This window comes from Lysinibacillus sp. FSL K6-0102 (assembly GCF_038003545.1).
Lineage (GTDB): Bacteria > Bacillota > Bacilli > Bacillales_A > Planococcaceae > Lysinibacillus > Lysinibacillus capsici.
Genome location: NZ_JBBOPH010000001.1, coordinates 2,650,016 through 2,765,358 on the forward strand (window position 1 = coordinate 2,650,016; position 115,343 = coordinate 2,765,358).

The following is a 115,343-nucleotide window of genomic DNA, read 5'->3' on the forward strand; positions in this document are numbered from 1 at the left end:
AATGTCATCATCGTTGGACGACGATTATGAATGGCAATCATATTAAAATTATAAGCTACCTGTAAATCCGTTGTTTTAAACAAGTACTGTAAAATTCCTTTTCCTGGTACATCCTTTTTCAGCTCAATTACGACACGTAAGCCTGTACGGTCTGATTCATCACGAATTTCTGCAATGCCTTCTAGTCGTTTATCTACACGTTGCTCATCAATTTTTTTCACAAGATTCGCTTTATTTACATCATATGGTAACTCAGTGATAACAATTTGCTCTTTACCACCCTTGATTGGTTCAACAACTGCTTGTGCACGGACGATGATTTTACCACGACCTGTTTCATACGCCTTTTTAATGCCATCAACACCTTGAATGATTCCACCCGTTGGGAAATCAGGTCCTTTAATCACCGTCATCAATTCATCTACAGTAACATTAGGCTTGTCTAAGCGCATCAACACAGCATCCAGTACTTCATCTAAGGCATGTGGCGGAATATCTGTCGCATAACCAGCGGAAATTCCTGTAGAGCCATTGACTAAAAGGTTAGGAAAACGTGCTGGTAATACAGTTGGCTCCATATCCTGATCATCAAAGTTTGGCACAAATTCGACCGTTTTCTTGCCAATATCTCGTAGCATTTCAGCGGCAATAGCTGATAGTCTCGCCTCTGTATAACGCATTGCAGCTGGAGGATCGCCATCTACCGAGCCATTGTTCCCGTGCATCTCAATAAGCATATGACGTGCCTTCCAGTCCTGACTCATCCGTACCATCGCTTCATACACAGAGCTATCGCCGTGCGGATGATAGTTACCAATTACGTTACCCACTGTTTTTGCGGATTTACGGAACGGCTTATCATGTGTGTTGCCTTCCGTAAACATCGCATATAAAATACGGCGCTGTACTGGTTTAAGACCGTCACGTGCATCAGGCAACGCGCGGTCTTGAATAATATATTTACTATAGCGACCAAAACGGTCACCCATTACTTCTTCTAACGGTAAATCTTGAAACTTTTCTGTACTACTCATGCTTGGTCCTCCTCTTGTTGGATGAATTCATTCTCTAAAATGTTAGAATCATCCTCCATACCGAAGTCTACATTGGCTTCGATCCATTTACGACGTGGTTCCACCTTATCACCCATTAACGTCGTGACACGTCTCTCCGCTCGTGCACCATCCTCGATTGTGACACGAATCAATGTCCGTGTTTCAGGGTTCATCGTTGTGTCCCATAGTTGGTCTGCATTCATCTCACCAAGACCTTTATAGCGCTGTAATATGTAACCCTTTCCAACCTTCTTGATGGCCTTTTGTAAATCACTTTCTGTCCAAGCATATTCAATGACTTCTTTTTTCCCTGTACCTCTAGAGACTTTATAAAGCGGCGGTAGTGCGATATAGACCTTCCCAGACTCAATGAGCGGACGCATATAACGATAGAAGAATGTTAATAGCAAGACTTGAATATGTGCCCCATCCGTATCCGCATCGGTCATGATGACTACTTTATTGTAGGCAGAATCCTCCACCGCAAAATCCGTACCAACACCTGCCCCAATCGCATGGATAATCGTTGAAATTTCTTCGTTTTTCATAATATCCTGTAGCTTGGCTTTCTCTGTATTGATTACCTTCCCGCGCAATGGCAGAATCGCTTGGAATGTACGGTCACGACCTTGTTTAGCAGAGCCACCCGCAGAATCACCCTCGACTAAATACAGCTCATTTTTTGCCGCATTACGTGACTGAGCTGGTGTTAATTTTCCAGATAAAATCGTACTACCCTTTTTGTTTTTCTTGCCATTTCGTGCATCCTCACGCGCTTTACGAGCTGCTTCACGCACTTGCTGCGCTCGAATCGCTTTACGAACAAGAGAAGCTGATAACTCTGCATTTTCCTCTAGCACATACAAAATTTGCTCAGACACTACACTATCTACTGCAGAACGAGCCTCACTTGTCCCAAGCTTGCCCTTTGTTTGTCCTTCAAATTGCAGTAAATGCTCTGGGATACGAACAGACACGATCGCTGCTAAGCCCTCACGAATATCTGTCCCCTCAAGGTTTTTATCCTTGTCCTTTAACAGGCCAATTTTTCTTGCATATTCATTAAAGACACGTGTCAATGCTGCCTTTGCACCCGTTTCATGTGTACCACCATCACGTGTACGGACATTATTAACGAATGATAAAATCGTTTCTGAATAACCATCGTTATACTGGAAAGCGAACTCTACTTCGATTTCATCCTGTACGCCTTCAACATATTTTACTGGATGAAGGACATCTTTTTCCTCATTCAAATACGCAACGAAAGCCTCGATGCCATTCTCATAAAAGAACACATCGCTCTTGCCTTCCTCGCGCTCATCAATTAATTCAATTTTTAAGCCCTTTAATAAAAAGGCTGATTCACGTAATCGTTCTGCTAACGTATCATAATTGAATTTTGTGACAGAGAAGATCGTTTCATCTGGTAGGAAATGAACAAGCGTTCCTGTCTGCTTGGTCTGCCCAATATTTTCAAGTGTTGTGACAGGCTGTCCACCATGTTCAAAGCGTTGACGATACTTTTTACCATCGCGATAGATTGTCACCTCTAAAAATGTTGAGAGCGCATTCACAACGGAAGAACCAACACCATGTAAACCTCCACTTGTTTTATAGCCACCTTGACCAAATTTACCACCAGCGTGTAGCACTGTAAAAATAATTTCTGGTGTCGGTTTGCCCATTTTATGCATACCGGTTGGCATCCCACGGCCAAAGTCGCGCACACTCATACTTTGATCTTTATGAATTGTGACAATAATATGAGATCCAAAGCCAGCCAGTGCTTCATCCACCGCATTATCTACGATTTCATACACAAGGTGATGAAGTCCACGGCCATCCGTAGAACCGATATACATGCCAGGTCGTTTGCGTACCGCTTCTAATCCTTCTAATACTTGTATAGCGTCATCATTATAGACGCTAGGTGACTGTTTATTCGTCAAAAAAATTCCCCTCCAAAAAACAAACACATGTTCTATTTATGTTCTCATCCTAATAATAATAGCATTTCCTGTCAATAGCTAGCGACAGGTCCAATAAAATTTTAAAATTTGCTCACAGTTTTGATCTTTTTTATTAATAGTAAACATCTTCAACAGTTGCTTAAAATTGGTATTTGAGCAAGACAGACTGCTTCTAGCTTCCATCATCATTTGACGCATTGAAGCCTACTTAGTTGCAAAATAAAGTTGTGATGCTTGCAAATAAAAGCACACTAACTCGTGCCTTGCGATTAAACAGGATAAAGTTAGACTTCTATTCTACCAAAGGAATGAGCGATTGACAAAATTGCCATTTTGCCTATATTTTTATAAAGGTTTTAGTGCTTCCTACAAATTTATGTCTAAAAGCCTAGTCCTCACTAATAGATTCTCTTTTGTATTGATTCAAGACTTCGGATGAAATCTCCTTCATAACATTGTAGATTAGCAAGAAAAAGTGTAAAATACTTGTTACAAACTATTAGTACCAAGTGATGGACTATGAATGAAAGGAGTCCAACTATGATCAATGGACTTATTATTTTATGTGCTTATCTAATCGGCTCTATACCTTCTGGATTATGGATAGGCAAAATTTTTTATAATACCGATATTCGTGAACACGGGAGCGGTAATCTTGGTGCGACCAATACTTTTAGAACATTAGGGAAAAAGGCTGGTATTATTGTTACGGTGATGGATGTCTTAAAAGGAACTGCCGCTGTCTTACTCGTGACACTTCCTGTTTTCTCTGATACTACACTCCACTCTTTATTACTGGGTCTTGTCGCTGTTATCGGTCATATGTTCCCGATCTTTGCCAACTTCCGTGGTGGGAAAGCTGTGGCAACGTCAGCTGGTGTATTATTAGGCTATTCTTGGCCACTCTTTGTCCTACTATTTATTACCTTTATTGTGACATTAAAAATCACAAAAATCGTCAGCTTAACATCAATGATAGCCGCTTTAGTAGCGCTTATCTATGCAATCGTTTATTATTTTATTACAGGTGACTTTGCATTAGGCATCTTGGTAGCCTTTTTATTTACCTTTATTATTTATCGTCACCGTGCCAATATTGCTCGTATTAAAAACGGCACCGAACCAAAGGTAAAATGGCTGTAGGAAGAGAGGAGCATTTGAAATGAATATTGCATTGACAGATGAAGCCCTACAATGGTTCAAACATGAAATGGAAGTTGAACCTGGTGATACAATTCGTTTTTATGCACGTTATGGTGGCTCAAGTCCGTTTCACGAAGGCTTTTCACTAGGCATGACACGTGAGGAACCTATTGCCATAGGTGTGCAAACAGAAATTGATGGTGTTATCTATTACATTGATGAGAAAGATCTTTGGTTCTTTAACGATCACAATTTACATGTTGATGTTGATACAAGTAATGATGAATTACAATACGACTATCGTACATAAAGCAGTCTGTCCTTTCCATACATGAAAGGACAGACTGTTTTTTTATTTATTACAAAACAAGACACACGAAAGTTGCAAGGAATGTGATATTGCCACAAATAGCTAGATTTTTCATATCTCTTTCGTTTATCTCTCAAAAAAATTGTCCATTCTAAAGGTAATGAACGACCATTTGAGGAGGAAAACACATGTCCATGTCTAACAATAACGAGACCTCCCCATCCCATACAACGAACGATTTATTGTATACTTCCCTATCTAAAAATATAAAAATCATTCAACAATCACTAGGGCATAGTAATGATATTATCATACGTGAAATTGCGATTGGAGAAACTGATCCCCATAGCCTCGCCATTATTTCCATTGATGGCTTATCGGATAAAACGACTATTTCTGATTCTGTTATCGATAAACTGATGGCAAATATTGAAGAAGAACAAGATATTGAAATAACAACCATTAATCAATATGTTCGGAATTCCTATTTAACGGTAGGCGATGTGACGAATATTGAGCATTTCACAACACTCTACAATGCCATTCTCAATGGTGAAACGGTTATTTTATTAGATGGCTTTGCCGAAGGGATTGTGACAAGTACTAGAAGTGCCAAGGATCGAGCTGTCACAGAGCCATCGACGGAATCCGTAATTCGCGGACCGAGGGAATCCTTTACGGAAACCTTGCGAACGAATACAGCGCTCATTCGTCGCAAAATAAAAAGTCCGAATCTCTGGATAAAATCACGCGTTATCGGAGATGTGACACAAACAGATGTAGTAGTGATGTATATAAATGGCATCGCCAGTGACAAAATCGTCGCAGAGGTATTGGCTCGATTAGATCGTATTAATATTGATGGCATTCTGGAAAGTGGCTATATTGAGGATTTTATTCAAGACTCAAAAAACTCTATGTTTCCAACCGTCTACAACTCTGAACGACCTGATGTCATCGCAGGTGAATTATTAGATGGCAAAGTGGCGATTCTAGTTGATGGCACACCTTTCGTCTTAGTCGTTCCAGCGCTATTTACATCCTTTTTACAATCAGCAGAAGATTATTATCAGCATTGGATGATTAGCTCACTTGTACGTATCTTGCGTTTCTTTGGTATCAGTCTAGCATTAGTAGCACCATCCTTGTATGTGGCGATTACTACCTTTCATCAGGAAATGCTACCGACACCCATGTTAATTAGCATTGCTTCACAAAGGGAAGGCGTACCCTTTCCTGCAGTAGTAGAAGCGCTTATTATGGAGGTTGCCTTTGAGGTCTTAAGGGAAGCTGGACTTCGTATGCCTCGAACAATCGGTCCTGCGGTATCCATTGTAGGTACTTTAGTTATTGGACAGGCAGCAGTTGATGCAGGCGTCGTATCCGCTGTAATGGTAATTATTGTAGCCTTAACAGCGATTTGTAGCTTTCTATTCCCTGCCTATGGTTTATCGAATACGATTCGTGTACTACGTTTCCCATTAATGATTTTAGCTGCTATGTTTGGTTTATTCGGTGTAATGTTTGGCATTATGCTAATTATTCTTCATCTATGTAGCATTCGTTCATTTGGTGTACCTTATTTAAGTCCATTCGCACCGTTGGTATTACAGGATCAGAAGGATGCGTTTCTGCTGTTCCCGCGTAGAAAGTTACTTACACGACCTCGTTTAGTCAATCAAAAAAATATTGTTAGAGGACATAACTATATCAATGTAAAAAGCAGGAAATAACAACTGGATAAATGAGGAATAGAATATGGCAAAATTAAACTGGATTTGCTTACTATGTATCCTCACTTTACTGTTAAGTGGTTGCTGGAGTAAGCGAGAATTAAATGAATTAGCCATTGTGGTAGCACTAGGCATTGACAAAATAGATGACGAATATGAAATTACGGTTCAAATTGTTGATCCTAGTGAAATTTCAATGCGCCAAGCTTCCACTCAACGCTCTCCTGTCGTTAGCTATCATTCGAGAGGCGAGACCATCTTTGAGGCCATTCGCAAAATGACGACTATTGCAGCACGAAAACCTTATTTTGCACACCTTCAAGTGGTTGTATTAGGGGAAGATCTCGCAAAAGAAGGCATTAGTGATGCACTTGATTTAATTGTAAGGGACCATGAATTTCGTAAGGATTTCGACGTCATTATGTCTCACGAAGCAACAGCGAAGGAAGTATTAAATGTACTAACACCCATCGAAAAAGTTCCTGCTAATAAAATGTTAAATTCCCTTGATGTCTCTGAAAAGGCTTGGGGCTCCACAATAGCTGTTAATATTGATGAATTAGTCAATACATTAAGCAATAAGCATAAAGGGGCGTTAATTTCTGCTATTGAAGTTCATGGCGATAAGAAATTAGGGGTAGATCAAACAAATGTGCAACGTGTTAAAACACCTGTGCTATTACGTTATACAGGTTTAGCGGTCTTTAAAGGAGATAAATATATAGGGCTACTGACTGAAAGTGAAAGCAAAAGTGTTAGTTTTCTTAATGACAAAATTCAAAGTACGATAGAAATCATTGCCTGTCCTAATAAAGGGACCTTGTCTACTGAAATTACCCAATCCACTACAAAGGTGAAAGGGTCATTTAAAAACGGGAAACCGAAAATCGATGTTCATATTAATGTAGAGCAGAATGTTGGAGAGGTCGAATGTGATATCGATCTTACCAAAAATAAATCGATTGATTACGTTAACAAAAAAACAGCCCAGGGAATTGATGAACGCATAGAAAAAACAGTAGAGAAAATTCAACAGCAATATGAAGTAGATGTTTTTGGATTTGGGGATGCCCTACATCGGGCAGATCCTAAGCAGTGGAAAAAAATAAAGGATGATTGGACTTCCATTTTTCCAGATTTAGCAGTGGTAGTTCATGTAAAGGTAACTACCCAAGGTTCAGGTACGATGCAAAATTCATTATTAAACAAGCCAAAGGAGGAATAAATGCAATGGTACTAGCCGTAGCTATCTTGATCATCGCGATAATCATTGCGCTTATTTTTATTCCAAAGCTAAAAAAGCAACAGGATAGAAAAGCCATGATTGTATTCTCCTTTTTGCTTCTTATTGGAACGGCTTTAAATATGGGGATTGCCCTGAAAATCCATATTCCTAGCCCATTAGATTTGATTACCTTTATCTTCACACCAATTAGGGATTACATTGTGTCATTCACAAAATAGAAAGATGGACTGAGAAACGGAGGGTAGCTTGATGGAAAAAGAGATAATTAGTTCAAGACAGTTTACAATCGTTACCTTCCTCTATTCTATCGGTACAGCGATTTTAATTATCCCTTCGAGTATTACTGGTGCCGCTAAGCAAGATGCTTGGATAGCGGCAAGCATTGGTGTTCTCCTTAGTTTACTGGTACTAAAATTATTTTTAACACTGGCCAATCAAACACCATCTCTAAACTTTATCGAGGCCAATGAAAAAATTCTTGGGCGTTTTTTTGGGAAAATCACAGCAATTTGTTTCCTGATTATGACCTTTCTTTCGGCTGGAGAATTACTCTATTTTATCGGTATTTTCATGAAAACGGAAGTAATGCCAGAGACACCGACATTAGCATTTGCCCTACTGTTCAGTATCATTATTATGTATGCCGCTTATTTAGGAATTGAGACCTTTGCCCGTTCGGCAGAAATCCTCTTCCCATTGTTTATCTTTATTTTTATTTTTTTCGTCATTAGTATTACCCCTCAAATTACATTTGAGAATATTCAGCCTCTACTAGAAGCAACCAAAACATCTATGTTTTATAGTATTGCACGCTTTATGAGTATCTTTTCCTTTCCATTACTTGTATTAATGATGCTCTATCCTACTGGTGTCAATGTACAGCCGTCTGCACAGAAAGGGCTATATATTGGGGCAATCCTTGGTGGAATCGTCTTAGTTACATTGATTGTCCTATCGATTCTTGTATTAGGTCCTGAAAACACAGCATCAAGGACTTTTCCTAGCTATGCCTTAGCACAAAGAATATCTATAGGGAATTTTTTACAGCGTATAGAAATCATCATGGCATTTATGTGGATTTCGTCTATTTATATTCGTACATTTATGTATTTCTATACGACCGTTGTTGGCCTCGCACAAATTTTAAAGATCAAGGATCATCGCCCACTCATTATACCGATGGGGATAATTGTTATTGGACTTTCTCAAATTGTTCATCCAGATATTGTGCATTCTACTAATTATAATAATGAAATTTGGCCAATCTTTTCCTTTATTTTCACCATTTTATTACCTATACTTTTGCTGATTGTAGTAGTTATTCGCAATCGTAAATCCAAGACTCAAAATAACGAAACACCTCAGCAGGAAACAGAAAATGACAATCAAAAAGTCTAATTTCTTCTAAAGCTAGAAAAGAAATTAGACTTTTTATTAATTAAATATGATATTCGATTTCATCTACAAAATCCCATTCATATGGTGTTTCTTGGTAAACATAGTAGTTCAACCAGTTAGAGAATAATAGATGCGTATGGGCACGCCAAGTATTCATCGGCACTTGTGTCGGATCGTCATTCGGGAAGTAGTTTACAGGAACGGCGATATCTATGCCCTTCGCCACATCGCGACTGTATTCATCGGCTAGCGTTGTCGCATCATACTCTAGATGCCCCGTAATCATAATATTTTTATTATCTTTTGATTGTACAATAAATACCCCTGCATCCTCTGAATAGGATAATAATCGTAGTTCTGGATGATTGCGAACCTCGTCAATCGAAACAGATGTATAGCGTGAATGGGGCGCAGTAAATAAATCACTAAAGCCACGTACCAAATCTACAGTTAAATCTGTAATCACATGGGAATAGACGCCTGAGCATTTAGCAGAAAGCTCAACCTTCCCAATGCCATAATGATGATACAATGCAGCCTGTGCCCCCCAACATATATGTAGCACGGATGTCACATTCTTTTTAGACCAATCCATAATTTCTGAAATTTCCTGCCAATAGTTGACCTCTTCAAAAGCCATTTTTTCTACTGGCGCACCAGTTATAATCATACCATCATAGCGTCGGTGTCGAATCTGATTGAACGTTGTGTAGAAAAGCTGCAAATGGGATTTACTCACATTTTTAGACTCGTGTGTGGCTGTATTCAAAAAGGTAATATTCACTTGTAATGGTGTATTCCCCAATAAACGTAATAATTGGAGCTCTGTTTTTTCTTTTTCAGGCATTAAATTTAATATTAATATATTTAATGGACGGATTTGCTGTGTTTTCGCACGATCTTCTTCCATGACGAAGATTTTTTCCTCACGTAAATGTTCTCCAGCTGGTAAATTTTTCGGAATATTAATTGGCATCTTGCTTTCCCCTCTCTATAATCACTCTCTTTTAGCAAATCTTGCTTGCGTAGGATGCAACGAAATTAAAAAATCCTCCTCATTCCATACGAGATAGAATGAGAAGGATTTTTTTCACGTCCACTCTTATCTCTCAAAGGAAAAAATCCTTTGCTGGAATTAGCACCTTTCTAACGATTGTTAGAGGTTGCTGAAGCGTCATCGGGCCAAATCCCTCAGCTTCTCTTGATAAGATTATTTAATTATCTTGAATTGTAACATGAACTTGTTAGAATATCAATAATTCATAGAATATTTTGTGATTCACGCGCATGTTTCTTTGTCATTTGATGTACACTAAGCTTGCTATATGTGGTGTTTCTGCATTTAAAATTTATGGTAAACATGCCGTAATTATGAAATATTGTATGATTCTAACTAGTTTTAGTTTGGGAGTAATACATTTGCCTATTCGTTTATTCCACTTCTTATAAAATCTATGTAATCTTCATTATAACTCATACTTCTGAAAAAAAGAAGTGTATAACATTTACAAATAAAAAGAGGGGATAACCCCTCTAATTAATAGGCTCCTATTTTTTTGACTACTGCCATATTACCTTGACCACGTTCATATCCATTTGAAGGTATCTTTGCAATAATTCTCATATTAATATTCCCTTCCAGTAATGCCTGATATGCATTATCAAAGGAATCCCTGTGAAAATATAAGTACCATGAATCAGAATAATCTCCATCAACAGGTGTCAATTGACCACAAAAGAATTTTGCTTCATTAGTATAACCATAATTATAATAATCACATAACTCAACATTTCCATTCAAATAGAATTCTACATTTAAATTATTTGCTAAATTATATTGAACTTCTTTACCTGTTAACCTAACCATATTATCTTCAATAAATTTTTCTTCTTCACTTGGTTCAACGTATTCAGTAGCATACATCTTGCTAGGATCTTTTTCCTCTTGACTTGTTTTATCTACTTCTACAATTTCTTCTTTACCACATGCAGAAAACAATAAGACAGAACATAATATCGTAAATATCCATAATTTATTAAATTTCATAGTTACACCCCATATTATCTATTTTAGTTACATATTACCATAGTTGGATATAACACAGAATATCTTTCTTATGGGCGTGTGAAAATTTATATGGTAGTGTACAAAATAAACAGTTAGGGGTATCCGCTTCTTGTCAACGTTTTTCTAATCTAATTTTTATCAATCCTTTTTTACTGTAATCTACATTAACAATACGATACGTCACATTATATATTGTTACATCTGGATATGTACTTTCATCTAATTTAAAATTTGTTCGTGCTGCTGCATTGTCTCTAACAGTAATTTCATAAATTGGTTTGGCTAGATTAACCGCATCATTAGATGAGATTGAAAAATCTTTGTATTTTAAAATACATGGAATATAACCTTTTAATACTTCTTGTTCTTCGTATACTGGACGTCCTAAATGGTCATATCCAATTAATACTTTCTCTATTACAATCCACGGTACAGAATAATTGCAATACTCTAATGTAGCCTTATACTTTCCTCCACGCATCTCTAAAACGTCTGAAGTAACTAAGTAAATATTGTCACTATCCTCTTTAATCTTAGTATAGTCACCACTTTTGAATAATTCTAAGGAATGGATATGATAGCTACTGTTAGGGCTAAATGTAGAATTGCTAATAAATGCATTAATCGAAAATGGATTTTCCTCATAAAAGTTAAAATTATATGGAATTTGGATTGTCTTTATCGTATCTTGGATTAACTTATCATCAAAAATATTCATAATTTAAAACTCCTTAATTGTAAAATAGAAATGTATTGGAATTGTTATTAATTTTAATTTGTCTTATTTTATTATCCAGTTGATCTATACGCTTCATAATATTGTCGCTAAACTCACTGACCGTCATATCATCCAGTTTTATTGCCTTCATCATTGTAGGGTTATTAGCAAGCCCCTCTAATACTGATAGAGCCGTACTATAGATAGCCTTCAAGCTAGATGCATCTTCAACATCGTAGGTATCAGATGCCTGTAGTCCGTTCTCTGCAAGATATATAGATAACTGTGTATCATCTAACTCAATACCTTGTATGTCCATCTTTAATCGTTGTAAGTTTGTAATATTCATGCTCTCATCCTTTCAATTTTATTCACCTTTTTATACACTAATTTATACTGCATAAATGACGTACTTTTAAGGGAAATCGACAAACACGCTATAAACGTTGATATATCAACAACTGCCCATAACCTATCTTATGTAAACTAGAACTGATTTTTACACCACAAACCGTTGATAATACTGAGTTTATACAACTTCTTCACACATAATGTATTACGATAAAAGTTGAGTGTCAGAATTGTATAACAATGAATAAATATGAATCATATTATTCCCTTCTTAACATAATCTACAATTAAATAAAAAGGTTACGAAAAGTAAGTGATGTTTTTTTATTCAACTATATTTCAAGGTTAATCATTGTTTTTTATATTTAAGCGAGGACTGATGTGTACGTGTGCGTATTTTATATAACAGAGCGTGAGTTTTTTAGCATATTCACTATAAAGCAAATTCCCTTGTCACTACTACATTTTAACTCAACTCGTACACACCTATTTCCCACTTTTCTATACTACACTTCTAGATCAATATGTATTATTCATTTATAACTAAACTGTACCAACTGTATCATTACTATTATGTACATCATACTCAGTACCTTTTAACCTACTCATCTCACGTGATTTATCTGTGACATATGGCGATATTTCAACGATACTTTCTACACTAATAGCACCCATGTCAAATTGAGTTTTAAGGTTATCTAAAATTTCTTTATGATTACTTGGCATATCATACTGGAAGTTAAAATCTAAGGAAATCATCTCATCATCTGATACTGTAATACCTTTATATTTTAATAATCGCTGTACCTTTTCCCAACGTTGTGAGAAACCTTCTCTTAGGTACGTCTCGTTTACTCCTGCTTGTACATTTGCTAATGAAAACATCATACGGATTGATTCAGACGATAAGTTAGATACGTCACTCTTATTAAAAGCAACTGAGGGTGTAGCAGATACATCTAATAAATTCTGCATAAGTGTCTTATAAACTAAATCGAATGACTTACTATCTAATTGACCATTTACAAGCGAAAATGTACTACCATCATCCAATGTAAGTCCTGTACCAACGATTTCAGAGGGTATAGAGGTATTAGTAAGTTGTTGACCTGTTACGACGGCAATCGGATTAATAAATTTGTATATTGAGTCCGTATACTTACTAATTAAATCTTCTAAATTATTTAAGATACCAATATAATCATCTAAATCTGACCTACCAATGCGATCACTGAGTTCATTTACTGTTTTATAATGTACTGGTAAACCACTAAGAGATGGACGCTCCCCCAATTTGGTTAATGTCTTACCCCCTTCATTTGACCATTCCTGAACGCTTTCACCTGTATATAAGTTATAGTAAGTGATACCATCAAACGTATAATGTTCTATAAATGCAATCATCTCGTTATAGTTGTTATAGACAGGTATACCATTATCGGCACTAATCAACTTAGATTTAATTCGACCACTGTTATCTATGTATAAATACTCTGATACTTCACCAAATTTAAGTAATTGTGAAAGAATCTGCACGTTAATATCATCATACTTACCTAATTTATTCACCTTATTAAATTCTTTAACCATACTCTCATCACCAATTAGAGTAACCTTATTCTTTAATAAATACTGCGTCTTGAAATTCAGGATAGTCTTAGCAACTTGATTCACAATTCTACGTGGTTGAACATCCTCACCATTGTACTTAAAAGATTTGCGTTTCAGTATTTCATGCTTTCCATCCAAATAATCTCGAATACCTGATACGTTTAATATACGGCTCTGATTCTCATATGTAGTCGTTTCATCAATAAACCACGTACTCTTACCTTTATATTTTGCATTTATATATTGTTGTAAATTCATTCTCCTACTTCCTTTCTAAAAATAAAAAAACAGAGGAAGCCCCCTGTTAATTAAATATAATCAGTATAATCAGTCTTTTTATTTATATTAATTTTTATAATCTCTATATCTTTTAACACTAATCTATTATCTACTTTATCTATTTCTAATTCACCTGTTATCCAATCTATGGGAAAACTTGTAAAAATAAACGAGTTAGTTTCTTCAACTGATTGAACTTTATGGAAGGAAAAGTTTCTATCTTTTCTTTGTTTATCCTCCCTATAATTCACGGAGTAATCATAATCATCATTATATTGGAAATCCATCAATTTCTTTAACGATTCCAACCATTCTTTATCATTCATTAGCGTTAATCTTTTTTCCATATCCTTATGTTTTTGTAAATCACTACTCACAAATTACACATCCCTTCTATCCCAATAATAATTTAAAAAGGTAATACTTGTATATGACATAAATTTGCTTTTTTCTACACATACCATTTATTCGCTTTCATCCCTTGTATGGCTAATGCAGCAGCAATAACTAAATCATCATGATTCTTTTCTGTGTTACCTCGTTTGTTCCCTAACTTCCCATTATTCTCAACAAACATCTGCATTTGTTGTAATGTAGTCTTACATTCAATATTGATAAAGTTCTTCTCGAATTGTTCTTTAAAATCACTAATCATGATTGCTTTTGTTTTCTCTGTTGTCATGTAACCTAGTTGTAACTTTTTCTTACCACGTTCATCAAAAATCTTCTGCTTGTACATATTTTCATATCCACATTCTTTGCGTAGACGTTCAATAACTGGTAAACCATAACTATTTCTCTCAACAACTAAAAAAGCGTAGTTATACCAACGTCCCAAAACGTCAATCAACTCCGCAAATTCATATACTGGTATTTTATTTGATTCAAAAGTTAATACTTGCTGTCCATCATCATCAAAAACTACAATTGTAGATGAGTCATTATTTCCACCTGATCCAGATGCAGTATCCACTCCAAAGTAATATTTTTTCCCCACTTGTGGATAATCGAACAATGTAATACCCTTAGTAGCCCATTGTCGAATCGTCTCAGGTAAGTTTGAGCGTACTTCATTTTTATTAATTGGCTCTTTTGCATAGGATAATCGGTTTAATACCTTAGTTTGATTGAATACGCTATTACCTGTAGAAATAAATGACTCTAATGGATTGGAAGGATACTCCTGATAAAAGTCACTCTCTGATTCTAAATCTAACATCTTCCAACGTCTCCACGTCAATTGAGTTAATGTAGCACCTAACTTATGTAATGCTTGTTCTTCTTCATCTAAGTCGTTCCTAGTTAATTTCTTACCGTTATTACAAGCCTTATACCATTCAACTGATTCCATATAGTCATGAGCAAATTGTTTAGCATATAACTTGTGATAAAAAGGTACAAAATAAGCGATATACTTAGATTTATTCTTCATGGCTTGCATATACATGCGATAGAAATGATTACCTGTACCATTAGATGTTGTTTCAATTGTTAATTGACTCTCACTACCTTTTGCAAGTGATTGCTCTACAGATAATAGTTGCTTTTCTTGATTGCTATAAAAGGCAAATTCAGAAAGGTGAATATATGTATATGTTGATCCTCGACCTATATCTTTATTTCCTGCTGTGACTGATTTAATCTTAGAACCATTTGTAAATACTAATTCATCTCGATTATCACGTTTAACTTTAGGGAATAAATTAGGATACTTTTCTCTAGGTATAGCATCATTCATTTGTTTAAGTTTCTCGAATAATGCTGTAGCACTATCGCCTTTGTAAGAAACGATTAGGATATTCTCATTTGATTTAGTCAATGCTCTATACAATGCTCGACCTAATGTAAATGTACTAATTCCTGATTGTCGTGCCTTACCAACAATTATAAACCTGTTATGCTGCATTAATTCATCAATTTCTAACTGTGCATCGTTCAATTCAAATTTAACTACATCATTATTATTATCTGTTATGTATATGAAATTCTTCGCAAACAATGGGAAATTATCAAAAACCTTTTTAATTTTCTCATCCATATTACTCTAACTCCAAATCATCATATGTATTTGAAGTGGACTTGTTCACCTTGGTTGATTGTTTGTTATGTATTTGTACTTGCTTCTGTAAATCTAATAGCAATTTAATCGACTTTTCATCACCTGTTAAGGCTTTCTCCTTTACAATAGCGTAAATATCCTCTAAATCTTTACCTGCTTGTGACTCAATCATAATATTGACTAAATTGTGATATTCCTCTGTTTTCTCCCACTTCTTCATGTAAGATAAACTTTTACTTTTGATCTTATTGCATATTTCTTCTTCTGTTAATGGTACTTCTCTCAGGACACTTAAATTATGCTTCCACAAAAAATATTCTTTCTTCTTCCACGACACTGTATTTAATGCTTCATATATATTCATATTTTATTTCCTCCTTCAATTAAAAAAAGGTAATCCGATATTTTCGGACTACCCAATTTCGTTCTGCCACTCAGGCATAGCGGATAAGGTGAGTTTGCACCTGATAGTAATAATGTTACAGTCAGGTCTCTCCTCATACTACGACTAATGTTCGTATAAGGTCGTCACCATTTCAGTTACGACTGAATTAAAATGAACCAACCGCAATTGTCTGGCTCATCGGTTTACTAAATGCTAGTTTAATCATATCAACTGCATTAGCTAATTCTTTATTGTTATGTATAGTTTCTTTAGGTGTATCTTTTTCATATGTAAAATTATCAACCGGAATATATGTATATGGCTCAATAGTATCGTCAATTGTTAAAGGGGTCGGAACAATATTACGAGCCTTCTCCACTGTACTTTTCGGTACGCCCTCATCTTGCGTTTCCTTTTTGGAAATCGCTGTGCCCGACAGCATTAATTCCATTTCATCTAATTCTTGATAAAATCTATCGCTCATCTTAATACCTTTTTGATAACGATCATTGAGGATTAAATAAACTGCAAAATAGTCAGGACGTTTACTCTCGATTAACTGATTAAGCCGTTTATTATCTTCAATCACAATACTAAGCGTAGACAATAAGCTATATGATTTAAAGCTACTATATAAGTTTGCATATGCATTGATTGATTTAGATTCTAGCTTGTTCACCTTTTCAATTAAACGGCTGTAGTAAGCATTATAGAAATCCTCTGTTTCAATCTCATGAAAGATGTTAGTATTCAAAATTTCTACGGAATGTGAAACATAAACTAATTTCATCTTCATCTCATCATACAGCTGCTCTAATTCCTCGAACATTTCAGTATACTTTTCATTGTTGATTAAGTATTTATATACATAAGCTGATACGTCATATTTCTTTAAAATAACCGTTTTATTGAATGTGAATGTATCATATGTATTCTTATCAATCTCAACACTCTGATTGTCTAATTTAACGGCTGAATAGTGATTAGTTACCTTGATTAGATTCTCATGCTCAAGATATTTAAAAGCCTTATCAATCATACTACGATTATTATTCTTAATATAACGCTGAAATCCGTTATAAACATGTTCGCTATCCTCATCCATATATAAGTCATGAAATTGTATACGTATCATTTCTTTACTTATTTGTACAGGATTAAAAGCATTGCAATCAATAGACCATTCATAAGCCGATTTTACAGATGAATCATCCATTTCAACTAGACGATTAAATACGTGCTTACTGATTAAATAATCCCGATCATCGTAGCCATTAAATTTTCGATTATCTACTGTTTTATCTGCCTTCTCTTTTAATCCACGAATTAGGTAAAATGTTGGCTCACCTTTTTTCTTTCGTAGTTTCTCCCAACTTTCACAAATGGCATCAATTTTTTTAGTGAATGATTGATATGAACCATTATTTTTTAAGAATCCTTTTTCAATAAAGTGAGGATTATTCAATTCACTACCATTGAAACCATAGCTCATCGTTAATTTGATTAATTCTAATTCTGTTAGTTTAACTTCTTTCAATACGTTTTCCTCCAATATAAAATTTACCCCCGAATTGACTGTATATATAAATACTTATATACACTTAAATAGGGGGTATTTTTTTAGTTTATATTTTTTCCATTGTTACTTGTAATCAAGATCAAGGGATAGTCGTCCATTAGAGCAAAAACCACTCTAATTCCCTCCTTTCATCTTGTCAGCAAAAGACGCTGCCAATCTGATAATCTTTTTTCTTTTGCATACGAATAATACTGTTTTTATTTGACAACTGTCAGTGTAGCGAAACCTAAATTTTCGAAGTTGAATAAAAATAAAGTGCAATCAGGGGATTGGGAAAGGGGTGTGATTGCAAGCGGAATATTTTTTGTAAAAAAATGTGTAGCCTGTCTTTCACCCCTTTGCGATCTTATCCCTTTAAACTTTTATATTCAAAAATTGCTTGTGATAATTTATCTGTCTGCTCATATAAGCAAAATATTTGACCACTATTATCAAGTGTTCGTGCTTTGACAATATAGTGGAGACCTTTCAATTTTAAAAAGCAATATAACTGCTTGTTGTAGCAGTAAAAGTAAGGTTGTTTATAGTTGTTTTCCATATCTATTATTCTCCTACGTGTAGTTTTATCACTTAGTTATTGATTATGTAATTTCTGTATTGATCTTCTTTATTTGTGTTTAGTTTAAGTATGTTATTTTCATATCTGCTCAAGGCAGCAATACTAACACCGATATGATTTGATATATCTTTAAGTAATATTTTTTTCTTTCGTCTTAATAGATATAATTCATCCTTCGTCATTACATTTAGCACACCTTCCTTGTTAAATATTTGATAAAAAAGTAGAGTTAAAAGGCTCGTAATAATGTTACGAACCCTCTACCCTTGTTATGTATTAATTATTCTGTAACTGTTAATACAGCAACTGCTTTAGGACTACCTACTTTTAGAGTATACTCACCTACAACATGACCTTTTGTACTATCACCTGTTTTTGCTAATGGTGTAAACGTTACAGGACGTAGCGCTGCCATATTTACGTATGAGTCATTAAATAAAACAATTTTATTCGCTGGAATATCACGACTTAATACAACATTGACTACACCATAGTTTGTATTGATTGTTTCTACTAATAAGCCGAAATTAGTCTCTTTATGCTGATAGGAATATTTGTCCTTGTAGATACCGTCAATCGTTTCTTTTACATCTGCATTAACAAAAGCATAATATGTACCACCTGTTAATTTGTTATTCCATAAAGTACGCATACCATCTTTAATAAGCGCTTCTACGTCTGAATTAGATTTAGCATTAGTATTATCTGCCATCTCAATCAAACCGCTCATGTTTCTAATGAAGGGTGTTTTAGAACCATCCTTTTTAAGACCATTAATCAATACTGACTCTAGTTTCATTTTTAATTCTAATAGGCGGTCTGCAATCTCTTCATTAAATTTAGTTGATTGCATTGCTTCAGCACTTCCACTCACGCTTACAGCACGTTTGAAAATTTGTAGAATATTACTTAATTCACGTTTATCAGATTGTTGGAAAGTAACAGTATCAGCACCTTCTACAGCATCTGTTTCTCCGTCTGTAGCAAATGTTTTCTCTTTCCATGTATATACTGTGCTAAGTGCTTTCTCTACACCTTTTGATAATAGTAAAGATGAAAGAGGACAGTCTTGCACCCCCAATAATGCTAATTCCTTGCTTAGCGAAATACTTTCTGTTGCTGTAAATCCGTTTTGACTTGTGATCATAAATAAATTCCTACTTTCTGTTTTTATAGTTTTTTATGTATTTGATTTCCCAATTTTGGGGAGTGTTACTACTTTTAATGACAACAATTTTTGTGGTTAAGTTATGGACATTTTTGTCCGTTACTTACCGAAAAACTTTGATAGTTTAAATTTAATTGCTGAATTAACATCACCATCGTTAATAGCTTGCTCATAAGCTTGTTGTTTAGCTACCTCTTTAGGTTGGTATGCTTTTTCCATTAAAATTACATTAACTGCCTGTTCAATTGCTGTGACTTGTTCACCTACTGTCACATCTTGTTTAGCAAATACATCAAAAATTGACTTAAAAGGAGTTAAACCTTTATCCCTTAGCGCATTGTCAATTTGCAATGATCGTAGCTCTGCTTTCTGTTGTTCAAATTGCTCAAGTAAAGCCTGAGTATTATCTACTTGTGATTGTTCTGATTCTTCTGTAGATTGACTATCATTAGTAGTCTGATCTACTTGCTGCTCCTCTACTGTTACCTCTGTTTGTTCTTCCATTCTTACATTCTCCTTTACTTTAATTTTTTATATTAAAATTACACTAGCATCCATTTTTAGATACATAGCGTATTAATATAGACGTTTAAATATCAATCTAATAGTATTTGTCATCTAACTGTTAAACACCCTTAAATCAATTGCAATCAATTAACCTAGGTTAAATATTTGCTAATATGCTAAAAAAAAGTGAGAACAAGGCTATGTGGACAACCCTGCTCTCAACATAAGGAGAAAAAATTAGCTAATGACAACATAAAATATATCTCACTAATATATCAGTTTAATTACAACCTAAAATTAAACATCTTTTACATCTTGTATAACTTTTCAACAATTAAATTATTATGTGTGACATGTCTTGCAATATTACCTGCTGCTTTATATGTATCTTTTATGTATTGATTAAGTATGCGATTGACTATATTTACTACTCTATCCTTTTGACGGCTTGTAAAGGTAATTTTGTCACTGGTAAAACTAGCAACTACATCCTTAAATAAGTCATGCTCTTGTTTGCGTAAATTATCAAATATTACATCCATTACTGTGTACGATTTATCATTATGTTCGTTATAAAATTTATAATTTTCTTGTAAAAACTTATATGTATATTTAAAAAAGTCAAACTTATCAATATCACCGCAATGGATAATGTTGTTATAATTATGTATGTGATTTTCAATTATTGTTATGGTATTTGGTGACTTATGTGCTATCTGCGTTAATTTATAATCTATGTATTTTTCACGGATTCTTTTGTTTGCTGCCTTTAATAAATTATTTATGTTTTGTTGACTGCATCCTAATTTATCAGCTATTGCTTGTTCAGTAAATCCAGCCCTCTTTAAAGTGAATGGCACTAATTGAGGTTTTGAAAGAATTTCTTCATATCCACCAATCGCTTCAACAAATAAATCATATGAAGATTGGATATGCTCATCATTATATTTCCTTAATGCTACTTGATCGTATAGACTAGCATCTCCATTGTTATTTTCTTTGTATACAATATGTTCGGGAACATTTAACTTTTGCTTTTCCCGTTCTGCTTTAATTTGATTGTTTATTAGCCCGCTTAATGCTTTAAAAAACCAAACCTCAATTTGTCTATCTGTAAGGCTAAAATCAATTTCACGCTCATCAAAAATTTTCCATACAGCTACTAAAACATAAGAATCTAAATCTCTACGATGGATACCGCTATATAGCTTATTGATATAGTTATGTACCTTGTTCATTGACTTAATCTTAAATCTTAATTGAACAATTTTATCTGGCTCTTTGTCATAAGCATTCATCTCCTCTATAATTTTTGTGTCGTAAACGTGATATAGTACATCCTCCTTTTCCTCTTTCGTGCTTGCTTGTCTGTACGCTTGTAATGCTTCCTTTAAATTTTTAACCATTCAATTTCCTCCAATTATTTTCATTTTTTTACTTGACGGATATAAGGGCATATAATCTACATTATTTTACCGAAATCTATTTACACCCGTTTCTATCCATGCTATACTTGCTTCAGCAGCAAATCTTATACATATTAATCTATCTCTCAGCTCCTTTCGTTTTGGTGATATTTATAATTTATCACATCCTTGCCATTGAATGCAAGGTTATTTGTCGTTGTTTTTTTAATTTTCACTAGATGTTAGACTATCTACTATCATCTATTAAAAAAAGACTAATAGCTTAATTTATAGTGCGCCATATTAAAGGCAGGGGTTTTTGTCCACCACTACCACTTTGCTTTCCAATTTTAAAAACCAAAACAAAATCAACGTGTGGCTGAGAGCAACACTAGAAAACGATGGTTCAAATAACACCTAAGTCACTTAATACTTTAAAGCTAATTACCCATGATGGGTGTAATTGGAGGCAGAGTAAAAATTATGATAAATGGGAGGGTGAAATTAAGCCCTCCTTTTTTAATTTACATGTAGGTTCCTGAGTGGAACAACGAAATTGGGTAGTCCGAAAATATCGGATTACCTACAACTCAGAAATTATGTCTGAGTTAGCCCTACCACCTTTACATTGCATAAAGTAATGGATCGTGATACTATACTTACTATAAAGGGAAGGGACATAATGTCCCCTCCGACTTACTTTCGACGACTTTTCTTCTTGCGTTTCGCTGACGACTTAGAAGAAGGAAAAGTCATTCTGAACTATGACAATTTGTTATAGTTCTTTTTATTTACACGATTCTCCTATTAAACCTTTATCAATTGCCTCCTGCATCTCATCATCATTTAAAATTAAATTACCTCTATCGTCTAAAAACTCACGTTCTTCACCTGTCTCTGGATCGCATTGGGCAATCTTTGTGAAATAAGATTCCACAATTTCAATCGGATGTTTGCGTCCTGATCTGCTCTCTAAATTAGTGTGGTCTTTTAGAAAGTTGTTAAAGTAGACCATTAATTCAGCAGGATCAATATCGTTTGCAACAAATGCTAATTTCATTTCACAATAGTTTACTTTGTTTGACATTTAAATTTCTCCCTTTTTGTGCTTTATTTTTTTATGAATTGTACCGTAACGGTTGTAACTAAATACTTCATTATTTTTAAAGGTCACTACGATTGATTGAGTAGCTTTGTTTATAATCAAGTCAACAATACAGGTTAATCTGTATTCATCTCCACGATTATCAGAGATTGTCTGATGATATGCGTTGATTTGGATTAAAAATTTATATTGCAAGTCTGTTAACTGTGATAAGGCTTGAGACATTTAAACCTCCCTTAGATTGTAGTGATAATAATTATGATAGCTAGTATTTCTGTAAACAATAGTAAAAATTGAAGCCAATAGTCTGTTATAATGATCTCCTCATCAGGACAATCTAAATAATTAAAATATCGTATGATTGCGATTGCTATGTTCACGTTATCGCCTCCCTTATTGCTTAATAAGTTAAATAATTCACTAATTATATTGACAATAATTAAAACTAGTTTTAAAATAAAAGCATGACTAATAAGACTTTTAAAAAAGCCTATAAACCAACATTGACCGTTCCCCAACGTCAAGATGTTTATTAATCGGTTGTATTTTTTATTGTCTTTTTTTTAGTTATACAAATAGCTTACCTAAAGTATATTAAAACTAGTTTTAAAAGTCAATCGTAATTTTAAAAATATTTTTAACTAAACATGTAAACTAGAGGAGATAATTATATGACAGCATTTGATATATTAAAAAGACTTTGTGATGAACAAGGTATTTCAGTTAATACACTAGAAGAAAGAATTGAGTTGAGTAAAAACACACTTTATTCTTGGAAGAAGAATACTCCAAAAGGAAGTAATCTAATTAAAGTTGCTGACTATTTTAATGTTAGTACTGATTATTTACTAGGAAGAACTTCTAAAAAATATTTAGATGGATCTAATTATGCTGAGAACGATCTTGACAAAAAATTACATGAGATTTTTAACGGATTAAACAATCAGGAAAAAGAGTTTTTACTTTTAGCATTAAACAATACTCTAGAGTTGGCTAGAAGTTTAGCAAAGAAATAATCATATATGTAAATAGGCTTGATTAGAATATTATAAGCCTTATTTAATTGATTCCAATTGATTTAAGACGTTCTAATTAATCACTATACAATTTATCTAGTTACTATAAAACTCTTCTATATTTAATCCCTATGAATCTAATAACAATAAAAAGAGTCAACTCATAGATTGAATTAATCAATTCTATAAATCAACTCTTAGTTTTATTTACTCTCATCTTCTTTTAATCTTGGTAAAGAAAATGAAGTTACTTGTGCACGAGGAACAATTTCCATATCAGTAGTCACAAAACTATGGATATTAAATGTATCAGCCATTTTCCCTGATGCTCCGTGAATACTATATGCCTTAACCAAAGTTTGCACCTTACGTCCATCCGATAAACTTAAATCAATAATGTATAAATTTCGTTTTAAAAATCCTAACATTTCAATCACCCCCTCATTATTCATTATGCCAAACATATACTAATTCAACAAAATCTAACTGTAATTTATTTATATAATTCACCGTTTTAAATACGACCTCAAATCAATTAGAATTTATTAAATAACGTGCTTGACAATCGAAACCCCATTACACCAGAATGGCTGATGCTCTAGGAAATATTCGCAAAGTTGTTACCTACTATCTAAAAACTCAAATTAGAGTAATAGATAATAAGTAACTACCGATTACACCGTCATGTCGTGTCTGAGGTTTCTAATCGTCTTGTTCCGTAGCAGATTTTCATCTGTCACATTCGCATACAATTACAGTCCTGTATGTGCTATTTGCAATTAGATTAGCGTGAATGTGATTACCCATGCCGTAACATGCCTGTAATCCCCCTAGCCGTTAATAGTCGCTCTCACTATTTCGGACACACTCTGAACAAGAAAAGAGTTTTGCAGTATCCTAGACTTAATTATTGCATTGGCTAAGTCATAACCTGACCAGTTTTGTTTAACGTCCTGTTAGTGGGCAACCAAGACGTACTTCACTAAAAAGGCATTACTTAATAAGAGTTGCATCATCGAATTTTTTTCGATATAATGAACCCTAGTAATACACTATCGCTGCCAAGCATTTTAGTGTAGTAATATTTAGTTGAGGGAAGATGTTAGCGCATCCTCCCTTTTCTAATGCTTAAAAATCAAAATTATTTAACGGATTGTGCTTATCATTCTCCTTTTTCAAGTGACTGCCCCATAAATTTACATAACGTTGTGTCGTTACTATATTTTCATGGCGCATTAATTTCATTATGGTAAAACTGTTTACATTTGATTGGACAAGATTTCTACAAAAAGTGTGCCTAAAAGTATGAGGCGAAACTCTGGTATCCTTAAAATTCATCTTCTCTTTTAATTCACGGAACACATAATCAATCGTATTAATTGTGAATGCTTCATTTTTATTAGTAACAAATACATACTCACTTTCATTTTTTAAAAAATTAGATGAAAACATCTTGAATGCCAGTAGCTCTCTAGTCAATTTATCTGTTAAAAATACTGTTTCGTATTTTCTGCTTTTTCCATGTACTTGAAATGTTTGATTTGTAAAATCCACATCATCCCACTTCAACATAATCAATTCTTTTCTTCTAATCCCAGTACCAAGTAATACTAAAATAATTAGATAGTTGCGGTAACTACTATATGATTGATGTCTCTTTCGTTGAGAACGATAATACGCTAACATTTGATTAATTTGTTGATCCGTAAAAGTATCAATCTTCAAATCTACTTTTTGAGTTTTTATCTTCTTCGCAATATTTTCAGTGATATACCCCTCTTCAACACAATAGTTAAAGAACGCTTTACCACGTAAAATAATAGTGTTGATTGTATTGGGTTTCCTATTTTGTTTCTGTGCCATTATTAAATAATTCTTGAAATGACTTCTTGTTACGTCCTCAACATTAACTGCCCCTTCTTCAATGCAATAGTCAATGAAAGGTTTAATCATGTATTTATAACTTTTGATATTTGATTCAGTTGTATTATTAAATCGTCTATCAGCAATAAAATCATCGAACGCAAACTTTAAAAGCATAAAAAAATACACTCCTTTTCATCTAAATCAATAGACAATAAGAAGTGTATTATTGGTAACAAATATAATGTATTTTACTCCACATCTTAACAAGTGTGCTGAACCCATGTTATTATCGACATTTTAAAAGTTTTTATTGGGCTTCTCTTGATAAGATTATTTAATTATCTTGAATTGTAACATGAACTTGTTAGAATATCAATAATTCATAGAATATTTTGTGATTCACGCGCATGTTTCTTGGTCATTTGATGTACACTAAGCTTGCTATCTGTGGGGTTTCTACATTTAAAATTTATGGTAAACATGCCGTAATTATGTTACCATATACTTTTAGTAAGAGAGAGGAACGTGAATAGTTTGATTAAAATTGAATTTCCAAAACCAGATCTAGTAATCCGTCAACGTGAACAAGATTTAAAACCAGGTGATGTGCCAATCACACCTTACTTCGGTTTTATTGACTTCCATAAAATCACACGTGATAAAGGCGGCATTTTCTTATTCTATAATGACAAGAATGAGCTATTGTTTGTTGGGAAAGCACGTAAAATTCGTCAACGTATTAAAAAACATTTCGAGGATAATGTATCTCCGATGAAAAACCATCGTGATGAAGTGTTCAAAATTGAAGTCTATGAAGTAGAAGATCCAATGGAACGTGAAATTTACGAAACATATGCGATTAATACTTTCCGCTCTAAATATAACGTAGACAAAGTCTTTTATTAGACATCACGTAAAGAAACCGAAATCTCATTTCTAAAGGGATTTCGGTTTCTTTTATCACATAATGGTCATACGATCAATTGGCGTACTCTGACCGTTTATTCGCAAATCAATGGTATCCAGCTCAGGATTCTTGACGGTGACTTTAAAAACATAGGGTTGAGCCTCTTTCCTTTGCTCGCTGCCTTCTTCTAACTGGATAATAAGCCTATTTCCCTCAGCTGTAATACTTGCCAATACATTCCCTTTTGAATAATAAACAAGGTAATATGGAGCATCCTTTTCATGCAATAGTTGTATTCTGTCATTAGAAACGATATTTTTTTGGACATTATCTGGGACAACCGTTAGCTCATGAATCGTTGGTGGATCGGTAGGTGGTGTAGCATTACAGGCTCCTAGCATTAGTAGGCTTATTAAACCTAGCAACACGAATTTTTTCAAGTAACTCCCCTTCCTTATACGACTATTCTAAGAAAAAAGCTTTACGTTCCTTAGCAATCCAGTCTTCTAACTCCTGGTCATCACGTTTTACTAACCGATTGATGAGCACATCATGCCATATATAATCCTCTAACAAATAAATATGAACCGGATCATTGGTGATAAAGGCCGTCTCTTGGGTAGATGGAGAATGACCATAAATCATTTCCTGACCATCTATCGATAAGATAAACCAATGCGGTGTAGACGCTTTTTTTGTATAATGTGTGGCTCTATGCTGGTCAATTGAGGCGAGATGCTCTCCTACATACAACGTAATGCCATGAACAGGAACATGCAGCGCCACCTCTTGCAAATCTTCACGTAAGGCATCATACATATCTTCCCACATCGACAGCATCACTTTTTTCTTCGCCTTCTTTAGAAGTGACTGACAATAGTTGATAATGGATTCCTTTCCCTTCAGCATGACCACTTTAGGCTCAGCTTCCTGTACTTTTTCCTCTAATTTCTCTAATTTCCCGCTTATAGACGTAAAATTCGACTCCCAGCGCTGTTGCATTTGCTGTAAGAACACAGACACAGGCATTGCCGAATAGGTCGTTTGTTCTGCGGTCTCTTCTTTTAACACGATGCCCTTTTCTACAAGGATATTTAAAATATCATACACTCTTGCACGTGGTATGCCAGAATTTTTACTAACCTGATAGGCACTGACATGACTTTGCTGAACAAGTGCCGTATAGGCCTTTGCTTCATATTCTGTAAAACCCATTTCTTTCAGCTGGGTGATTAATTCCTCCATGTAATCCCTCCATTATCTTTATTATAGGCTACCAATGTGAAGATTTGCCAATGAAAAAATGGGGTTTACAGCGCAAATAAATTTAGTTACTATTTCAGTAGTAACTAAATTTAAAGAGGTGTCATATGTTGTTTGAAATCGATGTACATATTCTAATATTATTAATTTCTTTTGGATTTCTGGCGGCTTTTGTTGACTCAGTAGTGGGAGGGGGCGGTTTAATTTCACTACCAGCCTTACTATTTGTTGGGCTCAATCCAGCTGCTGCGGTTGCCACGAACAAACTAGCAGGAGCTATGGGCTCGCTCACTTCCTCTATTTCTTTCTATCGTTCTGGCCAGCTGGACATTCGCTCTGTCCTCAAATATTTTCCACTAGCATTTATCGGATCATTATGTGGTGCTTGGACTGTGCATCTGATTAATCCAGCATTACTAAAGCCATTAATGCTTGTTATGCTGGCGGCTGTTGGGGTATATACGATCTTTAAAAAGGATTGGGGTGCCGTCTCTACCGTAAAAAATCTATCTAAAAAACATTTGTTTTTATTTATGCTGCTATTATTTGCTATTGGTTTTTATGATGGATTTCTTGGTCCTGGCACAGGGTCGTTTTTAATCTTTAGCTTCTTATTGGTAGGCTTCGATTTTTTAAAGGCGGCTGGTAATGCGAAGTTTTTAAATTTGGCGAGTAATGTGGCTGGTGTTTGTATGTTTGCTTACTTAGGTCAAATTCATTATGTTTATGGTCTAGTCATGGGCATTGCGCAAATTGGTGGGGCTATGCTTGGCTCACGGATGGCAATCAAGAAAGGAAGTGGCTTTGTCCGCACACTATTTATTGTCGTTACAATGACATTACTTGCGAAAAATGCCTATGATTTTATGATGCATTAAAATAAACGCCACAGAATTTGAAATCTGTGGCGTTTTGGCGTTAAATCATAAGCTTTTCGTTTTTAAATTTATGACTAGTGGACAAACTGACAATCACAAAAATAAAGAAGGATGCGACAATTGGTATCGTGACTGTATGCATACCAAAGACAGAAGGATAAAACCGATCAATCATAATATACAACAACATGCCTGAAATCATTGACGCAATCGCTCCGTATTTATTCGCTTTTTTCCAATACAATCCTAAAACGACTGTCCAAATAAAGACAGCCTCTAGTCCACCGAAGGCAAATAAGTTCAACCACACTAATAAATCAGGTGGATTGAGTGCAAAGATGACAACGGCTAGGCCAATGACTGTTGTTACAATAAAGCTTGCACGCTTTATCTCTGCATCACTAGCTTTCGGCTTCATATAATTTAAATAGATATCTTTGACAACTGTAGAGCTGACAAGCATTAGTAAAGCATTAACCGTAGACATTGTCGCAGCCATTGGTGCAGCTAAAACGATTCCTGCTAAAAATGGCGGTAATACCTTCAATGTCAGGAGCGGCATGACTTTATCACCAATCTCAATGCCCGGTAAGACAGGTCGGGCTAACACCCCAATTAAATGCATGCCAAACATGATTGTCCCTATGGCAATCGTGCCAATAAGAATCGCTTGATGCATACTTTTGGAATCCTTATAGCTCATCGCACGAACCGCAATTTGCGGAAGTCCTACAACCCCTACACCAATGAGAATCCAAAATGTTGAGACATACAGAGGCGTTAAATCTCCTTGTGCGCCAAATGGTGACACAAAGTCAGGATTTTCAGCGACCAGTGAGGCCATTATATTGTCGATGCCTCCACCTGCCACAATCGTGCCGATTAATAAAATAATTGTACCAATCACCATAATTGAACCTTGGACCGTATCTGTAAGTGCAACCGCACGGAAGCCTCCGATAATCACATATACTAACACGGAAATCGCAAAAATAAACAGTGCTGCTGTGTAGCTTAAGCCAGTTAATGACTCAATTAAGCGTGCACCCCCAACCCATTGAGCCATCATAGCCGAAAATAAGAAAACAATGATGCTAATGGCTGATAAAATAACAATGACATGGTTTTTGTAGCGTTCACGTAAAAAGTCGATTAACGTAATGGCCTGGTAACGACGAGCAATAATGGCGAATTTTTTCCCTAAAATCATGAGTACAAAATAACCTGCTGGTAGCTGAGCCATTGCCAGTAATACCCACCCAAGTCCTTTTGTATAGGCTACACCCGGTCCTCCGATAAAACTACTCGCACTGCCATATGTAGCAATCATTGTCATTGCAAGGATAAAACCACCCATTTCACGACCACCTAGGAAATACTCCTGCAGGAATGAATTAGAGGAGCGGACATGCTTATTGGCCCAAATACCGATTCCAAAAATAATAATTAAAAATAATAGCAATGGAAATACAACTTGCCAATGCATTAGCGATCCACCTCCTCATCATCGAATGGTACCTCTTTGAAAAAGAGTTTCATCACAATCCAGATAAGAAGGATCATAAAGCCTGTCCCAGCGATACAGCTATAGAAAAACCAGGCAGGAAAACCAAATACATACGTATAATTTCTTGGATCTCCTGAACCTAATCCATAGGCAAAGCCAAACCAAATCGCAAAGTTGACAAGGACGAGTCCAATTCCGATAAGCGCCTCTCGATGCGCTATTTTAAAGCGTTGATCTTTCACATGTAATCCCCCTAACCTACTCTATTTTACTGATATGTCGGTCTGATGGGAAGAGATGTGAGTAAATAAGGATAAGTTATATGGAAATGATTTTGTTATACTAAGTAAAAGGTAAGAGAAGAAAGTTGCTTGATCCTGACGTTTTTCACACAAACCTAACTATCCCTCACAATTATGTAGACATCTACAACAAACTGATAATGGAAATAAGTAAAAACCTTCGTCCATCTAGTTAGACGAAGGTTAATAATGGTCGCTTTTCCCAAGGTTGTAGCGTCCCGACAATATGGATAGGTTGATCCTGTTGAATAGCAGCAACGACACCTTGCGATATTTCCTCATGCGTAAGCCATCTCGCATGACCTTCTTCCATCATAAAACCTAGCTGGATTTGCCTGTATTGCGAACGAGCAGGGAGCTTCAATTTCTCTTGGACTTCACTTAAATTCGCCTTACTCCCCAACACATGAAACAGTTTCCATTCCCCGTTATTCTCTATTGAAATTACATTGGAGATGTTCTCTAATGTAGTGTCCGCATAGGAATGAATCCAAGCAACGACCAATTCAATGGGCCCATTATGCTTAAGCGTTTCTTCTAGCTTCTCTTTTAATAAGGCTATATTACAATAATCAACTAAAATCGGCGTTAGAAGGGCGGGTTTGGTTGTTCTATTTCGCAAATCTTCCATTCGATGGGCACTACGTCCAATTACTGAGACATGGTAGCCATCATTCACTAACCAAAGGGATGTGTCAGCCAACATCCCTGTTCCACCAATAACTAATGCGTGGGCCATTTATGTGTCCCTCTCTTATTTCGGATTTAGAAAGACGAGCGTTTCTTCCTTCTCATCATACTTAACAGATCGATGAGTCGACAAGCCTATACAATGCCTTTTTATCGATTTTACCAACGCTTGTTTTCGGTAGTTCGTCTAAGAAAATCATTTGTTTTGGAATCTTATAACGTCCTAATTGTTGATGACATAGCTCATTAAGATCATCTATTAGAGAGGCTACTTGGTGGGGACAAACAATAAAAGCTGTCACGATCTCACCCCAATAGTCATCACCTACACCAATCACGGCCACCTCCCGCACATCTGGATGCCGTAGTAGACATTGTTCTACTTCCTGAGGATAGATATTTTCACCACCTGAAATTATCATTTCTTTTCTACGCCCAACAATATAAAAATCGCCTTCCGCATCCATCATCGCTAAATCCCCTGTTTTCAACCAGCCATCTTGCAGGATATTGGCAGTTTCTTGCTTGTTATTCCAGTAAAAGCGAAACATATGCTTCCCTCTTACCAATAGCTCTCCTACTTCTCCAGGTGCACAACTTTTTCCTGTATGACTGATGATTTTAGCTTCATTGAATTGCATGCTTTTCCCGACAGCCCCCTTTTTTGCATAGGCACGCTCTCGGTCAATATAAAAATTATTGGGTCCTGCTTCTGTTAAACCATATCCCTCTTTAAAAAATAATCCCTTATTATAAAAAGCATCGTAAATAGGATGAGGGCACGGGGCACCGCCAGATAAAAATACCTTCATGGAAGGAAATTGATTTTCCTGAAAATACTTCGTAGCAATCATTGCTTGATACATAGTTGGCACAAAAAGAGAAATTGTCGTTTGATATTGGTTCGTTGCTTGTAGTGCCTCTTCTGCATCAAATTTATCGCCAATAATGACCGTTCCTCCCGCCATCAGTAAGGGGATGCATAAAGCATTTAAGCCACCAGTATGAAACATCGGCATATAATTTAATGTCCGATCTTGAGCATGTAAACCCCAGCTAATAATAGTATTCATGGCATTCCAATTGACCGACTGAAAGGATAACACTACCCCCTTTGGCTGACCCGTCGTGCCTCCTGTATAAATCATTAACCATGGATCATTCACATCCACGTCTTGCCTACTTGGTTGTATCTCCTTCTCATGCTGGCTAACATAAAGTGAAAACATTTTTTCTAAAACTAAGGGACAATGACTATCCTCTTCGTATAATAGGATAGCAGGAGTCGCATCCTCCAAAATTTGTGTTAGCTCCTCCTTGCTTAAGCGCCAATTTAACGGCACATAAATGAGCCCACGTAGCCCACAGGCAAATAAAACAGCAAACAATTGGATATGATTTTTCGCAAAAACAGCGACTCTACTTCCCTTTTGTAGCTGCTGCCGTTCGAAAAATTGACTCCATTTGCCGATTTCCTCAGATAATTGCTGGTAGGTCCATTGTTCCTTTGATGTTAAATTAATCAAGGCGATGTGGTGAGGTGTTAAAGCTGCACGTTTTAAAATCCATTCTTGCTCAACAAACATCTTGACTACCCCCTATCACATCATAATTGCGCCATCCACATGCAGAGTATGCCCATGAACATAGGAGGCCTCATCAGATGCTAAAAATAAATAGGCATTGGCAATATCACGTGGTGTCCCTAGGCGTTGTAGGGGGACGATTGATCGCATTTGAGCCAAAATATTTTCAGGCATTTTTTTGACCATATCTGTTTCTGTAAAGCCAGGTGCCACTGCATTAACATTAATCCCCTTACGCCCTAATTCCTTCGCCCATGTTTTTGTCATACCTACAATCGCTGCTTTTGTCGCTGCATAATTGGTTTGACCAACATTGCCATATACTCCACTAACTGAGGATGTATTTATAATTTTGCCTCCACCTGCTGCCACCATATAGGGAATGACCTCCTGTGTACAATGGAAGACACCTGTCAAATTGACATCTAGCACCTGCTGAAATTGATCCTCCGTCATTTTTGTCAGCATCGCGTCTCTTGTAATCCCCGCATTATTCACTAAAATATCAATCCGTCCTGCCTGTTCGATCACTGCCGTCACCAACTGATTAACGCTCTCTCTACTTGCAACATCTACTTGTATAAATACAGCATTTTCGCCTAGTTGTTGTGCTGCTAGAATGCCTGCTTTATCGTCATAATCGGCGATAAATACCCATGCCCCCTCCTCGATAAAACGCTCAGCAGCCGCATAGCCAATACCATTTGCAGCGCCTGTAATGATAGCCACTTTATTGTTCAAACGCATACTGTCTTCCTCCAATTTCTAAAAAAGCTTCAATTTCAGCTGTCAATTGTGCTAAATCATCGACCAAAGGCGAATGCCCACAATTTTTTAGGCTTACAAACTGTGCTGTTTTGCCTAAATCATGTAATATCTCTGCATTCATCTCCTCTGTAATCACCAAATCACGATCCCCTCGGAGCACTAAAATTGGGATATGAAGCAGCATGGCCTCCCGAGAGCCTTTTGCCACCTCATTGTCAACAGCGCTTATATTAAATGTATTGAGTGCATGATATACTTCTGCTAAATTGCGCTGTGTAAGCATATCTTCTACATATTCTTGATATTTTCCCTCGTTTGGTCGATGATGCGTATAAATTAATGCATTCCATATAGACTGTAAGCCCTCCGCATTTTTTTCATCGTAGAAGCCTTGAATAAGCTTTGTTTTGGATGTATCCACCAATACCTCCTCATAATGATAGGCTCGCTTAAAGGAGGCTGGATTGCCTGTTCCTAAATCCGTGTAAAATGGATAACCACGTGTAGAAGCAGACGCAAGTAAAATTAATCGTTGACAGTGTCCTGGATAATTTGCTACAAACTGCATACAGACAGCTCCACCTGTTGACCAGCCAATCATATCAAAGCTTTGCAGTTGCAGTGCATCCACAAATAGTTTGACATCATCACTAAAATCTTTAATAGCAGTGATTGGCTTAAGATAGGATGATTCACCAAAACCACGTAAATCTATCGCGTAAATGGTGTATTTCTCGTCTAAAGCATCCATCAGAATATCCCAATGCTTAGAAGATGTCATATTGCCATGTACCAACACTAAAGGATGACCTCCACCTGATCGCTTGCGATAGGCCATTGTTTCTCCATTTGCTAGTTGAATCGTTTTTACCATACCATTTCCCCCTTATCCCCAACGTATTGTGATAGCTCCCCATACATAGCCAATGCCAGCACTAACAAGCGTCACAATATCGCCTGCTTGAATTTGGTTTTGCTCCTGTGCTAGCTGTAGGGACAATATTTGATCGATCTGACCTATATGTCCATAGTCTTGCAAATAAATAGACTGCTCCTGCTGTAAGCCAAGCTCCGTTAAAATATAATCATGTGCAGATCTTTTCATATGCAACATCGCTAAATAATCTAGCTGATCGTCACTGTATCCACTTTTCGCTAAAGAACTGCGAATGACCTTCAAAAAATTGCTTAAAGATTTTTGTTCTAGCCGCTCCTTCATCCCAATGGGGTCCAAAACGTCAAGCTTATATAAATTTTCGGTTAAATGGGTTGGGGTTAATGGATTTTTCGTTCCCCCGACTGGCACGACTACATCCTCTGAGAAAGAACCATCCGTTATAATATCTGCCTCTAGTAGCAAATTTTTTTCATAGTTTTTTTGTAATAACATGGCCCCTCCACCAGCCGCTAAATTGTACATAAAGCGCGTTCGTGGATTGCTGTAATCGATAAAATCAACATTGCGATAACCACCTGCTAACAGAATGGTTCGTATCGTGTCATCTGAGGCCATTAGGCTTTTCGCCACTTTCAGCGCCATGATTGTAGTGCCGCAGCGTAATTGCACATCAAATGCCCATGCATTCACAGCACCAAGCTCCTCTTGCATTTTAATGGAGGCTGTCCAAAGTGGATATTCCTTATGCTCCTCCCCCATATAGATGACAACATCAATATCCTTAGGGTCTATATTCGCTTTTTGAATCGCCTCCTGTGCTGCCCATATACCCATTTGCACGGTATGATCAGACTTATCAGGAATTGGCTTTTCATGAATGCCCATTTTTTGACGGATAATGGCCTCAGGAATATTGGAAAGAGCCGCAATTTCCTGCGACGCCATCTTCTGTTGAGGTAGATAAATACCTGTACTAACAATACCAACTGTCATTCAAATCGCTCCTTTTCCTGAGGCAAGGGACCTGTCGTTTTTCGTTGCTTTAGCCTTCCTCGCCACTTCCAAAAGAGCAATCTTAATGAGCCAATAATACCTTTTGGGAAGAAGATAACGGCTAAAATATAGAGAATCCCGAAGAAGATAATCCAACGTTCGAAAATAGGATAATCTCGTGCAAGCCCTGACAGTGCATGCTGCGCATATTCAATGACCGCCGAGCCTAATAACGGCCCCACTAAAGTACCAACCCCACCGATAATCGTCATTAACAATGCATCCAGCGTAATATCCATGGCCATCACACTCGTGTTAACGAAGCGCAATGACACTGCATATAAGGAGCCAGCAAAACTTGCTACAATGCCTGCCACAACTGAGGCAATGACTTTATAGTGCAACGTATTAAAGCCTAATGATTTCGTCCGCTGTTCATTTTCACGAACGGCAATTAAAATACGGCCTGTTGGTGAATTAACAAAGCGGTAGAGCGCCAAAAAGATGACAACCAAGCTTGCTAGCACAAAGAAATAGAAGGTCATTCGATCTCTAAATAGATCAGGTGCTCTGAATGTAAAGCCATCATTGCCATACGTAACAGAGCGCCACTTTTCAGCTAAGACTAAAAATAACCCCGAAAAGGCTAGCGTCAGCATCGCAAAAAAATGACTTTTTAAGCGTAAGGTTAATAAACCTACTAAAAAGCTAATGAAGCCTGCTAGTAGCATACCAATCACGATGGACAGTACAAAGATCAAGAGTGTGTGATCCATCTGCTTAAGCATGACTGCTGTTGTGTAGGCACCAATGCCGAAGAACATGGCGTGCCCAAAGGAGACGATGCCTGTATAGCCTAGTAAAATATCATAGCTCATTGCCAATATCCCAAAAATAAAGATTTGTGTGAGTAAAATAAGTAGTGTCCTTGAATCATTGACAAAAGGAAGGATAATAAAAATGACAAGTAACAGGAAAAAAGCGAAAGCGCGTAAAGATATTTTGTTGTTCATGATGTCCGCTCCTTTCGCATCGCAAACAGCCCCTGAGGACGGAAAATTAAAACGATGGCCATTAAAATCATATTGACCGCCAGTGACAGCACAGGGACATAATAAGCCATAAAGCTACCTGCTAGCCCTACTAAAATCGCTGCAAGCAAGGAGCCGGAAAAACTACCCATACCGCCAATTACCACAACAATAAAGCCTAAAATGGCATACTCCATGCCCATTTCTGCATAAATCACACCTGAATAGGGAGCCATCAACATCCCACTAAGTGCCGCCAGAGCAGCGCCCACCATAAAGACGTATAAAAATACACGCTTAATATGAATACCGAGAGCCTGCGCCATTTCCATATCCTGCACCCCAGCCCGAACGATCAAGCCAATCTTCGTGCGCTTCAGCATGTATTGGAAAATACCAAAAATCACAAACCCTATGACAATAATAAATAAACGATATTTAATGATGATCACATCACCAATTTCCCAGCTTCCTGCTAAATAACTTGGTGTTTTTACTGCCACCCCATTTGGTCCAAAGACCACCTTAATAAGCTCCTGCAAAACGAGCATCAGCCCTAAGGTAATTAAAATTTGCTGAATATGATTGCCGTAAACAGGCGTAATAATGAATTTCTCTGTCAGCAGTCCAAGCAACGCTCCAGTCACAATCGCGCCTATAATCCCAACGATAAAACTTTCTGTCAACATATAGGTAAAGATGCCCGCATAGGCCCCCCAAACAAAGAGCCCACCATGCGCAAAATTCAATACATCCATTAAACCGAAAATTAATGTCAAACCAGCTGCTAGCAGAAAAATTAACATCCCAGTGGCCAAGCCATTAATGATTAAATTGACCAATAGCTCCAATGATAGTCACCCCCCTCTATCCAATGCCAAGATACTTGCGTTTTAGCTCTTCATCATCAATCAAATCCTGCATATTGCCCGAATTTACTGTTCTACCATCATCGATTAATGTATAGGTATCACCAATTCGACTAGCCATTATAAAGTTTTGCTCCACTAGAACAATGGACGTTTTCTTTTTCATTTCCACAATCGCTTCCATCACTTTTTCCACAACTATCGGAGCAAGTCCCTTGGAAGGCTCATCTATCAATATTAATTGGCTATCATTAATAAAGGCTCTTGCCATGGACAGCATTTGCTTTTGACCACCCGATAAATGCCCACCAGCCTTTTTCCAAAACTTCTTTAAGTCAGGAAACAGCTCTAGCACATATTGCTGTCGCTCTAATGTGGCTGTATCCTCCTTGCGCATCGCTACCTTCATGTTTTCCTCTACCGTTAAATCTGCAAAAATCCCTTGATTTTCAGGTACATAGCCGATTCCTAATTTCGCCACCTTATAGGTAGGACTTTTTTTAATCGATTGGGAGCGAAAGGCAATGTCACCCTTTGTTGCAGGCGTTAAACCCATTATTGTTTTCAGGGTGGTCGTTTTCCCTGCGCCATTGCGTCCGAGCAGTACCGTAACCTGCCCCTCCTTCGCTTCAAAATTAACGCCCTGCAAAATATGATATTGACCAATATGAGTGTGTACCTCATTTAATGTCAGTAAGGTGGTCATCGTACAGCCCTCCTAAATATGCATGTTGCACAGTATCATTATTCATAATTTCTTCTGGTGAGCCATCTGCTAATAGCTGACCATTGAACAACACCATAATAGAATCCGATAAATCCAAAATCATATCCATTTTGTGTTCAATGAGCAAAATGGTTTTATCCCCCTGCTGTTTTATGCTTCGAATAATTTCTAAAATCGTAGGTACTTCCTCTAATGACATCCCTGCAGTTGGTTCATCGAGCAGTAGAATTTCTGTATCTAACGCGAGTAGCATGGCAATCTCAAGCTTTCTTTTCTCTCCATGGGATAGCATTGTTGTCAGGGCATCTCGTTTATTGTCGAGTAACACAAGTGCCAATAACTCCTCCGCTTTGTCCGTCATCGCCTGATAGCTTTTGTAATGGCGGAATAGCTGATAACGAATTCTCTCCTTGGATTGGACGGCTAAACGAACATTTTCGAGAACCGTTAAGTTTGGAAAAACATTGGTAATCTGAAAAGATCGTCCCAATCCCATTCGAGTTCTTTCAATGGCCGACTTTTGTGCAAGTGATTGCCCTTTAAAATAAACATCACCCGTAGTTGGCTTTAGCTCACCACTAATCAAATTAAAGAAGGTTGTTTTCCCAGCACCATTCGGCCCAATAATGGACTTTAAATGCTTCTCAGGCATTTGAAAATTAACGCCATCTACAGCCGTATGTCCCCCAAAACGAATTGTTAAATTATCTGTATATAATATAGGCTCCATTCTCTACTCCCTTCCTTCTCACATTTATGTAGAGAGACAGCTATGCTGCCTCTCAATTCTTTAATTCATAACGGGCGGTGCTGTCTCTTCAGGACTAAGCTCCCGAATAAGTACTGGTACTGGATAATCCACACCATCTTGTTGCTCTAAGCGAATCGAATACATGGATTGTAGAGCCTGGTGATCATCTTCACGGAATGTCATTGTCCCTTTTGGTGTTTCAAAGGACATACCTTCCATAACGTCGATTAACTTGTTGGCGTCTGCATCCCCATCCGATTGTTTCAATGCCTCCACAATAGCAATCGCCGCAGACATGCCGCCAGGCGTAAATAAGTCGGGCACTTCATTGAAACGTTTTTGATGTTCATCTACTAACCATTTATTGACATCATTTTGAGGAAGTGTATGATAATACACCGAGAAGCCTTCCATCCCAACCAATGGATTCATAAATTGAAGCGCAATAATATCTGGCGCACCCGTCGAAATTTTAATGCCCTTTTCTTGAATTTTAAGATCTGCAATTTGATTCCATGGTGAATTTGCTCCTGCCCAAACCACAAACAAATAGTCTGGCTTCGCATCAATCACTTTTTGCAAATTGGAAGTAAAATCTGTTGCAGCAGGATCTGCATACTCCTCTAGTACAATTTCAGCCCCTAATTTCTCCGCTGCCGTTTTAAAGGCATTCACACCATCCCAGCCAAACGAATAATCTGGCGCAAATGTAGCAATCTTCACACCTTTGCCTGCAATAGCCGCTGCTGCCGCATAGGCATCCTGTGATGAATTACGACCTGTTCGGAAAATATACTCATTGAACTCTGAACCTGTAATACTGTCAGCCACTGCAGGCTCTACCACCATAATTTTTTCATACTCCTCGGCAAGTGGTAGAACAGCAAGCGTATCACCCGAGCTTGAAGAGCCGACTAAAAAATCAACCTGATCATCTTCTAAAAGCTTTGTCGCTTTTTGTACAGCCACCTCGGGCTTTGTTTCGGTATCCTCATATACAATTTCTATTTTCTTACCATTGACCTCCATCGTGCCGCCTGTTGCATACTCAATTCCTAAATCAAATCCTCGCTGCGTCTGCTTCCCATATGACTCAAGCGCCCCAGTTAACGATGCAAGCACACCAATCTTAATTGTGCCGCCTTCCGCAGTAACCGCCTTCGTCTCCCCATCAGAAGAATCCGCTTCCGTTGCACCCTCTTTCGTATCCCCATTACAAGCCACCAACACCACAGCCAACATCACTAAAAGAAACCAATACCACTGCTTCCTCATCCCATATCCCCCTTCAAAATAAGCTCCCTAGAAAGCGCTTTCTTGCTATGACAACACTATATAAAAGTCCAGTTACAAATTAGTTACAAGCTAGATAGCTCAAATATGAGCCACCTAGCTCTGTCCCGAAAATGGAGCGAAGCAGAATGGCAACTAAACAACATTTCTTAAAACAAAAAGCAAGAATGTTTAGAAATCAACATTCTTGCTTTTTAGAGTCCACATCTATTTTTCTTATAATTTTTTTCTCATTCCCTACTGCATTTAATTGCAGTGATACATCGGATTCTTATTGCTCTTTTCCTTCTGCATAGCTTTATACCCCTAAATAAAGATGACTTTTAATCGTACGCTTCATGATAACCATTCTTGTTTCAACATACTATACAATAATGAATCTCGCCAAACGCCATCTTGCATTAGCATGTTTTCACGTAATATTCCTTCCTTTGACATTCCTATTTTCTCTAATACTTTGGATGATCCAATATTTCGAGGGTCGCAGGTTGCATAAATACGATGGAGCTTTAATGTTTCAAAGCCGAAAGTCATCATCAATTTAGCACTCTGCGTTGCTATTCCCTTACCCCAATAATCAGGGTTCACGATATAGCCAATCTCCCCGACTTCATTTACAAAATCCCTAATCATGATTTCTACCGCACCTATTAATGTTTCTTGATGAATAATAGCAAAAACATATCGTTCCCTTGGTGTTTGTGTTGCTTCATCGAGAGCATTTTGAATGAATTCTTTTGTATCCTCTTCTGAATTCGGTCCCCATGTTTGATACCTACAAACAACCTCCTGAGAGGCATATTTATGCACATCAACCCAGTCTTGCTGTCTGAATTCTCTTAAAAATAATATATCATTTGCAAGTATCACTTTAATCCATCGCTCCCTCTACACGATTCAACCATTCACTCATCAGCTCGGTAAACAATTCAGGTTGCTCGATCTGCAAATTGTGGCCTGCTCTATCTAAAATGGCAAAGCTTGCTCTGGGAAACTTCTCTAGAAGTGATAACGCGTCCTTATAGCCAACCACAGAATCTTGTTTACCCAGCAAAAAGAGACTTGGCTTATCAAAGGACTTTTCGTCAACGGCAAAGGAAAATCCGTAGCTTTGCTGAATTTTTTCTAAAAATGCCTGATCTGCTAGATTACACCCTGCCAACACCTCTGTTGAATAACGCTCCCAATTATAGGCATCTAAGACAACTTGATTAGCCATAAAATCATCTTGCTCCTGCTGACTTAATGTTGATAAAAAAGCGGTGTCTGCTTGTACAATACAATGCGGTGGCACCGTACGTTGTTCTTTTTCAGGAATGATGAGAGGGCAAATAAAGGCAGTACCTAAAAGTTGATCCACTGATTTCCTCATAATACCGCGCGCTAAATAGCCACCATAAGATTCACCAACCAACAAGTACGATTCTTGTGGAATGATTGTGTGTATCAATTCGATAATCGCTTCTAGCATTTCATCCGAGTTTTGAATTGATGAATAGTCTGTTGTTTTTCCCATTCCCGGAAGATCCAGATAAATACGTTTCCACCCTTCACGTTTTTTAAAAACAGGCTCCATACAGCCCTTCATCAAACGATGATCAGGAGAAAAACCATGTAGCATGATGATAGGTATCCCTGTTCCAATTATTTCGTAGTAAATATTCGCTTTTTTCGTCTGACAAAATGGCATTGTTGTTCCTCCATATAGGTTACATTTTTTTCTAGTTTATATTAGACTACGCCACTGTTGGAGCGAGTTGACACGGTTTATAAGCGGCTCTACCCTTAATTAGAGCGCTTTGTCTACTCTTAGGAGCGGGCCTCCCCTCAATAGGAGCACTTTCATACTACTTAGGAGCAGTTCGAATCACTTCGCTTAGCCTAAACAACACTGGCTAACCCATTATCAAGTCATAGACTGACATGGTGGATTCCATCGGGGTTGTGTTAAGCTCTTGATGTAATTGCTGGACACATTTTTCATACCATTTTAAGGCAAGAGAACGATTATGGAGTTGGTAGTGGCTGTACATGAGCAGGCGATACGCTTCCTCCCAGAGTGCATCTTCGCGTAACATCTTTTCTGCGAAAAAAATGGCTTTTTTATATTGCTGTTGTCTTGTTGCATTTTGTGCTAGTCGTTCCAAGACTTCGATATATAAAAATTGTAGTTTTTCACGGTCCTGCGTAAGCCAGTCGATTTGCTTTTTTTCCGCATAGAGCAAGTCCGTATAGCTCGCTTCTGCTAATAAGAGCCACTCATTGGACAGCTGTGGATCAAATTCGTCGATTCCTAAGCTGTAATAATAGTGAAAACGTTCAACATCAATTTGGAGAAAAGCAATATTTTGTAACTGATACATATTATTTTTCCGCTGAATGAAAAAGCTCTCTTGTCTTGCATGTCGTTGCGGCTCCAACACTTTAAGTAACGTATTTAACACCACCTTAAAATCACGATCCAAGGACTCGACACTACGATCTGGCCATAATGCCTGTGCTATTTCTTCCTTTGGTGTAAAGCGATGGCGATGGCAATAGAGATATACGAATAATTCCTTTGATTTATCACGTTGCCATTCTTTGTCTTCTAGCTTTCGTTGTGTACGAATTAAATTTAAACTCCCGAAAAGATTCATCTGTATTTCATCATGCGGATAACTAATACTATCCTCGACCTGAAAATGATTTTGCAATGCTAATATAGCTGGATGCTCCATCTGGCATTTTTGACTAAATTGCAATAGCTCGTAAAAAACCATTCGATTGCTCGGACCAAGTATCGTTGGCCTTTGTAAGAAGTATTCATAGCCATTTGAGACACATAGTTGTGCAAACTGTTGAAAATACTGTTGAAACGGCTTCTTATTACACTCTTTCAGGGCAATCATTGATTGATAAAATAAGACATGCATCAAGCCATTGCGATCACCGCACTCCTGAAATAGTTGCTGTGTCTTCTTTAATAATTGCTTCGCTCTCCCTATTTCTTGCTCAGAAAGTATTATTTTTACTTCTGCTAAAAGAATAAGCGCTGTCATCCAAGCATCTTGAACTTGCTCCGTTTCCTGTAAGCCCAGTGCTAAGTATTTCTTAGCCGCTACCATATCTCCTAACAAATGTTTGACAATGGCTAACCCCATATATGGCTCCGCCTTCACACGAGAAATATTAATGGCATTCATGAGGGTCAACGCTTTTTCATAGGCTTGACATGCCCCATAATGATCTGGGAAATCCATTAACAGCAGGGCATGAGCCTTTCTGATATAGCCAACCGCCTCTATGAAAATAGACTTCTCTTTTATTCCTCTTCGAATGCCATGCTGGGCAGCATACCAGGCTTCTTTGCCTTGACCTAACAGTGCATAAACGAAAGCTGCCAGCAGTTCACTTTCTCGATGGGTTGCAACAAGCTGAGGCGGTAATTCAAGGCGCTGCGCTAATAACTCCTTGGCCTCCCGTAGTTGTCCTGTTCGTAGTAAAACACGTACATCAACATTTGCTCGCTGTATGACATCCTCTGGCAATGCGACGTCCTCCATAAAGAGCTGTGCACCCTTGGCCTTCCCTAGATTCACTAAATTTTCAGCGTATTGCCGTTGAAGTTCTAGTAATTCCTCTTTGCGCAATGGTGTATGTTTCGCTAGCTCTAATGCTTTCTCGAGATATGGCTCTGCTAAAGCAGGTTGAATGGTGTCTAAGTAAATATGGGCTATCCCAGCTTGTGACTTTGTCATAAATAGGTGATCCCGCTGCTGCTGTGCGAGGATTGCACATTTTTCATAGGATTGTTTCGCTTTCTCATAATAAGCTCGGTAGCGATGACATTCACCCTCAAAATAATTTAATTTATAAAATTTATCTTTTTCCTGTGCACTAAATCGATTGATTTTTTCGAGCAACCATTCAAATTGACCAGCCCGTACGATTGATTCTGCATGAAGCTGTAGGAGCTCTCCGCAAAAATGATGATCATTCGTTTTAAAGGCATGATACAGGACAGCTATAATATTTTGATGTTCTACATAATACAATGCTGCTTGTTTATGAAGGTCCGCATGTTGTGTTGGATACTGTCGCCATTTCATTTCTAAAAATCGACTAAACAATGCATGAAAACGATAGAAGCCATCTGTTGTCACAGGTTGGATAAATAAATGACGCTGAGTTAATACATTCAGCATTTGCGCAATCTCAGCGCCATAAAACGCTTTCAATAGCTCCGCAGAAAAGGTAGGAAAAATCGCTAATTTTAAGATGGTCTCCTGCTCAGTAGCAGTCATCCTACTATAAACTTCCTCTGATAAATATGTGAATAGCTCATTTGTGGGAATCGTCAGCCAATGATCTAGCGAAGCATGATGCCATTGCTCTGCCAATAAGGAAATGCTAATGGCCCAGCCTTCAGTGATCTCTAATACTTTTTTCATTTCAGCCTCGGATAAATGTACTTCTACATATTCTTCAAAAAACACTGCAATCTCCTCAGTTGAAAATGCCAGTTCGTCCTCTTTTATAACGAGCCATCTTTTTTGTAGCTTTAATTTCCTCATAATATCCCAATTGGGTAGTGTTCTGGAAGCCAAAATAAAATGAATGCTGGGTGGAGCAAATTCAATGATTTTTTCCATGAAATAATTAATAGGAAAAACATGATCTACTAGGTGAAAGTCGTCAATCACGATGAGAAGAGGCTCGTCTATATCGCAGAGGCAATTGACAAAAAGCTTATACCATCGATTGAGCTCATCCATTTTTGGAAAGCGGGATAATTGGTTCCACCCATCAAATGTATGACCAAAATTCGGTACGACGCGCTGTATACTAAAAAAGAGGTGCCTCAAAAAGGGTAATAAATTATCATCTTCATCAGAAATACTATACCAAGAAAACGTACTTGATTCGGTTGCAAGAAATTGAGTTAGAATGGTTGTTTTACCGTACCCTGCACCACTATGCAAGAAAGTACAAGTATGATGATGACTTTTCTTTAGCGTTCGCATTAGTGTTGCTCTATTAATACAATGCGTGGATGGATTGGGGGCCATACATTTTGATTGAATAATAATATCTGCTGTCATATAAACATAACCTCCATATTTTGTAAGGTTACAAAAATTTCTACAAAAATTCAGATTATTAAATTATTGACAGTTTACCATATTTTTTATGTATTTTTATAGATTTTATCCCCATTTTTTGTTTGAGGGATGGAAGTAGAATTTAGTTGGTATTTTCTTCCCAATTTTAGTATCCTGTTATATTACTAAAATTTAGAAGGAAAGTGTCTAAATGAACCGCCTTTAAATATAGAGATTATACGAGTTCCGATTATAATGGAACTGCTTTACTGAGCGAAGGAATTTGAGTGAAGTATGGATATGTGGTTATTGCAATTCCAAAAGACTTAGTACCATTTATGAAAGAAAATTTAACAGTGGCAACTAGAAAGGCTATTCTTGCTATAAAGGAAGCATTACTTTTAGCAAAAAATTAGACTTAAAAAAATTCCCGATTATCAACTCAATGATAATCGGGATTATTAGCTACGTTTATAGTAATTCTTTACGTAATTCAGCAGCTGATTTTGGCGAAAGTAGGCTGAATGGGATATCAAATACTGTTTTCGCCCCTTTATCACCCGCTTGACTTAAACGGTGTGCTGCACGTGCATAAGCCACTAATACGCTAGATGTAAAGTTTGGATTACTGTCCAGTTTTAATGAGAATTCGAGAATTTGTTTATCGTTTGCACCACTGTCACCACTGCGAATGACAAAACCACCATGTGGCATACCAGTATGATTTGCTTTAAATTCATCTTCAGAAATGAAGTTCACTGTTGTGTCATATTCATCGAAATAGTTAGGCATTGTGACAATTTCTTGTTCAACCTTTGTTGCATCTGCACCTTCTTCTAATACAACCCAACATTCACGTGCATGTTTTTCACGTGTTGTTAGTTCAGGGTTTTCACCGTTACGAACTCGTTCTACCGCTTCTTTTATCGGTAATGTGTATTGAACAGCATTTTTTACGCCTTCAATACGACGAACAGCATCTGAATGTCCTTGACTTAGGCCATCGCCCCAGAATGTATATGTTGTACCAACTGGTAATACTGATTCTCCAAGTAGACGATTTAAAGAGAATAGACCTGGATCCCAACCAACTGAGATAACAGATACTTTACCAGATTTTTGTGCCGCTGCATCTACAGCATCGAAAAATTCAGGAATTTTCGCATGTGTATCGAAGCTATCAATTGTATTAAACCATTGTGCAAAATGTGGACCTTGCTCTGGTAAATCTGTTGCAGAACCACCACATAAAATCATAACATCAATGTCGTTTTGGAATTTTTCAGCGTCATCTACTAAATATACGCTTGCATTGCTTGCTACGTTTACTGTTGAAGGATCACGTCGTGTGAATACTGCTACTAATTCCATATCTGGATTTTGTGAAATGGCATACTCCACACCACGTCCTAAATTTCCATATCCTACAATACCTACTCGAATTGCACTCATTAAAAATTCCTCCTAACGATTTTCGCGACTTTGTGAAAACTTTCACGTTAAATCTAATTACAATAATACTTCGTGTTAGAAAAATTCACAATAGTTTGAGTATGAGTTTTTTAAAAAGAATTTATATCAGTTTTCTATGGTTTTTATCCCATAATGGTATGAATACGGTTACAAATCACTAAATTTTCCATGAACCTTAAAGTTATTGTAAAAGGCTTGTAAATAACGGCTATTTTCCCACTTAGTCTTGTACAATAACTGTAACGACAAAAGGGGGCATGTTGAATGAAAAGTACTGGTTACTCATCAAGCACAGCATTGGCACAAGGAGAACTACTTGCATTCCATATGACACAAAACTCAATGAACAAGCATAGTGAATCGATACAAAGTGGCAGTAAGCAACAAGGAGATTTTCCAACAAATAATCATTTATGTATCGGTGTTTTACCTTTTGACGTTTTAGAAAACATCCCTGACCTCTCCATCCAAAAAAACAAGGTAAATGAAGTGGACTTTTACCATAGTGGTAAGGATATCGCTCGCTGGTTAATTAAAAAAAGTGAATACAACAAAAATGGATTTGACTTCATTTAAAGAAGTCAAATCCTTTTTAATTTATAACTTATAAAATTGAATTAATTCCCTCAGCTGATCTGCACTAATAGGCAACCTTTATGGAATGGTTGTTTTCATAGTATTTCCTGTGCAAGCTGTGCGAGACGGTTTTTATCAATAATTTGGTAGCCTGTCTTATGCTTTTCCAATATCCTCTCTTCACAAAACTGTGCCAAGACATATAGTAAATGGCGATAAGATACCCCTAAATATTCGCAGATTTCCGTATGTTTTTCCTTGTAGACACCTTGGTCGGCTGATAATTGGATAAAGGCTGCTAAGCGATTTTCCAGCGGATAGGCCTGATTTTGTGTATATTTAGATGTCATTTTTGTCGCTTTTTCCCCTAAAAATACACAAAGTCTACGTAAAAACAAAGCATCCGCAAGTAACTTCTCCTTACATGACTGTGTAATCGAATAGCAAATTGTTTTGGTGACGGTTTGTATCCCCTTTGTATACCTAGCCTCGTTTAACAATTCAATTTCCCCCATAAAAAGAGGAGCTTCTAGGTATTCAATTAGTGAAACCTTCCCATTTTTATGTGTCATATAGAGCTTCGCCTTTCCTTCTATCATGTAATACACGGTGTCTGGAAAGGAGCCTTCCTGGAAGATCCACTCCCCCTTGTCAAACTGGCGGACTTCTAAATAGGGATTGATATCAAATGAGAAAAAATCATCGATCGGATATTTCTCAAGATAATGGGTACGGGCTTCAGCTGTTAAAATATGCATTTTTTACTCTCTCCTATAAAAAATATGAGATATCTCACATTATTGTAGCGATGAACATGCTATTATTCAACATAGTTAATGGAGGTACGGAAATTATATGAACAATCAACGATGGCTTTCTCAGAATTTCTTTACATTTTTTATCACTTGGGGCATTTTCTTACCCTACTGGACAGGTTGGCTGGTGGATGCGAAACATCTAACCGTCTCGCAGGCAAGTGTAGTGATGGGCTGTGGGCTCCTAGCTCGTGCCACATCCAATCTCTTCTTCTTCCCAACACTTGCAAAATACGTACACAATAAACGACTCATTACAATTTTAGCAATAGGCTCGTTGCTAACTGCCTTGCTCTATATTCCAAGCACAGGCTTTACAGCATTATTAATCGTGACCATTTTATTTAGTGTTTTTTACCCAGCGCTATTACCTGCTGTGGAAAGCAGTGCCGCTACGCTTGTGCAGTATGGCAATATTCATTATGGTAAAAGCCGTTCCTATGGTTCATTTGGCTTTGTCATCGCTGTTTTAATTATTAGTATGCTGACAGGCGTTTTTGGAAAGAACATCATCTTCTGGAGCATGATTATAGGGTTGGTGGGCATGTTACTTATGCAACAATTAGCAACACCAAAGGAATTACTCGTAGTACCAACAAAAGAACAGCGTGCAAAATCATTGTCGATGAAAACACTATGGACTATCAAAGGCTTCCCGATTGTTTTATTCATCGTAATCTTGCTACAGGGTGCACATGCCTCCTATTATAGCTACGGTTATATTTATTTAGAAGATTTACAGGTTGATCCATTCTATATGGGTATGATTATTAATATCGCTGTTATTTGCGAAATTCTTTACTTTATGAAGGCTGATACGTTATTGACGAAATGGCGCTCATCATCCTTATTACTCTTAGCAGCGAGCGGCTCTTCCCTACGTTGGTTACTTATCTTTTTGTTCCCAAATGTCTGGGTATTTATCGCTTCTCAAACCTTGCACGCATTATCCTTTGCATTAGCCCATTTTGCCTTTATTCGCTACTTAACAAAAGCGCTACCAAAGGAACAAATCCCCAATGCACAAGGTTTATACTCTGCATTAGCTATGGGCTTAAGTACCGCCATCCTTACATTTTTAGGTGGCTATTTATACGAAATATCACCAGGTCTGTCCTTCGCAGCCATGCTCATTTGTACAATACCAGCCATCGCTATTTTGCTAATGACACGCAAAAAATATCAATATTAAACAAAAAGCAGGTGGAGAACTTCCCACCTGCTTTAATTATTTCGGATAATAGGAAAAACCAGGATATTTTACAACCGGCCATTTTTCTTTTCTGAGAGCCTCAAGCAGCTCAGGACCGACCTGTAAATTACTTTGCACCAATTCTGTCGGCGTTAACGCCATCCATTGATTTAAGGATACATCCTGGAATCGATCACTTTTAAACATTTCTAAAAACCATAATGGCTCTGTTCCAGTATTTTCAATATAATGCCCCGTCGCAAATGGGACATAGCCAACATCTCCCGCCCGATAATCAAATGTTCGAGCCGTTCCATTCCCTGTGAAAACTGTCATACGGCCTTTTCCTTGCAGATAATATTGCCATTCATCGTTGTTAGGATGCCAATGCAACTCCCGCATCGCCCCTGGCTCAATTTCCACCAGTGCAGCCGCGATATTTTTAGAAATTGGGAAATTAGTCGAATCGACAATGCGCACACTGCCTCCAGGTGTTTTTAATGGAGGCTGTGCTAACAGACGATGTTTAAAGGTTTGCGGAACCTCCCCATATGGAGATTGCACTTTCTGAGAATCAATTGGCCCCGGAACCCGATCCTGATAAATATATAGCTGTTCACTCGGGATGTGATCGAAAGCATGAATAGGAACCCCAAAATTCGCTGATAACACTTCTTTTGGCGTATGAGCAAACCAATCTGAAATTGACAGTGTGTTCAGATCTGAGAAATGCCCATCATCAAATACTAATAAGAATTCACAGCCATCCTCAAGTCCTTGAATGGAATGAGGAATGCCAGGTGGAAAATACCATAAATCACCGGGTCCCACATCCGCTATAAAGTTACAACCATTCTGATCGACAGCTGTAATGCGAGCATGGCCAAGCAGCATATAAGACCACTCTGCCTGTTGATGCCAGTGCAGCTCACGTACGCCTCCTGGTGTCAAACTCATGTTCACACCCGCCAAAGTCGTAGCAATCGGTAATTCACGAACCGTAATTTCCCGTGACCACCCACCTTGATTTAAGGTCATATGCGTGTCTGAAAACGAGAATCGTAAATTAGGAATCAAACCCGCATCAGTCGTTGGTGGCACTAGCATATCAGGATTTTCTAAGTCCCTCATAATATCCCGTGGCCCCTTATCCACCCCTCCAGCCCCATCACCTCGAATAGGCTGAGGCACCTGAAAATAACCCGGTGGCAAATTTTCCAATCGTTCACCTCTTTATGTTTGTAATCAAAATAAAATACTTCTATTCTTCTAAAATGTATGGATACACAGCTTGGATTATTCACTTTCTTTTCTGGCAGTGGGTTGGCTACTAAGCATAGATACTTTATTGAGAGAGGAGCTTGCTACATTGATCACTTTTCGCTAATTTTCGAGCGGGTTCTTCAGTTGTTTGATCACTTCTCATCTACTTTGGAGCGGATTCCTTACTTGTTTGATCGTTTCTCAACCACTTTAGAGCGGGTTTCTCACTTCTTTGATCACTTTTAGAGCAACCTTCTCTCGTTTCCCTAACTTCAGGGTAAGTCCTTACTTACTCTTTCGTCCAATAGCCTCCACCGCACATTCATGTAGGATTTGTACTCCTTCCTGTAATTCTTCATAGGTTGCATAGGCGTAGGATAGACGAATATGATGATGATCTTGTGGATCATAGATATAGCCGGGATTGATTAATACTTGCCGCTGCAACAGCTTCATAAAGAGGTCTTTATCTACAAGCGGCTCATGAAACTTGAGCCAAATATAAAAGCCTCCCCTTGGTTTGCTCCAATTCGCCACATCTGTAAACTTCTCCTTTAAAAGCTGTTCCGTAAAATCGGCTCGCTCCTGTAATTGTTGACGTAATCCTGCGAGATGCTTTTCATATTTTCCTGATTGCAGCCAATGTAGGACAATTTCCTGAGAAATGGCACTTGAGCCATAGTCTGTTTGCATTTTTATATCGGCTAATCGCTCAATCACAGTGGTTGGACCGATGAGCCAGCCAATGCGTAACCCTGGGCTTAAGGTTTTAGAGACGCTGCCAATATAAAGAACTTGTCCACTATTATCCATGGCCTTAAGCGGCGGTGATGCCTCTTCAAAAAGCAATTCATGATAAACATCATCTTCTACAATCGGAATCCGTGATGCCTGACAAGCTTCATATAGCTGTTCTTTTTCTTGTGTTGTCCATACATGACCTGTTGGATTATGTAAAGTAGGAATGGCATAAAACACGGCTTGTTTCTTTCGTTTCCTTTGCGCTAATGTTTGAGCAAGCTGTACATCACGTTCAATGCTAATCATTTGCATGCCAACTGACTGAAAAGGGTGAACAGAATTTAAATAGGAGGTTGGCTCCTGAAACACAATAGACCCTTGCTCTAATAAGCCAACAGCAATTAATTGTAGTGCCTGAAGTGCACCTGAAACAATACAGACGTTTTGAGGCTCAGCGGGAATGCCTCTTTTTTGAACATATTTACAAATAGCTTTACGAAGCTGATCATTACCTTGTGGCGAAGAGTAGCCTAATGCTTTGTGTTGAAAGGATAGCTCTCGCAGTGAAGCTTCTATTTCCTCGGTTGGCAACAAACTGGGTGCTAGCTCTCCCGTTCCTAAACGAATTACATCCTCGCGCTGTTCGTATTCGTTAATTAATTGGATGGTATGGTAGTTTGGCTTGTGGATGCTTGTTTCGATATAAGTTTGCCAATTCGGCTGTGTTTGTTGGATTAATGCATGCCAGGAATTGTGCGTAACATAAACACCAGAGCCTACCTTTGCTTCAAGAATGCCCATTGCTTTTAATTCCTCCAAAGCCTGCTGAACTGTGCTACGATTCACATCGAACTGCATGGCTAGCTGTCTTTGGGTAGGTAGTTTTGTCCCTGCTGCCCAGTCTCCTCGCTCCACATTGGCTGTTATCCACTGTACAATCTGCTGCTGTAATGTATTATCACTTCGTCTATTCGGCTGCCAGCTCATGTTCCTTCTCCTTCCATGCAATGAAATTGGGTGGATAAAAAACCATCCAATTGGTCGTTTTCTTTTAGTTATACCATATCTAAAATAAGTAAAGAAAGGAGGAATGGTCATTGGAAGCTTTTCTTCATGGGATCATTTTAGCATTTGGACTCATTTTGCCATTAGGTGTACAAAATGTTTTTGTTTTTTCACAAGGTGCTACACAACCAAGTTTATTACGCGCTTTGCCAGCAGGTGTGACAGCTGCGATCTGTGATACACTGCTTATTCTACTTGCGGTATTCGGTCTGTCATTAATAGTTCTACAATTTGAGTGGTTGCGTATCACTTTAATGACTATTGGTATCATCTTTTTACTTTACATGGGCTATAGCATTTGGCGTTCAAATCCAGCAAACACTGAAAATAGCGAAGCATTGCCTATAAAAAAACAAATTCTCTTCGCACTCTCTGTATCAGTTCTAAATCCACATGCTATTTTAGATACAATCGGTGTTATTGGTACAAGCGCATTAAAATATAGTGGAACCGAGCAAATAATGTTCACTGTTGCTTGTGTGTTCATTTCCTGGCTATGGTTTTTCGGTCTCACATTGACTGGCGCCTCGTTCAAAAAACTAGACGGCTCTGGAAAATTGATGCGACTATTTAATAAATGCTCCGCCGTCTTTATTTGGGCAACAGCATGTTATCTGGCAAGTGGCTTATTTTAACGTACATAGAAAAAGCTCAGGAGGTAACCCTGAGCTTTTCTTTTATAGAGAAACAAATAAAGTGAGCTTTTCATTAAACAATGCCGTCTCAATGGATTTTGCATGAGGCCATTGCTCACCATAATGAATAGCTTTGACTAATACATTTTCTTGTAATAAAGCTTCGTGCTGCTGAATCATGAAAAGTACCCCTGCACTACCATTAAAGGCAATCGATACATATTGCGCCACTGGTAGCTGCCATTTTTTTCGTGCATCTTGTATTGTACGAATTAATTCTCGTATTTGCCCTTCTTGTAGTAAGCTCTCTGTAAGTTGAACATTCATCAAGACACGGCAAGTGCTATCCTCCGCTAAAATATAATGGTCCTTGACGATTGATTCAGCTATTACATGTTCTCTTAATAATGTTAGCTGTTGACCGTCCATCATGAGATCCACAGTTTCATAATGTTGTAGCCTTTGTTTCTCTTCCTCTGTTAATGCCAACACATACTCTTTTACTTGATGAACCTTTGGACCAAATGCCGCTCCCGCTGTTTTAAAATTCAATTTATAATGCACGCTTTCATAGGCTGAAAAATCATGTGTCCATCTACAAGCTTTGATGTTTAACTCATCTTGAATGAGTTCGCTATAGGCTTGGTAATCCGACAGTTCACCTTTTAGGGCAACAATGAGTTCACTTAAAGGCTGCTTGACCTTTATTCCCTGACTATTGCGAATGCTACGTCCAAGTTCCACAACTGTTAAGACCGTTGCCATTTCTTGTTCAAGCTTCACATCCACTAGTTGATCGTCGAATAGTGGATATTCCTCAAGATGAACACTTTTTCCAGATAGTTGACGGTAGATATCCTCTGCTATAAATGGTGTAAACGGTGCTATTAATTGACAAATGGATGTCAGTGCCTCGTAAAGTGTGCTAAATGCACCTCGTTTATCTGCTGTCATTCCATTTGCCCAAAATCTAGCACGTGAACGACGTATATACCAGTTGCTTAACTCTTCCACCAATTGACCAATTTCCCTTGTAGCCTGTGTAAATTGATAATCATCCATAGAGGTTGTGACAAGCTGGATAGTGTGATGTAAGCGGGACAATATCCAATGATCTAGCTGTGAACGTGTACCTGTATTTGTAGCATCATACGTAAAGTCATCGATCTGGGCATACATGTCATAAAATTTAAACGTATTGTCGAGTGTATCCACCAGCTTAGATTTCGCATCTAAGACAATTTTCTTCGAAAAACGCTTTGGATTCCATGGGGAGCTATCAACTAAAAATGCCCAACGTAGAGCATCTGCTCCATACTCCTGGATTAACTCAACAGGCTCTAATGCATTGCCTTTACTTTTGGACATCTTCTGTCCATGCTCATCGAGTACATGCCCTAACGATAGCACATTTTTATAAGGTGGTTTTCCTGTAAACAAGGTCGATACTGCTAATAAGCTATAGAAAAATCCTCGCGTTTGGTCGATACCCTCAATGACCACATCTGCTGGAAACTGATGATGAAAGTTCGCTACGTCTTCAAAAGGATAATGCTGTTGGGCAAATGGCATCGAGCCACTGTCAAACCAAACATCGATAACTTCAGGCGTACGTTTCATGTCGCCCTGGCAGACAGGACAGGTACAGACAATAGCATCTATAAATGGCTTATGGAGCTCTAATTGTTCATTGACAGCTCCTTTGGCTAATTGTTGTAGCGCAGCAACACTGTTAGGTGCCTCCTCATGATTGCAATCCTGACAGATCCACACATTGAGTGGTGTCCCCCAATAACGATTACGACTAATATTCCAATCCACTAAGTTTTCTAGGAAGTTGCCAAATCGTCCATCCTTAATATGGCTAGGGTACCATGTCACCTGCTGATTATTTTGTAAAAGCTGCTCTTTTAATGCCGACATTTTGATAAACCAGCTATCTGTTGCATAGTACAATAATGGTGAATCACAGCGCCAGCAATGCGGATAGCTATGCTCATATTTTTCTTTAGTAAATAAAAGCTCTTTTGCTGCAAGCATTTTAATGATATCGACATCACAATCTTTCACAAATCGTCCAACAAGCTCAGGTACCGCTTCTGTATAACAGCCTTTAAGATCAACTACATTGACAAAGGACAAGCCATGTTGCTGCACCGTTTTATAATCGTCCTCTCCATAAGCAGGTGCTATGTGTACAATTCCTGTTCCACTATGCTCTGTCACATAATCTGCCATGACAATGATATGCCCTTTATCGACGGTTACATAGGAAAATGGTGATAGATAGGAAACACCTGCAAACTCCTGTCCGTCATGCTCACTTAATATTTCTACAGGCTCTGAAAAAACCTTTGATACCAACGATTTGGCTAGTATATAGATGCTGTTTGCATGCCTTACACGGACATATCGAAGAGCAGGATTCATAGCCAAGGCTACATTGGCTGGTAATGTCCAAGGCGTCGTTGTCCAGCCTAAGATATATTCGTCTCGATCCTCTAGCTTAAACATTGCAGTAACGGATAAATCCTTAACATCCTTATAGCCCTGTGCCACCTCATGAGAGCTTAAGGAAGTTTGACAGCTAGGGCAATAAGGTGAAACGCGATGTCCTTTGTATAACAGTTTTTCCTTGTGAACATGGCTTAAAATATGCCACACAGATTCAATATAGTCATTACTTAATGTTAGGTAAGGATCATCCATGTCAAGCCAGTAGCCAAGCTGCTCTGTAAAAGTACGCCATTTTTGCTCATAGGTAAAAACGCTCTTCTTACATGCTTGAATAAATTGCTCCACCCCATAGTTCTCAATCTCCTGCTTTCCTGAGATTCCTAATGCCTTTTCTACCCCTAATTCCACAGGCAACCCATGTGTATCCCAACCTGCTTTGCGTTCAACTAAATAGCCTTGCATTGTTTTATAACGTGCCACCACATCTTTTATGGTTCTACCAAATGCATGGCCAACATGTGGTAAACCATTCGCTGTTGGGGGTCCCTCATAAAATACAAAGGGCTGCTGTTCAGCACGATTACTTACAGATTTTGCAAAGGTCCCTTCTTGCGCCCATAATGTACGAATCCTTGTTTCTCGTTCAACCGTTGTTTCTTTCTTTTGTTCTTTCTGCATATTAGTTCCTCCTATACAAGCAAATTTGTATAAAAGGCATACAAAAAACCCCGTCCCAAGGAAAAGGGACGGGGTTAACCGCGAATACCACCCTAATTCTATTGACACGATGGCCAATAGCACTCAGCAACGTACAATCATACGTGTTCTTTTTAACGGTAGACACCCGGATTAGCTTACTCCATTCAGCTAATCTTCTCAGAGAGGATTTTCATGTAACACCTGCACACCGACTTCCACCAAATGTCGGCTCTCTGTAGAACAAAGTGAAACACTACTCTTTCTCATCAACGAATTTGTATGCTTTTATTGTCCTTCATCTTAGCAAATTACCAATTGTCTGTCAACGGAGGACAATCTTAAAAAATTTCGTTGAGACAAGTGGCAATACTTTGATGGAGATCATCATATTGTGGCTGTTGAATGGTTTGAATCAAAAAGCTCTTCAGCAATGTTTTACTATTGAATAGCACGAGAATGTCTAGCTTCTTGTTAGTGAGATTCCTTTACTATTTTCATTTCTACGATATCCTTATAATCAATGAATGGCTGAGCGTCATCGTTCCCAATCGACTGTCTATATTGAACTTCTACTCGATCTCCAACTGATAGTGTTTGCGGGACATCCACTAGAGGGAACCATGTACCATTACTATGTTTTTGCACTAATTCATCGACAGATTTTTGCCCAACCTCGCTAGCCAAGACGCCTGAGACAACTAAAAATTCATGTTCCTTGATCGCTAAGACCGTTCCACTTCTGATGAGCTTCATTTGGCTGTCCTTTTCTGGGATTTTATATTTTTCTCGTAAGGCGGCAATGTCTTTATGATAATGTTGTTCTAAATAATTCATGGCTTCTTGCTCGACAAGCCATGTACGAATGGGATTACTTACATCCTTATAATCGGCTTGGCTTGCCTCCCATAATAAGTCAAATGTAGCCATTTTATAGGCAATTGGCTTGCCATAGTTCTCTATAAACCCTTCGTTTGTGACTTGCAACATTTGCAGAAGCTTATCATAAGTTGGCCGAGTATCATCCTCATAGCTCCACTCTTCCATGAACTGTTCGAGTGCCTTATCTACTTGCTCTTGTGTAGGTACTAGTTTTTTCGATTGCGCATAAGCAAAGGTCGATTCAAAATATAAAAAATTATCAAAGCTTGCCTTATATAAACGATTCTTTCCGTTCATAAAAGAATCAAGTTGTAAATATAGCTCTAAAATCCGCTCATCTAATACGGGTGGAATAGTAGAAGCTTGCTGTTGTTGTTCATTATATTGCTGATATATAAACAGCCCTATGCAGACACTTAAAATCATAGCCAAAACACCATATGGCCAGCGTTTTGCAGATTTTTTTTCTTGGCGTTGCTGTAAATGCTGAACCACATTTGTCATCACACGCTTTTTACTTTCTGATAAATCCCTTACTACGCGTGCATCCATTTTACTCATGCAGGAGCACCTCCCATTCAACATGCTGTAATTGTAGCTTCAATAACTCTCGCCCACGACGTAGCCTTGTTTTGACGGTGCTTTCAGGAATCGTTAACAGCTCTGCAATATCTACCACAGGCATTTCTTCAAAATAAAAATGTATAATGACCTCTCGCTGTTTGAAAGGGAGAGCTAGAATCGCATTTTCAATCAAAGTACGTTCATCTTGCTGTACAAGCATATCTCTTCTCATAACGGTTTGCTGCGGAAAAATCTTCTGTTGCACTTGAATTTTCCGATAGGTCCAGCTACGTAAATAATCTTTACTTCGATTACTAACTAATTTCGATAAATACGCCTTTAGCTCCCCACGTTCCTCATAGTTTTGCTGATTATCATAGAACTTAATAAAGACATCCTGTACGATATCTTCAGCACTTTGTAAATCTCTCACATAGTAAAAGGCAAGACGAATAAGCCTCTCTGTATGCTGTTCCATTATTCTTTCCAGTTCATGAATTAGCAACATTCTTCCTCCTCTCTACCCTATAAACGGTGCTCACGGCTTCGAGGTTTGCTTTTTTTGTCATTTACTCCAAATCATTGTCAGCAAATGGTGCAATCACTTGTTTTTCCGTTGAAGATAACACGATATTAGTAGAAGGTGTGCCATAGGGCATAGCCGCATCAATAAATTGTTCTAATGTTTCTACTGAATAGGTCGCTAATTTAACAATATAGCTAATTTCCCCAGCCACTCGATAACATGCCAAAACATCAGGATGAGCATTACAAAATGAAGAAAGACTTTTACAATCAATGGACTTAAATAAAATAATGGCTTCAATCGTACGCTCCATCTTTTTCAGATTTACCTTTGCATGATAGCCCTCAATCACACCCTGCTCCTCTAGCTTTCTGATTCTTTCAATAACGGCAGGAGAGGATAAATGAACGGTAGTGGCTAATTCCTTCATAGAGATTTTGGCATTTTGCTGTAACTGCTGTAATATTTGTGTATCAATATGATCCATGGTCCTTCACCTTTCTAAATAAATTATTTATGACATAATACCTTTTCAAATAAAGTTTTTTACCTAAAATCCATTATACAACGTATGTAATCTTTTCTCCCTTTTGTTTACAATAATATCAATAAAGGAGGCAAATCAAACATGAAAAAAATATTGTTACTATTAGCAAATGGCTTTGAAGCGGTGGAGGCAAGCGTCTTTACTGATGTGCTCGGCTGGAATAAGTGGGAAGGTGATGGTACAACAGATGTGGTTACGGTCGGCCTGCATGAACAGCTGCAATGCACCTGGAATTTTAAAGTCACTCCTGAAAAATTGCTTCATGAAGTTGTATTAGAGGATTTTGATGCATTAGCGATTCCTGGAGGCTTTGAGGAAGCCGGTTTTTATGAGGATGCGTTTAGCGAGGAATTTCAGGCAGTCGTTCGTCACTTTGATGAACAGAAAAAACCGATTGCAACAATCTGTGTAGCTTCTCTTATTTTAGGCCACAGTGGAATTCTTCAGCATCGTCAAGCAACAACCTATAATCATCCAACAAGTAAACGTTTAGCACAGCTAAAGGGCTATGGCGCAGCAATTGTCAACGAGCGCATTGTGCAAACTGATCATATCATCACCTCCTCCAATCCAGGAACAGCCTTTGATGTTGCCTTTCGCTTACTAGAAACTCTAACATCTGCTCCAAACACAGCGAAAGTAAAAGAATTAATGGGCTTCCACTAAAGCATAAAAAAAGTAGGCTTACACCAATATACTTGGCATAAACCTACTTTTTGTATTATTTACTTACTGGTGCTGTTTCTGATGCACTCAAATCCATTTCCTTTGCATTGTCTAGCACATCTTTTGGAATCGTAATTGTCGTTACCGCATTGAAATCATGATATTTGATCGTTGTTTGCTGTCTTGTTTTAATCGAATTGCCTTCTACTTGCATCTTTAATGTCATGTCCATAGCAATTTCTTCTACATCGAATGTTTCTTTATTAATCAATAATTTATATGTGAGACCATCAAAGGAAATATTGCCTAATTGTGCCTCTAGATCCGCTTCCATTCCTAAATCCATTGCGCCAAGCTGCTGCTTCACTAGCTCAGTGAATTTATCGCCAGAGCCTTTTAATGTTAATTCATAACGGTTTGCTGATTCTACTAATGTAAAATCTTCGGCAAATGCTTGTAGCATCTCCAATTGTTCAGTTGCATCTGGCTGCATCCCTGTTTGGCTCAGTACATCTTCAAATAATTGTTTCGGGAACTTTACCCAGGCCTTTTGTTCTGCCTCATACATATACATACCATCTTTAGCCGTCATATACATTTTAATCGGCAAATTAATCGCTTCACCACTTGTTGGATCTGTTAAAGCCATTGAACCATCAGCAAAGAATTGCATTGGCTCTGTAACAATTTCCATCTTCATGTTGCCTTTAGAATCCATTTTCATGGTTTCCTTACCATCGTTTGCCTCTACTGTCTGAGAAATCGTCATGGTAGCCTTCATGCTTTTTAGCTCTTTTTGCTTGGCTAATGTTTTCGTAAATACTTCCTCTAACAAAGCACTATCCTTTGTTGTAGTAGGTTGTTCTTCTGTTACTTGCTCCTCTTTAGGCTCTTCCTCTTTTACTTCTGTTGTAGGCTGTGTATCCTCAGCTAAGCCTAATGCGTTCACAATAAATGTTGCTAACTGACCACGAGTAACATTTTTATCTACACCAAATTCTGTGGCAGTAACACCCTTCGCAATGCCTGCCTCATACAGAGCTGTTACTGCATCTGCAAATGGACTATCTTGCTGTACATCTGTGAATGGACTTTTACCTTCTGCTGTTAAACCTGCAGCCTCTGCTACCATTACTGCCATTTGACCACGAGTAATTGTGTCATCTGGACGGAATGTATCATCCTCATAGCCTTGTACAACGCCAAGATTAACTAATGTAACAATCGCTTTATAGTATGGGCTAGATGAGTCGACATCCTTGAAATTCGGATTCTCGACAGCCGTATCCGTTGTAGTTAGATGAAAAGCACTTGCTATCATCTTTGCTGCCTGTCCACGTGTCACATCCTTTGAAGGCTTAAATGTACCATCTGGAAAACCATTAATGATGTCTGCTGCATGCAATGTAGAAATACTATTATAATGCGCATAATCCTCACTCACATCTGAAAATGGACTAGCCGCCGATACAGGTACTACCGCAACAGCAGTAACCGCCATTGCCGCTGTTGCCGCTGTATAAAACTTATGTTTTTTCTTTGTCATAATCAATCGTCCCCCGTTTATGTAAATTTAATGCTTACCTATTAATTTTAGCGAAAGAATTGGAAAAATGCTAGGTTCATTGGAAATTAAATTATAATTATCCATTAAACCCGTCATTTGGTGCTATTTATACATATTTTGGTCACTTCTATCCAACACTCTCTTAATAAATAAAAAAACCGACCTCCTAAGAGATCGGTTTTTATGGTGATGATTACTCAGCAGCTTTTGCGCGTAGAACCATTTGTAGGATACCACCATGGCGGTAGTAGTCTACCTCTACTTCTGAGTCGAAACGAGCTAAAGCTTGGAAAGTTTTAACTGTGCCGTCTTCAGATTTAGCAGTTACTGTTAAGATTTCACGTGGTTTTACGTTGTCAGTAATGTTAACAGAGATTTCTTCTTTACCAGTTAAGCCTAATGTATCAGCAGATTCACCTGGCATAAATTGAAGTGGAAGAACACCCATCATTACTAGGTTAGAACGGTGGATACGCTCGTAAGATTGTGCGATAACAGTTTTCACGCCAAGTAGGAATGTACCTTTCGCAGCCCAGTCACGAGAAGAACCCATACCGTAGTCGTTACCAGCAAGTACGACTAAGCCAGTACCTTGCTCTTGGTATTTCATACATGCGTCATAGATGTACTCTACTTCGCCTGTTGGCCAGTAAGTAGTGAATCCACCCTCTGTACCAGGAGCAACTTGGTTACGGATACGGATGTTTGCAAATGTACCACGCATCATTACTTCGTGGTTACCACGACGAGAACCGTAAGAGTTGAAGTCACGGATTGCAACACCGTTTTCAATTAAATATTTACCTGCAGGTGTATCTTTACCGATTGCACCAGCTGGAGAAATATGGTCAGTTGTGATTGAGTCACCGAACTTCGCCATAATGCGTAAGCCGTCTAAGCCTTTAATAGCTTCTGGCTCTTTTGCAAGACCTTGGAAGAATGGTGGGTTTTGGATGTAAGTTGATTTGTCATCAAATGTGTATAGAGACTCAGTTGATGTTTCAATTGCATTCCATTTTTCGTTCGCTGTGAATACAGTTTCGTATTCTTTTTGGAATAACTCACGGTTAACAACAGTACCTAATACTGCATTAACTTCTTCAGTTGAAGGCCAGATATCAGCGAAGAATACTTCGTTACCATCTTTGTCTTTACCGAATGAATCTTTTTGTAGATCGATATCCACTGTACCAGCAAGTGCATAAGCAACAACAAGTGGTGGTGAAGCTAAGTAGTTAGCTTTTACAAGTGGGTGTACACGACCTTCAAAGTTACGGTTACCAGAAAGAACTGAAGTTACGAATAAGTCATTTGCTTTAATTGCTTCTTCGATTTCAGGTAATAATGGACCTGAGTTACCGATACATGTTGTACAACCGTAACCTACAGTGTTGAAACCGATTTGGTCAAGGTATGTTTGTAAACCTGAATCTTCAAGGTAACCAGTAACAACTTTAGAACCTGGTGCTAAAGAAGTTTTTACCCATTTCGGTACTGTTAGACCTTTTTCTACAGCTTTTTTCGCCACTAAGCCCGCAGCAATTAATACGTATGGGTTAGAAGTATTTGTACAAGAAGTGATCGCAGCAATCGCAACAGCACCTGTTGGAATTTCTACATCGCCTTCAGCGAATTTCGCTACAGAAGTTTTTTCGAATTCATCTTCTGTTAAACCGAAACCTTGTGTACCTTGTGGTGCCACTACTGCTTCTTTGTAACGAGAACGCATTTGAGATAGTGGAATTAAGTCTTGTGGACGTTTAGGACCAGAAAGGTTTGGTTCGATTTCAGCTAAGTTTACTTCTAAAACGTCTGTGTAAACTGGCTCTAATGTTGGATCGAAGAACATGTGGTTCGCTTTTAAGTAAGCTTCTACAACCGCAATGTGCTCTTCGTCACGACCAGTTAAACGCATGTAGTTTAATGATTCTTCGTCGATTGCGAAGTAACCACATGTAGCACCATATTCAGGAGCCATGTTAGAGATTGTCGCACGGTCAGCTAGTGGTAATTTAGATACGCCAGGTCCGAAGAACTCAACGAATTTACCAACTACGCCACGTTGACGTAATACTTGTGTTACTTTTAATGCTAAGTCAGTAGCAGTTGTTCCGTTTGGAAGATCGCCAACTAATTTAACACCGATAACTTCTGGAATTGGGAAGTATGAAGGCTGACCAAGCATACCTGCTTCAGCTTCGATACCACCTACGCCCCATCCAAGAACGCCGATACCGTTGATCATTGTTGTATGAGAGTCAGTACCTACTACTGAATCTGGGAATGTTTCGAATGTGCCGTCAGCATTTTCGTTTACGTGTACAACTGGAGCTAAGTACTCTAAGTTTACTTGGTGAACGATACCTGTTGCTGGTGGTACAGCACGGAAGTTATTGTAAGCAGTTTGAGCCCATTTTAAGAAGTTATAACGCTCAGCGTTACGTTCAAATTCTAGGTCCATGTTTGCTTGTAATGCAGATGCATTACCATATTTGTCAACTTGTACTGAGTGGTCAATTACAAGGTCAACTGGAATAGCAGGGTTGATTTTGCTTGGGTCGCCGCCCATTTCTTTCATTGCAGAACGAAGAGATGCAAGGTCAACAACTACTGGTACACCAGTAAAGTCTTGTAATACAACACGAGAAGGTTTGAATGGTACTTCTGCCTCTGGGTCAGCACCGTTACCCCATTTTGCTAATTCGTTTACGTGTTCTTCTTTAATTACATAAGCATCATATTGACGTAAAACAGATTCTAATAATACTTTAATTGAGTAAGGAAGGTTTGAAACTTTTGCAACGCCAGCTTTTTCAATCGCAGCTAAGTCATAGTAATTGTAAGTTTTACCATTCACTTCGAATGATGCACGGCTGTTGTGTAAATTACCTTGTGCCATTTGCGGATCCCCCTAATATATCTTTTTGAAAAGGCTTTAAAAATGTGTAGCATCTTTTCTCCAATACCCATGATAGCGCATTTATATTCATAAGTAAATTACATTAATATTATCTTTTTTGATAAGCATAACTTATGACCTTGGTTTCTATCCTGATATTTTTAATTTTTTGATGTGCATAATATCAAGGTTTTGTATTAATGAAGGTTTCTATACCTGTCTAACGAAGCCTATCTAAATGTATTTAACTGGGGCACTTTTTGGGGCACTTGCTGGGGCACCTGTAACTTTTTTTAAAATGGTGCCCCAGTTCGTAAAAATGTAGATAAAGAAGGTTTGGACAGGTACTCTCTTATAAGGAATGAGCGATATAAATTCCTTTAAAGTTAATATTATTTCTTTGCCACTATCTGTGGCATTTTTATTTTTTTAAATACAAACAACATTCTACTATATTAATACATTTTTATTATTACAAATAACTACCAAGAGAGTAAATACATTATGGAGAATTCTTTTATTTGACACTTTTTAATTCTCTAATAATTAGTAGGAGGTGTAGATTCTTCAGAGGATAATATTTATAAACCTGATAATTTACCAAGGCTGGCCTAAAGAAACACTTTATCGCCGGTAATTTCTCTCGTTAATATTCTTGGTTGTAAGACCAAATCAACCAAAAGTCCTCAATCCTGTTTTATCAACGGTTTGAGGACATATCTCATCACTTCATCTTCTACAAAAGTTTTAATAGCTGTCATAATCACACTGTAATGATTTGATGGCCATATCAAGTTTTATATACACGTTTAGTACCAAGTGATCTTCTCTTTTAATCATCATCGTCTAGTAAGGAAGCTTTTTGGATCTGATCAAATGTAATGCACTTCACTTAAACTATAGCTAAGTTCCTCAAGATCAAACTAGTCACGTTCAAGGTGTTTAGGTGGTTGTTTCAGTTTTTCGGCAACCATTTTAGCTGGATCTTTTTTCTTTGACTTTGCTATTTTTATTTCTCCTGATAAGAACGTTTGTTTGATGCGTTATAGAACTAACGATCTGTTTTATCAACATACTGTTATTTGCCTCCCTAGTACAAAAGTGTTTTTTTATAGTTTAGAACCAAAACTGTAGGCGAATACTAAAGTTACACTTTATTAATAAAAGTAGGCGAAAAAATGACAATGAATAAATTATTATTTCTTATTTTATCCTCTACTCTGCTCCTGGCAGGCTGTTGGGATGTAACGGAACCTCAAAGAATGTACTATATCAATGCCGTTGGGGTAGATTTTGAAGACGATAAATATAAAGTTTACTTACAAATTATCAATTTTGCTGATGTAGCTAGATCACAGCAATCGGGCGGTGATGTTGAACCTGCTGAAGTCGGGTATGCTGAAGGTAAAACAATTGAAGAAGCGATTTATAAATTGTATCGTTCATCTGATCAAGAGATCTTTTGGGGGCATATGAGATACCTAATATTCTCAGAACGTGCCATGGAAAATGAACGAAGCATTCCTGTTATTGATACTTTTATTCGTTTTCGAGAGACAAGATATCATATCTGGGTCTATTGCACAAAGGATCCTATTAATGAATTAATGCTAGTAACACCAATATTGCGAAATTCTATGACAGCTTCAAAGTTAAGTAATCCACTTAGTACTAATAAACAATTATCATTTGTTCAACCTATAAATTTGAGGGAATTAATTATTGGTTTAAATGAACCAAGCCATGAGGTTAGTATACCTTATGTGAAAATAATGAAAAATTGGGAAAATGATAAGGAACAAATGGAGGAAACCACTTTTTCTGGCATAGGTATTCTCTCAAAAGATGGGGTTAAAGGTTTTATTACAGATTCCTCCGCAAGAGGGAATCAATGGATGAATGAAGAGACAAGTCGGGGAGAAGTCACAATTAAAATAGAAGGTGGTGAAAGGGATTATCTAACTATCGATTTAGATCATTTAAATCTCGAAGTTAAACCAATTGTTAATAAAAACAATCAAGTTCAATTTGAAGTTGATATCAAAATACAAGGAATACTCAATGGGTTTAAAGGGAAAATTACTACGGATGAAGTGAGAAAAAATATCGCTAAACAAATAGAAAAGGAAATTAAAGAAACGTATCAAGAAGGTCTAAAACTAGATGCTGATGTATATCGTTTATCAGAATATCTATACAGGAGTAATGTAAAGGTGTGGAAAAAAATCGAGCATAATGGAAAAATACCTTTAACGGAAGATTCAATAAGTAAAATAAATGTTGATGTTAATAAAATAAATCCAGGAAGAAAAACTTTTGATGAGACAATTGAAGAATAAAAAAGCCCGTTACCTTAATTGGTAATGGGCCTTTGAATTACAAGAGAGCTGATATTATCATTTTACTTCGTATAATTTTGTTATTTTACTTTCATTGTTATAGACAAGCTTTAAATTTAACAAATCCGCAATATTACGTACTTGAACATGCGTCCTACCATCTATAATCACAGCTGGAATAGTTTTTGTATCATTAAACATAACTTTAGCTTCTGTAATTTGAGCCCTTTTTACTTCCTCCAAGCCATTTAAAATGTCTAGCTTGAATTGTGCCTCGGAGATTCCCATACTCGCTAAATAATCATAAGGATCTCTATGAGTTGTGCCTTTTAGATTGTCATTAATCCATCGATGGGACTTGATACCGTTACCTGCCCCATCCAATACAACTGGTATACCTGCCTCTTTTGCAAGTTCTCTCAAAAGCCAAATATAAGCTGCATAATCTTTTTTAAATTGTTCTTTGTCATTTGTTCGAGCCAACTCAACCTGTGCGTAGCTAAGTGGATTCCCTTTTGGACCACAACCATACTGAACACGATTAACTGGCGCAATTTGCACGATACGTCCTCCACCACCTACCCAGTGGGAAGTGAATGCCTTTGCTTTATTTCGGTTCATATATGCAATTTCATTTTCTAATGCGTTCGGTCCACAATTATTTGGATTGCCAGACTCATGAGCAATTACATATTTAGCGCTATCTAAACGTACATTCGGTAATCCAGACATTAAACGTTTTTCAATTAAATAAGACATTACTGCTCACCTTCTTTTTTAGCTGCTTTTAGTAAATCAAATGTTCCTGATGCTGTTAATCCTGCAAAAAATCCAGCAATCACCATTACATAGAGTGGGTAGCTGGCTAAAGGCCATAACACCAAACCAATAAAAATACCAATCACTACAGATGTGATTGGCATGTATTGGGTATTTAGATTAAAAGTCTTTTTAAGTACCTCTGCAACCGCTAAGACAATTGCAACCATTCCGATTGCAATCATAAAAATATTTGTTAAATCCATTTTACGCACTCTCCTTGTTATAAGTATGTTTTTCAATACGGTCAACTCGACCCTCTAATGTCGAAAGACTTGAATGAATTCCTTCTAATGCATTTGCTGTCCTTTCTTGTGATTCATTAGAACGTTCTAAGTGTGTCATTAATGCTTTTTCCCGTTCTTTTGATTCGTCACGATGCGATTGATCTAGTTGTATTAAATAATTGAAAATGTAACGTCCAGCAATCAAAACCGCGATTATTAATATGATTGACAAGTAAATCCACGGATTTGAACTATTGGCCACTTTTTCAGCTATACCCGCCCCTGTTATTACTAAAAGCTCCACTGTCCTCACCTCAACATAAAAATTTGAAAAGCCCTCACATCTATCTATGAAGGCATAAAAAATAACGCTAAGCTTCTGCCTGCGTCTCAAAATCTTGTTTTGTTATAGCTTTGTATTGTTCTGGTGTAATCTCACCAAACGGATTTGTATCAGTTTTCACTGCAATTTTTAATTGTTCAGCAGTCACCCACTTGAACATAAAAGCGATTTGCCAAAACTCCATCATTCACCACCACCCTTCATTATTGAAATTACATCTAATTTTACTTGGGTTAGCTGTGAACCTAAGCTATTAATCAGGAGGTCTTTTTGTATATTCTTCATTTTTTCTTGTGCCAGTTGTTCACCTAAAGACATTACTTGATCTTCTGTAGTAGGTATTGAACCCACTTTTTCAAGCGGACCCCATGAGCCATCAGGTAATCTTCTACGTCTTTGCATTATTCAACCACCCCCATAATTAAATAAACATTATTGTCAATATTTATGTTGGGTCTAGTTGTGGTTAATTTAAGGATGATATTGTCCTTTGGTTCTACAGTTTCATGGTAGTATTCATCTTCCACAATCCCATCAGTAACAGGTACGATGTTGTCCGGGTCTGCTTCAAGTAATATATATTGCTCCTGCTCGCCAACCAATGTCATTGATAATTCAACTTTTAAATCCAATTCCTCGTCACGTTGAACCCATATTAAAACGCCTCTTGCTGAACCTTTTGGAGGAGAAATTTTATACCTCGCTACAGATTGCAAAATAGGCGTTTTCAATTCATTTTTATTGAGTTTTATCGTTTTACTTGTCTTAGCATCGTAATTGTCGATTACTTCAATAATTATTGTATTTTCATTGACTACGAGTTGGGCAAGAGAAACCTCAAATTCCCAAGCACCACCTGCTCCGTTGTAAACTTCAACTGGATTAGCCCCATTAATTCGGTAGTTTACTTTAATGTTCGAATTAGCGTCTTGATCTGATGCAGTACCACTAATTTTAAATTTATCAGTATTAATAATTCCGCTTGGCACCACTGCGTCGATAGCTAATAGTGGGGCTCTGTTTGGAACGACATAAAATGTTCGCTCTATCGTTGCAGATTGTGCTCCCTCATTATCTACCGCCCAAACCTTCAATGTGTGTGGTACACCTTCTGCTAATGTATCTGTTAATACTACCTCGCCATCAAACAGCTTCCCACCTTTAAAGGTTAGTTGTTTGGATAAAGTAATTTGAGTTTTACTTAGATTTGTTGCTAAGACTTTCCTTTGTTCACTATTGATTTGGTAATACACCGTTACCGACTGATCGGCATCGTCATCATAAGCAGTACCTGCGATAGTAAAAGTGTCATTTTCATACAAAGTAGTGTTTTCTCCAGGACCAGTTAATGAAACTGTCGGTGCTACATTGTGTTCGATTTCAAACACTTCCGAATATACATAGTCAGAATACACATTGTTTGTATCTTTAGCTCGTACTCTTAATTCTAAAGTTTTTAGTGTCTTATCTGTAGTGATTGTTAAGCTACGAGTAAGTGTATTGTTATATGGTAATGGTGTCCATGCACCTGTAGTGTTGTATCTGTAATCTACTTCGTAAAGTGATAGATTAGAAGCATTTGAAGCTCCAAAAGTAATAGTAGCAACCTCATTCGGCTTAAACTTTTTACCTGTTGTTGGTGATGTGAATGGTTTTGGTGGAGCAATTGATTGGTTAACGCGTGATTTTCTCACATACCAAAAACCGTCCGTGTGTTTACCGTCTATCGGGTATGCTGTGGCGCCCCCGATAATGCCGTTTTGTACTAATGAACCACGAACATCTTGTGTAGTATACGTGTTTTTACTAGCATACTTTAAATATACTTTTGTACCTGTATAACGGTTACTAGTGTTACCTGTACCGCTAAATGAAGGTAATTGATAACGAGCAACGTACGAACCGTCAAATGCATAGTTATATATTAATGCTTGGTCGGTAATAGAAACGTTGTCTCCCCATAACTCCCCTAGAAAATACTTATTCGTTGCTGGATTAAATCCGTACGCTTTTCTTAAAAGTGCAGGCGTTACATCTTCGTCGTAAACATACTCCCATGGCGCGGTGTCTTGATAAGTCCTTTTAGCGTCAACGTTATATTTATCGTAGTAGTATTGCGGCGGTTGCACAGTATACAAACTACTCTCACGATATGAACTTTCTAATCCTGCCGAATCAACAGCTTTAACACGCATTTTAAGGCTAGTTGCTGTTGGAATAGTATACGTAAGACTGTTTGCTGTAGTTTCCCCAACCTTTGAAAATGCCCCCCCATTTATAGATGCTTCCCAAATGTATTTGGATAGATTACCTTCTGCATCTGATGCAGTCCCTACAGCAAATACCTTTGAATCACCTATTTCGAGATTTCCTGATGGTTGTGTAAATGCTCCTGGCATGGTTGGTGCTGTGTTTACTACTGTCCCTTTGACATACCAATAACCGTCCGTATGACGTCCGTTTGCCGGATATGTGCCATCTTCTGCCACAATGTTGGATTGTACTAGCGAGCCTCTTGAGTAGGTTGTGCCTGTTTGTGTTTTCTGAACACTTCCCCACGTTTCATAAATTACATTGTCATGCGAGCCGATGGTGTGTCTAATGAGCGCGCTGCCTGACTCGGTGTATACAGTACCGTAGCTTGTGTATTGTTGGATTGTAAGATATGAACCACCTAATACAATTTTTCCTGATCCGTCTATGCTATACGATGTGTAACCACTAGCACTAGTGTAACCGCTGTTGGAACTTGCGGACCATGCAACGTTATAACTATAAGTAGGCGTTGAAACCACATTATATTTGACATAATAATATTGCACCATTCTTATACAACCTCCACTAATTCAACGTTGAACGTTTGCCAATCACCGACACCCATTTCAGCATTTGCGGTATCGATTGCCACATTACTTCGAGCCACTTTTGCACCTTTTTTGTATGCATTTTTTAGCGCTTGAACCGTAATTGTATCTGTACCAATTGCTGTAATCACTACATCTTCTGTTCCCACGTCATCAAAAATAGTGCTCTGTGTAAATGGTTTAAAACCATCCACACTAGCCACTTTTAAAGTAGTTGTGCCCATTTCAACAGCCTCGATAATATCCGTTAGTGTTTTGTCCAAACTAATTTTGTTTGAGCTGCCATCTAAAACATCAGCAAAAGTTCCACTGTTGCCAGGCACACGACCATCAAGTTCTAACTGAACGCGCATACGCTCCATCTGACGATACATTTCAATTAAAAAGCGATAGGCATTATAAATTCCCCACTCAAAATTGTTTGCATATTCAGACATGAATGGTGTTCCATCCTCAATAACTTCACTAGTTACTGGGTCAGTAACATCATCATGCCATTGGGTGCGGTCATATGGATTCTTCTTAAAATTTAATGGTATTTCACCATTCATAAGATTACGCATTTTCTTTCACTTCCTTTGTTTCAATTTGTAGAGGAAATGCAATTACATACCCTTGAACGCCTTTTTGGTAGTTCATGGTTTTCACATACAACTCACGACCGTAGTTGTCTACCAATGCAGCACGAGTTACTAAGCCTTGTTCCATCGATAACTTTACATACTTTCTCAACCCATACTTATTACTTGTATGATAGATTTCTTTATCATGAACAACACCATCAATAGTTACTTTTGCGCCTGCAACCATATCACTTAAATATTTTTGCACTAACTCAATCATTATTGGCTGTATCTCATTCATTGACTTGTACCCCCTGCTCTAAATCGACCACAAATACGGCTATTTGTTTTAAAACCGTAAATACCATCAATAACATTAATAATTTCTTTTCCTAACGCTCCATGCGTTGGTGCTGTTTTAAAACGGCTACAAATTTTATAATTTATCTGCCATGCATATGTGCCGGCATGTAATAAAATAAATTCGTTCAATTCATTTAAAAGAATGTAAATGCCTACCCCTGCTGTTTTAATACGCTTCACTAATGTATCCGGTATTGTTTTAGCTGAAGCACGAATGTTGAGTAATAGAGTAGCTGGCTCAAATTCTTTCCAACCTTCCTCAAAGCCAATGAAATCATTACCCATATAGGCGTCCATAATCTGGTTCATAGTGTCAATATCACCCTCAGATAGATTGAGAATGCATTGAATTTTAATCATTTTGCGATATTCTTCATCATCCCAACCCCCACGAGAAATTCCCTCATCTTTGCCTAAACGATCTAATCCATATCCCTCTGCCTGATCTACATCCCAATATTTCAAAATTGTTTGCTGTATAGCTAAATTTTCAACACCATTTTCTGCAATAATCGAAAGTAATTTATAGTTATTACTATCTTTTGCTCGAGTAAAATGTCGTGGCATACGCTCCAATAAAGTTTGTAATCGTTGATTAGACAAGGTTTAACACCTCAATTTTGGATTCGTCTGTTTCTGCAACTTCGGGAAATGCAATGACCACATTATCGGGCTCATAAGTAATACCATCTATTGAAAACTCTACACGGACATCCTCAACTCCATCTATAGATAACACACGTGCCTCGGCTTTTGTACAAACGACATCTTTGCTCATACCTACACCATGATGCAACACACCATCGTATGTACCACCAATGTATTTGACTACTTGTCCAACGACCAAATCATCACCGTTTAGTGGGAATTGATTACCTTTTTTGATATATACCTTTACGTAAACACTGACTGTTGTAGCCCGTGTAAAACCGATTTCATGCACGATTCCTCGATTATCTGTAAATGTATATATTGTAGAGCCATATGCACGTATACCACCGCCCTTTTTACGGAATATAGCCATTGCTACCTCTTCATCTAAACCACCAAGTACAACCGTTTCAATACTGTGTGGCGGGCGTCCTTCTGCATCTTCAACATTAGTGTCATTTTCAATTGTGATTGCAGCTCGTACCCCCTCCACTTCATCAAGAACATTTGCTTCGATAGACTCTACACGCCGAGCACCAACTTTTCCAAGTGATGCATAGTAACGATCCTGCAATTCTGCATCCGTTTCTTCATCTTGCCCATTAAAAAAAGCATCTGGATTCGTTACCGAATTGATGCCACTTTGTGGGTTCACAATTATACTTATATCTCCTGTCTCTACATTGCCTATAGCTCCGTATTCAAGCGCCTCAACATTCACGCGGTAGTTGCCATCTTCCACTGCATCTATAGCATCTAATGCTTTAAAATATACATTGTATTTTGTACGAAACAAATCACCGGTGTTAATCTTTGCTCCTTTGTCTAAATTGACGATGACCTCTCCAGAAGCTTTAATCCACCTTTTACGAGTAATTAATGCACGTTTAACGTTAGCTTCTAATGTTGCTCCTTCAGAAGTATCAACAAAACGAGCATTATATACCATTTCAAGTTGCTCATTATCTTCTGCCCTTTGTTGGGCCTGCAAGTGAATCATTTTACCAACGGGTGTACGATCTGATAAATCAGCATCCTCCCCATATAAATCCCGTGCTTGTTCCTCAATCACTGGCAAATAATCAGCCGTTCTTTGCCGTTTAAATCCCGACTTGGTTAACACTTGCCTCCCCTCCAATCTCTCTTCCTTCTAAAGTTCTTACCCTAAAATTTATTGTAAGATGTCGTTTAATACGATTAAACTCATAGTCAACACTTAAAACCTCAGCTACGCGTGGTTCTTGGTATAAGCAATCATGCATGGCTTGTACTACTTGCTTTTTATTGGGTATTTTTTGTTCAATGACTATGCGTCTAAAACCGTGATTATTATTGAACATCCATTCCCCAACGACCGTGCGTAACAAATGCTTTAAATTCTGTATGAGCTGCTCATCACCATGTACAAGCTCATTGAATACCCAATCACCATCGTCATTATACTTAAACGTGTGCATACATCTCTCCTCCTACCCTGAATAAACATTTGGGCTAGATTGCACGATTTTTCCGCTGCCTCCTGGATAAATCACTGTGTCACCAAGTCGAGCAATTTTCTTTTCGTTTACAAGTACCGTTTCCGAACTAGCCTTAATCCATCCAATACCACAGTGGGGGCAATTATGGCGTACTAAATCGCCATCCCTTGCTTGAGATAATCCATTTGTAAATACATTGGTGCTTCCTTCTACGATTGGCCCACTTACACCATGAGGACAACATGGTAAACCATGGTCGCAAGTACCGGTGTGCTGATCTGTTACTCTAGCAACTAGTTTTTCCATTAATATCACCTACATTTAAGGATTAAAATGAATAGTTGGAGCAATAGCTGTAATTTTGTTATCAGATTCTATGAATATTTCACCATCTGGTTGAATGCGAATTTTATTTTTAAATTGCTTATCAGTAATTAACACATCATCCGGATGTACATTTTGTAAAGGCTTGGTGAAGAAATTAACTCCACCCACGATCAAGGCATCATTTGCACTAAACGAACGACTAGCAGCTTCTCCTCCGCCAAACATCAACGGATCAATATCAGCTTGTGAGCAAACAACTAATACAATATCACCTTTTTTGAATGGCATCTGAATGACAAATTGTTCTGTTTGCCAAAAACTAAACGGTACATCCAAAATAGGTGTTGCTTCCGGATCATTTAATGGTTGGACATCAGCTTTATACAAATTCATGTCTACTTCAAGCACTTCGCATATTAAACATGTATTCATATTCATTAAATTTTCTTCAATTGATTCACTTACAAACTGTGTCATAGATGTTTTCGTCATACTGGCACAATCTCACATTCTGTATAATATTCTTGGCCGGATGTATCGCCCTTATGTTCACCTTTAGATACACGGAAAAGCCCATTAACTTTTCTTGAGGTTAGTTTGATAATGACATCTGTTGTGATTTTATGATTTAACAAAACCTTAATTTTGTAGCCTTTAAGCTTTTTCTTAGGGTTCTTAGTTTTGGACTTTTTCTCGTCCTTTACTTCCTCTTCGATTTCCTCTGGTTCATCTATAAGACCAGTTTCTTTTGATATATCTAGCCCTAATTTATCCCCTTTGGCTCGATCACGTACATACATACGTCCTTTATTGATATGCAGTTTTGCTTTGCAGTCTTTTGCAATCTCTGATACTAAAAATTTAATTTTGCCATTCAGTGCTTTCCCTGAACGATATATAAAATCTACTGGCAAATCAATATCACCGATTGCAAGGCCTGCATCACGTGCTAATTCTCTTAAAATAAGAGAGGCATGCGTATTACGGCCATAAGTCCGTTTGATGACCGTTTTTGTATAGTCCATAGTACAATCAATGCACTTAAAAGTAGTGATTTTGTCTAGCCCTTCCCACTTTGTTTCTTTTTTCTTGAGTGTACCCGCAAAAATAACGCCATTGTCATCTACATAGCCAGCACTTAAAATAGCAGCTTTATTAGTAGCAATGGCATTAATAGTGCTGTCTTTTAGGTTATACACGCTAATATCAATTGTATCTACTTTTTCATTGTCTCCGAATGGTACACTAAATTTTATAGTTAACGGATCCGTAATTTCTCGATCACTAATTAAAAATGTAGTTTTACGCATGTATAAATTACTCATCTGAATCACCTACATATAAAAAGACCGTTTCATTCATATTCTCGTATGTAATACGAGTGGCAGAATTAGCACGGTCTTTAGGAATTATTTGTACTTTAGGTAAGTCAATATTTACACGATTTTCGAATAGAGGGCGATTGATGATAAGTTTTTCTCCAATAACAAGAACTCCTCCATCTTTAAATAAGTCTACAGTGAAAAAATCATATGTCTGATTGTAGTTAACCTCTATTTCAAACACTTCCCCTGCAAGCTCTATCTCAAAAGAATAGGGAATTTCATCTTTATCAATTTCAATGTATTCATTCAATTTTTACGCCCCTCCAATCCAGCTTGACCACCACCAGATGAACTCTTAGGAGGTGTCGTGTATTTTGATTTATTTGTTTTTGATGCGGAAGTAGGTGTCTTTTTCGTCTGTTGACGACCTTTTTTCGAAACCGGTTTTGTTTGTTTTTTAACAGGAATAGAAACACTAACAAATTTAGCAACCTTAGCTACTTTTATTTGTTTGAGTGTCATTGTAAAAGCATATCCATCTTTAATTTTTGCTTCATAATCATGTGAAAAGTCCGTTATGACAACATGCTTTAATGACGTCATGTAATCAAAATCGATGATTTCACCAGCTTCTCGATATTTCCGAAGCTTTAACACTTTTTCCTGTGTATCATCAAGTATAATCCCTGTTAATGAGATGGTGATAGGGTTACTTTTCACATGATCTGTAATCTGCTCACCATCTTCAAGCGCATGGTCAGTCGTTGTAGACGATTCTGGCATCGACACCTTAGTAATAACATCGATTAATACATCTTTTATATACGGCATCCCATCACCACCTACATAATTTGTAATTCCTCGCCCAACACTTCACTAATTACCTCACGGACTTTTTGAGCTATATCCAGTGGATTATCTCCTGTAATATGGAAAATAAATTGATGACCACCATTGTTACTTGGAGTACTATCCTTCTTATCTAAATTAAATGTTCCTACACCCGATTCAGAACTATTATCAAGGTTTAGTTCCGGTGTACCAGAACTACCCTGACTTAATATCCCTGCTCTACGTAGCTTATTTGATTGATTAGCAGTCAAGACAGATTCATCTTTATGCAACTCTGCTACATAGCCATCATAAGGAACACGTTCAAGACCTGTAGCATGGGAACCGCTAATAAAATTGCCAACTGCGCCGGCTGCTTTACCTATGGTGCTACCTATAGATGAAACCCATTTGGGTAACTTGAAATTTGTGATAGCATTTTTGAATTTATTGAAATTACTAGTTATCGTGTCCCAATTTTTATAAATTGTGATACCTGCAGAAATCAACCCTTTTATAGGTCCTGCTAAAAAAGATAATATAGGGTTGTTATCAATAACTTGCCATAGTTGTATAGCTTTTGTTTTAACGGTCTCCCAATTTTGATATAACAGTATCCCTCCTGAAATTAGTAGACCGACAGCGGTCACAACCATTCCTATTGGATTAGCTCTCAAAGCTGCGTTAAAGCCTTGGGTCGCAAAAGTAGAGGCAATTGTACTGGCTTTAAATAAATCTAATGCTGTTTTTACAAATGAGATTGTTTTCATTACAGCAAAACCACCCGCAATACCCGCTGTGGCAGCTATTACTAATTCTTTATTTTGTATAAGCCAACTAACTCCAGTTTTAAAACCATCGAAGGCAACACTTGCAACGTCAATTCCCACAGCCACTGTACTACTCATTGTGTCTGCAAATGAAGCGATATTATCACTAGTCTCTTTAGGTAGACCGAAGTTTTGCCATAAATTGGATACATTACCTGAACCATTAACCAATGACATGAAAGTATCTTTAGCTGTACCCACAAAAGAAACTACTCGATCTATTTTACTGACTAACTTATCAGTATCTAGGTTTTCGATCCACTGTGACGTAGAAGCCATACCATCAACAAATGGTTGTAAGAGTGGGCCACCAATTTTCCCTTTTAAATTCGTCCAAGATTGCTTTAAATTCCCTAATTGGTTTTCATAAGCATCTGCTTCACGTGATGCTTGTCCTAAAGCCCCGGATAATTTGTTCCCATCTTCAACCATAGCCATTAAAGTTAGTTGTTTTTGAGATTCATTTAATTTTATGAACGACTTACCATATAGTTCGTTGGCTTTAGCATTACGTGTAGTTTCTGTAGCTGAAATACCGAGTGCTGCATCATTTTCAAAGTTTCCTTTTAAAAATGATTGCATGTTTTCAATTACTTCCTCAATAGATCGGTCGTAGAATGCTGCACTATCAGCAGCAGCTAAAGTTGCACGTTCGGTTAAAGATAGTGCTTCAGCAGTATCCGCACCTGTCGTCTTTGCAAATGCTGCTATTTGAGTAAAACTGCCTTTTAGCCTTTCTGGTAACATTCCGGTTTGTTTAGCAATTTTATTTAAATTTTCATCTGCTGTAGATTGCATTCCAGTGAATACTTGGTCAAACTGTGCATTCATAGCTTGGAAACCTGCGGCTGCCTCGATTGCGCTCAATCCGAACTCTTTCACCTTATTAACAGCAAAAACACCTGCAACAATTCCTACAAGACCACGCATCATTGATTTAAAACCATTTAACGTTTTGCTAACATGTTGTACTTCTTGATTTAATTGGTCAGCTTCTGATTCAGCATTATTTAATCCACTTGAAACAAGCTGTGAAGCAGTATGACCTGTTTGCCCGAAATGAGTAAAGCCTTGAGCTGTATGATTTAAACCTTGTCCAACACCTAATATTTCATTTTCTATGTTATCCATAGCTTGATTTATTGCTTGTAAGGTAGCAGAAGCTTCATCACGAAAGTTAATACCAACATACATATCACGTAATGTGTTACTCATTTAATCACCCCCATCACCTTTAGTGCTGCAAGGGCATCAATAATACTCTCGTTATCCCATGACATAACGCTTTGTGGATCTAATCCATATTCTTTGGCTACAATATATGGCCATAAATTACTTTTCACTTTTTTTATATAACGAGCAGGGATGTTTTTCACCCCTGCAAAGTTCATTTTTTTATTGTCCTGTTCGAAGAAAGGAAAAGGCTGCGTTCGTTACCTCTTCCAGTTCCGTCCAAGTTTCAAAATCGTCCATTGTGAGCCCTGAAGGGTTAACAACAACATGTTGAAGCATCAAAGGCATCATTTTTGTATTAAGTACTTTCCCAACTGCATTTGTTCCTTCATCCATGATTTCAGCTTGCTTTGAGTTCATTACATTTTGAAATGTGTATTTGTTGCCAGCTTTAGATTCATATTCTTTTGTTTTTGCTTGAAATGCCATAATATTTAGTCCTCCTTATAATGTGCTGCTAAAATTACATATTCTAACGCCTCTACTTCTTCTGCACGAGTAAATGGAGGCAACTTTTGAATCCGACAATCTTCACCAGTCACACGTTTGTTTAACGTTGTATCATGTAACATAACATCAAATGATTCTCCACTTTTATAAAGCTGCAACAATACAGGTACAGACGCAGATTCAGGTTTTAATTTAAATGTAAATGTACCAGTCTCATTATTTGATTCATTCCATGTGACATTACCATCCGCACCGACAGTTTGTGTCCACTTATCCTCGTTTGGCTCTGCTGAAATTGCGTCTCCATCTGCGAAGCCGGTCAAAATATTGCCAGCTACTACAGCTTGCGTATTCTTAAAATTGTGTACGGTCATTTAAAAAGCCTCCTTACAGTGTTAATACACCATTAATTTGTACTTTCTCCACCCCGCCTGCGATCACTAGACGGAAATTAATATCTGGTAAGATTCGTTGTGCGATTGTGTTCTTTGGAATATCTTTACGGCGTGGGAACGTAATTTGATAGTCTGGTTCGCCGTTGTCATCTTCTGCAATAATGCCTTGGCGATAAGCCGATTTGAATCGACTGTCCATTACAGCTACAATTTGTGCAATACCCGCGTCTGTATAAGGAATCTTCTTCACGCTAGCAAGCTTTTGAAATACATCCTCACGGAGTCTTGCACGTAAGAAATAATCTGCTTGAATAACATCCAAATATTCTCCACCAATTGCTTTACCACTTGCATTAATCAGCCATCCCATTTCATTTATACACGTCGTGGCATTGTTTGCGATCACTGTATTAATTTCTGCATTGGATAACTTAGCAGCACTAACACCATTGACTTGCTTATGACTGAAGACAAAAGAACCAATTACCTGTGGAGCACCATAAGCAATCAAACCCTCTGCGTGGTAAGCATGTTCATCATCGTGCACTGACACTAAAACATTTTCATATTTATTTTTCAATTCTTCTGTTAACGCAATATTTTTTGTTGTAACCCCATAAATTTTCTCTTGTGTTGAAATCCATTCACATAATGCCTTGATTTCTGCATCGCCGCTTTCTACTGATACAAGATAGAACCAATCGTTATTAGTTTTCACAAGATCGTTTAAGGCAGACGGCAAAGCTATAACATCATCGGCACCTGAAACATATGATGTTCCATAACAAGCTAACTCTCGTATTTTCGGAGACTGGCCAAACATACGTGTAGCTAATTTATACTCTTTTGTTGTTTCTGCAAAATCCTCCGCTACTTCGGAAATGTCTGTATAAATCTTGAAATCTAAATCTTTATTTGTTGCTAGAAGCAAAGGTAATCCAAAACCTTTCTCTGCAACTGGCTTGGTCTCACGTGTAATATTGACCTCTACAAAACGTGATTTATCGGATGCAGCCATACCATCACTCTCTTTCTATTGTTATTTCGTATTCGACTTTATCGAAGTAATCAATTTCATATTGTTCTGTTTCGTTGTATCGAATAATCACATCGAATCCCCATTTTTCATCGTAGGCATCTACAAGAAAAGTTGTTCTATTTCCCACTTCTGAAATACTAACAACTGCTACCCCTAATCCATCCAAAAAGAAAGAACCTCGCCCTTCAAACCACTTTCGAAGCTGCGAAGCCACTTCAAAAGCGTTATCATGCGAAGTTCCGTACGTATTAAATGAAATCGTGAAATTGCGTTCTTGTGTCCGTTCTTCAATTAAAGAATCTGCCAAATCTACATGAGAAATATTTTCCCTTCCTCGTCCTTTTCGATCACCAATTATTTTATAAGTAACATAAGGTAATGTCGGTATATCTCCTGTCTGGTCAGCACGAATAATTTTTAAAAACCTATCAGTAGCTATCTCGTTGCGGATTAATTTCATTAAATTCATTTCTCACGCCACCTCAACAAATATATATTGACGTCTGTATATACGGAATAGTCTTTAAAAGCTTGAAGAGTATATTTTTGCCCATTGTACTCTACCTTTGTACCTTCTGGTATTTGATCTATGGTTAGTAGTTTCTTTTCTTTCACTGTGAATGTGCCGTTTTCCGCATACTTTAAATCGTCATTGCTGAGAGGCAAAATAATCCCTGTCATTTCCTTAGGTATTCCTTGCCCAGTAACCCATTCTCCGTCAACATAGTCACCTTCGCCTTGCATATGGGCAATAAATGGCACCCCTTGCGATTGAATGAATGAATCAAATAACATTTTTTCAGGCATTAACGTCTCACCACCTTGTATGTGATCCTTTGACGCAACCCTCCTGTATCAATCAAAGGGTTGCTAGACCCTTTTTTAGCAATTGTAGCAGGTGCATTTGGCGGGCTATTTATTTCCGTTAGTTTTTCCTGAATGTCACCTACCATTTTGGCACCAAGACGTTCACATAACATTTGAGCGTTTATCCGACCACTTATAACATGTTCCATCTGTTTTCTCATAAACTTGAACCATTCGTTATTCTTATCATCGAAAGTAGACCTCAAAAAAGAACGTTCAGGAATTACAATAGAACCTCTTTCTTTTCGGATAGTAATACCAAATTCTTGTACTCCTGCGATCATGACGTATTCAGCGCCCGAACTACCAAAAATCCCTACTTCGATATCATACTTTTTCAAATCATTCAATGACTGAATCACACGTGGAATATTGTTATTCCGGCTAATAATACGGATTCCCATTTATATCACCATCAAATTCAAGTGTTTTTTTGGCTTATTTTCTAGCTCAGCTAAATCTTCTAAAATTCTTTGGTATTCTTGACCGTATTTAGAAGCCAATAGCCCAATATTTTTGTTTGGATCACTGTATTGGCGCTCAATAACATCTACTTTTTCACGAATAATAGCTTGTTTTGGCTCCGCAGATAAAATAGCTAAATGTGCAGCTAAATAACGTGTAAGACGCTCATGATGTGCCTCTGGAACGCCTAAAGAGGACACTTCCAAAGAAGCATCCTCAATATATAACTCCAACCGCATATCAGAAATAGCCTCAAATTCGGTTCCTAGTAAGCGCACACGTTCAATTGTTGTTAAAGCAGGCATGATCCATACCTCACTTTCATATTAATTCCCTTGAATTTCAGCAATTTGAGCATCAATAGCTGCTAGAACTGTTTTACGTTTCTCATCCTCTTTAAATTTCTCTAAAAATTCGATAGAAAACGTATCTTTTACAAGTTTAATTGCTTCATCTGCGTCTAAATCCTTGAGAGAAGCCGTATTTTGTCCTTCTGGCACCACAATTTCTCCGCTTTTAATCAAGCTTTTAATGATTGGGTGTGTAATAAAAGCTGTATATTCAGCTTCTGGTAATGTATTTGCCCCAGGAATAACCTTTACATCATTTGCAATACGTGTGTAATTACCTTTGTTGTGTACTAACATTAGATACCCTCCCCACGCACAATAGCCATTGGATAGCGGACAATTGCACCGCCACAGCGTTCTTCAAGCGGAATCTTATAATTAGGGAACTTGTATTCTTGTGGATGACGTGTAATATCCATCGATACAAGCATTTCAACAACATCTGGTGAGGAATCAAATACTAAAAAGCAATCTGTCCCGCCTGTGCCTTGTTCATTAAGATCAGATGTATAATCAATACGTTTGAACCAATTTTGTGACTGAATGTACTGTAAACACGTTTGCATTGTGTGCTCATTGTAGACTTTTTCTAAATGCTCATATTGTTCTGCAGCTACGAAAAGCGTATCTGCTTCATGACCGGGTAACTTATTAACTAAGTTTTTAGCCTTTTTGATGTCCTCAACAATATCGACACCTTTTTTGTCCTTCCATTTTGTTGATGTACCTGCTTCATTGTTTGGTACCGCGAGCACTTGAATGCCAGTGGCATTAACCACACCTAAAATATTATGGTCCTTGTCACCCATCCAAACGAGTTTGTTTTCCTTTTCTGCTATGGCTTTGCGTGCAGTATCAGCTTTTGTCACCTCAACGGGACGACGTGCCATTTGTGCATTACGAATTTCTTGTACGGATATATTGAATGCTGTAGCAATGGAATAAATATTGACTGTATGACGTTTTAAATCAGCATCAACTAGTGGGATGTCTGTTGCTCCTGGTGCTAAAATTTTAGCAGCTCCTGATCGCGTCATGACATCATACGAATAAGTTTCAGCACCTGCAGGTACGTCGGTTTTGACGTTTAAAATGGTACGAGCCTTTAATTCTTCTTTTTTTGGCTCATAAATTTTCTTGTCTACTGCCTCTAAATCTTGTGGGCGTAGTAGTGCATCTTCACGGAATTGTGACATAAATTATGTTCCTCCTTTAAGGTAAATTAATTTCAATTTGAACTAATGAATCAGCAGTAGCATTTCCTCGGAATACAGCACGTGAGAAATCACTTCCACCACTTGCAACAAACTTGCCTGTTGCTACATCAACTTGTACAGCCATGCCATTTGTGACATCCCCTCCAGCAACAACAAAGATATTGCCTCGTTTAACCACTGGCACCGGTTGACCAACTAAATATTTTTGGTCATCTGCATTCGTTGTGTAATCATGTATACCACGTGATAAAGCAATACCAATCGGTTTGCCATCCGTTTTAACTGGCACAACCCCTGTCCCATCTGCGGTTAATTGAACGGCCGCACCAAATGGAATAATTTCTTTTGCTGGATAGCTGTCTGCTGCATACTCTTGATAGTTTGCTAATTGTCCTGGACTGCCAGCTAGTGGCATGTACTGTCCATATTCTGTAATGGCCATGGAATAGCCCTCCTTTTAATTAGTAATTAAGAACGCATGTTTAAACGCTGTGCACGCATTGCATTTACATCTGTATTTTGTCTTGAATCACCCGTAATAATGGAATTAGATCCGGTAGACGAAAATCCTTGTGAAGCGACTTGCTCAATAGTTGCATCAAAAAAGGCGTTGATATAGTCATCTGACTTCCCATCGCCTTTAAAATCCTGTTTAGTTGTTGAAATAACCGCTTCTTTAATTTCACGTTCCGTTTTTCCTGTAAAATCGAAAGAATCGCCAAGAAGTGGCTTTGTTGTGCTAATGAGTTGCACACGTGCTTCTACCTGCTTGTCCAATTCATCTGCTGATACTTGCTTTGCCTTTTCTTTAGCAAGTTCTGTTTCAACGTTTTGCAGCTTTACTTCCAACGCATCATACCGCCCTTGTAACGCGTCCATGCTATCACCCTTGACTTTAGCTGTTTCTTCTTTCGCTTTTAAAGCATCGATGTATGCTTTAACTGCTGGATCCACTTCATACTCTGAACCTTCAATCTTAATTTTTGCCATTTTATTTTTTCCTCCTTCATCTGAATCAATTTGCCATGCGTCACTGTCTGCGCGGATGGCTACCTCTGGACCAGCTCGCCCTTGATCTACAATAGCAATGTGATTAATTTCAATGTTTCGCTGTACATACTCATATGGTTGCCCATTATATGTACCCGCTTCTGCCACAACATCACTCATAAATCCGATGCTGATTTCTCTTTTGCCATCATAAACCTTCTGAATCAGATCTTTATCAGTGATAGTCATCGACACATAGAGCTTCAAGTCCTCCACGTGTGCGTCCGTATGACTCATCCCCTTAGCATAAGCCTGATAATTATCCAAAGTAACCGGTTCGTTAGGATGTTCATCTGTAATAGGTTTGGAGCGGGCTGAGTGCATTGTGCGGTCACTAAAGATTTCATCAGGCAACTTCGCTTCCATTTGCACTGTACCATCCTGTCTCGCATAAGGAAAAACACCAGGACGAGTAATCGGCACACGTACCGTTAAATACCCTTCTGGTGTCTCTGCGTAATCGTTAATTAAACTACGGTCATAGCGTTGTAGTTTCAATGTTTCACCTCCTCCCAAGTTAAAAGACATGCTTTTGCATGTTTTTTAACTTAATGGAATTTCCATACTCCAATTGTATTTTAGCTCTTGGATATATAGTCTAGTAGGATTGAAATCTATTAATTCAAGTTGAATTTCTTCAAAGATTTCATAACCATTCTTTTGTATTTCAGATTTTATTTGTTCTTCTTGAGATAATAAATATAGTTGTAGTTTTCCAAGTGTGTTGTTAGCATTTATAAATGCCATACTATCAGTAATTGAAGTTCTTACACTGGTTATACCTAAACCTGAAGAAGATATAATTGGATTCCCATCAGAATCTTTAATCTGTACTGGTGTATTTATTCCTGATTCACGTAATACTCTACGGTGTTTATTTTCTATAGGAATACTTGAAAAACCTTTAAACCCATACCTATCTATCAAACTTGGCCAGTTATTATACATTTCTTGTATCACATCTGAATCTGCCCAATGACCGTGTCTAAATATATTAATAAAATAAACGACGTTTTTGTGTAGATAAGCAAATAATACAAAATCATCTCGTTCTACAAGATGCTCACCATCAATTAGTTTATCACCAAGATGAAAATGCATAATACCCCAATCCGAAAACATATCATCAAATCTTCCTAAATCAAATGCAGCTCTATTAAAATAGGGTGTAATATCGCCTCCATTTCTTATAATGTTTTCTAAGTTAGAAAAACCTTTTAATACTTTGGGAGGGCAATGAAAATTTTTTGACCTTTTTATTTCATGCGGACCTGCAAATTCTTTCTTTCGTAAAAATGCAAAATATTTAACTATGATGTTTTCATCATCATAATTAACAGGAATCTTCAACCCACTCTTTTTTATTTTTTCTATCATTAATTTTTTATAATTATTTTGCAAGTCTATAATCATAGAAAATCACCCCTTTCTATCCATAAAAAGGGTTTATCTATAAAAAGTCAATAATAAGGTTTCTAAACTAATCATCAAAAATAGGTAATGCAATGCAACGACAATGAAAATCTTCACCAGGTAACCCAACAGAAGGAGGATCTTCGTATGAAAATATTTTATCTTCAAGTACTTTATGATAATCACGTACACGCTCATCCTTAGACGTACGCCATTTAAATTTCATAACACCCATATTCTTATGACGTTGAGCAGTCATCTGCCCAAATAATGTACCTGATTGATCTACAGCAATAAACTTAGCACGGCGTTGAGACATGCCTATTTGCTCTTCCAATTGCTCACGGATTGTTTTGTAGCTACTGCCATCCTTTATACCTTCATAAATAATAGATTCAATTTTATGAGTATATTCATCACGAATATTTGTAATGTAGACGACATTCTTCTGGATATTCTCTTTCATGAAAGGAGCAAGCCATGATTCGGTAGCTGTTAGTTCTATGCCTCTTACCCTTCCTTGCTGTTCCATATTCGTTTTATTCACTTGATTTAAATTTTTCATAAAAGAAGAAGCAGCTCTATCCACCCTTTGTTGTGAATACACAATCGAAACAGCTTTTTTGATATGACTTGTCAATTTCTTAAAAAAATCAAATGGACCATCTTGCACATAACCTCGGCCATCTTTCTGCATTTCGCTTTTTACTGCAGTATCGTATAACGAAAGGGTTGCCTTGCCCGCTTCTTGAACCAATTTATCGATGGAACGGAAATATGATGCAACAACAACGTCGGGAAATCGAGTAGGTGGCACCCATTTAGCCATGCTGTCCATTTTCCTTCCATGCACTGTATACTTCATTGGCCATACGTTGCCATTGTGCATCATCACCGCTAAACTTGAAATCATCAGAAACGCCGAACTGTCCGAAGCGGGTCTCTCTAATTTCATCAGAAGAGATAACACCATTAGACACATAAATTTGGTCTGTTTCTGCAACGATTTTACGAATTTCTGCATCAGTTTTAGAATCTACTGACCAAAGCGGATTGAATTTTATTTCCCACTCAACTGTATCTGGATCGACTCGACCACCTGGTTCCTTCTCTGCCCATAACAACATACGAATAAGTTGCTCAAGAAGCGGTTTCATTTCATTTTCTTGTGCTGAGGTTATTCGAGCATAGTAATTCATCACATCATATTGTGCCCCTGTCAACGTACCCGCTTCTTGTCCTTTAATGACACTCTTAGGCATTCGAGCAGAAGCCGAAATATAATCCCATACAAAGTCCAGTAAGTCTTTCATTCCAGATACAGGCGTTGTTTGCTTTGTGAGCGTCTCTCCCTTTGCGATAAGGGCAAGTGCCTCTGTTCTAAACATAAAGTCAAGTATCATTGAAAGTTCTTTTTTTTCCTCTTTCGACAGGTTATCAATGTCAGCAGATTCATACACCTTAAATGTGAAATCATGCAATATCTGTCCAACGGACCATAAGGATGTATCAAGTACTGTAATAGCATCATACAGTGTCTCTAACAGCGACATGCCCTGTTCTTCATCCTCTAAACGCCTTGTTTGGTCATGCAACACTCGAGAATAATGAACAAGTGTTTCTGTCTCTACGGCTTGTATTCCGTGCCTAGATGCGCGGCTAATTCGTAAATTTTCCAACTTGCCATAGTTCTTATCAAATACATCATCATTGATTAAAAGCTCGCTTACTTTCATTGATGAGAATGGATGCAAGTAATCTATAGAAAGTAGACTATCTAACTTTAATGGATCTTGTAACTCGAATTTACTTCGCTGGGTAACGCCTAAGGAAATAAATCCATCACCACGCATACGTTCGTACATCCTCATTTTCTTAAAAGCATCTTTCGCTTTAAGGTCTGCTAATCGCGCCATTATATCTCGTGCAAGCTGGTCATCCTTCATACGTAATGTAAACCAGTGCCTTGTCATGTCCTCCGCTGGAATATCGACAATATTTTGTACTATTGGATTATCTGCATATAGGGCAGATATTTCAGCATGGGTTAACTTTCTGCGAATACCAGGCACTTGCCGAGTAAGCTTATCTTTAGCACCTGCTTTCCCATGACCTTGCATAAAATCCTCTTTGTACTGCTTAGCTACTTCGAGAACACTCAATCTTTATCACCTACCCATGCCTAACAATTTTTTCGTTCTATCTAACAAGCTTGAATTATTCGTGTATAGCTGATTTAGCGCTTGCGTCAATGCATCCACCATGTCATCATGAGCCCCGTTAGGGAAGCTCACCATTTCCTCAATGACATCATTCACCCAAGGACACATATTCGGGTGAGGGAAATAAACATTACCCGCTTCAAATAAAGGAGACACCGCGTTTGCACGTGCCTCCTTACCACCATCCGGATCAACTGGAATAATGCCACTGATTTCATCTTTTAATGTATCTATGACAGCAGAACCGTTTGCTTTATCCTCGATATATTTACTGGTAGCTTTTGGCCATTTGTCAGTCATTGCGCGAATTGCTTTAACTGTATCTGGGAAGTTCATACGTTTGTGGTCCTGATCTAATAAGAAATACTGTGCCTTTTTTCGTGACCATACTTGGCCAGCAACAAAGTCACTACTTTCTGTTTTCTTAAATGTACAGTCCCAAGATTGAGCCATTTTGTCAAAGTGAATCGGTAATACAATAACATCATCACTTAAACCCCAATCCCGCTTCATTTGCTCGTCACGCACATAGTATTTAACCCATTCACGCTTAAAGATACTACCACCTGCAGGAGCGGGTCTTTGTTGGTAAAGAGACGCCCACGTTCGTGATCCAACCTCTGCCTTTTTATCCTCAGCCCATTTCTCATCAAAGCCGAGCTCTGGACATAACGGCTCGCCAATTTTACGGTTTAATAGATCATTTTCGTCCTCTGCAATGGCAGGTAACCGCAATCGCACCCACTTACGAGGGCTCCGAGCAAGCAAACGACCAATTAAGTCATCCTCATGCCATCGTGTCATAATAACGATTACGGATGCTCCATCATGTAGACGAGTTGACAATGTTGCCTCCCACTCATCCCAAATGTTATCTCGTATCGTTTGTGACATAGCTTCTTTCATATTTTTGATTGGGTCATCAATAATCATCAAGTCCGCACCTTGACCAGTAATAGAACCACCTATACCAGTTGAAATCATTCCGCCCCTTCTGTCTTGAATTCCCCAATCTTTTGTAGCTGCATTGGATTCAGATAATTGTACGTTAAATAGTTCATGTGAAAACTCATTAAACTTATTACGATTTAGACGACCAAACTTGGTTGCTAACCCATCTGAATATGCAGCAGCTATTACCCGCTTATCAGGATTTTTGCCCAAATAAAAAGACGGAAACGATTCTGTTACCGTCATACTTTTACCATGTCGTGGAGGCATCTCTATTAATATAGATAACTGTTCACCATCGGCCACACGTTGGAGCACATCACAAATTAATTCAGTATGACGAAAGTGCTCATAATGGCCGTGATGTACATATTCAACATAATCACGGTAGAAGCGGCGTGCAAGTTCTTTGTCCGCTTCGTTTTCCAACGCGCTTATTTCCTCATCGCTTAGAATTAGCAATCGCTCTCAGCTCCTCCGTCGTTAAATTACTTAAATCAACGCCTGTGGTGTTGCCACCTCCAGCACCTTTTGTTTCAGAACGTACTTTTGCAATGTCTACTTTTAATTTTTCTTCACGTAACCGTTTTAGCTGTTCATCACTTAATAAATCGGTGTACTTTGATAACATTGCAAGTGCTGCCATTTTGTCAGCAAGCTTCACACTGATACCATCCTTGCCTTTTTTGACCTCGGTTATAATCGTGCCATCTACCTCTGTGGCATCGTGGAAGTGCACTGTATTTACCTTGTATGTCTGCATTCGTGGGTTTCCATCTTCATCTAAGATTACGCCCCCCATACCATCTAACATAGGCTCCTCCACTTCACGCATGCCGAAGTCCACAAAATCGGTGATGTCAGCAAATGCAATGTCGATGTACTTTTGTAAGACCTGGCGTGCATCCAGCATAATACCGTTTGCTAGCTCTGCCTTCAATCGATGAATTTCCTTTCGAACCTTATCATTTCTTATCAATCGAGAGCCATTGCTCATCGCTGAAGCGTAGTCACATCCATACACTTTTTGGTATGCTTTCGTGGCATTCCAATACTTTATGTAGTACAAACAAAAAAGCAACTGTTGACTGTTGAGACCGTCACTGGGGACGATTTCAAACTGTACAGTTGCTTGCGATTCCGCTTCTGGAATTTCTTTGCTCCGTTGCGTTTTTTTCGTTTTCTTTTTTACGGAACGTTCCGTATTTTTCGGTTGTTTTGATTGGAACGTTCCATTTGATTCCGCTTCAAGACGATCATCCCATGAATCTTTATTCTTCCAACCTCGCACGGTGCCCTCAGATATACCAAGTTGTTCGGCTATGTCTTTAAGCCTTATATCACCGTTACAGGCTTTGTATATATCATATGCTTGATCACGTCTTGGATCTCTTGCTCTACCCATATCTCATAATCACCACCACCTCCACATTTGATTGTTTATAAATCACCCATATGTAATTGCTTTCTAAAATAAAAAAACCACGATTTTTTTCGTGGTTTTTGATAAAATGTAGTTTTTTTAAAATTAATTTACGGTAGTACATACATTACTGTTACTGCTGCACCAAACGGAAGTGCCCCATCCCCTGTTACAATCCTTACAGATAATAGGTCACATTTATTTATAGCATAGTTAGCTGTTGTTGAACCACAACAATTGGGGTTTTCAGCAGTGTTTGGCCCTGTTACTGTAGCAATAACACCTGTTGAAATCGGGTCAGTAAAACCACAGCTTCTACTAATAACTACTTCAGCCGTTACTGTATCTGCAGCTGTTAGTGTATTATCACGTACATTTAAAACTAATCCAGTTATAATTGCGTTTTCTGGTATAACAACCGTATTTCGTGGGAATAGCGCGGAAGCAGTCCCTAATCCTAAATATTGACCATTTCCTATAGATTCATCTGTTGCTAAATAAATTTCACACACTCTTGCGTTATTAACTGGTGGTGGTGGAGTTACTCCATTCATTTCTGGTATACATGGTGCTTTGAATCTAAAGAAACACTGATTTTTCTCACAACCACACATATTGTTTGCATGGTGGTGATTCCAAGCTTTATTACAATTTCTACATCCCATTTTTAAAATCCCTCCTTGTTTTTACTACACTATTCAATTAGGGATAAAAGAAATAGACAATTATACTATGTTCAATTCATTTCGTTAGTTTTTTATAATAATACAAAAGACCACTAATAAATTGTGGTCTTTTAACAAAGGGATAAAAAAATGTGTTTGAATAATTCTAGTGGTTACTCAAGCCACTTCTACATCCTATTCCTCACAAGACGTTTCTCATAGGTAAAAGCCTATGGCATATACACAGATTATGGTTCTAAATAGTGCATTACCGCGAACTTTATTGTTAGTTAATTGAATTAAATGGAAAGTGGACAAAAGTTCACATAAAAACCACTTATTTATTATTAATTAAGACATCTAATCACTTAAAAAATATAGGCTGGCCGTTGGTCTGTTTTCCTCTAATATTTCGGTTTTTATAAATACCAAGGGAGGAAAACCTTACTGCACCGTCCTGCCTCCCATTTTACATTGCAAATTTTTCGTAGGTCAAAATAGTACTTATTTGGCTATTTTGGCTAATCTGGCTAAAAATGATTTGTTTCTTTAACCGCACATAATCTTTAGATGCTGATAGATGTTCAGCGATTTGTCTGTACGTCATTCCATCAAGTAAGCAATCATAAATGGTTTTAAGTTGTTCATCGTCAATTAGATTGTAAGCTACCTCTAACGCATATACATAAGTACGTAGCTTTTCTAATCGCGCTATCTGACCACGTTCACGTATATCCATTCTTTTAAGCTCTTCTACGCTACGAATCAAACTCCCTTTTGGCATTGCTGCATCTATTCCATACTGAGCGACCCCCCAAGAAACCATTGAGCTTGAACTACCATATAACACTCTTTCTAACCGATTAATTTCTTTCTTCCAGAAACGATAGTTTTTCACTAGATAATCAATGTCTGCCTCTGACCATACTTCTTTTACTGTTTGAGCTGTTAACATAGGTTTGGCCTCCTAAGTTGTGTTATAATGACTTATCTGTGAGGCCATCAAAGGGCATAAACCATTTCTAGCTGTAGCGTGAGTCGACGCTACGGCTTTTTTCTTATTTTCAAAAACACCTCAAACATACTAATCCTAGAAATTTGGTAAGTATAATTCTTACCAAACTTTTTCATTAAATTTAAGTAAATATTAGTTTATTGTATAAAGATATTTCGTTTATTCAGTGTTTCATATTAACTTTTTATTACAAAATAGTTATAAAATAACACTAAACTATTAACTATACACAAATGTTTATATTTGTTCTGTACTTTATTTATAAAATTATTTATTGTAGAATAGACAAATTACCAGCCAATTTACAATCCTTTTCATAGATTAAGAATGTAAGGTTACGATACCTTAATTCTACTATGAAAGGAGGGTATACGATGAGTGTTAATAGAAATCCAGCAGCTAGAAAAAAATGCTCCTCTTGCCATTCAAGAGTAAGTATCGTTTCAAATGAGAGCAATCGTTGTAAAGGCTGTGCTTGTGACCAATTAAGAGATTTAAAAGTTAATTCTCGAGTTAACATCTTTTTAAAGAGTGGTAGAGAATTTAATAATGTAAGATTTCTTTCCTTAAACAATGAAGATTGTTGCGCATATTTTCTAGATGGCTCTAGAACTCTAGTTGTAAATTGTAAAGATATTGAAGCTATTCTATTACCGGTATAGTAGCTTTAATTTTAAAGAAGTCTATTCTTCTATGGATAGGCTTCTTTTCTCCAATTAAAGACTTTAAATTTAGCCTACATTAAGACATAATTTTTATTTTTCCAAAGGCAATAAACTATAAACCCAAGTTACCTAAGCATATAAATAGTAGTGTTAAGCTAAACTAGTTTAACAGGAACCTCCTGAATTGTTACTTAGGGTCACTCACACTCAGTGACCCGTTTTTAGTTTCTTTCCTCAAAATGCTCAGTAAAGAATTCTTGACTAACAACTAAATTAAGCCACAAATCACAGGCTTTATTTATGTTATATTTTACATAAAATACATATAAGGTGATTCTAATGACATTTATCAGAAAATACTTGAATATTGTTTACTTCGTTATACTTTTTTTACTTTTATCTGTTTCAGATTATTTCAAAAAAGGTAATTGGGATTTTCTTAATAATCTCTTCTTTTCTTTATGGGCAGTACTTGTTTATGCTTTTTTAAATTGGGCATGGGATAGTAAGAAATATGAAAAAAAATAGCATTTTGTTCATTAACTCTTAGGATAATCTGCAACTCTTTCCAACTGTTTAACCCATTCTTAATGTTTTCGGACATCCTATCAAACCATAAATACACCCTTCTCCCTTCTTTACAATATTTACTAAATATCTAATTCTTGCTTTCGTAATTCATCACGAAAACTTAATTGCTTATTCATTTCTGTCCCTCCTAAAATAAGCTCAACTGCTCATATTCTTGTTTTTTGGTAGGCACGTGCACAATTTCAGGCTTATCGTGCACCATCTCTATCGATTTTTTTACCTTTTTCGGCTTATCGTTCACCATAACCGCTTCTAGTAAGGTTCTTAATTTAACTTTTTTAATAGCCTGTAGATCCTCTCCTACTAAAAGCACGCTACTTATGACCATTTTATCTACAGGTTCATTTCTTTGAATTGATATGCAACCATAAAAATTCTCTATCACCGTTGCCTGCACACCATTTTCATAATGTTTACGTTTTATAATCGATGCGTCTATAATTTCTACAATGTCACCCACCTCAAATATGGTAGCTGTGTCTTTTGCTGATTCTTCAAGAGACACAATACGCTCAAAACAATCATTACGTTTATATGCCCCAATTGGTGGATCATCTGGACGATGCTTAAAAAACACACTGTAGTAACCATCTGCTCGTGGCTCCGTAATGATGTATTCTTCGTCAATTTGATAAAAATGTGAGGGTGGTTTCACTACACGAGCCAAATATTTATTAAGTACTCGTGCTGGTGCATCAATAGCAACATCCACTAGCTCAAAGTGATTCTCTTGGTAGGCCCCAAAGTGAGACCCATGTCTAGGGAAGCGGCTAGCACAATATGCATGACCGCCATGTGGGAAAAGATAGTACACTTCACCTTTTGTAAGATTAGTAGAGCCGCCCGTATCAATACATTTTCCCTGTAACATCCTCACCACCTACTTTCGATAAATGGCAGCAAGTAGTGCAATGTATAGCCGTCCATTGATACAACTTCACTTGCATGTTCCACAAATGTTTCAAGCGGAATCGATTTGCGCCCACCACTTTTAGCTGTCTGCCAAGCTGCTTGGAGCGGTGGAAATGGTAAGCGATAGTATTTATCCAACTCGTTGAAATACACAAGTAGAAAGGTGATGGCGCCTTTTTCGTACCAGGAGCGAAGCAATTCGTATTGATGTTCATGTAAGTTTTGAAGCGGAAAACTTTTCCCCTTCGTTTCCTTTGCATCAAACACCACTGCTCGTCCATTACAGACACCTGCATAGTCCACCCATTCAGGTTTTTCCTTCCGTCCTTCTATTTGGGAGCCTTTATCCTTTGTAATTTGTACAGGCGTTGGAATTTTACGAATATCTGCTAAGCCTGCATTACGATATTTTGTGTTGGCCATATCAATGACACGTTCTAAAAACTTGCCACGGTTAGCATGTGTTACTGATTTCGCACGCTGTTTAGTTGATTGATTACGAAACATCCTGTGTCCTCATTTCTTCTTGATTTTCCGCTTCTAACACGTCATATATGGTGAGCTGATTTTTCAAAAATTCCTCCTCGAGGTCATCCAAATGCCGTTGCCAGCAAGTGAACCCATATTGTCGTACTATGGATTCACCACTTTTTAAAGGTCTGTTACATCTTTTACAACGACTCATGATGTACTCTTTAGAGAAATTTCTTCAATGATTTCTACATCATCAGCTCTAAATGTAGGAGAAGGACCAAATTCATATTCTTCCGCTTCCCAATCTTTAATAAATTCATCACGCTCATTAACATAAGTGCCAAAGTAAGAATCTTGTTCTGCTTGGTAAAATAATTCCCTAACTCTTTCGTCATCCTCTTTTTGCCATACATATAACCCATAATTGGCAACACCAAGTCGACCGCGATCATATACAACAACCTCTAAACCATCTAGTTTGTTATAGACATCAATATATCCCTGTATTTCTTCCTCACTAGGTTCTGGACCGACGGATCCATCATACATTTGTTTAATATCATCTGGCGTTTTTCCAGCAGTTCGTAATATAGCTTTGAATATTTTAAACATGAGAAAATCCCCCTATTTTTTAAAATGGCAAATCATCTTCTGATACTTCAATTGGACCTCTACTATTCGCAAATGGATCTTCATCAACTCGCGTATAGCTTGGCTGATTCATAGGAGATTGTTGTTGATTCGTGTTATAGGGGCCTCCAAACTGTTGTTGAGGTTGTCCACCACCATAGGATGGTTGATTATTTCCGTATGCTTGTCCTCCATATTGAGGCTGTTGTTGCTGCTGTTGCGGATATTGGTTTGGTTGATTTTGATAATTTGGAGTGTTTTGTGGCCCTCCTCCACCGTTCCGTGATGGCTCTAAAAATTGAATACTATCGGCAACTACGTCAGTGGTATACACTCTGTGACCATTTTGCCCCTCATAACTTCCTGTTTGGATACGCCCCTCCAAACCAATCAAAGCCCCTTTACGTTGATAGTTTGCTAGATTTTCAGCTGCTTTACGCCATGCTTGGCAGTTAATAAAATCTGCATCACGCTCACCATTTTGATTGGCAAATGTACGGTTAATGGCTACTGTAAAGCGGCAAGATGCAATACCGTTCGGTGTGTAACGTAACTCAGGATCTTTTGTAAGACGGCCAACTAATACAACACGATTAATCATTTGTTTGAATCCTCCCTTTTTGTAGCTATGCCAGCATGCACATTGTTTTCTAAATATCTAAGTTGTTGCATTGCATAATGGGGGCAGTTGCTGTCACTTAACCGCTTCTGTACGTCTTGTAGGACTGGAAGCGGGAACTGATACTCACTGACAAGCTGGTTAATACGCTTCGCTACTTCATCATGTGTCACTGCCCGTACCAGTGCTTGGTCAGTGCCATTAGTAAAAGTACCTTTTGCCTGAGCAACCTTGGCGAAATGGTCACGCATTTTCATATGTTCTTCATGTCTGCTCAAATTTTTCTTCCACCTTCCCTAGCGTTGCTAAGATTTTTTGTCGTTCTGCTTCAAAGTAAGCTTTCTGTTCTTCCGACGGGTCCGCCTCTACATCCGTAATAAGTATTGATGATTCGATGATTTCTCCATTTTGTGGTTTTTCAAGTTGTCGCTCTTTAAACCATTGTGGAACAATCTCTCTCCGCCCCCGTTGATATTGTGGAAGAATACTTCCGTTAGCTTTCTCCCTTTCCCCTTTGATTTGAAGGATTAATGTGGTTGCTTTTTCACGTAGTTTTTTGGTTGAAAGAATATTTGATTGCCAGAAGCTGTTGTTTTGTGACCAGTCAATTAAGTATTCAATTTGTTGAGCTGTCCGTTGATCTCGTTCCATCATCAGACGAATATGATCAGCCCAGCTATTCAAATTTGGCTTTTTAAAATTGGCATCGTTAGCAAGAATTTTTTCATAAAGCCTATTTGCTAATTGATATTCAACAGAAGATTCGTCGTAAACTCGTTTGCGACTAGTATTCTTTTTAGTAATCTCTGTATTTGTAATCTCTGTAGTAATCTCTGTATACGTATTACCCTCAGGGGCAATAGGTGTTTCCCATTTGGGTAATACCCTATTGCCCATATCGGTAACACCCTCTTTCCCATTTGGGCAATACCCTGTTACCTTTTTGGGTAACACCCTATTACCTAAAAAGGTAATACCCTCTAAAAGTCCTATGTTCAAATCGATAAATAATACATTGGATAAATTTGTTCCATTGGATGTGATTGTCCGAAAATCACGAGTAATTAAACCAAGTTGCTCCAAACGATCCATGGCTTCTCTGACTTGTTTTTTGCTAAAGCCAAATTGTTCAACAAAGCTATCATAAGAACGTTGTAGCGCATCCGCTTTAAACTTCTTTTTTATGCCCAGTAAACGCCCTGATGCCTCTTCTTTCACATGTGTAGGGCGATACCAATAAACAATTTCACTGAGCAATGTGATAGCAATTAAATCAGGCTTACCTGTGCTTAATCGGATGCTTTCATACCAAGTATGTGGGATGACATTCCCTTCTAAATGCATCTGTCCAATCGCATCTACTGTTGTATTTCCTGTTGTAAACATTTGGTTTGCCCTCCTTATAAAAATCCATCTGTTCGCTTACAAATGGCAAAACTGCCTTTGATTTCGATCAACTTGTAATCAGGGTAGCCCTGCCATATGTACCGGCGTACAAGGCGATATACTTCCTTTTCATCACCTGCCGCCTGTTCAAAAATCCATTGTGGCAACAACACTCTGTGCGGTACAGAATTCATTGAGGCACTTGCATCTTGATAGCACGTAAATATTGAATTAAGCTATCTGCTTCTTTCATTGTTAATAAATCCGAATTCTTATCAGGGATTTTGCATCTCTGCATAGCACCGTTATAAACTGTGTTAGGATCGGAACCATATGCTGTGGCAACTTCACTCAACAATTTTGCTATTTCATTGAATTGTTCCTGAGTCCTTAAACCTGTTTGATTTGGTTGATTTCTTTGTTGCTGTAGCTGACCACTGTTACTTGGCTGTTTCGGAGGAGCTTGATTCATATATTGATAATCGTTTCCGCTCGCTCCATTTGCATCATCATCCTTCTCTGTAGCAAGCCCTAACATAGCCGACAAGCTATAGCGCTTCATGTAAGTAATCTGACCACCGAAATCTTGCATGCTATTGGCTGCTGGAAATTTGAGTGGATAAGATTTCACATATTCTCCTGATTCGTGCAGGAATATGGTTTCTACACAAGCCATTGTTAAATTGCCTTCAACGGTTGTATAGCTGTTCTGAATGATAGATAAATGATTTTGAACAAATATAGGTCTGACAGCATCTAAAATGCCATTGAGATCTGTGTATTCAAACGTATATGAACCGCCATTTTTGGTACGGACATTTACTTTTGCATTATGTTTTGGTGTTTGAATAGTTGCCCATGCTTTAGCTAATGCTGCCGAAATATTTACATTACTCTCGGAAAAAAGCATATTCTTCCTCCTAGATAGTTGATTTTTTGAAGTCTTGGGCGTAAAATACAAAGTAACTATTATTTCGAATAATTTTTTAGACCACTGCCGCAAACAGTGGTTTTTACTTTGTATAGGCCTGTGAATAAATAGTGGAACGTTCTGCAAATTTCAACGTCACAACTTCTCCATCTTTAGCGACACCTTCAAGCCCTGTGTTCTTAACTTGTAAAAATCGAAATTCTTTCTGATCTGATAAACGCTTGAAGTAAACAATACGCATTTTAATCACCTACTTCCTGATGGAATCCCATCAAGCAGCCTATAACTGCAAAGCAATCCGTCAAGGGGAGGAACGGGTTATAGACTGCTTGACGAGAGCGAGTATCGTACTCGCAATCATCAAGTTTTGTGATATAATTATCGAGACTGATATAGTACTGCTGTTTAATCGCGCCAACGATTAAGCAGCTTTTTTATTGCCAGCAAGCAATAATGATTGGTACGCCAATAGCAACCATGACAATTCCGCATTTCACACAGTACTCCTTATGTTCTTGATCCCGGCCGTCATCTGGCATATACAAATAATTCACTAGCCATTTCACCATGCTGACCACCACTTCCCTACTGACACTAAGCGTTCTTGCAATGACAAATTACTCCATTTATTAACTTTTAATATTTTCATTAGCAAATTTCTTCACCACCTTTAGGGAAATACCTCGCCTACTAAAATTTTGAATTAACCCACCAAAATTTTTGTTATCTTGTAGCTGGACTTCTAAACGTCTGATAGCATGTTCTGCCTTTTTAATCCGCCAAGCACATTCAGCTGCTAAGTTGTATGTACCGTGCTGTCTATGAAATGCCATGGCTCCTTGTAAATCCTCAATGCATGCTTTCTTTGCCGCTATCTCTAGCTCCAATTTCTTTACATGATCCAATTGAAAATCCCTCCTCCTATAAACATTGGTACTGTCTGTAAAAACTGCACTGCTGCATCTGCGCTAAATAATGCCGCTACTACTGTGTCTTGAGAATTTGTAATAGCTGCTGCTCGAGCTAAAAATTTAGCTTCACAAGCAATGAGATTTTGCTCAATTCGACTAATCGTAGATTGCGTAGTATGCATAAGCTCCGCGAAGGCTTCCTGCGATAATTTTGCTTTCTTGCGGCACTTTCTGATTAACTCTCCAACATCTACATGCAATGAAATCACCTCCTTATGCAGAAAGTGCATATTATGCTTACCACGCATGGTTTCTCTATTAAGTTATCTTTATAGTTGAGATATGAGATTGTTTGCCCCAATCTCTTCTACATACCTGTCCGGGTAGTTGTTTTTAGTAATCTTTATTCAAAATTTCATCAAGTACTTTAGCTGTAGGTTCTGCTAACCAAACTCGTTTGTATCTTGAACCTAGTTGTCTTTGGTGCTCCCTAATTCGAGGATCGCAAAGAATATATTTTTCTAATGACGCTTTACTAAATCTAGTTTCTCGAACTAGATCATCGATATCCCAATACAGTGTTCGTTTCCTAATGGTGGCTTGTACTATTTGGTCGTACCTTTCTAATAGTTCTTTTTTAGTAAGACCAGCGTTCTCGAGTACCAATTGAGTAATATCTGTATCATTTTTAATCACAGTCACTTGGCACCACCTTCAACAAGTTTTAACGCTTGTTGGTTGTACGCGTTAATTTCCATTCTCAGCGTAGTAGATGGCTGCCACATGGAGATAAATTTGATACTTTCAGCAAAACGTGTTTTAGGAATTTCTCCATACCTCGGGACTTCAAAATGATTTTTGAAATCTCGCCAAAAAGCTGAAAATACTTGACGGCTTATTTTTTTGTAGGCATTCGATTCTTTGCCACCTAACGCGGCAATTACTACTTCTCGGCCACGTTTGCTGATTTGAGACTCTTGATTGCCATCTATACGCATCGTTTTATAGAGTGATTGAACCGTTTCTTTCACTTCGCTCACCTCGACCTTTAATGTTTCAATCTCTTCTGATGTCTCAAGTGATAGTCTCATCGAAGCTTTCAACTGCTCTCTTTCTGATAACGGCGTTGGATGAAGCTGTTCCTCCAACGCATTAAACGCATGGATGTACTTCAATTTAAACTCAAGTGACTTAGGGCCAGTGAAGCCCATTGCTAAGAGCGTAAAACCATCTCGATTCATGTAATACATTTTGTAAGTCTGCTTATTTTGCGGATGCTGATAAGAGCTTTCAAAGAATAAATTCTGGGTCTGCTCATTTTTGAGCAACCCTTCAATATCCCTTAAAACATTGCGATGCTCTTTGTTAAACGATTCCGCAATTTGTAAAGATGTTGTAACAGCTTGGCGGTTTTGAATAACGACTAATTGGTTCATGATAAAACCTCCTTTGTTAACTTATATACAAATTTATCGGCATGCATTGTTTGGCGATGCTACCGCTCCGTCACTTATCAAGACCAATACAACTTTTTAAATTGCTGTTTTAGAAATTTTTTGTTCAAAAAAATTTTCTTCACTACATCTAAGTATTGATGCTAATAATGGAAGTTGCTCTGCCTTAAATGCATAAACGCCATTTTCATACTTTAGGTAAGTAGATGCATTCTTCATTTTCATTGCATTTGCTGCTTCTTGAAGTGTCATATTTAGTTCTTGTCGGCGTTGCTTGATAAAGTCTAAACTAAACACTTTCACAATTATCACCTCACTATAAAATTGCTATTTTAGCAACTCCTTAAACATAATATAACATTGCTATTTTAGAAATTCAAGCATTTTATTTCTATTTTAGAAATTATTTTATTTCTAAAATGGAAACATGGTATATTTAGTAATATGACTCACTGAAAGCGGTGAAAATATGGATATTGGAAAAAAAATAATTTCATTGCGGGAAAAGCGAGGTTGGACTCAAAAGGAGCTAGCTAATCGAGTTAATCTTAATGTTAGTGTAATGAATAGAATTGAGTCTAACGAAAGGCCAATTAAAGATAACGAACTATTGAATCTAGCTAATGTATTAGACGTTAGCACCGATTATCTTCTTGGCCGTATAGACAATTCAACCCCTACAACAGAAGAAAAAGACAAAGCCGAGTTCGAGGCTTTCGCCAACAACCCTACCCTTGAAAAATGGTACAAGGAATTGCCTAAGTCGAAGGAAGAAGATTTAGAGAAACTGCGGAAGATGTGGGAGATTTTGAAGGATAATGGGGAGTTGTAATCGTTATTTGGAGAAAGCCAAATAAACGGTTTTTATTTTAAATTTTTTAAAAGTAACATAATAATATGCGCGAGAAGGACATATCACAAATATGTCCTTTAAAAGCACCATTATTGGAAGTATTAATCATTTATGTTTATATTTTTTTATTATTTTTATAGGTATATTTACGCAAGGATAATTAACTACAAATATAAAAGATTTAAAATTTTTTAATTTAAACTAAGGGCTTCTTCAGCATTTTTTGTATTTCAACTAACATCGCCTCAAGAGTGCCCTATAAAAAAATTTCATTATGTTAAAAACCAAAGATTAGAAGGAACTGTGTTTATATAACAGTTTTTTCTTATTAATTTTAAATAATTCTATAATTGTTAGATGACCTATTTATATAGTAAAATTAGGAGGAATATTTATGATACAAGTTGACAATGAAAAAGAACCTGCAAAAGTGATCTCTTTTATAAATTTAAAAGGTGGTGTTGGTAAAACATCAGCTGCAATTAATATAGCCGACGAATTATCTAAAGAGGGGAATCTAGTCCTAGTTGTAGATATGGATCCTCAGTTTAATGCAACACAAGCTCTCTTAGATCATCAATTCAGTCATCATAAATATTTTATAGATAATACACTTTTAGAAGAAGTTACAGCTCAATTTGAAAAAGAATTCAAAGAGTCCCTAGAGAATGAATCATTAGAAAAATTTGAAGAAAAAAAGTTATTTCAGAGTCAATTAAATTCTCAGTTGATATATAGTCACCTTAAATCGAAAAATTTAACAGTTAACACACTTTTCCAAAGTAATACTTTTGTTTCTGAAACAGAAACATCAGATTTAATTTATCGAATCAAGTCTAAACTACATTTGATGCCAGGGGATTTGGATCTATTTCAAACGCTACCAGGAGATACTTCTGGGAAACATAATATCTTAGAAGATCATTTCTCTGAACATAGCTTAAGAGACAAATATAATTATATAATTATTGATTGTCCACCCAACTGGACAATATTAACTCAAGCAAGTCTTTTTGCATCTGATTATTATATAATTCCTAGTAAAATCGATTTGTTTTCTAGTATAGGAATAGGTTTATTAGATAAATTAATAACATCTACTTTCTATAAAAAATCAGATATACATATTTTATATAAAATGTATCGAGAAAAGTTAAAAAAACAAAAAATTCAATCACTTGGAGTACTTTTTACTTTAACCCATGACATGACGATTTCTTGGAAATTAAAGGACAAATTAGTAAAAGAAATTTCTCAAGAATTTTTTGTAACCGAAATCCCCTATCAAGCATCTGTACCTTTAAAGTTTTCTTTATATGATGAAGGTGGAACAAAACATGATGCCTTAAAATATGCATTATCAAAAATTAAATCCGAAATTGAAGGAAAAATAGAGGATAAAATGAGGTACAATTATGAAAAAATCACTGAATAATAAATCCGATTTTATTGAGATATTTAAAATGATTAACAAAAATAAACTATCTATTGATCAAACAAAATCCCTATATTTAGGAGTAGTTTTTCAACTGATTATAGATAAAAAAGTTTTTACTAAAAATATTGATATTGATGATTTTATTAAAAAGATTTATGTCAGAGAATATAAAGAATACTTATTTAGCTCTAGACCATATCTTGCATCTAGGTTATTAAAAGATATAGAGAAAGAGACTGATTATAATCAACTAATTATGACTAGCAGAAATATAATCAATTATTTAGAGTCTACCGGAACTACAGAGGAACCACCAGAAAAAAACTCAAATAGAAAGAATCCAGCCAACAATATCGTTGGTTGGTATAATACGGTAAATAAAAATGAGGATGATAAATGACAAGCATAAATCAAATATTTCATCAAGAACTTCAGAAAATTGAAGATCTGCCAAATGTGAATATCAATTTTTATTTGCAACATAAAGAAAGAATACAAGATGTGTTTGGCTATATTTTTGTAATCAATCTATTTAAAAACAGAGTGGAAACAAAAAAGTATTATAAAAATAACTATAGTACAGTTTTTTCTTTACTCTTAGAAGCTTCATATGCTATAGTTTCGGGTCAGTGTCGTGGTGCACTGTTGTTATTAAGATCTGCTCAAGAGGCAAATTTTAGATATTCTTTGTTGTTAGAGAGAAAATTTATACTTGAACAAGATTCAAATCGTAAATTCAAAAAACTTGATTTTAGATTTTTATCAACCAAAAATTGCTTTATACAGGATATAGAACCTACCTTATGTAAGGAAAAATACTCACTCTACTACCAAACAATAGAACGTAACCTGACATGGTATAAAAAGTTATGTAGTGTTGTGCATTCACAAGGGAGCTCCCAACCTGTGTTAGATATAACATACCTATCAAGACTATCATCAGATACGATTATTAATAGTGATGAGTATTTCAAATTATTCACAAACACTCTATCAGATATATTCCTACTAAATTTTATTGTGATGAGAGATAGCCTGATACATTGGGATACTTATGAATTAAGAAATATCCTAAAAATTGCTTATGGAAAAAAGAAAACAGAAAGTCTTCTTAAGTTTATAAAACAGAATCATATTTCAAGATAGTTAGTCTATATTAACAAATATTTAGTACCCTACTTCCAATTACAATTTAGGTAAATGTGCAGGTGTTACGTTCACAAATGCTAACCGTGATAGTTTAGTTAATCGAAGCAATCTGAATCCCATGTAACAGAATACCGTTTCAATCAGGCTTTTTATTCAGCTATATGTAAATCATCTGTAATTGATAATACTTCATCCTTACTTAATAGTAATCGTAACAAAATTTGTTCCGTTAACAAGCATTGTACTCACTCCTTATTGATGTTTATTACTATTGTAAAGGATAGTTGCAAAAGTAGTAACTGCAGAACCAAATAATGTACCAACAAGGACATGCTGCTACGACATGTCCTTTATCAAAACCTTAAATTGTAAAATAAATACTATATTGTATATTATATATTTTTTTATTATATTTCTAGTTATATTAACTTACTATTTCGAATCAGTTTCTATGCATAAAGTTTTAGCATAACTAATTAAACTACATAAGGAGGCTTACGTAAATGGGATTTCGTTTTAGAAAAAGTGTCAAAATAGCTCCTGGTGTGAAAGTGAATTTTGGTAAAAGAGGTACTAGTTTAACTGTAGGAAATAGATATGCACGTACTACATTCGGGAATGGTAGACGGACAAATTCTATTTCCCTTCCTGGCACGGGGCTTTCCTACTCTACCTCACAAACGACCAAAAGAAAAAAACGACCACAGAGAGTCGCTTATGAGTCTACTAACGTTGTAGTACCTGACATATCACAAAACATACAAGAAGTCGAAAAACACAATGCATACATCGCTATGCTAACTTCTGTTCATTTAGAAGTAACAGATAATGTCGATTGGCACTTAGTTGCTACAGAGGACATATCGTACTTGTTAAATGAAGGTCCTAATGTAATATCTATTATGGATGAAATAGCTAACTACAAACCTACTTGGCGTGACAAACTTTTCAATCGTGTTGCGGCTAAGAAATTACTAATTGAAGAGCGCATACCCGAAGCTAAAGAATTAGATCTTACAATCCATCAAAAAAAGCAAAGGTTAAAAGATATTGCTCCTAGAATTTTGAATGGTGATAGCAATGTTTGGACTATCGCCTTAACTGATTATGCACCATTTGATGATATCGAAAGTTTTGGGAGCCATTTAAGTTTTGATATTCATGCCAATGAACTCATCGTGAATTTTACTGTCGGGAATGAGGATGTCTTGCCTAAAGAGACGTTGACTCTAACATCAACAAATAAAGTCTCTCGAAAGAAAATGGGTGTAACTAATTATTTGGCACTTTATCAAGATTATGTTTGCAGTTGTGTTATTCGAATTGCTAGAGAAGTATTTGCCATTCTCCCTACTGATTCTGTGCTTATCCATGTTTACGATTCTAGTCAAGCTGAACCATTACCAAGAATGGGCTGTATACTTTCAACACGTGTAAATAGAAGAGAACTAGAGTATTTAGACTTTGAAAATATAGACTGCTCTGATACCGTCGAAACATTTGAACATAATATGAAATATCTTAAAACAAAAGGGTTCAAGCTAGTGGAGGAATTAAGATGAATGGTTGCTTATTGTTGATTTTAGCTATAATTGCATTGGTAGTATTAATAAAATACCCTTTATTTATTATAGGTGTTGTTTTAATTCTATGGGGACTACGTGAATACAAAATTAATAAACATCTTAAAGCAAAATCTAAAGTAATACCCGCTATTATTATATTTGGTTGTATATTATCCCTTTCTGGATGCGTCCTAACTATTAATGGAGCACAAGAAGAAGAACGTCAAGCGGAATTAAAAAAACAAGAAGAATTAAAGAACCAACAAGAACTAGAGCGCAAGAAAGAACAAGAAAAGCAAGAGGAATTAGAGCGTCAGAAAGAATTAGAAAGAAAAGCCGAATTAAAACGTCAAGAAGAATTAGAAAGACAAGCCGAATTAGAACGTCAAGAAGAAGCTAAAAAACAAGAAGAGTTAAAACAACAGCAAGAAGCCGAAGCTGCAGTGCAACAATCTAACTCACAGCAACAAAACACACCACAAAAAGAGTACTATCGAAATTGTACAGAGTTGAGAAAAGTTTATCCAAATGGTGTAGGTTCTGATCATCCTGCTTATGCTTCAAAGCATGATCGTGATAATGATAATTGGGCTTGTGAACGTTAAAATATCCTATTAAAACCCTACTTCCAAATAGTAGGGTTTTGTTATACAACAAAAATAGAACATACGTTCTATATAGTCATTTTAGAGGTTGATTTACATGCACTATACACATCTTGAAGATTATGTCCAACAGTTCTACACTCGCTTGGGCATTACAGACCCTACCCTGCTGAATGTTGAAGAAGTGGCTTTTAGAATGGGATTGAAAGTTTTTTATTGGCAAGATAAGAGTCAGGCCTTATTTATTAATGGGCGGCATTATATTTTTCTTAATGAAAATCAGTCGCCACAGCAACAATGGCAAGACTTTTGCCATGAGCTATCACATGTCCTATTACATACAGGTGATCAATTTCATATGTATCCCCTATTTCGTGAATATCAGGAATTCAAGGCCAACAATTTTATGTACCACGCTTGTATTCCTACTTTTATGTTGGAGGCTTTGTCAATAGACGATCATACACCACAAACAATTATGAAAGTAATGCAAATTTTTAACGTAGAATATAATTTTGCTTTCAGGAGATTAACACAATATAACAATAAGCAGATTATGCAGAGGTTGCATAATATGGCCTGTCTAAATATGAGATGATGAATATAGGACAGTTCATAAGTGAGTTTAATATAGGTTATCTGCTTCAAATTACTGTGGAAGGAGTGATGTTCTAATTGTCCTTAAACTCTAATCAATGTACCTGTCCGGGTCAGTTAGATAGGAAGTGGACGATATGGTTAGAAAGAAACTTAATAGTACAAAAAAGGAAAATATTTATTGGTATTATGATTCAAACAAGAAGAAGAAATTTGCCTACCGTTACAAATTTTATGACCATACTGGAGTACGTAGAGAAAAAACGAGACAAAACTTTAACTCTAGTATCGAAGCTGAAAAAGCATTAACAGCATTAAAGGCTACTGTTTTAAATGGTGGAGAAAAAATAATATTTAATGAAAACATGACAATTGCTCAATGGGTAGATATTTATTTTGATCGTAAAAAATCAAAGTGGAAAGGTACCTCCCCTAAAACTTATCGTAACGTAATTGAAATTTACATTAAACCTTATATTGGTAGATATAAGCTATCTCGACTGTCCAAAAGTTTATACCAATCTGAATTTATTGATAAATTATCTTTAATAGCTGCTCCAAAAAGCATTCAAATGTATCATAATTTTTTCATTGGATGCATTAATGCTGCTGTAGAAGATGATATTTTGGATAAAAACCGCATTGCGAAAGCTGAATTACCTAGGATAGAAAAAATTAATAATGATGAAGTCGAGGGCAATTATTTAACTCCGACTGAGCTAGAATACTTACTTAAATGTGTAAAGCAATCTTGTGATATTTCTAGATATACTTTAATTTCTATTCTAGCAGCTACTGGTATGAGACGTGGCGAAGCTGGAGGTTTACGTTGGTCCGATATAGATTTTAAGAATAATCTAATTTACATCAATCGTACTCGTGATTTTTATGGGGAGCGCTCGGCCAAAACACTAAACAGTATTCGCTGTATTGATATGACAGAGGTACTAAGTAAACAATTAGATCGTTATAGAAAATGGTGTATCGAAAGAAAATTAATTTTCGGGATTCAACATAGCGAGGATGATCTTGTCTTTATAAGTAAAACATGCAAGCCTCTTAATCAAAATGCAGCTAGATTAACGCTAATCTTAATGCATGAATTATATGACGTTAAACTCATTTCTCCTCATGGTTTACGACACACATTTGCTACCATCTCAATTGCATCCGGTACACCGCCAACAACGATTGCCAAAATCCTTGGTATGACTACTTCTACACTTTTAAAAACCTACGCCCATTCGTTTGCAGATCGAGAGAAAAGAGCAATGCAAGTTCTAAGTGAAATAGTCAATTTCGATTAAAACACTATTTTTCATTTAAAATGGGGCACTTTTTGGGGCACCAATGCGGTTAGCCCCTCCCCAACCCTTGATAATCAAAGGGTTTATAAAAAAATAACTATAAGCATAACTTATGACCTTGGTTTCTATCCTGATGTTTTTAATTTTTTGATGTGCATAATATCAAGGTTTTGTATTAATGAGGGTTTCTATACCTGTCTAACGAAGTGTATCTAAGTGTATTTAACTGGGGTACAGATTGCGGTACGCATGCTCAACAATCGCTCCCTATTATGGAAAATGTATAACTAATATTTCACCTGCAAATTATCTTGTAGTATTTTTTCTGCAAGTTTAATGTTTTCTTTTAGAAATAAAGGTAGTTCCGTATGTGCAAGAACCTCTGATGTAGTCATCCAAATAACATCATCCACTTCTTCAGTACTTTTAGCGTAAGGTTCTCCAGATTTATGATGACATAGGAAAACTATATCGATTACATTTATCCCTGATTCTGTCACGAAGAGGAGCTATTTACATATTTAATGCCTGTAATTTCGCTACCTACTTCTTCAAAAACTTCTCGTTTTAATGTTCTTTCCAGAATATCAGACGAATCACCTTCAATTTCACACTTTCCTCCTACTAATGAGAGACTTCCACCAGCATGCTCCTCCTTTTCACTTCTGCGGATTAAAAGCCATTTCTCATTGCGACGAATTGCCCCTTCTACATTTACTACAAACATAAAATACCCCCTGAAATTTATACTTTATCCATAAACACTTGGCCCATTTCATTTCGTAGACGTATCTTTTTCTGCAGAAATGCGCCCGGTTATAAAACCTTCAAACAATATCCCATTAATCATATAACATACCAATTATTAACACAACGACTCCTGCACTTTAATTCGAACTAATAATAAACTAACTTTTTTGATTATTCACAATATGAATTCTCTAAATTTCTCCAAAAACCTTATTCAACAATCTGGTCCTTTTCATGAAGAAAGACGCTTTCCTAATTTCAGAAAAGTGCCCGATTGTTGAAGATCGTTTTTGAACTAAAGCACCTGGTTAGTTCAATAAGAAAAAAAGAGCTGCATACGCAACTCAATTATTTTTAACTAATTCTTAACATATATTTACCCCTAGAATATATGTCAATTCATTCATAGATTTGTTATTGATAGTTTTCAAGATAGTTTCCTTTTTCAAAAATTTCTTTTGCACTTAAGGCTGTCCATTCCTCTGGTGTTTTATCAGGATTTAAGTCAAGATAGGATTTTACCATCTTGTAGCCTTCACTATAGCCGTAAGATATCGGCAACCCTTTTCCGCCATTTAAAATTTCTAAGCTACGATTACTGTCATAATTTTTTAAATCAGGTTTAACTTTAGACCACAAAACCTTGTTGTAAGTCGAGTAAATCGGAGTATAGTCGTAGTCAGGATATACAGATTTTTCAAACATGACCGCTTTTCCTTCAAAAACCATATTATCCAAAACAGAAAACTTGTCCCCATTGTCATGCTTTTCCGCCCAAACACTGTGATGGTATTCGTGGGCAACGATTGACTTTAAAGCATCCCCCAAAACATTTAGATTAAGTGGGATAATAATTTTGCCCGCTCCTACTGCGAATGCCCTCCTATTATTGGTAGAGGAAGGGAATACACAAACTGCTACATCACTTTGAGAGGGTAGGAGGTCAGCTGATTTCAAAAGGGATTCTTGTATAAGTTGATTGATTTCTGCTTTACGAGTCCCCATTTTTTCACTTACCACTTCTATTTCTGTTAACCCATTAGGAATCGTATTAAGAAGATTTTCTGCCATATGAAGGTATTCTCCATTTTCAAAACAATCTTGATATATGGGTTGAATAATCTCATTATTATACAGTTCCAAGGTTTCCGAGGTTGAAAGATTCGGATTATCTTTGACCTTTTCAATATACGGATAAAACAGTTGATTGGCATAAATGATTTTGTATTTTTGTTTGGTTTGAGGGTGCTCAAATGAGAACACCATTTCTTTGTCAATTATTTTTTGCTCTTTTTCTGTTTGTGTACAAGAAGTAAGGGCTAAACATGAAATTAATAGAATAAACACAACAAAAATGTTTAGATATTTTTTCAAAAAAATCCTCCTTATGTAAAAAAGACTATTCGTAAATAACATTACCATATTTTAGTCTTTTTTCACCTATTAATTCTTGAACTAAACTGCCCCGTTAGTTTAAGTGAAAAGCTTCAATATCTTTTACTCAATAATTCAACAATAATGTCCAATTTTATTGAAAACGTTTATCAACAATCTAGCCCGATTGTTGAATAAGAAAATATCATACTTGGATAAGATTTATAATCAAACTTATTATAAATTATCGAACTTTGTATTATATAATCAATCTTTTTTATAAAACTACATAGGGAATATTTAGGTTACCGTCCAAAATTGTATAATTGAAATAATTAAATAACAGCGTATTTGTAATGGGAAAACCCCAATACTAGTCTTGAACTGCTCCTCCAAATGTTAGATGTGTCTAACATTTGGGGAGCAGTTCACTCTAACTTTTGGGGTGCAGCACCGTGTCTAACATTTGGGGTGCAGTTCATCTTAGAACAAGGGAATGATTTATTTTTATACATATTATTCTTAACAAAACAAGTAAACTGGCGCATTGCCTTATCTCTAAAAAAATATAGACCTGCCATGTATGTCATGCTCCGAACTAATTTGCTCGGCGCAGGTCGGTCTGTCTTTCCCTAATAATTAGTAATTTATAAATGCCAAGGGAGGAAAACCTTACCGCACCGTCCTGCCTCCCATTTTACAAGATAAATTTTTGAATACCTAATGTGTAACATATATAACGTTTGTAACATGTATCACATTTAAACATTGATTTGTTTATTATTTTTCAATATTATTGCAAGCATCAAGTATGTAATTCATGAATTGGATAGTATCATCAATACGTTGTTTTTTAGATTTATAATAACGTATGTTCAATCCTTCTCTAATACTAATAGCTTCTTTTATAAGGTTATGCCATCTTTCTGGTATATGATTGATTGCATATTTACTAGCATCTACCTTTGAAACAATATCGCATTCTCTAAGTGTATAAAATTGACGTAACATCCCTGTAATAGACCACTCTACTTCCATATCGACAAATTTATTTGGTAACAGAAGAGCTATGGTCTTATATTTTTTTATTGTCTTCAATCGATTTAACCAATAGGTATTCATATTTTCTAAAACATATTCAATTAATATACTTTCATCAACATTAAAAACTAATGTGGTAACATCTGAACCCTTTATAGTGATTCCTTTGTTTTTTAAAATCCACCAAGTAATAGGGTTAGTACAATCATTACTCCATTTTGTTTTACCTTCATTTACGTATAAACAATTCTTTATCTCAGATTGTTTCTTACCAAAATCTTTATCTAGTAAATAACACCCATCCATTATTGTTTTCTTATATTTTTGATTTAGTTTTTCATGAAGATCAGATATTATTTTCACATCTGATTCAGTTAGGGATCGATTTACAACAGCAATAAAGTCAATATCACTAGAACCTTCTATGTAAGCATGAAGAGCAATTGAACCATGTAAATATAATGCATCCAGTGTATTAGGAATTTGATTTTCAAATAACGATAAATATTCATTTAAAAAACTTTGAACTTGGATAGGAACTTTAGAATCCACAGAAACTCTCCTTTTAATTCTAATCAAACACTTATATTACTAAATAAATAATATAATTCCTATTTTTGATAAGGATTATTAATAGAAATTCCATTTGCCACTAAAAAAAGAGGACATAGAGCCCTCCCTTTCTTACGCCAACATCTGATAAACAATACTATTTTTTAATTCTTCGAATGCTCGTTGCTGATAAAGCCATATGTTGGCCTATTCACCGTTGCAAATTGCCATCTAACATCCAGTTCAACACTTGGACCTCTCTATCACCAGTAACTCTTACGATTAGATTTTGTACCTCTAAAAGCTTCTTCTCATATTCTGCAACATGTTTTTATGCAGAGGTTGCATAATCTGAAGATGATGAGTGATAGGGACAGGTCATAAGTGATAGCTACCAAGAGAGTAATTTCATTATGAAGATATTCTTTTTTTATTCGACACTTTTTAAATTAAGAATAGTATACTTTTTCTACTTTATATAATGTCTGCTCGATAGTCGAGCAGAGAACGGCATCCACTTTGTAAAATTTAACTCGAAAGTATAAACTTTTCAAAAAGTTCTTTATATTATTTTTTTGCTTAAAGGCAGGAAGAAATTCTGAATTTTTCTCCACATCACCAAAACTTTGAATCCATTGCTCTACACAAATCTGACTAAGTATTTTTCTATTTAAAACACTAATTATGGAGTTGACCATTCTCTCATCTTCCCCATCGGAGTAAATTCGCTCTGTTATAGTCATCTTTTCGTAAACCAAATCGAGGATAGTTAAGAGGTCGCTTTTATCCAGTTCGGAACATTGAGCCAAATCATCTAAAGCATCTGCTGCATGGGCTATGGCATGAGCCCAGCCTTTTTCTTCATCATACCCACGGTAATCTCGCTCTTCTTGTACATTGTAAAATACTTTCTCTTTTATGTGATGAATTTGCTCTCTTGAGAGAAATGGTGATTCTCTATGCCTCGTTAAGAGGAGCGGTATGACTAGCATGGAGAAAGACCGAGTGAAGACAGAGTCTGTATTTGTTTCACCAAGCTTAAAAAGCAAATGGTTTTTATCCAAAACAACCGGTAAAAGTTGTTCTAGTTCGTTTGCGGTGAGAGATTTATCAGGAATCCAGTGTGATAAGGTTGTATAAATTAGCTCATCACGTAGTTGGGCATCCAAAGAGCCAATGTTATTTATCATTTCTAGTATCAACTGAAATCTATCGGGAGGTGCTTGGTACCCATTTTCTTTTATTAATATCAACTTTTCTTTTAAATTCATTTTACACGCTCCTATTAGAAAAATTTGTTTGAAATCAACCCTTTATTGATTAGTAAAGTATTCAACTCACGCCTTTTCTTAATTCGCTCAGTTTTTCTACAATAAAATCATTCAAATCTTTTAGTAATTTATTTGAATCATTTATGTAATACTTATTATGCCATCGGAACGTTTCTTCTAGTTCATTTAAATTACCTATCGAATCTAAACTATTAATTATTATTTCGACATTCCGATTAACTGTATGTTCGTAACCATTAATTTGGTCTGATAAAATTCCGATGTAAATATTTTTTATAATTAAAGTATTTAAACAAATTGTTAATTCATTTCGCAGTTTTTCGAGTTTCAGATTGTTTTCGACCAAATCCCTTTTAGCCATATCATAAATTCCGTCATCTTTACGTTTTAAAGAAAATCTATCCTCATATGTGTTAATTAAGATTTGGTGTGTTTTAGTAATTCTGAAATTATCCATTATTTTTTTGTAGATTTGAGTAGATTTTATAATTTCATGGTTCAACTCCTCTGCTTTGGTAAGGATTAATGCAATGTAATCTCTATCCCTTGCCTGCTTATCTTGTTTTTTTAACGAATCCTCCACTGATTTTTTGTTTGCTTCGATAATGAAATAAGTAGTTACAATTACTCCTACCATTCCTATTATCCCACCCACTATACTACCTATAAGTCCATTATCAACATTTAATCCATCGATCATTATTGTATCAATTACGAATGATGTCCCTAAAATTAGGACAACAAAAAATATGATTCCAATAAAAATGTTTTAAATTTTATCTGACATTATTTAACCTCCCACTAAATCATAATCTGAGAGATAATAAATTGGAACAATTTTCTACAAATTCCACTTTCAAAACATCACCAAACCCTGCCATCTCAACTCATACCGTTTTGGCTGTTTGATGCTGTTTTCAAAGCAAAAGAAAAAGTCACACCTGTTTTAAAGTGTACCCTTTGTAAAGGGTACACTTTAATTTTAGACGTGACCTTTAATATTGTTTTACATTAGATTTGTTTTATGGAATTTTCTTCTAATTACTTTTTCAATGGATTCATATTTGGTAATTCCATTTTGTATTAGTGTTAATTTCGGAAGTGTAAAGTAAATTATTATTGCAGAAGTAATTCCAATAAGAGCACCTACCATTACATCTAATGGATAATGAACTCCTACCCAAATTCGTGAAATTCCGACTAATATAGCAAGCAAAATCCATAGAATCCATTTTCCTTTTTTAAATAACCAAAAGGACATACAGAATGAAAAAAATAATATGGTATGATCGCTTGGAAATGAATTATTTATTGCTTTTTCTATCAACTGATTTGTATTCGAAAGGACAGCAAATGGTTGGTGATTAAAATGTAATAACCCTGCAAATTTCCCTATAATTTCAGCCAAAACGAAAGCTATGCTTGCGCACATGAGCATTATTTTATTTTCTCTATCTTTGGTAAACCAGAACAGAATAACAAAAATAGCTAAGAAAATAACTGTGTATTCAGCAATAATAATCATTGGTAAATTGAAGAATTGAAATTCTTTTCCTAAACTATTAAGCATTCTAAATAAATCATTATTTATTTCTAATATATTCAAGACATTCTCTCCTTTATAGCTTATAAAGCTATGTTAAGAAAAAATGTATCTTTAAACCATCGTAAAAGGTGACAATTAATTGCTTAAGCTAACATTATTGTCACTTTGATTTGAAAGCCTTTATGATTAGTTGTATCAATTGCTCGTTTCTGACATACACGTACAAGTGAACGTGTTTATTTTACATATTCATAATGTATATTGACTCAATCTGAATAGTGAAATATTTACCAATTTATGTTATCCTTATATAAATTATTAGGAAGCCTCGGGGGTTGTTTTGTGTTGAAAATACATTCTACAAATAGATATATCATATTTATTTTTGGCATTACTTTGATGATAACTGGATTAGGAAGATTATCTGGTTTCTTTGAATATGATTCAGTTATTCCAAATCAATCTGTTGCACTACTATACATATCTATGGGCGTTTCTGTAATGTTCATTTCTTACTTTGTTAAACCCAAAAAAGAAAAAAGTTAAAAGTTTACCATTCCAGATCTTTCAAGCATGTTCCTCATATTGTGTAGTTAGAAACTGTAAACAACCATCCTTGAAATATCTCTTTAATTCTCTTTTCCTAACAACCATTTCTTTATTGTTATTTACTAATCTTACATACTTACTATTCTTTGTTAGCATGAAAGTATAACTTTCGTCTGTTTCTCCTTTAAAACCTATGATATAGGTTCTGCGATACTCTAATTTGTTAGGTAGCCAACCCAGTTTATGCCGTAACATAAATGGTTTCATAAAACATACCCCTTTATTATAAATTCATATAATTTACTGACAGCCCATATTGACTTTTGTACTTCTTCCATCAACCTCAAATACTCCTATTGTGCAATAATCAAACCGAACCATATTTTCAAATATTACCTAATCATGTTATCCTTTTGTAAGTTATTACCTAAATATCAGGAGTTGTTATAAAATGAAAACACATTCTAAAATTGGACATATCATATTTGTTTTAGGCATCTTATCGCTTTCAATCGGATCAGCGAGATTAACAGGTGCCCTAGAATACAATTCATTTATTTCAAATAAATCTGTTGCAATACTATTCATTGCTATAGGGGTTTCTGTTATGTTCATTTCATTCTTTGTAAAACCTCTAAAAGTTAAATAACTTTACAGAACAATATCTTTTAAATATCTAATTCCAATTGACCTGTTATCTCTTGTACATGATCATTCCAAGCAAGTTGATAATTACTTGCTAACAGAGTTAGCTGGAACAAATTTAAAAGCCTCTAACAGTCGAAGGGATA

Annotated in this window: 131 protein-coding genes, 1 pseudogene, 1 riboswitch and 1 other annotated feature (1 of these 134 cut by a window edge); of the genes and pseudogenes, 26 read left to right on the forward strand and 106 right to left on the reverse strand. The window is 36.9% G+C overall.

All coding sequences use genetic code 11. The features are described 5' to 3' along the window. A protein-coding gene (parC, locus tag NYE73_RS13420; RefSeq protein ID WP_259950220.1) for a DNA topoisomerase IV subunit A crosses the window boundary here: on the reverse strand, window positions 1–1,034 show its start. 1,405 nt of this gene lie to the left of the window's left edge; 1,034 of the gene's 2,439 nt are visible here — the first part of the coding sequence; it begins with the start codon at window positions 1,032–1,034; the stop codon falls past the left edge of the window. Next, window positions 1,031–3,007: a DNA topoisomerase IV subunit B gene (parE, locus tag NYE73_RS13425; protein WP_259950223.1), complete on the reverse strand. Its 1,977-nt coding sequence runs from the start codon at window positions 3,005–3,007 to the stop codon at window positions 1,031–1,033. Before parE ends, parC begins: the two co-directional genes overlap by 4 nt. A gap of 561 nt (window positions 3,008–3,568) precedes the next feature. Here parE and plsY point away from each other — a divergent pair. The 6 genes from plsY to NYE73_RS13455 all read left to right on the forward strand — a co-directional run bounded on the left by plsY (window position 3,569) and on the right by NYE73_RS13455 (window position 8,858). Then, the gene (plsY, locus tag NYE73_RS13430; RefSeq protein ID WP_048393068.1) at window positions 3,569–4,171 is read left to right on the forward strand and encodes a glycerol-3-phosphate 1-O-acyltransferase PlsY; all 603 of its coding nucleotides are present in this window, start codon (window positions 3,569–3,571) and stop codon (window positions 4,169–4,171) included. Window positions 4,172–4,190: 19 nt separating this feature from the next. Continuing rightward, window positions 4,191–4,481: a HesB/YadR/YfhF family protein gene (locus NYE73_RS13435; RefSeq protein WP_048393071.1), complete on the forward strand. Its 291-nt coding sequence runs from the start codon at window positions 4,191–4,193 to the stop codon at window positions 4,479–4,481. 188 nt (window positions 4,482–4,669) lie between these two features. Beyond that, on the forward strand, window positions 4,670–6,214 hold the full coding sequence (locus tag NYE73_RS13440) for a spore germination protein (RefSeq protein ID WP_259950227.1): 1,545 nt from the start codon (window positions 4,670–4,672) through the stop codon (window positions 6,212–6,214). A 25-nt stretch (window positions 6,215–6,239) separates the two neighbouring features. Next, window positions 6,240–7,439: a Ger(x)C family spore germination protein gene (locus NYE73_RS13445; protein ID WP_259950229.1), complete on the forward strand. Its 1,200-nt coding sequence runs from the start codon at window positions 6,240–6,242 to the stop codon at window positions 7,437–7,439. Between the two features lie 5 nt (window positions 7,440–7,444). After that, entirely contained in the window at window positions 7,445–7,678 is a 234-nt protein-coding gene (locus NYE73_RS13450) for a hypothetical protein (RefSeq protein ID WP_221682867.1), read from the forward strand. Between the two features lie 31 nt (window positions 7,679–7,709). Further along, the gene (locus NYE73_RS13455) at window positions 7,710–8,858 is read left to right on the forward strand and encodes a GerAB/ArcD/ProY family transporter (protein WP_259950233.1); all 1,149 of its coding nucleotides are present in this window, start codon (window positions 7,710–7,712) and stop codon (window positions 8,856–8,858) included. Window positions 8,859–8,898: 40 nt separating this feature from the next. Here the strand turns inward: NYE73_RS13455 and metA are convergent, their stop codons facing one another. From metA to NYE73_RS13535, 16 genes are all read right to left on the reverse strand, one after another. Beyond that, window positions 8,899–9,834, reverse strand: coding sequence for a homoserine O-acetyltransferase MetA (metA, locus tag NYE73_RS13460; protein WP_259950235.1), 936 nt, complete (start codon window positions 9,832–9,834; stop codon window positions 8,899–8,901). Window positions 9,835–9,957: 123 nt separating this feature from the next. Next, window positions 9,958–10,069, reverse strand: a riboswitch (SAM riboswitch). A 326-nt stretch (window positions 10,070–10,395) separates the two neighbouring features. Beyond that, a complete protein-coding gene (locus tag NYE73_RS13465) occupies window positions 10,396–10,905 on the reverse strand; it encodes a hypothetical protein (RefSeq protein WP_259950236.1) in 510 nt (169 codons plus the stop codon). 133 nt (window positions 10,906–11,038) lie between these two features. Beyond that, window positions 11,039–11,644, reverse strand: coding sequence for a hypothetical protein (locus NYE73_RS13470; protein WP_259950237.1), 606 nt, complete (start codon window positions 11,642–11,644; stop codon window positions 11,039–11,041). Between the two features lie 13 nt (window positions 11,645–11,657). Next, a complete protein-coding gene (locus tag NYE73_RS13475; RefSeq protein WP_259950239.1) occupies window positions 11,658–11,993 on the reverse strand; it encodes a hypothetical protein in 336 nt (111 codons plus the stop codon). A gap of 545 nt (window positions 11,994–12,538) precedes the next feature. Next, window positions 12,539–13,864, reverse strand: coding sequence for a phage portal protein (locus tag NYE73_RS13480; protein WP_259950241.1), 1,326 nt, complete (start codon window positions 13,862–13,864; stop codon window positions 12,539–12,541). Between the two features lie 50 nt (window positions 13,865–13,914). Then, the gene (locus tag NYE73_RS13485; RefSeq protein ID WP_259950243.1) at window positions 13,915–14,262 is read right to left on the reverse strand and encodes a hypothetical protein; all 348 of its coding nucleotides are present in this window, start codon (window positions 14,260–14,262) and stop codon (window positions 13,915–13,917) included. A gap of 74 nt (window positions 14,263–14,336) precedes the next feature. Further along, window positions 14,337–15,923 carry a phage terminase large subunit family protein gene (locus tag NYE73_RS13490; RefSeq protein WP_259950245.1) on the reverse strand — a complete coding sequence of 529 codons (1,587 nt, stop codon included), beginning with the start codon at window positions 15,921–15,923 and terminating at the stop codon, window positions 14,337–14,339. Window position 15,924: 1 nt separating this feature from the next. Further along, the gene (locus tag NYE73_RS13495; protein WP_259950246.1) at window positions 15,925–16,308 is read right to left on the reverse strand and encodes a hypothetical protein; all 384 of its coding nucleotides are present in this window, start codon (window positions 16,306–16,308) and stop codon (window positions 15,925–15,927) included. Window positions 16,309–16,495: 187 nt separating this feature from the next. Continuing rightward, window positions 16,496–17,866, reverse strand: coding sequence for a hypothetical protein (locus tag NYE73_RS13500; RefSeq protein ID WP_259950248.1), 1,371 nt, complete (start codon window positions 17,864–17,866; stop codon window positions 16,496–16,498). Between the two features lie 388 nt (window positions 17,867–18,254). Continuing rightward, window positions 18,255–18,446: a DUF5659 domain-containing protein gene (locus NYE73_RS13505; RefSeq protein ID WP_259950250.1), complete on the reverse strand. Its 192-nt coding sequence runs from the start codon at window positions 18,444–18,446 to the stop codon at window positions 18,255–18,257. A gap of 301 nt (window positions 18,447–18,747) precedes the next feature. Beyond that, window positions 18,748–19,614 carry a DUF5309 domain-containing protein gene (locus tag NYE73_RS13510; protein WP_259950251.1) on the reverse strand — a complete coding sequence of 289 codons (867 nt, stop codon included), beginning with the start codon at window positions 19,612–19,614 and terminating at the stop codon, window positions 18,748–18,750. Window positions 19,615–19,734: 120 nt separating this feature from the next. Beyond that, on the reverse strand, window positions 19,735–20,139 hold the full coding sequence (locus NYE73_RS13515; RefSeq protein WP_259950252.1) for a hypothetical protein: 405 nt from the start codon (window positions 20,137–20,139) through the stop codon (window positions 19,735–19,737). Between the two features lie 311 nt (window positions 20,140–20,450). Continuing rightward, a complete protein-coding gene (locus NYE73_RS13520) occupies window positions 20,451–21,548 on the reverse strand; it encodes a hypothetical protein (RefSeq protein ID WP_259950253.1) in 1,098 nt (365 codons plus the stop codon). Between the two features lie 787 nt (window positions 21,549–22,335). Next, window positions 22,336–22,635 (reverse strand): hypothetical protein, encoded by a 300-nt coding sequence (locus NYE73_RS13525; protein ID WP_259950255.1) that lies wholly within the window; start codon window positions 22,633–22,635, stop codon window positions 22,336–22,338. Then, window positions 22,636–22,878 carry a hypothetical protein gene (locus NYE73_RS13530; protein ID WP_259950256.1) on the reverse strand — a complete coding sequence of 81 codons (243 nt, stop codon included), beginning with the start codon at window positions 22,876–22,878 and terminating at the stop codon, window positions 22,636–22,638. 11 nt (window positions 22,879–22,889) lie between these two features. Next, complete coding sequence (locus NYE73_RS13535) at window positions 22,890–23,033, reverse strand: hypothetical protein (RefSeq protein WP_259950257.1); 144 nt, start codon at window positions 23,031–23,033, stop codon at window positions 22,890–22,892. Between the two features lie 291 nt (window positions 23,034–23,324). On the opposite strand from NYE73_RS13535, the gene NYE73_RS13540 reads away from it, so the two are divergent. Continuing rightward, complete coding sequence (locus tag NYE73_RS13540; RefSeq protein WP_259950258.1) at window positions 23,325–23,669, forward strand: helix-turn-helix domain-containing protein; 345 nt, start codon at window positions 23,325–23,327, stop codon at window positions 23,667–23,669. A 203-nt stretch (window positions 23,670–23,872) separates the two neighbouring features. Here NYE73_RS13540 and NYE73_RS13545 read toward each other — a convergent pair whose 3' ends face one another. Together NYE73_RS13545 and NYE73_RS13550 are read right to left on the reverse strand one after the other, a co-directional pair. Beyond that, window positions 23,873–24,097 carry a hypothetical protein gene (locus tag NYE73_RS13545; RefSeq protein ID WP_259950259.1) on the reverse strand — a complete coding sequence of 75 codons (225 nt, stop codon included), beginning with the start codon at window positions 24,095–24,097 and terminating at the stop codon, window positions 23,873–23,875. Between the two features lie 700 nt (window positions 24,098–24,797). Beyond that, a complete protein-coding gene (locus tag NYE73_RS13550) occupies window positions 24,798–25,709 on the reverse strand; it encodes a tyrosine-type recombinase/integrase (protein ID WP_259950260.1) in 912 nt (303 codons plus the stop codon). A 360-nt stretch (window positions 25,710–26,069) separates the two neighbouring features. Here NYE73_RS13550 and NYE73_RS13555 point away from each other — a divergent pair, with 360 nt between their 5' ends. Further along, on the forward strand, window positions 26,070–26,441 hold the full coding sequence (locus NYE73_RS13555; protein WP_004227912.1) for a nucleotide excision repair endonuclease: 372 nt from the start codon (window positions 26,070–26,072) through the stop codon (window positions 26,439–26,441). Window positions 26,442–26,495: 54 nt separating this feature from the next. On the opposite strand, the gene NYE73_RS13560 is transcribed toward NYE73_RS13555, so the two are convergent. Both NYE73_RS13560 and NYE73_RS13565 read right to left on the reverse strand, forming a co-directional pair. Next, the gene (locus tag NYE73_RS13560; RefSeq protein ID WP_112118567.1) at window positions 26,496–26,882 is read right to left on the reverse strand and encodes a hypothetical protein; all 387 of its coding nucleotides are present in this window, start codon (window positions 26,880–26,882) and stop codon (window positions 26,496–26,498) included. 22 nt (window positions 26,883–26,904) lie between these two features. After that, window positions 26,905–27,687, reverse strand: coding sequence for a TrmB family transcriptional regulator (locus tag NYE73_RS13565; RefSeq protein WP_054550238.1), 783 nt, complete (start codon window positions 27,685–27,687; stop codon window positions 26,905–26,907). 125 nt (window positions 27,688–27,812) lie between these two features. Between NYE73_RS13565 and NYE73_RS13570 the strand changes: the two genes are divergently transcribed. Continuing rightward, window positions 27,813–28,583, forward strand: coding sequence for a TSUP family transporter (locus NYE73_RS13570; protein ID WP_048393079.1), 771 nt, complete (start codon window positions 27,813–27,815; stop codon window positions 28,581–28,583). A gap of 40 nt (window positions 28,584–28,623) precedes the next feature. Here the strand turns inward: NYE73_RS13570 and panF are convergent, their stop codons facing one another. The 15 genes from panF to NYE73_RS13645 all read right to left on the reverse strand — a co-directional run bounded on the left by panF (window position 28,624) and on the right by NYE73_RS13645 (window position 45,082). After that, window positions 28,624–30,069 carry a sodium/pantothenate symporter gene (gene panF, locus NYE73_RS13575; RefSeq protein ID WP_259950264.1) on the reverse strand — a complete coding sequence of 482 codons (1,446 nt, stop codon included), beginning with the start codon at window positions 30,067–30,069 and terminating at the stop codon, window positions 28,624–28,626. After that, window positions 30,069–30,332, reverse strand: a complete 264-nt coding sequence (locus NYE73_RS13580) for a YhdT family protein (RefSeq protein WP_004227902.1) — start codon at window positions 30,330–30,332, stop codon at window positions 30,069–30,071. The genes panF and NYE73_RS13580 overlap by 1 nt, the downstream gene beginning before the upstream one ends. Before the next feature lie 232 nt (window positions 30,333–30,564). Then, window positions 30,565–31,131, reverse strand: coding sequence for a short-chain dehydrogenase (locus NYE73_RS13585; RefSeq protein ID WP_259950267.1), 567 nt, complete (start codon window positions 31,129–31,131; stop codon window positions 30,565–30,567). Window positions 31,132–31,192: 61 nt separating this feature from the next. Continuing rightward, window positions 31,193–32,668 carry a class I adenylate-forming enzyme family protein gene (locus NYE73_RS13590; RefSeq protein ID WP_259950268.1) on the reverse strand — a complete coding sequence of 492 codons (1,476 nt, stop codon included), beginning with the start codon at window positions 32,666–32,668 and terminating at the stop codon, window positions 31,193–31,195. Between the two features lie 15 nt (window positions 32,669–32,683). Beyond that, window positions 32,684–33,415 carry a 3-oxoacyl-ACP reductase FabG gene (gene fabG, locus NYE73_RS13595; protein WP_048393085.1) on the reverse strand — a complete coding sequence of 244 codons (732 nt, stop codon included), beginning with the start codon at window positions 33,413–33,415 and terminating at the stop codon, window positions 32,684–32,686. After that, a complete protein-coding gene (gene phaZ, locus NYE73_RS13600) occupies window positions 33,399–34,310 on the reverse strand; it encodes an intracellular short-chain-length polyhydroxyalkanoate depolymerase (protein WP_066036674.1) in 912 nt (303 codons plus the stop codon). Before phaZ ends, fabG begins: the two co-directional genes overlap by 17 nt. 12 nt (window positions 34,311–34,322) lie before the next feature. Continuing rightward, window positions 34,323–35,327 carry a 3-oxoacyl-ACP synthase gene (locus NYE73_RS13605; RefSeq protein WP_259950269.1) on the reverse strand — a complete coding sequence of 335 codons (1,005 nt, stop codon included), beginning with the start codon at window positions 35,325–35,327 and terminating at the stop codon, window positions 34,323–34,325. Further along, window positions 35,324–36,340 (reverse strand): branched-chain amino acid ABC transporter permease, encoded by a 1,017-nt coding sequence (locus NYE73_RS13610; protein ID WP_112118561.1) that lies wholly within the window; start codon window positions 36,338–36,340, stop codon window positions 35,324–35,326. Before NYE73_RS13610 ends, NYE73_RS13605 begins: the two co-directional genes overlap by 4 nt. Then, the gene (locus NYE73_RS13615) at window positions 36,337–37,209 is read right to left on the reverse strand and encodes a branched-chain amino acid ABC transporter permease (RefSeq protein WP_259950270.1); all 873 of its coding nucleotides are present in this window, start codon (window positions 37,207–37,209) and stop codon (window positions 36,337–36,339) included. Before NYE73_RS13615 ends, NYE73_RS13610 begins: the two co-directional genes overlap by 4 nt. Window positions 37,210–37,225: 16 nt before the next feature. Beyond that, a complete protein-coding gene (locus NYE73_RS13620) occupies window positions 37,226–37,933 on the reverse strand; it encodes an ABC transporter ATP-binding protein (RefSeq protein WP_054550244.1) in 708 nt (235 codons plus the stop codon). Next, window positions 37,908–38,684 carry an ABC transporter ATP-binding protein gene (locus NYE73_RS13625; protein WP_259950271.1) on the reverse strand — a complete coding sequence of 259 codons (777 nt, stop codon included), beginning with the start codon at window positions 38,682–38,684 and terminating at the stop codon, window positions 37,908–37,910. Before NYE73_RS13625 ends, NYE73_RS13620 begins: the two co-directional genes overlap by 26 nt. Window positions 38,685–38,744: 60 nt before the next feature. Continuing rightward, window positions 38,745–39,980, reverse strand: coding sequence for a substrate-binding domain-containing protein (locus NYE73_RS13630; RefSeq protein WP_259950272.1), 1,236 nt, complete (start codon window positions 39,978–39,980; stop codon window positions 38,745–38,747). A 354-nt stretch (window positions 39,981–40,334) separates the two neighbouring features. Beyond that, window positions 40,335–40,868 (reverse strand): GNAT family N-acetyltransferase, encoded by a 534-nt coding sequence (locus NYE73_RS13635; protein WP_259950273.1) that lies wholly within the window; start codon window positions 40,866–40,868, stop codon window positions 40,335–40,337. 1 nt (window position 40,869) lies between these two features. Beyond that, window positions 40,870–41,688: an alpha/beta fold hydrolase gene (locus tag NYE73_RS13640; protein WP_259950275.1), complete on the reverse strand. Its 819-nt coding sequence runs from the start codon at window positions 41,686–41,688 to the stop codon at window positions 40,870–40,872. Between the two features lie 205 nt (window positions 41,689–41,893). Further along, window positions 41,894–45,082, reverse strand: a complete 3,189-nt coding sequence (locus tag NYE73_RS13645; RefSeq protein WP_259950276.1) for a BTAD domain-containing putative transcriptional regulator — start codon at window positions 45,080–45,082, stop codon at window positions 41,894–41,896. Window positions 45,083–45,369: 287 nt separating this feature from the next. Between NYE73_RS13645 and NYE73_RS13650 the strand changes: the two genes are divergently transcribed. Beyond that, window positions 45,370–45,498: a hypothetical protein gene (locus NYE73_RS13650; protein ID WP_009371726.1), complete on the forward strand. Its 129-nt coding sequence runs from the start codon at window positions 45,370–45,372 to the stop codon at window positions 45,496–45,498. Window positions 45,499–45,553: 55 nt separating this feature from the next. On the opposite strand, the gene NYE73_RS13655 is transcribed toward NYE73_RS13650, so the two are convergent. Next, window positions 45,554–46,534, reverse strand: a complete 981-nt coding sequence (locus NYE73_RS13655) for a diaminopimelate dehydrogenase (RefSeq protein ID WP_009371727.1) — start codon at window positions 46,532–46,534, stop codon at window positions 45,554–45,556. Between the two features lie 285 nt (window positions 46,535–46,819). On the opposite strand from NYE73_RS13655, the gene NYE73_RS13660 reads away from it, so the two are divergent. Then, window positions 46,820–47,131, forward strand: coding sequence for a hypothetical protein (locus NYE73_RS13660; protein WP_048393103.1), 312 nt, complete (start codon window positions 46,820–46,822; stop codon window positions 47,129–47,131). Between the two features lie 95 nt (window positions 47,132–47,226). Here NYE73_RS13660 and yeiL read toward each other — a convergent pair whose 3' ends face one another. Next, entirely contained in the window at window positions 47,227–47,889 is a 663-nt protein-coding gene (yeiL, locus tag NYE73_RS13665; RefSeq protein ID WP_259950279.1) for a transcriptional regulator YeiL, read from the reverse strand. A gap of 97 nt (window positions 47,890–47,986) precedes the next feature. Here yeiL and NYE73_RS13670 point away from each other — a divergent pair, with 97 nt between their 5' ends. Beyond that, the gene (locus NYE73_RS13670) at window positions 47,987–49,138 is read left to right on the forward strand and encodes an MFS transporter (RefSeq protein ID WP_048393107.1); all 1,152 of its coding nucleotides are present in this window, start codon (window positions 47,987–47,989) and stop codon (window positions 49,136–49,138) included. A gap of 36 nt (window positions 49,139–49,174) precedes the next feature. Here the strand turns inward: NYE73_RS13670 and NYE73_RS13675 are convergent, their stop codons facing one another. Both NYE73_RS13675 and NYE73_RS13680 read right to left on the reverse strand, forming a co-directional pair. Continuing rightward, window positions 49,175–50,359 carry an oxalate decarboxylase family bicupin gene (locus NYE73_RS13675; RefSeq protein ID WP_048393109.1) on the reverse strand — a complete coding sequence of 395 codons (1,185 nt, stop codon included), beginning with the start codon at window positions 50,357–50,359 and terminating at the stop codon, window positions 49,175–49,177. A 327-nt stretch (window positions 50,360–50,686) separates the two neighbouring features. Continuing rightward, on the reverse strand, window positions 50,687–52,129 hold the full coding sequence (locus NYE73_RS13680) for an aminotransferase-like domain-containing protein (RefSeq protein ID WP_259950282.1): 1,443 nt from the start codon (window positions 52,127–52,129) through the stop codon (window positions 50,687–50,689). Between the two features lie 110 nt (window positions 52,130–52,239). On the opposite strand from NYE73_RS13680, the gene NYE73_RS13685 reads away from it, so the two are divergent. Further along, on the forward strand, window positions 52,240–52,842 hold the full coding sequence (locus tag NYE73_RS13685; RefSeq protein WP_259950284.1) for a LysE/ArgO family amino acid transporter: 603 nt from the start codon (window positions 52,240–52,242) through the stop codon (window positions 52,840–52,842). Window positions 52,843–52,884: 42 nt separating this feature from the next. Here the strand turns inward: NYE73_RS13685 and ileS are convergent, their stop codons facing one another. The 4 genes from ileS to NYE73_RS13705 all read right to left on the reverse strand — a co-directional run bounded on the left by ileS (window position 52,885) and on the right by NYE73_RS13705 (window position 58,454). Continuing rightward, a complete protein-coding gene (ileS, locus tag NYE73_RS13690) occupies window positions 52,885–55,977 on the reverse strand; it encodes an isoleucine--tRNA ligase (protein WP_259950286.1) in 3,093 nt (1,030 codons plus the stop codon). A 61-nt stretch (window positions 55,978–56,038) separates the two neighbouring features. After that, window positions 56,039–56,277: a binding site (T-box leader), on the reverse strand. A 192-nt stretch (window positions 56,278–56,469) separates the two neighbouring features. Next, window positions 56,470–57,438: a DUF3221 domain-containing protein gene (locus NYE73_RS13695; RefSeq protein ID WP_048393116.1), complete on the reverse strand. Its 969-nt coding sequence runs from the start codon at window positions 57,436–57,438 to the stop codon at window positions 56,470–56,472. Continuing rightward, window positions 57,431–57,946: a sigma-70 family RNA polymerase sigma factor gene (locus NYE73_RS13700; protein ID WP_081011042.1), complete on the reverse strand. Its 516-nt coding sequence runs from the start codon at window positions 57,944–57,946 to the stop codon at window positions 57,431–57,433. Before NYE73_RS13700 ends, NYE73_RS13695 begins: the two co-directional genes overlap by 8 nt. A 64-nt stretch (window positions 57,947–58,010) precedes the next feature. After that, entirely contained in the window at window positions 58,011–58,454 is a 444-nt protein-coding gene (locus NYE73_RS13705; RefSeq protein ID WP_259950289.1) for an Lrp/AsnC family transcriptional regulator, read from the reverse strand. A gap of 141 nt (window positions 58,455–58,595) precedes the next feature. Between NYE73_RS13705 and NYE73_RS13710 the strand changes: the two genes are divergently transcribed. Then, on the forward strand, window positions 58,596–59,180 hold the full coding sequence (locus tag NYE73_RS13710) for a DJ-1/PfpI family protein (protein ID WP_259950290.1): 585 nt from the start codon (window positions 58,596–58,598) through the stop codon (window positions 59,178–59,180). A gap of 55 nt (window positions 59,181–59,235) precedes the next feature. On the opposite strand, the gene NYE73_RS13715 is transcribed toward NYE73_RS13710, so the two are convergent. Together NYE73_RS13715 and acnA are read right to left on the reverse strand one after the other, a co-directional pair. After that, on the reverse strand, window positions 59,236–60,726 hold the full coding sequence (locus NYE73_RS13715) for an S-layer homology domain-containing protein (RefSeq protein ID WP_115673673.1): 1,491 nt from the start codon (window positions 60,724–60,726) through the stop codon (window positions 59,236–59,238). A gap of 214 nt (window positions 60,727–60,940) precedes the next feature. After that, window positions 60,941–63,646, reverse strand: coding sequence for an aconitate hydratase AcnA (acnA, locus tag NYE73_RS13720; RefSeq protein WP_048393126.1), 2,706 nt, complete (start codon window positions 63,644–63,646; stop codon window positions 60,941–60,943). 1,178 nt (window positions 63,647–64,824) lie between these two features. Between acnA and NYE73_RS13725 the strand changes: the two genes are divergently transcribed. Continuing rightward, window positions 64,825–65,985, forward strand: a complete 1,161-nt coding sequence (locus NYE73_RS13725; protein WP_259950291.1) for a Ger(x)C family spore germination protein — start codon at window positions 64,825–64,827, stop codon at window positions 65,983–65,985. 57 nt (window positions 65,986–66,042) lie between these two features. Here NYE73_RS13725 and NYE73_RS13730 read toward each other — a convergent pair whose 3' ends face one another. The 36 genes from NYE73_RS13730 to NYE73_RS13905 all read right to left on the reverse strand — a co-directional run bounded on the left by NYE73_RS13730 (window position 66,043) and on the right by NYE73_RS13905 (window position 91,301). Next, window positions 66,043–66,744, reverse strand: a complete 702-nt coding sequence (locus NYE73_RS13730; RefSeq protein WP_259950292.1) for a peptidoglycan recognition protein family protein — start codon at window positions 66,742–66,744, stop codon at window positions 66,043–66,045. Further along, complete coding sequence (locus tag NYE73_RS13735; protein WP_036079338.1) at window positions 66,744–67,010, reverse strand: holin; 267 nt, start codon at window positions 67,008–67,010, stop codon at window positions 66,744–66,746. Before NYE73_RS13735 ends, NYE73_RS13730 begins: the two co-directional genes overlap by 1 nt. 1 nt (window position 67,011) lies before the next feature. After that, on the reverse strand, window positions 67,012–67,344 hold the full coding sequence (locus NYE73_RS13740; protein WP_259956375.1) for a hypothetical protein: 333 nt from the start codon (window positions 67,342–67,344) through the stop codon (window positions 67,012–67,014). A gap of 58 nt (window positions 67,345–67,402) precedes the next feature. Continuing rightward, window positions 67,403–67,558, reverse strand: coding sequence for an XkdX family protein (locus tag NYE73_RS13745; protein ID WP_259950439.1), 156 nt, complete (start codon window positions 67,556–67,558; stop codon window positions 67,403–67,405). Next, window positions 67,558–67,776, reverse strand: a complete 219-nt coding sequence (locus NYE73_RS13750) for an XkdW family protein (protein ID WP_259950293.1) — start codon at window positions 67,774–67,776, stop codon at window positions 67,558–67,560. The genes NYE73_RS13745 and NYE73_RS13750 overlap by 1 nt, the downstream gene beginning before the upstream one ends. Beyond that, on the reverse strand, window positions 67,776–70,199 hold the full coding sequence (locus tag NYE73_RS13755) for an Ig-like domain-containing protein (protein ID WP_259950295.1): 2,424 nt from the start codon (window positions 70,197–70,199) through the stop codon (window positions 67,776–67,778). Before NYE73_RS13755 ends, NYE73_RS13750 begins: the two co-directional genes overlap by 1 nt. 2 nt (window positions 70,200–70,201) lie before the next feature. Further along, window positions 70,202–70,801 (reverse strand): hypothetical protein, encoded by a 600-nt coding sequence (locus NYE73_RS13760; RefSeq protein ID WP_259950297.1) that lies wholly within the window; start codon window positions 70,799–70,801, stop codon window positions 70,202–70,204. Further along, entirely contained in the window at window positions 70,794–71,102 is a 309-nt protein-coding gene (locus NYE73_RS13765) for a hypothetical protein (RefSeq protein WP_259419506.1), read from the reverse strand. Before NYE73_RS13765 ends, NYE73_RS13760 begins: the two co-directional genes overlap by 8 nt. Then, complete coding sequence (locus tag NYE73_RS13770; protein ID WP_259419507.1) at window positions 71,099–71,767, reverse strand: DUF2612 domain-containing protein; 669 nt, start codon at window positions 71,765–71,767, stop codon at window positions 71,099–71,101. The genes NYE73_RS13765 and NYE73_RS13770 overlap by 4 nt, the downstream gene beginning before the upstream one ends. Further along, on the reverse strand, window positions 71,760–72,938 hold the full coding sequence (locus NYE73_RS13775; protein WP_259950299.1) for a baseplate J/gp47 family protein: 1,179 nt from the start codon (window positions 72,936–72,938) through the stop codon (window positions 71,760–71,762). The genes NYE73_RS13770 and NYE73_RS13775 overlap by 8 nt, the downstream gene beginning before the upstream one ends. Then, a complete protein-coding gene (locus NYE73_RS13780) occupies window positions 72,916–73,272 on the reverse strand; it encodes a hypothetical protein (RefSeq protein ID WP_259950300.1) in 357 nt (118 codons plus the stop codon). The genes NYE73_RS13775 and NYE73_RS13780 overlap by 23 nt, the downstream gene beginning before the upstream one ends. A gap of 12 nt (window positions 73,273–73,284) precedes the next feature. Then, window positions 73,285–73,599 (reverse strand): PAAR domain-containing protein, encoded by a 315-nt coding sequence (locus NYE73_RS13785; protein WP_259950301.1) that lies wholly within the window; start codon window positions 73,597–73,599, stop codon window positions 73,285–73,287. A 15-nt stretch (window positions 73,600–73,614) separates the two neighbouring features. Next, complete coding sequence (locus NYE73_RS13790; protein ID WP_259419511.1) at window positions 73,615–74,112, reverse strand: Gp138 family membrane-puncturing spike protein; 498 nt, start codon at window positions 74,110–74,112, stop codon at window positions 73,615–73,617. Continuing rightward, on the reverse strand, window positions 74,109–74,930 hold the full coding sequence (locus tag NYE73_RS13795; RefSeq protein WP_259419512.1) for a phage protein: 822 nt from the start codon (window positions 74,928–74,930) through the stop codon (window positions 74,109–74,111). Before NYE73_RS13795 ends, NYE73_RS13790 begins: the two co-directional genes overlap by 4 nt. 7 nt (window positions 74,931–74,937) lie before the next feature. Next, on the reverse strand, window positions 74,938–75,255 hold the full coding sequence (locus NYE73_RS13800; protein ID WP_257522272.1) for a phage baseplate plug family protein: 318 nt from the start codon (window positions 75,253–75,255) through the stop codon (window positions 74,938–74,940). Beyond that, on the reverse strand, window positions 75,252–75,776 hold the full coding sequence (locus NYE73_RS13805) for a phage baseplate protein (protein WP_257522273.1): 525 nt from the start codon (window positions 75,774–75,776) through the stop codon (window positions 75,252–75,254). Before NYE73_RS13805 ends, NYE73_RS13800 begins: the two co-directional genes overlap by 4 nt. An 11-nt stretch (window positions 75,777–75,787) precedes the next feature. Further along, window positions 75,788–77,821, reverse strand: coding sequence for a hypothetical protein (locus NYE73_RS13810; protein WP_259950304.1), 2,034 nt, complete (start codon window positions 77,819–77,821; stop codon window positions 75,788–75,790). Beyond that, on the reverse strand, window positions 77,818–77,997 hold the full coding sequence (locus tag NYE73_RS13815) for a hypothetical protein (protein ID WP_259950306.1): 180 nt from the start codon (window positions 77,995–77,997) through the stop codon (window positions 77,818–77,820). Before NYE73_RS13815 ends, NYE73_RS13810 begins: the two co-directional genes overlap by 4 nt. Window positions 77,998–78,001: 4 nt before the next feature. Continuing rightward, window positions 78,002–78,268, reverse strand: a complete 267-nt coding sequence (locus tag NYE73_RS13820; RefSeq protein WP_259950308.1) for a hypothetical protein — start codon at window positions 78,266–78,268, stop codon at window positions 78,002–78,004. 5 nt (window positions 78,269–78,273) lie between these two features. Next, window positions 78,274–78,663 (reverse strand): DUF3277 family protein, encoded by a 390-nt coding sequence (locus tag NYE73_RS13825; protein ID WP_259950310.1) that lies wholly within the window; start codon window positions 78,661–78,663, stop codon window positions 78,274–78,276. Between the two features lie 13 nt (window positions 78,664–78,676). After that, entirely contained in the window at window positions 78,677–79,702 is a 1,026-nt protein-coding gene (locus NYE73_RS13830) for a DUF3383 domain-containing protein (protein ID WP_259950312.1), read from the reverse strand. A gap of 4 nt (window positions 79,703–79,706) precedes the next feature. After that, complete coding sequence (locus NYE73_RS13835) at window positions 79,707–80,192, reverse strand: phage neck terminator protein (protein WP_259950314.1); 486 nt, start codon at window positions 80,190–80,192, stop codon at window positions 79,707–79,709. Then, window positions 80,189–80,530 carry a hypothetical protein gene (locus NYE73_RS13840; protein WP_259950315.1) on the reverse strand — a complete coding sequence of 114 codons (342 nt, stop codon included), beginning with the start codon at window positions 80,528–80,530 and terminating at the stop codon, window positions 80,189–80,191. Before NYE73_RS13840 ends, NYE73_RS13835 begins: the two co-directional genes overlap by 4 nt. Then, on the reverse strand, window positions 80,530–80,994 hold the full coding sequence (locus NYE73_RS13845; protein WP_259950316.1) for a hypothetical protein: 465 nt from the start codon (window positions 80,992–80,994) through the stop codon (window positions 80,530–80,532). The genes NYE73_RS13840 and NYE73_RS13845 overlap by 1 nt, the downstream gene beginning before the upstream one ends. Beyond that, window positions 80,995–81,360: a DUF4054 domain-containing protein gene (locus NYE73_RS13850; RefSeq protein WP_259419521.1), complete on the reverse strand. Its 366-nt coding sequence runs from the start codon at window positions 81,358–81,360 to the stop codon at window positions 80,995–80,997. Between the two features lie 21 nt (window positions 81,361–81,381). Further along, a complete protein-coding gene (locus tag NYE73_RS13855) occupies window positions 81,382–81,702 on the reverse strand; it encodes a hypothetical protein (protein ID WP_259419522.1) in 321 nt (106 codons plus the stop codon). Then, complete coding sequence (locus NYE73_RS13860) at window positions 81,702–82,601, reverse strand: DUF2184 domain-containing protein (protein WP_259950317.1); 900 nt, start codon at window positions 82,599–82,601, stop codon at window positions 81,702–81,704. The genes NYE73_RS13855 and NYE73_RS13860 overlap by 1 nt, the downstream gene beginning before the upstream one ends. A gap of 16 nt (window positions 82,602–82,617) precedes the next feature. Next, window positions 82,618–83,064, reverse strand: coding sequence for a structural cement protein Gp24 (locus NYE73_RS13865; protein ID WP_259419524.1), 447 nt, complete (start codon window positions 83,062–83,064; stop codon window positions 82,618–82,620). Window positions 83,065–83,090: 26 nt separating this feature from the next. Then, window positions 83,091–84,170 (reverse strand): DUF2213 domain-containing protein, encoded by a 1,080-nt coding sequence (locus NYE73_RS13870; protein ID WP_259950318.1) that lies wholly within the window; start codon window positions 84,168–84,170, stop codon window positions 83,091–83,093. 45 nt (window positions 84,171–84,215) lie between these two features. After that, window positions 84,216–85,085, reverse strand: a complete 870-nt coding sequence (locus NYE73_RS13875; RefSeq protein ID WP_259950319.1) for a hypothetical protein — start codon at window positions 85,083–85,085, stop codon at window positions 84,216–84,218. 67 nt (window positions 85,086–85,152) lie between these two features. Next, window positions 85,153–85,914: a minor capsid protein gene (locus tag NYE73_RS13880; protein ID WP_259950320.1), complete on the reverse strand. Its 762-nt coding sequence runs from the start codon at window positions 85,912–85,914 to the stop codon at window positions 85,153–85,155. Continuing rightward, a complete protein-coding gene (locus tag NYE73_RS13885; protein WP_259950321.1) occupies window positions 85,907–87,247 on the reverse strand; it encodes a DUF1073 domain-containing protein in 1,341 nt (446 codons plus the stop codon). Before NYE73_RS13885 ends, NYE73_RS13880 begins: the two co-directional genes overlap by 8 nt. 6 nt (window positions 87,248–87,253) lie before the next feature. Next, window positions 87,254–88,714, reverse strand: a complete 1,461-nt coding sequence (gene terL / locus NYE73_RS13890; protein WP_259950441.1) for a phage terminase large subunit — start codon at window positions 88,712–88,714, stop codon at window positions 87,254–87,256. Next, the gene (locus tag NYE73_RS13895; protein WP_259950322.1) at window positions 88,701–89,663 is read right to left on the reverse strand and encodes a terminase small subunit; all 963 of its coding nucleotides are present in this window, start codon (window positions 89,661–89,663) and stop codon (window positions 88,701–88,703) included. Before NYE73_RS13895 ends, terL begins: the two co-directional genes overlap by 14 nt. A gap of 128 nt (window positions 89,664–89,791) precedes the next feature. Further along, window positions 89,792–90,346 (reverse strand): hypothetical protein, encoded by a 555-nt coding sequence (locus NYE73_RS13900; protein WP_259950324.1) that lies wholly within the window; start codon window positions 90,344–90,346, stop codon window positions 89,792–89,794. A 469-nt stretch (window positions 90,347–90,815) separates the two neighbouring features. Next, complete coding sequence (locus NYE73_RS13905; RefSeq protein WP_259950326.1) at window positions 90,816–91,301, reverse strand: sigma-70 family RNA polymerase sigma factor; 486 nt, start codon at window positions 91,299–91,301, stop codon at window positions 90,816–90,818. A gap of 434 nt (window positions 91,302–91,735) precedes the next feature. Here NYE73_RS13905 and NYE73_RS13910 point away from each other — a divergent pair, with 434 nt between their 5' ends. After that, the gene (locus tag NYE73_RS13910; RefSeq protein WP_259950328.1) at window positions 91,736–92,023 is read left to right on the forward strand and encodes a hydrolase; all 288 of its coding nucleotides are present in this window, start codon (window positions 91,736–91,738) and stop codon (window positions 92,021–92,023) included. A 721-nt stretch (window positions 92,024–92,744) separates the two neighbouring features. On the opposite strand, the gene NYE73_RS13915 is transcribed toward NYE73_RS13910, so the two are convergent. The 16 genes from NYE73_RS13915 to NYE73_RS13985 form a co-directional block, all read right to left on the reverse strand. Next, entirely contained in the window at window positions 92,745–93,488 is a 744-nt protein-coding gene (locus NYE73_RS13915; RefSeq protein WP_259950333.1) for a hypothetical protein, read from the reverse strand. A gap of 2 nt (window positions 93,489–93,490) precedes the next feature. After that, window positions 93,491–94,036, reverse strand: coding sequence for a Holliday junction resolvase RecU (locus NYE73_RS13920; RefSeq protein ID WP_259950334.1), 546 nt, complete (start codon window positions 94,034–94,036; stop codon window positions 93,491–93,493). Beyond that, on the reverse strand, window positions 94,026–94,214 hold the full coding sequence (locus NYE73_RS24720; RefSeq protein WP_375543414.1) for a DUF6011 domain-containing protein: 189 nt from the start codon (window positions 94,212–94,214) through the stop codon (window positions 94,026–94,028). Before NYE73_RS24720 ends, NYE73_RS13920 begins: the two co-directional genes overlap by 11 nt. Next, window positions 94,211–94,615 carry a hypothetical protein gene (locus tag NYE73_RS13925; RefSeq protein ID WP_259950335.1) on the reverse strand — a complete coding sequence of 135 codons (405 nt, stop codon included), beginning with the start codon at window positions 94,613–94,615 and terminating at the stop codon, window positions 94,211–94,213. The genes NYE73_RS24720 and NYE73_RS13925 overlap by 4 nt, the downstream gene beginning before the upstream one ends. A gap of 19 nt (window positions 94,616–94,634) precedes the next feature. Next, window positions 94,635–95,234, reverse strand: coding sequence for a single-stranded DNA-binding protein (gene ssb, locus NYE73_RS13930; RefSeq protein ID WP_259950337.1), 600 nt, complete (start codon window positions 95,232–95,234; stop codon window positions 94,635–94,637). Continuing rightward, the gene (locus NYE73_RS13935; protein WP_259950339.1) at window positions 95,231–95,530 is read right to left on the reverse strand and encodes a DUF6877 family protein; all 300 of its coding nucleotides are present in this window, start codon (window positions 95,528–95,530) and stop codon (window positions 95,231–95,233) included. The genes ssb and NYE73_RS13935 overlap by 4 nt, the downstream gene beginning before the upstream one ends. Beyond that, complete coding sequence (locus NYE73_RS13940) at window positions 95,517–96,638, reverse strand: GntR family transcriptional regulator (protein WP_259950341.1); 1,122 nt, start codon at window positions 96,636–96,638, stop codon at window positions 95,517–95,519. The genes NYE73_RS13935 and NYE73_RS13940 overlap by 14 nt, the downstream gene beginning before the upstream one ends. 14 nt (window positions 96,639–96,652) lie before the next feature. Further along, the gene (locus NYE73_RS13945; RefSeq protein ID WP_259950342.1) at window positions 96,653–96,832 is read right to left on the reverse strand and encodes a hypothetical protein; all 180 of its coding nucleotides are present in this window, start codon (window positions 96,830–96,832) and stop codon (window positions 96,653–96,655) included. Further along, a complete protein-coding gene (locus NYE73_RS13950) occupies window positions 96,829–97,548 on the reverse strand; it encodes an ERF family protein (RefSeq protein ID WP_259950344.1) in 720 nt (239 codons plus the stop codon). The genes NYE73_RS13945 and NYE73_RS13950 overlap by 4 nt, the downstream gene beginning before the upstream one ends. A gap of 103 nt (window positions 97,549–97,651) precedes the next feature. Next, complete coding sequence (locus NYE73_RS13955) at window positions 97,652–97,810, reverse strand: hypothetical protein (RefSeq protein WP_259950346.1); 159 nt, start codon at window positions 97,808–97,810, stop codon at window positions 97,652–97,654. Between the two features lie 193 nt (window positions 97,811–98,003). Next, complete coding sequence (locus tag NYE73_RS13960) at window positions 98,004–98,138, reverse strand: hypothetical protein (protein WP_259950349.1); 135 nt, start codon at window positions 98,136–98,138, stop codon at window positions 98,004–98,006. A gap of 60 nt (window positions 98,139–98,198) precedes the next feature. Continuing rightward, window positions 98,199–98,474 (reverse strand): hypothetical protein, encoded by a 276-nt coding sequence (locus NYE73_RS13965; protein WP_259950351.1) that lies wholly within the window; start codon window positions 98,472–98,474, stop codon window positions 98,199–98,201. Continuing rightward, the gene (locus NYE73_RS13970; RefSeq protein WP_237898078.1) at window positions 98,462–98,740 is read right to left on the reverse strand and encodes a helix-turn-helix domain-containing protein; all 279 of its coding nucleotides are present in this window, start codon (window positions 98,738–98,740) and stop codon (window positions 98,462–98,464) included. Before NYE73_RS13970 ends, NYE73_RS13965 begins: the two co-directional genes overlap by 13 nt. Before the next feature lie 133 nt (window positions 98,741–98,873). Continuing rightward, window positions 98,874–99,182 carry a hypothetical protein gene (locus tag NYE73_RS13975; RefSeq protein WP_257522303.1) on the reverse strand — a complete coding sequence of 103 codons (309 nt, stop codon included), beginning with the start codon at window positions 99,180–99,182 and terminating at the stop codon, window positions 98,874–98,876. Further along, window positions 99,179–99,916 (reverse strand): Rha family transcriptional regulator, encoded by a 738-nt coding sequence (locus NYE73_RS13980; RefSeq protein WP_259950355.1) that lies wholly within the window; start codon window positions 99,914–99,916, stop codon window positions 99,179–99,181. Before NYE73_RS13980 ends, NYE73_RS13975 begins: the two co-directional genes overlap by 4 nt. Window positions 99,917–100,012: 96 nt before the next feature. Further along, complete coding sequence (locus tag NYE73_RS13985) at window positions 100,013–100,237, reverse strand: helix-turn-helix domain-containing protein (RefSeq protein ID WP_259950357.1); 225 nt, start codon at window positions 100,235–100,237, stop codon at window positions 100,013–100,015. 166 nt (window positions 100,238–100,403) lie between these two features. Between NYE73_RS13985 and NYE73_RS13990 the strand changes: the two genes are divergently transcribed. The 8 genes from NYE73_RS13990 to NYE73_RS14025 all read left to right on the forward strand — a co-directional run bounded on the left by NYE73_RS13990 (window position 100,404) and on the right by NYE73_RS14025 (window position 107,448). Next, window positions 100,404–100,766: a helix-turn-helix domain-containing protein gene (locus NYE73_RS13990; protein WP_259950359.1), complete on the forward strand. Its 363-nt coding sequence runs from the start codon at window positions 100,404–100,406 to the stop codon at window positions 100,764–100,766. A 415-nt stretch (window positions 100,767–101,181) separates the two neighbouring features. After that, on the forward strand, window positions 101,182–102,222 hold the full coding sequence (locus NYE73_RS13995; RefSeq protein WP_259950361.1) for a ParA family protein: 1,041 nt from the start codon (window positions 101,182–101,184) through the stop codon (window positions 102,220–102,222). Further along, entirely contained in the window at window positions 102,203–102,625 is a 423-nt protein-coding gene (locus NYE73_RS14000) for a hypothetical protein (RefSeq protein WP_259950363.1), read from the forward strand. The genes NYE73_RS13995 and NYE73_RS14000 overlap by 20 nt, the downstream gene beginning before the upstream one ends. After that, complete coding sequence (locus NYE73_RS14005) at window positions 102,622–103,371, forward strand: hypothetical protein (RefSeq protein WP_259950365.1); 750 nt, start codon at window positions 102,622–102,624, stop codon at window positions 103,369–103,371. Before NYE73_RS14000 ends, NYE73_RS14005 begins: the two co-directional genes overlap by 4 nt. 506 nt (window positions 103,372–103,877) lie before the next feature. Beyond that, window positions 103,878–104,936 carry a DUF4236 domain-containing protein gene (locus NYE73_RS14010; protein WP_259950367.1) on the forward strand — a complete coding sequence of 353 codons (1,059 nt, stop codon included), beginning with the start codon at window positions 103,878–103,880 and terminating at the stop codon, window positions 104,934–104,936. Further along, window positions 104,933–105,544, forward strand: a complete 612-nt coding sequence (locus tag NYE73_RS14015) for an excalibur calcium-binding domain-containing protein (RefSeq protein WP_311198632.1) — start codon at window positions 104,933–104,935, stop codon at window positions 105,542–105,544. The genes NYE73_RS14010 and NYE73_RS14015 overlap by 4 nt, the downstream gene beginning before the upstream one ends. A gap of 97 nt (window positions 105,545–105,641) precedes the next feature. Further along, window positions 105,642–106,142, forward strand: a complete 501-nt coding sequence (locus NYE73_RS14020; protein WP_259950369.1) for an ImmA/IrrE family metallo-endopeptidase — start codon at window positions 105,642–105,644, stop codon at window positions 106,140–106,142. A 136-nt stretch (window positions 106,143–106,278) separates the two neighbouring features. After that, complete coding sequence (locus tag NYE73_RS14025) at window positions 106,279–107,448, forward strand: tyrosine-type recombinase/integrase (RefSeq protein WP_257522311.1); 1,170 nt, start codon at window positions 106,279–106,281, stop codon at window positions 107,446–107,448. 287 nt (window positions 107,449–107,735) lie between these two features. Here the strand turns inward: NYE73_RS14025 and NYE73_RS14030 are convergent. The 6 genes and pseudogenes from NYE73_RS14030 to NYE73_RS14055 form a co-directional block, all read right to left on the reverse strand. Next, window positions 107,736–108,175, reverse strand: a pseudogene (locus NYE73_RS14030) (NUDIX hydrolase). Between the two features lie 437 nt (window positions 108,176–108,612). Continuing rightward, window positions 108,613–109,572: a DUF2268 domain-containing protein gene (locus NYE73_RS14035; protein ID WP_259950372.1), complete on the reverse strand. Its 960-nt coding sequence runs from the start codon at window positions 109,570–109,572 to the stop codon at window positions 108,613–108,615. A gap of 780 nt (window positions 109,573–110,352) precedes the next feature. Continuing rightward, window positions 110,353–111,165, reverse strand: a complete 813-nt coding sequence (locus tag NYE73_RS14040) for an aminoglycoside adenylyltransferase domain-containing protein (RefSeq protein WP_259950373.1) — start codon at window positions 111,163–111,165, stop codon at window positions 110,353–110,355. A gap of 449 nt (window positions 111,166–111,614) precedes the next feature. Continuing rightward, window positions 111,615–112,436 carry a DUF2785 domain-containing protein gene (locus NYE73_RS14045; protein ID WP_259950374.1) on the reverse strand — a complete coding sequence of 274 codons (822 nt, stop codon included), beginning with the start codon at window positions 112,434–112,436 and terminating at the stop codon, window positions 111,615–111,617. 61 nt (window positions 112,437–112,497) lie between these two features. After that, window positions 112,498–113,157 (reverse strand): hypothetical protein, encoded by a 660-nt coding sequence (locus NYE73_RS14050; protein WP_156181900.1) that lies wholly within the window; start codon window positions 113,155–113,157, stop codon window positions 112,498–112,500. A gap of 306 nt (window positions 113,158–113,463) precedes the next feature. Continuing rightward, window positions 113,464–114,063 carry an undecaprenyl-diphosphatase gene (locus tag NYE73_RS14055; protein ID WP_259950375.1) on the reverse strand — a complete coding sequence of 200 codons (600 nt, stop codon included), beginning with the start codon at window positions 114,061–114,063 and terminating at the stop codon, window positions 113,464–113,466. Window positions 114,064–114,345: 282 nt separating this feature from the next. Between NYE73_RS14055 and NYE73_RS14060 the strand changes: the two genes are divergently transcribed. Beyond that, a complete protein-coding gene (locus NYE73_RS14060; protein ID WP_231595622.1) occupies window positions 114,346–114,549 on the forward strand; it encodes a hypothetical protein in 204 nt (67 codons plus the stop codon). Window positions 114,550–114,570: 21 nt separating this feature from the next. Here NYE73_RS14060 and NYE73_RS14065 read toward each other — a convergent pair whose 3' ends face one another. Then, window positions 114,571–114,819 carry a hypothetical protein gene (locus NYE73_RS14065; RefSeq protein WP_054550260.1) on the reverse strand — a complete coding sequence of 83 codons (249 nt, stop codon included), beginning with the start codon at window positions 114,817–114,819 and terminating at the stop codon, window positions 114,571–114,573. 184 nt (window positions 114,820–115,003) lie between these two features. Here NYE73_RS14065 and NYE73_RS14070 point away from each other — a divergent pair, with 184 nt between their 5' ends. Beyond that, entirely contained in the window at window positions 115,004–115,201 is a 198-nt protein-coding gene (locus NYE73_RS14070; protein WP_054550261.1) for a hypothetical protein, read from the forward strand. The last annotated feature ends 142 nt before the right edge of the window (window positions 115,202–115,343 follow it).

Excerpts from the sequence above, each read along its gene's own strand:
- NYE73_RS13840 (WP_259950315.1), bottom strand. The coding sequence starts at position 80,530 with ATGCCTGAAAAAATGTTATTTGATTCATTCATTCAATCGCAAGGGGTG.
- NYE73_RS13715 (WP_115673673.1), bottom strand. The coding sequence starts at position 60,726 with ATGACAAAGAAAAAACATAAGTTTTATACAGCGGCAACAGCGGCAATG.
- yeiL (WP_259950279.1), bottom strand. The coding sequence starts at position 47,889 with ATGCATATTTTAACAGCTGAAGCCCGTACCCATTATCTTGAGAAATAT.
- NYE73_RS13760 (WP_259950297.1), bottom strand. The coding sequence starts at position 70,801 with ATGCGTAATCTTATGAATGGTGAAATACCATTAAATTTTAAGAAGAAT.
- NYE73_RS13940 (WP_259950341.1), bottom strand. The coding sequence starts at position 96,638 with ATGTTTACAACAGGAAATACAACAGTAGATGCGATTGGACAGATGCAT.
- NYE73_RS13710 (WP_259950290.1), top strand. The coding sequence starts at position 58,596 with ATGAAAAAAATATTGTTACTATTAGCAAATGGCTTTGAAGCGGTGGAG.
- NYE73_RS13570 (WP_048393079.1), top strand. The coding sequence starts at position 27,813 with ATGTTGTTTGAAATCGATGTACATATTCTAATATTATTAATTTCTTTT.
- NYE73_RS13475 (WP_259950239.1), bottom strand. The coding sequence starts at position 11,993 with ATGAATATTACAAACTTACAACGATTAAAGATGGACATACAAGGTATT.
- panF (WP_259950264.1), bottom strand. The coding sequence starts at position 30,069 with ATGCATTGGCAAGTTGTATTTCCATTGCTATTATTTTTAATTATTATT.
- NYE73_RS13905 (WP_259950326.1), bottom strand. The coding sequence starts at position 91,301 with ATGTTAACAGCTCAAACAGTAAAAGAAGTATGGTCAGAGGCAGACATT.
- NYE73_RS13540 (WP_259950258.1), top strand. The coding sequence starts at position 23,325 with ATGACAGCATTTGATATATTAAAAAGACTTTGTGATGAACAAGGTATT.
- NYE73_RS13955 (WP_259950346.1), bottom strand. The coding sequence starts at position 97,810 with ATGCGTATTGTTTACTTCAAGCGTTTATCAGATCAGAAAGAATTTCGA.
- NYE73_RS13945 (WP_259950342.1), bottom strand. The coding sequence starts at position 96,832 with ATGAATTCTGTACCGCACAGAGTGTTGTTGCCACAATGGATTTTTGAA.
- NYE73_RS13450 (WP_221682867.1), top strand. The coding sequence starts at position 7,445 with ATGGTACTAGCCGTAGCTATCTTGATCATCGCGATAATCATTGCGCTT.
- NYE73_RS13895 (WP_259950322.1), bottom strand. The coding sequence starts at position 89,663 with ATGGGTAGAGCAAGAGATCCAAGACGTGATCAAGCATATGATATATAC.
- NYE73_RS13625 (WP_259950271.1), bottom strand. The coding sequence starts at position 38,684 with ATGGAGCCTATATTATATACAGATAATTTAACAATTCGTTTTGGGGGA.
- phaZ (WP_066036674.1), bottom strand. The coding sequence starts at position 34,310 with ATGGTAAAAACGATTCAACTAGCAAATGGAGAAACAATGGCCTATCGC.
- NYE73_RS13990 (WP_259950359.1), top strand. The coding sequence starts at position 100,404 with ATGGATATTGGAAAAAAAATAATTTCATTGCGGGAAAAGCGAGGTTGG.
- NYE73_RS13950 (WP_259950344.1), bottom strand. The coding sequence starts at position 97,548 with ATGCTTTTTTCCGAGAGTAATGTAAATATTTCGGCAGCATTAGCTAAA.
- NYE73_RS13850 (WP_259419521.1), bottom strand. The coding sequence starts at position 81,360 with ATGCCTGCTTTAACAACAATTGAACGTGTGCGCTTACTAGGAACCGAA.
- NYE73_RS13470 (WP_259950237.1), bottom strand. The coding sequence starts at position 11,644 with ATGAATATTTTTGATGATAAGTTAATCCAAGATACGATAAAGACAATC.
- NYE73_RS13435 (WP_048393071.1), top strand. The coding sequence starts at position 4,191 with ATGAATATTGCATTGACAGATGAAGCCCTACAATGGTTCAAACATGAA.
- metA (WP_259950235.1), bottom strand. The coding sequence starts at position 9,834 with ATGCCAATTAATATTCCGAAAAATTTACCAGCTGGAGAACATTTACGT.
- NYE73_RS13610 (WP_112118561.1), bottom strand. The coding sequence starts at position 36,340 with ATGAACAACAAAATATCTTTACGCGCTTTCGCTTTTTTCCTGTTACTT.
- NYE73_RS13525 (WP_259950255.1), bottom strand. The coding sequence starts at position 22,635 with ATGTCAAACAAAGTAAACTATTGTGAAATGAAATTAGCATTTGTTGCA.
- NYE73_RS13745 (WP_259950439.1), bottom strand. The coding sequence starts at position 67,558 with ATGGAGTTTTGGCAAATCGCTTTTATGTTCAAGTGGGTGACTGCTGAA.
- NYE73_RS13495 (WP_259950246.1), bottom strand. The coding sequence starts at position 16,308 with ATGAATATATATGAAGCATTAAATACAGTGTCGTGGAAGAAGAAAGAA.
- NYE73_RS13765 (WP_259419506.1), bottom strand. The coding sequence starts at position 71,102 with ATGAATGAGATACAGCCAATAATGATTGAGTTAGTGCAAAAATATTTA.
- NYE73_RS13630 (WP_259950272.1), bottom strand. The coding sequence starts at position 39,980 with ATGAGGAAGCAGTGGTATTGGTTTCTTTTAGTGATGTTGGCTGTGGTG.
- NYE73_RS13845 (WP_259950316.1), bottom strand. The coding sequence starts at position 80,994 with ATGGGAATCCGTATTATTAGCCGGAATAACAATATTCCACGTGTGATT.
- NYE73_RS13660 (WP_048393103.1), top strand. The coding sequence starts at position 46,820 with ATGAAAAGTACTGGTTACTCATCAAGCACAGCATTGGCACAAGGAGAA.
- NYE73_RS13790 (WP_259419511.1), bottom strand. The coding sequence starts at position 74,112 with ATGACGAAAACATCTATGACACAGTTTGTAAGTGAATCAATTGAAGAA.
- NYE73_RS13755 (WP_259950295.1), bottom strand. The coding sequence starts at position 70,199 with ATGGTGCAATATTATTATGTCAAATATAATGTGGTTTCAACGCCTACT.
- NYE73_RS13510 (WP_259950251.1), bottom strand. The coding sequence starts at position 19,614 with ATGATCACAAGTCAAAACGGATTTACAGCAACAGAAAGTATTTCGCTA.
- NYE73_RS13880 (WP_259950320.1), bottom strand. The coding sequence starts at position 85,914 with ATGGCTAAATGGGTGCCACCTACTCGATTTCCCGACGTTGTTGTTGCA.
- NYE73_RS13670 (WP_048393107.1), top strand. The coding sequence starts at position 47,987 with ATGAACAATCAACGATGGCTTTCTCAGAATTTCTTTACATTTTTTATC.
- NYE73_RS13455 (WP_259950233.1), top strand. The coding sequence starts at position 7,710 with ATGGAAAAAGAGATAATTAGTTCAAGACAGTTTACAATCGTTACCTTC.
- NYE73_RS14010 (WP_259950367.1), top strand. The coding sequence starts at position 103,878 with ATGGGATTTCGTTTTAGAAAAAGTGTCAAAATAGCTCCTGGTGTGAAA.
- NYE73_RS13925 (WP_259950335.1), bottom strand. The coding sequence starts at position 94,615 with ATGTTTAAAATATTCAAAGCTATATTACGAACTGCTGGAAAAACGCCA.
- NYE73_RS13480 (WP_259950241.1), bottom strand. The coding sequence starts at position 13,864 with ATGAATTTACAACAATATATAAATGCAAAATATAAAGGTAAGAGTACG.
- NYE73_RS14065 (WP_054550260.1), bottom strand. The coding sequence starts at position 114,819 with ATGAAACCATTTATGTTACGGCATAAACTGGGTTGGCTACCTAACAAA.
- NYE73_RS13875 (WP_259950319.1), bottom strand. The coding sequence starts at position 85,085 with ATGATTATAGACTTGCAAAATAATTATAAAAAATTAATGATAGAAAAA.
- NYE73_RS14025 (WP_257522311.1), top strand. The coding sequence starts at position 106,279 with ATGGTTAGAAAGAAACTTAATAGTACAAAAAAGGAAAATATTTATTGG.
- NYE73_RS13620 (WP_054550244.1), bottom strand. The coding sequence starts at position 37,933 with ATGACCACCTTACTGACATTAAATGAGGTACACACTCATATTGGTCAA.
- NYE73_RS13585 (WP_259950267.1), bottom strand. The coding sequence starts at position 31,131 with ATGGCCCACGCATTAGTTATTGGTGGAACAGGGATGTTGGCTGACACA.
- NYE73_RS13960 (WP_259950349.1), bottom strand. The coding sequence starts at position 98,138 with ATGGTGAAATGGCTAGTGAATTATTTGTATATGCCAGATGACGGCCGG.
- NYE73_RS13440 (WP_259950227.1), top strand. The coding sequence starts at position 4,670 with ATGTCCATGTCTAACAATAACGAGACCTCCCCATCCCATACAACGAAC.
- NYE73_RS13920 (WP_259950334.1), bottom strand. The coding sequence starts at position 94,036 with ATGTTTCGTAATCAATCAACTAAACAGCGTGCGAAATCAGTAACACAT.
- plsY (WP_048393068.1), top strand. The coding sequence starts at position 3,569 with ATGATCAATGGACTTATTATTTTATGTGCTTATCTAATCGGCTCTATA.
- NYE73_RS13780 (WP_259950300.1), bottom strand. The coding sequence starts at position 73,272 with ATGCACACGTTTAAGTATAATGACGATGGTGATTGGGTATTCAATGAG.
- ileS (WP_259950286.1), bottom strand. The coding sequence starts at position 55,977 with ATGCAGAAAGAACAAAAGAAAGAAACAACGGTTGAACGAGAAACAAGG.
- NYE73_RS13820 (WP_259950308.1), bottom strand. The coding sequence starts at position 78,268 with ATGGCATTTCAAGCAAAAACAAAAGAATATGAATCTAAAGCTGGCAAC.
- NYE73_RS13910 (WP_259950328.1), top strand. The coding sequence starts at position 91,736 with ATGAGTGTTAATAGAAATCCAGCAGCTAGAAAAAAATGCTCCTCTTGC.
- NYE73_RS13490 (WP_259950245.1), bottom strand. The coding sequence starts at position 15,923 with ATGGATGAGAAAATTAAAAAGGTTTTTGATAATTTCCCATTGTTTGCG.
- NYE73_RS13680 (WP_259950282.1), bottom strand. The coding sequence starts at position 52,129 with ATGAGCTGGCAGCCGAATAGACGAAGTGATAATACATTACAGCAGCAG.
- NYE73_RS13725 (WP_259950291.1), top strand. The coding sequence starts at position 64,825 with ATGACAATGAATAAATTATTATTTCTTATTTTATCCTCTACTCTGCTC.
- NYE73_RS13605 (WP_259950269.1), bottom strand. The coding sequence starts at position 35,327 with ATGACAGTTGGTATTGTTAGTACAGGTATTTATCTACCTCAACAGAAG.
- NYE73_RS14020 (WP_259950369.1), top strand. The coding sequence starts at position 105,642 with ATGCACTATACACATCTTGAAGATTATGTCCAACAGTTCTACACTCGC.
- NYE73_RS24720 (WP_375543414.1), bottom strand. The coding sequence starts at position 94,214 with ATGAGTCGTTGTAAAAGATGTAACAGACCTTTAAAAAGTGGTGAATCC.
- NYE73_RS13730 (WP_259950292.1), bottom strand. The coding sequence starts at position 66,744 with ATGTCTTATTTAATTGAAAAACGTTTAATGTCTGGATTACCGAATGTA.
- NYE73_RS13530 (WP_259950256.1), bottom strand. The coding sequence starts at position 22,878 with ATGTCTCAAGCCTTATCACAGTTAACAGACTTGCAATATAAATTTTTA.
- NYE73_RS13695 (WP_048393116.1), bottom strand. The coding sequence starts at position 57,438 with ATGAGTAAAATGGATGCACGCGTAGTAAGGGATTTATCAGAAAGTAAA.
- NYE73_RS13465 (WP_259950236.1), bottom strand. The coding sequence starts at position 10,905 with ATGAAATTTAATAAATTATGGATATTTACGATATTATGTTCTGTCTTA.
- NYE73_RS13825 (WP_259950310.1), bottom strand. The coding sequence starts at position 78,663 with ATGACCGTACACAATTTTAAGAATACGCAAGCTGTAGTAGCTGGCAAT.
- NYE73_RS14000 (WP_259950363.1), top strand. The coding sequence starts at position 102,203 with ATGAAAAAATCACTGAATAATAAATCCGATTTTATTGAGATATTTAAA.
- NYE73_RS13915 (WP_259950333.1), bottom strand. The coding sequence starts at position 93,488 with ATGTTACAGGGAAAATGTATTGATACGGGCGGCTCTACTAATCTTACA.
- NYE73_RS13640 (WP_259950275.1), bottom strand. The coding sequence starts at position 41,688 with ATGCCATTTTGTCAGACGAAAAAAGCGAATATTTACTACGAAATAATT.
- NYE73_RS13815 (WP_259950306.1), bottom strand. The coding sequence starts at position 77,997 with ATGAACTTTGCAGGGGTGAAAAACATCCCTGCTCGTTATATAAAAAAA.
- NYE73_RS13590 (WP_259950268.1), bottom strand. The coding sequence starts at position 32,668 with ATGTTTGTTGAGCAAGAATGGATTTTAAAACGTGCAGCTTTAACACCT.
- NYE73_RS13785 (WP_259950301.1), bottom strand. The coding sequence starts at position 73,599 with ATGGAAAAACTAGTTGCTAGAGTAACAGATCAGCACACCGGTACTTGC.
- NYE73_RS13520 (WP_259950253.1), bottom strand. The coding sequence starts at position 21,548 with ATGGTTAAAAATTTAAAGGAAGCATTACAAGCGTACAGACAAGCAAGC.
- NYE73_RS13980 (WP_259950355.1), bottom strand. The coding sequence starts at position 99,916 with ATGAACCAATTAGTCGTTATTCAAAACCGCCAAGCTGTTACAACATCT.
- NYE73_RS13750 (WP_259950293.1), bottom strand. The coding sequence starts at position 67,776 with ATGCAAAGACGTAGAAGATTACCTGATGGCTCATGGGGTCCGCTTGAA.
- NYE73_RS13865 (WP_259419524.1), bottom strand. The coding sequence starts at position 83,064 with ATGGCCATTACAGAATATGGACAGTACATGCCACTAGCTGGCAGTCCA.
- NYE73_RS13505 (WP_259950250.1), bottom strand. The coding sequence starts at position 18,446 with ATGGAAAACAACTATAAACAACCTTACTTTTACTGCTACAACAAGCAG.
- NYE73_RS13795 (WP_259419512.1), bottom strand. The coding sequence starts at position 74,930 with ATGCGTAAAACTACATTTTTAATTAGTGATCGAGAAATTACGGATCCG.
- NYE73_RS13830 (WP_259950312.1), bottom strand. The coding sequence starts at position 79,702 with ATGGCTGCATCCGATAAATCACGTTTTGTAGAGGTCAATATTACACGT.
- ssb (WP_259950337.1), bottom strand. The coding sequence starts at position 95,234 with ATGATTAATCGTGTTGTATTAGTTGGCCGTCTTACAAAAGATCCTGAG.
- NYE73_RS13810 (WP_259950304.1), bottom strand. The coding sequence starts at position 77,821 with ATGAGTAACACATTACGTGATATGTATGTTGGTATTAACTTTCGTGAT.
- NYE73_RS13705 (WP_259950289.1), bottom strand. The coding sequence starts at position 58,454 with ATGGATCATATTGATACACAAATATTACAGCAGTTACAGCAAAATGCC.
- fabG (WP_048393085.1), bottom strand. The coding sequence starts at position 33,415 with ATGCGTTTGAACAATAAAGTGGCTATCATTACAGGCGCTGCAAATGGT.
- NYE73_RS13565 (WP_054550238.1), bottom strand. The coding sequence starts at position 27,687 with ATGGAGGAATTAATCACCCAGCTGAAAGAAATGGGTTTTACAGAATAT.
- NYE73_RS13655 (WP_009371727.1), bottom strand. The coding sequence starts at position 46,534 with ATGAGTGCAATTCGAGTAGGTATTGTAGGATATGGAAATTTAGGACGT.
- NYE73_RS13445 (WP_259950229.1), top strand. The coding sequence starts at position 6,240 with ATGGCAAAATTAAACTGGATTTGCTTACTATGTATCCTCACTTTACTG.
- NYE73_RS13645 (WP_259950276.1), bottom strand. The coding sequence starts at position 45,082 with ATGACAGCAGATATTATTATTCAATCAAAATGTATGGCCCCCAATCCA.
- NYE73_RS13805 (WP_257522273.1), bottom strand. The coding sequence starts at position 75,776 with ATGCCGTATATAAAAGATGTATTAATCGATGTTATTACTAAGGTGTCG.
- NYE73_RS14015 (WP_311198632.1), top strand. The coding sequence starts at position 104,933 with ATGAATGGTTGCTTATTGTTGATTTTAGCTATAATTGCATTGGTAGTA.
- NYE73_RS13835 (WP_259950314.1), bottom strand. The coding sequence starts at position 80,192 with ATGAATTTAATGAAATTAATCCGCAACGAGATAGCTACTGATAGGTTT.
- NYE73_RS14005 (WP_259950365.1), top strand. The coding sequence starts at position 102,622 with ATGACAAGCATAAATCAAATATTTCATCAAGAACTTCAGAAAATTGAA.
- NYE73_RS14045 (WP_259950374.1), bottom strand. The coding sequence starts at position 112,436 with ATGAATTTAAAAGAAAAGTTGATATTAATAAAAGAAAATGGGTACCAA.
- NYE73_RS13550 (WP_259950260.1), bottom strand. The coding sequence starts at position 25,709 with ATGCTTTTAAAGTTTGCGTTCGATGATTTTATTGCTGATAGACGATTT.
- NYE73_RS13855 (WP_259419522.1), bottom strand. The coding sequence starts at position 81,702 with ATGTTAGTACACAACAAAGGTAATTACACACGTATTGCAAATGATGTA.
- NYE73_RS13735 (WP_036079338.1), bottom strand. The coding sequence starts at position 67,010 with ATGGATTTAACAAATATTTTTATGATTGCAATCGGAATGGTTGCAATT.
- NYE73_RS14070 (WP_054550261.1), top strand. The coding sequence starts at position 115,004 with ATGAAAACACATTCTAAAATTGGACATATCATATTTGTTTTAGGCATC.
- acnA (WP_048393126.1), bottom strand. The coding sequence starts at position 63,646 with ATGGCACAAGGTAATTTACACAACAGCCGTGCATCATTCGAAGTGAAT.
- NYE73_RS13545 (WP_259950259.1), bottom strand. The coding sequence starts at position 24,097 with ATGTTAGGATTTTTAAAACGAAATTTATACATTATTGATTTAAGTTTA.
- NYE73_RS13900 (WP_259950324.1), bottom strand. The coding sequence starts at position 90,346 with ATGGGATGTAGAAATTGTAATAAAGCTTGGAATCACCACCATGCAAAC.
- NYE73_RS14050 (WP_156181900.1), bottom strand. The coding sequence starts at position 113,157 with ATGATCGATGGATTAAATGTTGATAATGGACTTATAGGTAGTATAGTG.
- NYE73_RS13515 (WP_259950252.1), bottom strand. The coding sequence starts at position 20,139 with ATGGAAGAACAAACAGAGGTAACAGTAGAGGAGCAGCAAGTAGATCAG.
- NYE73_RS13995 (WP_259950361.1), top strand. The coding sequence starts at position 101,182 with ATGATACAAGTTGACAATGAAAAAGAACCTGCAAAAGTGATCTCTTTT.
- NYE73_RS13860 (WP_259950317.1), bottom strand. The coding sequence starts at position 82,601 with ATGTCACAATTCCGTGAAGATGCACTACTACGCCCACAAGATTTAGAG.